General features: G+C 49.7%; 88 protein-coding genes and 1 other annotated feature (1 of these 89 only partly in view). Of the genes, 15 read left to right on the top strand and 73 right to left on the bottom strand.

Annotated features, from left to right (window positions below; genetic code table 11):
• From ACTQ1O_RS09895 to ACTQ1O_RS09835, 13 genes are all read right to left on the bottom strand, one after another.
• The coding region (locus tag ACTQ1O_RS09895; RefSeq protein ID WP_441487124.1) for a hypothetical protein at positions 1-726 on the bottom strand (726 nt) is incomplete at its 3' end.
• 186 nt (positions 727-912) lie between these two features.
• The gene (locus ACTQ1O_RS09890; protein WP_441487123.1) at positions 913-1,356 is read right to left on the bottom strand and encodes a flagellar export protein FliJ; all 444 of its coding nucleotides are present in this window, start codon (positions 1,354-1,356) and stop codon (positions 913-915) included.
• A gap of 32 nt (positions 1,357-1,388) precedes the next feature.
• Positions 1,389-2,693 (bottom strand): FliI/YscN family ATPase, encoded by a 1,305-nt coding sequence (locus ACTQ1O_RS09885; protein WP_441487122.1) that lies wholly within the window; start codon positions 2,691-2,693, stop codon positions 1,389-1,391.
• Positions 2,686-3,474: a FliH/SctL family protein gene (locus ACTQ1O_RS09880; protein ID WP_441487121.1), complete on the bottom strand. Its 789-nt coding sequence runs from the start codon at positions 3,472-3,474 to the stop codon at positions 2,686-2,688. The genes ACTQ1O_RS09885 and ACTQ1O_RS09880 overlap by 8 nt, the downstream gene beginning before the upstream one ends.
• Complete coding sequence (fliG, locus tag ACTQ1O_RS09875; RefSeq protein WP_441487120.1) at positions 3,461-4,507, bottom strand: flagellar motor switch protein FliG; 1,047 nt, start codon at positions 4,505-4,507, stop codon at positions 3,461-3,463. The genes ACTQ1O_RS09880 and fliG overlap by 14 nt, the downstream gene beginning before the upstream one ends.
• Positions 4,485-6,164: a flagellar basal-body MS-ring/collar protein FliF gene (gene fliF / locus ACTQ1O_RS09870; protein WP_441487119.1), complete on the bottom strand. Its 1,680-nt coding sequence runs from the start codon at positions 6,162-6,164 to the stop codon at positions 4,485-4,487. The genes fliG and fliF overlap by 23 nt, the downstream gene beginning before the upstream one ends.
• A gap of 154 nt (positions 6,165-6,318) precedes the next feature.
• On the bottom strand, positions 6,319-6,675 hold the full coding sequence (fliE, locus tag ACTQ1O_RS09865) for a flagellar hook-basal body complex protein FliE (RefSeq protein WP_441487118.1): 357 nt from the start codon (positions 6,673-6,675) through the stop codon (positions 6,319-6,321).
• A gap of 633 nt (positions 6,676-7,308) precedes the next feature.
• Complete coding sequence (locus ACTQ1O_RS09860) at positions 7,309-8,514, bottom strand: NlpC/P60 family protein (RefSeq protein ID WP_441487117.1); 1,206 nt, start codon at positions 8,512-8,514, stop codon at positions 7,309-7,311.
• Between the two features lie 64 nt (positions 8,515-8,578).
• Positions 8,579-9,925 carry a methyl-accepting chemotaxis protein gene (locus tag ACTQ1O_RS09855; protein ID WP_441487116.1) on the bottom strand — a complete coding sequence of 449 codons (1,347 nt, stop codon included), beginning with the start codon at positions 9,923-9,925 and terminating at the stop codon, positions 8,579-8,581.
• Between the two features lie 87 nt (positions 9,926-10,012).
• Positions 10,013-12,298: an EAL domain-containing protein gene (locus ACTQ1O_RS09850; RefSeq protein ID WP_441487115.1), complete on the bottom strand. Its 2,286-nt coding sequence runs from the start codon at positions 12,296-12,298 to the stop codon at positions 10,013-10,015.
• Between the two features lie 189 nt (positions 12,299-12,487).
• Positions 12,488-13,246 (bottom strand): tRNA pseudouridine(38-40) synthase TruA, encoded by a 759-nt coding sequence (gene truA, locus ACTQ1O_RS09845; protein ID WP_441487114.1) that lies wholly within the window; start codon positions 13,244-13,246, stop codon positions 12,488-12,490.
• An 87-nt stretch (positions 13,247-13,333) separates the two neighbouring features.
• Entirely contained in the window at positions 13,334-14,104 is a 771-nt protein-coding gene (locus tag ACTQ1O_RS09840) for an MBL fold metallo-hydrolase (RefSeq protein WP_441487113.1), read from the bottom strand.
• A 287-nt stretch (positions 14,105-14,391) separates the two neighbouring features.
• Entirely contained in the window at positions 14,392-15,183 is a 792-nt protein-coding gene (locus ACTQ1O_RS09835; RefSeq protein WP_441487112.1) for a helix-turn-helix transcriptional regulator, read from the bottom strand.
• A 389-nt stretch (positions 15,184-15,572) separates the two neighbouring features.
• Here ACTQ1O_RS09835 and ACTQ1O_RS09830 point away from each other — a divergent pair, with 389 nt between their 5' ends.
• Positions 15,573-16,340: a tRNA threonylcarbamoyladenosine dehydratase gene (locus tag ACTQ1O_RS09830; protein ID WP_441487111.1), complete on the top strand. Its 768-nt coding sequence runs from the start codon at positions 15,573-15,575 to the stop codon at positions 16,338-16,340.
• A gap of 145 nt (positions 16,341-16,485) precedes the next feature.
• On the opposite strand, the gene pap is transcribed toward ACTQ1O_RS09830, so the two are convergent.
• Both pap and ACTQ1O_RS09820 read right to left on the bottom strand, forming a co-directional pair.
• Positions 16,486-17,964: a polyphosphate:AMP phosphotransferase gene (gene pap / locus ACTQ1O_RS09825; protein ID WP_441487110.1), complete on the bottom strand. Its 1,479-nt coding sequence runs from the start codon at positions 17,962-17,964 to the stop codon at positions 16,486-16,488.
• Positions 17,965-18,249: 285 nt separating this feature from the next.
• Entirely contained in the window at positions 18,250-19,716 is a 1,467-nt protein-coding gene (locus tag ACTQ1O_RS09820; RefSeq protein ID WP_441487109.1) for a radical SAM protein, read from the bottom strand.
• Positions 19,717-20,244: 528 nt separating this feature from the next.
• Here ACTQ1O_RS09820 and asnB point away from each other — a divergent pair.
• On the top strand, positions 20,245-22,167 hold the full coding sequence (gene asnB, locus ACTQ1O_RS09815; RefSeq protein ID WP_441487108.1) for an asparagine synthase (glutamine-hydrolyzing): 1,923 nt from the start codon (positions 20,245-20,247) through the stop codon (positions 22,165-22,167).
• A gap of 306 nt (positions 22,168-22,473) precedes the next feature.
• Here asnB and ACTQ1O_RS09810 read toward each other — a convergent pair whose 3' ends face one another.
• The 6 genes from ACTQ1O_RS09810 to ACTQ1O_RS09785 form a co-directional block, all read right to left on the bottom strand.
• Positions 22,474-22,746 carry a FeoB-associated Cys-rich membrane protein gene (locus tag ACTQ1O_RS09810; RefSeq protein WP_441487107.1) on the bottom strand — a complete coding sequence of 91 codons (273 nt, stop codon included), beginning with the start codon at positions 22,744-22,746 and terminating at the stop codon, positions 22,474-22,476.
• A gap of 222 nt (positions 22,747-22,968) precedes the next feature.
• The gene (feoB, locus tag ACTQ1O_RS09805; RefSeq protein ID WP_441487106.1) at positions 22,969-25,113 is read right to left on the bottom strand and encodes a ferrous iron transport protein B; all 2,145 of its coding nucleotides are present in this window, start codon (positions 25,111-25,113) and stop codon (positions 22,969-22,971) included.
• A gap of 199 nt (positions 25,114-25,312) precedes the next feature.
• Entirely contained in the window at positions 25,313-25,534 is a 222-nt protein-coding gene (locus tag ACTQ1O_RS09800; protein ID WP_441487105.1) for a FeoA family protein, read from the bottom strand.
• 46 nt (positions 25,535-25,580) lie between these two features.
• Complete coding sequence (locus ACTQ1O_RS09795; protein ID WP_441487104.1) at positions 25,581-25,802, bottom strand: FeoA family protein; 222 nt, start codon at positions 25,800-25,802, stop codon at positions 25,581-25,583.
• A gap of 419 nt (positions 25,803-26,221) precedes the next feature.
• Positions 26,222-26,983, bottom strand: coding sequence for an ATP-binding protein (locus ACTQ1O_RS09790; RefSeq protein WP_441487103.1), 762 nt, complete (start codon positions 26,981-26,983; stop codon positions 26,222-26,224).
• Positions 26,980-27,249 (bottom strand): hypothetical protein, encoded by a 270-nt coding sequence (locus tag ACTQ1O_RS09785; RefSeq protein ID WP_441487102.1) that lies wholly within the window; start codon positions 27,247-27,249, stop codon positions 26,980-26,982. The genes ACTQ1O_RS09790 and ACTQ1O_RS09785 overlap by 4 nt, the downstream gene beginning before the upstream one ends.
• Positions 27,250-27,965: 716 nt before the next feature.
• On the opposite strand from ACTQ1O_RS09785, the gene ACTQ1O_RS09780 reads away from it, so the two are divergent.
• Positions 27,966-28,364, top strand: coding sequence for a metal-dependent transcriptional regulator (locus tag ACTQ1O_RS09780; RefSeq protein WP_441487101.1), 399 nt, complete (start codon positions 27,966-27,968; stop codon positions 28,362-28,364).
• A gap of 99 nt (positions 28,365-28,463) precedes the next feature.
• Positions 28,464-28,730, top strand: coding sequence for a heavy-metal-associated domain-containing protein (locus tag ACTQ1O_RS09775; protein ID WP_441487100.1), 267 nt, complete (start codon positions 28,464-28,466; stop codon positions 28,728-28,730).
• Positions 28,731-29,191: 461 nt separating this feature from the next.
• Here the strand turns inward: ACTQ1O_RS09775 and ACTQ1O_RS09770 are convergent, their stop codons facing one another.
• On the bottom strand, positions 29,192-30,442 hold the full coding sequence (locus ACTQ1O_RS09770) for an AI-2E family transporter (protein ID WP_441487099.1): 1,251 nt from the start codon (positions 30,440-30,442) through the stop codon (positions 29,192-29,194).
• A gap of 208 nt (positions 30,443-30,650) precedes the next feature.
• On the opposite strand from ACTQ1O_RS09770, the gene yfbR reads away from it, so the two are divergent.
• Positions 30,651-31,283, top strand: a complete 633-nt coding sequence (gene yfbR, locus ACTQ1O_RS09765; RefSeq protein ID WP_441474962.1) for a 5'-deoxynucleotidase — start codon at positions 30,651-30,653, stop codon at positions 31,281-31,283.
• On the opposite strand, the gene ACTQ1O_RS09760 is transcribed toward yfbR, so the two are convergent.
• From ACTQ1O_RS09760 to ACTQ1O_RS09715, 10 genes are all read right to left on the bottom strand, one after another.
• The gene (locus ACTQ1O_RS09760; RefSeq protein ID WP_441100759.1) at positions 31,240-31,545 is read right to left on the bottom strand and encodes an AzlD domain-containing protein; all 306 of its coding nucleotides are present in this window, start codon (positions 31,543-31,545) and stop codon (positions 31,240-31,242) included. The two genes, yfbR and ACTQ1O_RS09760, sit on opposite strands and share 44 nt — an antisense overlap.
• Position 31,546: 1 nt before the next feature.
• Positions 31,547-32,311 carry an AzlC family ABC transporter permease gene (locus tag ACTQ1O_RS09755; RefSeq protein ID WP_441487129.1) on the bottom strand — a complete coding sequence of 255 codons (765 nt, stop codon included), beginning with the start codon at positions 32,309-32,311 and terminating at the stop codon, positions 31,547-31,549.
• 202 nt (positions 32,312-32,513) lie between these two features.
• Positions 32,514-33,398 carry a methionyl aminopeptidase gene (locus ACTQ1O_RS09750; RefSeq protein ID WP_441487098.1) on the bottom strand — a complete coding sequence of 295 codons (885 nt, stop codon included), beginning with the start codon at positions 33,396-33,398 and terminating at the stop codon, positions 32,514-32,516.
• Between the two features lie 157 nt (positions 33,399-33,555).
• Positions 33,556-35,331, bottom strand: a complete 1,776-nt coding sequence (gene thrS / locus ACTQ1O_RS09745) for a threonine--tRNA ligase (RefSeq protein WP_441487097.1) — start codon at positions 35,329-35,331, stop codon at positions 33,556-33,558.
• Positions 35,332-35,656: 325 nt separating this feature from the next.
• The gene (locus ACTQ1O_RS09740; protein WP_441487096.1) at positions 35,657-37,180 is read right to left on the bottom strand and encodes an AAA family ATPase; all 1,524 of its coding nucleotides are present in this window, start codon (positions 37,178-37,180) and stop codon (positions 35,657-35,659) included.
• Positions 37,181-37,775: 595 nt separating this feature from the next.
• Positions 37,776-39,050 carry a substrate-binding domain-containing protein gene (locus ACTQ1O_RS09735; RefSeq protein WP_441487095.1) on the bottom strand — a complete coding sequence of 425 codons (1,275 nt, stop codon included), beginning with the start codon at positions 39,048-39,050 and terminating at the stop codon, positions 37,776-37,778.
• Positions 39,051-39,352: 302 nt separating this feature from the next.
• Positions 39,353-40,330: an ABC transporter permease gene (locus ACTQ1O_RS09730; protein ID WP_441100821.1), complete on the bottom strand. Its 978-nt coding sequence runs from the start codon at positions 40,328-40,330 to the stop codon at positions 39,353-39,355.
• A 13-nt stretch (positions 40,331-40,343) separates the two neighbouring features.
• Positions 40,344-41,855: a sugar ABC transporter ATP-binding protein gene (locus ACTQ1O_RS09725; protein ID WP_441487094.1), complete on the bottom strand. Its 1,512-nt coding sequence runs from the start codon at positions 41,853-41,855 to the stop codon at positions 40,344-40,346.
• Positions 41,856-41,870: 15 nt separating this feature from the next.
• Positions 41,871-42,851 carry an ABC transporter permease gene (locus ACTQ1O_RS09720; RefSeq protein ID WP_441474955.1) on the bottom strand — a complete coding sequence of 327 codons (981 nt, stop codon included), beginning with the start codon at positions 42,849-42,851 and terminating at the stop codon, positions 41,871-41,873.
• A 241-nt stretch (positions 42,852-43,092) separates the two neighbouring features.
• On the bottom strand, positions 43,093-44,106 hold the full coding sequence (locus ACTQ1O_RS09715; RefSeq protein WP_441487093.1) for a LacI family DNA-binding transcriptional regulator: 1,014 nt from the start codon (positions 44,104-44,106) through the stop codon (positions 43,093-43,095).
• A 634-nt stretch (positions 44,107-44,740) separates the two neighbouring features.
• Between ACTQ1O_RS09715 and ACTQ1O_RS09710 the strand changes: the two genes are divergently transcribed.
• From ACTQ1O_RS09710 to ACTQ1O_RS09700, 3 genes are all read left to right on the top strand, one after another.
• Positions 44,741-45,655, top strand: coding sequence for an ATP-binding cassette domain-containing protein (locus ACTQ1O_RS09710; protein ID WP_441487092.1), 915 nt, complete (start codon positions 44,741-44,743; stop codon positions 45,653-45,655).
• Positions 45,652-46,545, top strand: coding sequence for an ABC transporter permease (locus tag ACTQ1O_RS09705; RefSeq protein ID WP_441487091.1), 894 nt, complete (start codon positions 45,652-45,654; stop codon positions 46,543-46,545). Before ACTQ1O_RS09710 ends, ACTQ1O_RS09705 begins: the two co-directional genes overlap by 4 nt.
• 87 nt (positions 46,546-46,632) lie before the next feature.
• Complete coding sequence (locus ACTQ1O_RS09700) at positions 46,633-47,622, top strand: hypothetical protein (protein WP_441487090.1); 990 nt, start codon at positions 46,633-46,635, stop codon at positions 47,620-47,622.
• A 321-nt stretch (positions 47,623-47,943) separates the two neighbouring features.
• Here ACTQ1O_RS09700 and ACTQ1O_RS09695 read toward each other — a convergent pair whose 3' ends face one another.
• From ACTQ1O_RS09695 to tsaE, 17 genes are all read right to left on the bottom strand, one after another.
• Positions 47,944-48,231 (bottom strand): acylphosphatase, encoded by a 288-nt coding sequence (locus tag ACTQ1O_RS09695; protein ID WP_441487128.1) that lies wholly within the window; start codon positions 48,229-48,231, stop codon positions 47,944-47,946.
• Positions 48,232-48,281: 50 nt separating this feature from the next.
• On the bottom strand, positions 48,282-50,189 hold the full coding sequence (locus ACTQ1O_RS09690; RefSeq protein ID WP_441487089.1) for a Na/Pi cotransporter family protein: 1,908 nt from the start codon (positions 50,187-50,189) through the stop codon (positions 48,282-48,284).
• 351 nt (positions 50,190-50,540) lie between these two features.
• Positions 50,541-51,356, bottom strand: a complete 816-nt coding sequence (locus tag ACTQ1O_RS09685) for an ABC transporter ATP-binding protein (protein ID WP_441487088.1) — start codon at positions 51,354-51,356, stop codon at positions 50,541-50,543.
• Positions 51,350-52,315 (bottom strand): ABC transporter permease, encoded by a 966-nt coding sequence (locus tag ACTQ1O_RS09680; RefSeq protein WP_441474948.1) that lies wholly within the window; start codon positions 52,313-52,315, stop codon positions 51,350-51,352. The genes ACTQ1O_RS09685 and ACTQ1O_RS09680 overlap by 7 nt, the downstream gene beginning before the upstream one ends.
• Before the next feature lie 138 nt (positions 52,316-52,453).
• Positions 52,454-53,620 (bottom strand): ABC transporter substrate-binding protein, encoded by a 1,167-nt coding sequence (locus tag ACTQ1O_RS09675; protein ID WP_441487087.1) that lies wholly within the window; start codon positions 53,618-53,620, stop codon positions 52,454-52,456.
• 382 nt (positions 53,621-54,002) lie between these two features.
• Positions 54,003-54,298 (bottom strand) — a binding site (T-box leader).
• Positions 54,299-54,438: 140 nt separating this feature from the next.
• A complete protein-coding gene (locus ACTQ1O_RS09670) occupies positions 54,439-55,818 on the bottom strand; it encodes a replication-associated recombination protein A (RefSeq protein ID WP_441487086.1) in 1,380 nt (459 codons plus the stop codon).
• An 18-nt stretch (positions 55,819-55,836) separates the two neighbouring features.
• Positions 55,837-56,253 (bottom strand): winged helix-turn-helix transcriptional regulator, encoded by a 417-nt coding sequence (locus tag ACTQ1O_RS09665; RefSeq protein WP_441487085.1) that lies wholly within the window; start codon positions 56,251-56,253, stop codon positions 55,837-55,839.
• A 273-nt stretch (positions 56,254-56,526) separates the two neighbouring features.
• Complete coding sequence (locus ACTQ1O_RS09660) at positions 56,527-56,949, bottom strand: arsenate reductase/protein-tyrosine-phosphatase family protein (RefSeq protein WP_441487084.1); 423 nt, start codon at positions 56,947-56,949, stop codon at positions 56,527-56,529.
• Positions 56,939-57,991 carry an ACR3 family arsenite efflux transporter gene (arsB, locus tag ACTQ1O_RS09655; protein ID WP_441487083.1) on the bottom strand — a complete coding sequence of 351 codons (1,053 nt, stop codon included), beginning with the start codon at positions 57,989-57,991 and terminating at the stop codon, positions 56,939-56,941. The genes ACTQ1O_RS09660 and arsB overlap by 11 nt, the downstream gene beginning before the upstream one ends.
• 110 nt (positions 57,992-58,101) lie before the next feature.
• On the bottom strand, positions 58,102-58,488 hold the full coding sequence (locus ACTQ1O_RS09650) for a thioredoxin family protein (RefSeq protein WP_441487082.1): 387 nt from the start codon (positions 58,486-58,488) through the stop codon (positions 58,102-58,104).
• Positions 58,489-58,508: 20 nt separating this feature from the next.
• Positions 58,509-58,829, bottom strand: coding sequence for a 4Fe-4S dicluster domain-containing protein (locus ACTQ1O_RS09645; protein ID WP_441487081.1), 321 nt, complete (start codon positions 58,827-58,829; stop codon positions 58,509-58,511).
• A 22-nt stretch (positions 58,830-58,851) separates the two neighbouring features.
• The gene (locus ACTQ1O_RS09640; protein ID WP_441487080.1) at positions 58,852-59,853 is read right to left on the bottom strand and encodes a permease; all 1,002 of its coding nucleotides are present in this window, start codon (positions 59,851-59,853) and stop codon (positions 58,852-58,854) included.
• Positions 59,850-60,161 carry an ArsR/SmtB family transcription factor gene (locus ACTQ1O_RS09635; protein WP_441474939.1) on the bottom strand — a complete coding sequence of 104 codons (312 nt, stop codon included), beginning with the start codon at positions 60,159-60,161 and terminating at the stop codon, positions 59,850-59,852. The genes ACTQ1O_RS09640 and ACTQ1O_RS09635 overlap by 4 nt, the downstream gene beginning before the upstream one ends.
• Before the next feature lie 425 nt (positions 60,162-60,586).
• Positions 60,587-60,892 (bottom strand): DUF3784 domain-containing protein, encoded by a 306-nt coding sequence (locus ACTQ1O_RS09630; RefSeq protein ID WP_441487079.1) that lies wholly within the window; start codon positions 60,890-60,892, stop codon positions 60,587-60,589.
• Between the two features lie 131 nt (positions 60,893-61,023).
• Positions 61,024-61,539, bottom strand: coding sequence for a ribosomal protein S18-alanine N-acetyltransferase (gene rimI / locus ACTQ1O_RS09625; RefSeq protein ID WP_441487078.1), 516 nt, complete (start codon positions 61,537-61,539; stop codon positions 61,024-61,026).
• Positions 61,539-62,294, bottom strand: a complete 756-nt coding sequence (tsaB, locus tag ACTQ1O_RS09620; RefSeq protein WP_441474936.1) for a tRNA (adenosine(37)-N6)-threonylcarbamoyltransferase complex dimerization subunit type 1 TsaB — start codon at positions 62,292-62,294, stop codon at positions 61,539-61,541. The genes rimI and tsaB overlap by 1 nt, the downstream gene beginning before the upstream one ends.
• A complete protein-coding gene (gene tsaE / locus ACTQ1O_RS09615; protein WP_441101224.1) occupies positions 62,275-62,706 on the bottom strand; it encodes a tRNA (adenosine(37)-N6)-threonylcarbamoyltransferase complex ATPase subunit type 1 TsaE in 432 nt (143 codons plus the stop codon). Before tsaE ends, tsaB begins: the two co-directional genes overlap by 20 nt.
• Before the next feature lie 279 nt (positions 62,707-62,985).
• Here tsaE and ACTQ1O_RS09610 point away from each other — a divergent pair, with 279 nt between their 5' ends.
• Positions 62,986-63,504 carry a peptidylprolyl isomerase gene (locus tag ACTQ1O_RS09610; RefSeq protein ID WP_441487077.1) on the top strand — a complete coding sequence of 173 codons (519 nt, stop codon included), beginning with the start codon at positions 62,986-62,988 and terminating at the stop codon, positions 63,502-63,504.
• Between the two features lie 41 nt (positions 63,505-63,545).
• On the opposite strand, the gene ACTQ1O_RS09605 is transcribed toward ACTQ1O_RS09610, so the two are convergent.
• Positions 63,546-64,187, bottom strand: coding sequence for a YigZ family protein (locus ACTQ1O_RS09605; RefSeq protein ID WP_441487076.1), 642 nt, complete (start codon positions 64,185-64,187; stop codon positions 63,546-63,548).
• A gap of 662 nt (positions 64,188-64,849) precedes the next feature.
• On the opposite strand from ACTQ1O_RS09605, the gene ACTQ1O_RS09600 reads away from it, so the two are divergent.
• On the top strand, positions 64,850-67,408 hold the full coding sequence (locus tag ACTQ1O_RS09600; RefSeq protein WP_441487075.1) for a transglycosylase domain-containing protein: 2,559 nt from the start codon (positions 64,850-64,852) through the stop codon (positions 67,406-67,408).
• Positions 67,409-68,006: 598 nt separating this feature from the next.
• Here ACTQ1O_RS09600 and hprK read toward each other — a convergent pair.
• The 7 genes from hprK to ACTQ1O_RS09565 form a co-directional block, all read right to left on the bottom strand.
• Complete coding sequence (hprK, locus tag ACTQ1O_RS09595; protein ID WP_441474932.1) at positions 68,007-68,948, bottom strand: HPr(Ser) kinase/phosphatase; 942 nt, start codon at positions 68,946-68,948, stop codon at positions 68,007-68,009.
• Positions 68,949-69,333: 385 nt separating this feature from the next.
• Positions 69,334-71,187 (bottom strand): excinuclease ABC subunit UvrC, encoded by a 1,854-nt coding sequence (gene uvrC / locus ACTQ1O_RS09590; RefSeq protein ID WP_441487074.1) that lies wholly within the window; start codon positions 71,185-71,187, stop codon positions 69,334-69,336.
• A 238-nt stretch (positions 71,188-71,425) separates the two neighbouring features.
• On the bottom strand, positions 71,426-73,315 hold the full coding sequence (ftsH, locus tag ACTQ1O_RS09585; RefSeq protein WP_441474930.1) for an ATP-dependent zinc metalloprotease FtsH: 1,890 nt from the start codon (positions 73,313-73,315) through the stop codon (positions 71,426-71,428).
• Positions 73,316-73,387: 72 nt separating this feature from the next.
• On the bottom strand, positions 73,388-73,987 hold the full coding sequence (locus tag ACTQ1O_RS09580; RefSeq protein ID WP_441487073.1) for a DUF6553 family protein: 600 nt from the start codon (positions 73,985-73,987) through the stop codon (positions 73,388-73,390).
• 216 nt (positions 73,988-74,203) lie between these two features.
• A complete protein-coding gene (locus tag ACTQ1O_RS09575) occupies positions 74,204-74,881 on the bottom strand; it encodes a J domain-containing protein (protein ID WP_441487072.1) in 678 nt (225 codons plus the stop codon).
• A 50-nt stretch (positions 74,882-74,931) separates the two neighbouring features.
• Positions 74,932-75,792, bottom strand: coding sequence for a DUF5685 family protein (locus ACTQ1O_RS09570; RefSeq protein ID WP_441487071.1), 861 nt, complete (start codon positions 75,790-75,792; stop codon positions 74,932-74,934).
• Between the two features lie 30 nt (positions 75,793-75,822).
• Complete coding sequence (locus ACTQ1O_RS09565; protein WP_441487070.1) at positions 75,823-76,224, bottom strand: hypothetical protein; 402 nt, start codon at positions 76,222-76,224, stop codon at positions 75,823-75,825.
• 539 nt (positions 76,225-76,763) lie between these two features.
• Here ACTQ1O_RS09565 and ACTQ1O_RS09560 point away from each other — a divergent pair.
• On the top strand, positions 76,764-77,168 hold the full coding sequence (locus ACTQ1O_RS09560; protein WP_441487069.1) for a hypothetical protein: 405 nt from the start codon (positions 76,764-76,766) through the stop codon (positions 77,166-77,168).
• A 148-nt stretch (positions 77,169-77,316) separates the two neighbouring features.
• Here the strand turns inward: ACTQ1O_RS09560 and ACTQ1O_RS09555 are convergent, their stop codons facing one another.
• The 6 genes from ACTQ1O_RS09555 to fba form a co-directional block, all read right to left on the bottom strand.
• Positions 77,317-78,339 carry an aldo/keto reductase gene (locus tag ACTQ1O_RS09555; RefSeq protein ID WP_441487068.1) on the bottom strand — a complete coding sequence of 341 codons (1,023 nt, stop codon included), beginning with the start codon at positions 78,337-78,339 and terminating at the stop codon, positions 77,317-77,319.
• 58 nt (positions 78,340-78,397) lie between these two features.
• Complete coding sequence (gene pfkB / locus ACTQ1O_RS09550) at positions 78,398-79,336, bottom strand: 1-phosphofructokinase (protein WP_441487067.1); 939 nt, start codon at positions 79,334-79,336, stop codon at positions 78,398-78,400.
• A 70-nt stretch (positions 79,337-79,406) separates the two neighbouring features.
• Positions 79,407-80,456 carry a galactitol-1-phosphate 5-dehydrogenase gene (locus ACTQ1O_RS09545; RefSeq protein ID WP_441101257.1) on the bottom strand — a complete coding sequence of 350 codons (1,050 nt, stop codon included), beginning with the start codon at positions 80,454-80,456 and terminating at the stop codon, positions 79,407-79,409.
• A 121-nt stretch (positions 80,457-80,577) separates the two neighbouring features.
• A complete protein-coding gene (xylB, locus tag ACTQ1O_RS09540) occupies positions 80,578-82,101 on the bottom strand; it encodes a xylulokinase (RefSeq protein ID WP_441487066.1) in 1,524 nt (507 codons plus the stop codon).
• 110 nt (positions 82,102-82,211) lie between these two features.
• Positions 82,212-83,249, bottom strand: a complete 1,038-nt coding sequence (locus ACTQ1O_RS09535) for a LacI family DNA-binding transcriptional regulator (protein WP_441474921.1) — start codon at positions 83,247-83,249, stop codon at positions 82,212-82,214.
• 239 nt (positions 83,250-83,488) lie between these two features.
• Positions 83,489-84,346: a class II fructose-1,6-bisphosphate aldolase gene (gene fba / locus ACTQ1O_RS09530; protein ID WP_441487065.1), complete on the bottom strand. Its 858-nt coding sequence runs from the start codon at positions 84,344-84,346 to the stop codon at positions 83,489-83,491.
• Between the two features lie 249 nt (positions 84,347-84,595).
• On the opposite strand from fba, the gene ACTQ1O_RS09525 reads away from it, so the two are divergent.
• The gene (locus ACTQ1O_RS09525) at positions 84,596-85,066 is read left to right on the top strand and encodes an RbsD/FucU family protein (protein ID WP_441101241.1); all 471 of its coding nucleotides are present in this window, start codon (positions 84,596-84,598) and stop codon (positions 85,064-85,066) included.
• Positions 85,067-85,338: 272 nt separating this feature from the next.
• Here ACTQ1O_RS09525 and ACTQ1O_RS09520 read toward each other — a convergent pair whose 3' ends face one another.
• Together ACTQ1O_RS09520 and ACTQ1O_RS09515 are read right to left on the bottom strand one after the other, a co-directional pair.
• A complete protein-coding gene (locus ACTQ1O_RS09520; RefSeq protein WP_441487064.1) occupies positions 85,339-86,637 on the bottom strand; it encodes a tetratricopeptide repeat protein in 1,299 nt (432 codons plus the stop codon).
• A gap of 560 nt (positions 86,638-87,197) precedes the next feature.
• Positions 87,198-88,667, bottom strand: coding sequence for a PucR family transcriptional regulator (locus ACTQ1O_RS09515; RefSeq protein WP_441487063.1), 1,470 nt, complete (start codon positions 88,665-88,667; stop codon positions 87,198-87,200).
• Positions 88,668-89,034: 367 nt separating this feature from the next.
• Between ACTQ1O_RS09515 and ACTQ1O_RS09510 the strand changes: the two genes are divergently transcribed.
• From ACTQ1O_RS09510 to ACTQ1O_RS09500, 3 genes are all read left to right on the top strand, one after another.
• Entirely contained in the window at positions 89,035-90,033 is a 999-nt protein-coding gene (locus tag ACTQ1O_RS09510; protein ID WP_441487062.1) for a uroporphyrinogen decarboxylase family protein, read from the top strand.
• A gap of 197 nt (positions 90,034-90,230) precedes the next feature.
• Positions 90,231-90,842, top strand: a complete 612-nt coding sequence (locus ACTQ1O_RS09505; protein ID WP_441487061.1) for a GTP-binding protein — start codon at positions 90,231-90,233, stop codon at positions 90,840-90,842.
• Positions 90,843-90,846: 4 nt separating this feature from the next.
• Entirely contained in the window at positions 90,847-91,407 is a 561-nt protein-coding gene (locus tag ACTQ1O_RS09500; RefSeq protein WP_441487060.1) for a hypothetical protein, read from the top strand.
• Positions 91,408-91,440: 33 nt separating this feature from the next.
• On the opposite strand, the gene ACTQ1O_RS09495 is transcribed toward ACTQ1O_RS09500, so the two are convergent.
• From ACTQ1O_RS09495 to ACTQ1O_RS09460, 8 genes are all read right to left on the bottom strand, one after another.
• Positions 91,441-92,352, bottom strand: a complete 912-nt coding sequence (locus tag ACTQ1O_RS09495) for a hypothetical protein (RefSeq protein ID WP_441487059.1) — start codon at positions 92,350-92,352, stop codon at positions 91,441-91,443.
• A 62-nt stretch (positions 92,353-92,414) separates the two neighbouring features.
• Positions 92,415-92,777, bottom strand: coding sequence for a fluoride efflux transporter CrcB (gene crcB / locus ACTQ1O_RS09490; protein ID WP_279199160.1), 363 nt, complete (start codon positions 92,775-92,777; stop codon positions 92,415-92,417).
• A 25-nt stretch (positions 92,778-92,802) separates the two neighbouring features.
• The gene (locus ACTQ1O_RS09485; RefSeq protein ID WP_441487058.1) at positions 92,803-93,645 is read right to left on the bottom strand and encodes a DUF4230 domain-containing protein; all 843 of its coding nucleotides are present in this window, start codon (positions 93,643-93,645) and stop codon (positions 92,803-92,805) included.
• 552 nt (positions 93,646-94,197) lie between these two features.
• Positions 94,198-94,668, bottom strand: a complete 471-nt coding sequence (locus tag ACTQ1O_RS09480) for a hypothetical protein (protein ID WP_279199163.1) — start codon at positions 94,666-94,668, stop codon at positions 94,198-94,200.
• A gap of 60 nt (positions 94,669-94,728) precedes the next feature.
• Positions 94,729-95,166 (bottom strand): hypothetical protein, encoded by a 438-nt coding sequence (locus tag ACTQ1O_RS09475; RefSeq protein WP_441487057.1) that lies wholly within the window; start codon positions 95,164-95,166, stop codon positions 94,729-94,731.
• 103 nt (positions 95,167-95,269) lie between these two features.
• Positions 95,270-95,824: a hypothetical protein gene (locus ACTQ1O_RS09470; protein WP_279199018.1), complete on the bottom strand. Its 555-nt coding sequence runs from the start codon at positions 95,822-95,824 to the stop codon at positions 95,270-95,272.
• Positions 95,814-96,476: an ABC transporter ATP-binding protein gene (locus tag ACTQ1O_RS09465; RefSeq protein WP_279199017.1), complete on the bottom strand. Its 663-nt coding sequence runs from the start codon at positions 96,474-96,476 to the stop codon at positions 95,814-95,816. The genes ACTQ1O_RS09470 and ACTQ1O_RS09465 overlap by 11 nt, the downstream gene beginning before the upstream one ends.
• Positions 96,469-96,530: the final stretch of a hypothetical protein gene (locus ACTQ1O_RS09460; protein ID WP_441487056.1), read on the bottom strand. The gene runs 796 nt beyond the window's last position; the window shows 62 of its 858 coding nt (coding positions 797-858); its start codon lies off the right edge, out of view; its stop codon occupies positions 96,469-96,471. Before ACTQ1O_RS09460 ends, ACTQ1O_RS09465 begins: the two co-directional genes overlap by 8 nt.

Genomic DNA, 96,530 nt, shown 5'->3' with positions numbered 1-96,530 from the left:
CAAAGTGGCATTTTCCCATGTGTTCTGTTCCTGTCCGGTATCCGCCTCTCTCCCTTGAACCTCATACTTCCCCGCGGCGGCGATGCCCTCCTCTTTCCCCGCATGGGCAGCTGAAAAATGTTCCGCATGATCCGGGCTGGCCCCGGGATTTCCGGAAACCGATGCGGACTTTTCATCCTTCAGCGCGGTCAAAGTGGCATTTTCCCATGTGTTCTGTTCCTGTCCGGTATCCGCCTCTCTCCCTTGAACCTCATACTTCCCCGCGGCGGCGATGCCCTCCTCTTTCCCCGCATGGGCAGCAACTGTCTTCACCTCTTCACCAGGATTCTGCGAGGAGCCTTCGGTGAGTCCGGCATCCGCACCGCATCCTCCGGCCTGCCAGAGCACTGTTGACTGCGCGATGGCTTCGGCGGCAAATTCACTCTCCCGGATTCCCGGTTTTTCTTCTTTGGATCCCGAGGCCTGCTCTTCCGTACCCTCCGGATCCGAAACGTTCCTGCCTGTCGCTGAGTTTTCTCTGACCGATATACCATTCCCTCCGGGCTTTGCAAAGTGCTGTTTAGATGGGTTTGCATCGGAGGTCTTTTGCGCATCCAGGTCCTGTTTGCTGCGTAAATCCGCAATAAGTCCGGCAAATCCCTCTGTACCTTCATAATTTGCCTGCTTTAAATCCGGACGTTTCACGAAACTTTTCGTTTCTATTTTGATATTCGCGACCTGATTCATGCCGCTCTCCCCCTCCTGTTTTGCTGTCTTTCTGTATTATACATGTTCTCAAATTGCTGATTTATTTTCGCAGCTCCCCATCTTCCGCGATGCTGCGTTCCGGACAAATTCTTCAATTCTTCCCCGATGCCGCGTTCCGGACAAATTCTTCAATTCTTCTCAGATGCCGCGTTCCGGACAAATTCTTCAATTCTTCCTCGATGCCGCGTTCTGGACAAATTCTTCAATAAAAGCCTCTTCCTCTTTCTGCATAGCCTGCTGATATTCTCTGTATTTCTTTTCTTTCAGGCGGACAAATTTCTTTACATCAACTGTGGCATCAACAACTTCTTTCTTTTTTGCTTCCTCTTCTCTCCGGAGCACTGCCAGCTGGTCTTTCCTGTACTCAATCGCATTGCCGGCGGCTTCGATCATCGCTGAATACACCAGATATCTCTCTATCGCAGCCCCCTTCTGCTTGACATCATCAAAGGACTGCATGAGACGATACTGCTTTGTCCGCAGTACCGAGATCTCCTCCTCCTTGCGCCGTACACGGAGCTGACATTCCGCATACTCGTCTGTTATCCTTTCAAGGATCTGTTCCTTATAGTTCAGAACGGATTCCAGTGAATACCGGAATTTCTTCATAGTCCGATCTCCCTGCTGTGCTGTCTGCCCCGTCAGCCGAGTGCCCGACGCATCTCCTGAAGCATCTCATCGTAGCTGAAGCTCTCCCTGGTACCCTGCATCAGAAACCGCCTGATCGCCGGATATTTCCGGATTGCCTCGTCAAGTGAAGGGTTGGTTCCCTCCTTGTATGCGCCGATTGCGATCAGGTCCGCATTTTTCTTGTAAAGTCCGAGGATATTCCGCATCTGAGATGCCATTTTTCTGTGCTCATCGGATACCAGCTCCACCATAAGTCTTGAGATAGATGCCCCGATATCTATTGCCGGGTAATGATTCTGTGCCGCCAGTGATCTCGACAGCACGATATGTCCATCCAGAATACCCCGCACGGTGTCGGCGATGGGTTCGTTGGTGTCGTCTCCCTCAACCAAAACTGTGTAGATACCGGTTATGGATCCCCGGCTGAACTTCCCCGCCCGTTCCAGAAGCTTCGGAAATTCCGAGTAAATCGAAGGTGTATAGCCTCTCGCAATCGGAGGTTCCCCTGTGGCAAGACCGATTTCTCTCTGAGCCATAGCAAAACGTGTGAGTGAATCCATCATCAGAAGAACATCCAGTCCCTGGTCTCTGAAATATTCTGCTATCGTTGTGGCGACGAGCGGACATTTCAGGCGCATCATCGACGGCTGATCTGAAGTGGCCGCCACGAGAACGGTTCTCTTCATCCCCTCCTCGCCCAGATCCTTCTGGACAAATTCCAGAACCTCACGGCCTCTTTCTCCGACAAGAGCAATCACGTTGATATCCGCTTTCACGTTCTTGGCGATCATCCCCATCAAAGTACTTTTTCCGACGCCGGATCCGGCAAAAATACCAATACGCTGTCCCTTCCCTATGGTATTCAGACCGTCAATTGCCTTCACGCCGATATCCAGTCTGTCGCGGATCGGAGGTCGGCTCAGCGGATTGCTGTATGTGCTGTTCACAGTGTAATAGCTGCACTCTTCAGGAAAAGCGCTGCCTCCGTCAATCGGATGCCCGACGGCATTTATGATTCTTCCCTTCAGGAAGTTGCCGACAGGAATCCGGAGACGGTGTCCTGTATCCCGGACAAAGCTTCCTGATGTAATGCCGCTGCTGGATTCATAGGGCATCAGCTGTATCTTTTCATCGTGAAATCCTACCACCTCGGCATTAATTTCACGTCCGAGTTCCTCACTGTAGATCCTCACGATATCGCCGATTGCACATTTTCCCCCGGAAGCTTCAATCGATAAACCGATGACATTTTCAATCTTCCCGATGTGACTGATGGTCTCGGTATTCCTCACTATCTCGGTAAGCTTTTCATACATCGTCATCCCTGCTTTCCAGGTGAACTTCCTTCAGTCTGCTCCGGATATTTCTCATCTGCGTGGCGACTCCAAGATCCACGATTTCCTCCGGTGTCTCCATGATTACGCTTCCCTCGGGTTCATTATCCAGCACGACAAACTTGATATTGTCGGAAAGATTTGACAGCTCCTCGGTCAGATCAGCGTCTACCTCCGCCGTACTTTCATAATCTATGCGATCCATATAAATCTTGACAAAAGCGGTTTTCTTGTGCTTTTCCGCCTCCATTGTAATCATTCTTGCGATTACCTTGCCGCTTGAACGAAGGCTCACATGAATCACCTTCTCCACCACTGCAAGGGCGAAGGCAGTCAGTTCATCCAGATACCGGTCCAGCAGTTTTTTCTTGATCCTGCCGTAGTTTTCCAGCGCATCACAGAGTTCCTTCTGAAACTCCTCCTTTTCCTGTTCTCCCTGCCTGCGAAGAAGATCCGCACCTTCTTCTCTGCCTCTGGCGTAGCCTTCCTCATATCCTTTCCGTGAAGCCTCTTTTCGGATCTCTTCGGCCTCAATACGGGCGTTTTCAAGTATCTTCTCCGCCGAAGCTTCCGCATTCGCAATTTTGCTGTTCTTCTCCGCCTCCGGATTCAACGGACTTCCCGCGCCCGGATCACCGGTGCAGGCCTCCTCCAGAGTCATCTCCGAAACACGGACGGTATCTTCATCTTCCAGAACAGCCGGGATGAATTCCTTTGCCTCTATAGGAGTTCCCGCTCTTACAATACGATTAGACAATAACATCCTCGTCAGAGCCTCCCTTATTAATGATCAGTTCTCCCTGGTCTTCCAGTTTCCTGATGAGATTGACAATCTTCTGCTGTGCCTCTTCTACGTCTCTCAGACGGACATTATTGGTTGTCTCCATGTCAGAAGACACCGTCTCGGCCATACGTTTTGACATATTGTTGAAGAAGACCTGCTTCATGTCATCGGTTGCGGTCTTCAGAGCATACACGATATTCTTCGTATCACATTCACGAATAAACCGCTGTATCGACCTGTCATCCATGCCGAGAATATCTTCAAATACAAACATACGGTCCCTGATCTCGGATGCAAGATCCGGATCAACCTTTTCCATATCATCGAAGATCCGCTTTTCTGTACTGCGGTCGATATGATTCATTACATCCGCGGCATAATCAAGGCCTCCGATATTCATATTATCTTCGCTCGTGATAATCGTATCAAACTTACGCTTCATCTCGCTTTCTACGAGGGAGATTGCCTCCGGGGAGACCCGGTCCATCTTTGCCATCACAGAGATGGTGTCCAGCCTCTTGTCATCCGGAAGATTCATCATGACATTCGCCGCGAGCTCTGCATCCAGATAGGATAGAATAAGCGCGATTACCTGCGGTCTCTCATTCTGCATCAGGCTGATCATTGCCTTCGGATCGCCCTTGCTCAGAAAATTGAAGGGACGGGACTGCAGTGTCTTCGAAACCTTGTCCAGCAGGTTTCTTGCCGTACTTTCTCCAAAAGCCTTCTCCAGGACGGTTCTGGCGTACTCCAGTCCGCCATCTGTCATCATTTTATGCGTGAGACAAAGCTTGTAAAATTCATCGAGGGCTCCTTCCACCTGTGAGTTCGTGCTCTGTCCGAGCCTTGCAACCTCATATGTCAGATCCTCGATATCTCTCTCCTGCAGATACTTGTAGATTTCTGATGCCTTGTCTGCGCCGAGAGATATTATTACCATTGCCGCCTTCTGCTTGTTCGTCAGCCAGGCAGTGGAGCCGACATCCGGCTTACTTTTTGTGTTTTCTTCCACTGCTGTCATCTCCCTCCCGCAGCCAGCTCTGTATCAGTTTGGCTGCCGCCTGCGGATTATCATCGACGAAATCCCCGATGCTGTCCTTCAGCTGCATGCCGCGTTCTACATGCTCATTTAATGCCATTTCTTCCTGAGTCGGTGTCTTTCTGTGTTCGGTCTTTGATGCCTCTTCTCTTCTTCTTGCCTCCTGCTCTTCTTCCTGTGCTCTCAGGATTTCTTCCTCTTCGAGCTGTCTTTCTCTGTCCTTCTTCTTTTTTCTGAGAAGGAGCAGAATAACAATGATTAGTACAAGAAGCCCTGCCACCGCAATCGCGGCAGGCAGCAGTCTCGTCAGCAGGTCCTCCTCCGCTTCTGTATCCTCATTCTCCGGAATGGGAGTCGGTGATACAGCTTTTGTGATTTTTGAACGAACAATCGTAATTTTGTCTGGCGCGTCCTCCCGGCTGATTCCCGCGGCATCCGCGATCAGATTCGTCAGATCATCCTCTGACACAGTTGTGTCATCCGTATCGATCACAACTGCAACCGTACAGTCCTCCAGTGATCCGGCGTCTGTCTGCACCTGCTGTTTTTGTGTGTTGTAGAGCCACTCCCTGGATGCAGAGGAATCGAAATTACCATTATTGCCGGCTGCTGTACCGTCGTTGGTTGTATATTCCGGTGTGTCCGCATTTGCATCGCTCCCGGCTACTCCTGATGCTCCTGACGCATTATTGCCGGAATAGGCATTGCTCTCATCCTCTTTGGATAATAACCCCTCCTTATCATCCGACCCGGATTGTACAGGGACGGAATAACGGGTGTCTTCCGATATCGTACTGGAGGGATTCAGGATGCCCCGCACCGAAACCTCGACATTATCTTCTTTGTAAATTTTTCCGAGTACTCTTTTTACATTTGCGGCAATATTTTCCTCTACTTCCGTTGTCATATCGTTGACCGCACCGGTGCCGGAAGAGGAACTGCTCGTACTTCCGCCCACTTCCGTCATTGTCGCCGCATCAAATACCGAAACATTTGTAAAATTTATACCGTTCACTGACCGGGCAACCAGATTTCGAATCGCATCTGCATTCTTTTCGTTAAGAGTTTCTCCCCTCTGCATCGTTACGACAACGGATGCGGATGCGTCCATTTTGTCCGAATCGTTTGTATCACCGTTCTCATCCAGCACGTAACTGTCACTGTCACCTTCCGCAATCGTGACCTTTGCGTCCTGAACACCATCAAACAGGCGAATCGTTGCCCCGAGACGGTCCTGCAGATCATACAGGGAGTACTGCTTCTTATCCGATTCTGTGGCCATGATATTTGAATTGCTCACATACATACTGTATGTAAAACCGCTCTTCGGATATCCTTCGCTCAGCATCTCGGCACGCAGCTTATCTGCGTCTTCCTGAGGTACCTGTATCGTCCCTGTAGAAGCATCGTACAGATATTTCGTACCCTTATCCTGAATCTCCCCGACAATATCCTTTGCCTCGTCCTGACTCAGACCGGTGAACAATGTCGTATATTCCGTTTTTCTGGAACTTCGGTTTATCAGAACTGTGCCGATTGCCACAAACGCAATGCCGCAGATCAGCACAATAACCAGCAGCCTCTTCGCAGCAGTATCCAGATTCTGCCAAGCTTCCTTTGCTTTATTCAATGTCTAATCCCTTAATCATATTTTTGCATAATCCTACAGCCGCAACTGATCTTTGCATATCCTTACAGCTGCACCTGATCCATGATAAAAATCAGGTGAAAAATCCTTTTTGCTCAAACGACAAACAGACCGGAGTATTTGCCCCAGTCTGACATCAGATATTCATTTTTATCAGTTCATTATAGGATTCGATTGCCTTGTTGCGAAGTGAAATGAGCATATCAAGCGAAACCTGAGCTTTTGCCTCGGCAATCGGAAGACTGTGGGCATCCTCAAGCTGGCCGGTAGCGAGCAGATACTGCTTATTCTCCACATCGGCCTGCGTTGTCTTCACCTGATCGACCGCAGTGCGAAATACATCCTGAAACGGGATGCTGCCGGTTCCGCTGATTGATTCAAAATTGTCTTCATTTGATGTGATAGACCTAACCTTATGGTTAAAGGAATTCCCCTCTTCCTTCCAGGACTTTATCGGGGTAATAAAGTTCCCGCCTGTCTCTATACTTTTCATAATACATAAACCCTTTGATGTCAGACTTCCCTGTCTTACCGCCAGTCTGCCTCCCTGAGACTGCCTATCAAAAAGCCAGTTACCCATACAATGCCCTGCGATGAAGGCATCCTATCTTCTATAAATCATTATCTATAAAATAATACCATATTTTGGTCTCAAATGTATCTTTTTCATAAATATCGTTATTTTTTCGTACGATTTCACAACTGCCCTCCCCCCATTTTCTACGCATTCCGTCGATTGTTATATTTACTGTATAAGCTCTTCGAAAACGCAGACAGGATCGTCGCACGCGAAGCGTGTGTAAGAGACTGTATGCGATTTCGAAGGCAACAGGTATGAGGATGAAGCGCGAACGCGCGAAATCCGAATACCTGTAGGATTGCGGGAGTGCGAAGCACGGAGCAATCCGAAGCTTATATAGTGTGTGGCACGACTTATCATATGGCCGTTTACTGTATAAGTCCAGTCGCAATGTTCTTGCTCACCAGTGAGCAAGAACATTAGCGACGACAACAGGTATGAGCATGGAGCGGTGCGAAGCAACGCGGGAATGCTCATACCTGTTAGCGGCACGGAAGCTGCGAAGCAGCGAAGTGACGCGGGGACTTATACAGTATGTGGCACGGCTTACAAAAAGCGGCGGATGGTTACGATCGGCATGAAGGCAGGATTATCTGACACAATAATCCCATCGGTCGAATTGGCGGCATGAACAATTCGATTATCTCCAATATAAATAGCCGTGTGGGAGCCGTAATTGATTACATCTCCGGGCTGCATCTCAGCATAAGATACCTCCCGCCCTTCATTTGCCTGTGTATAGGTGGTTCTCGTCAGCGTGATGCCAAAATGTGCAAAAACCTGCTGGACAAACCCCGAACAGTCAATTCCCTTTGTCAGCGAATTGCCTCCCCATACATATGGATTTCCGACAAATTGCAGTGCGTACCGCACAATGTCTTCGCCCGATGTTCTTCCGTCCGGCAAAATATTCTCCGCCTGATCTTCGTCACCGGAAGCCCTGCTGTAATCGTCACTGATCTCCCCGGATTCAGATCCATATGAAATTTCATCCATACCGGATAAACCGGTTTCTGTATCCGGATCAGGCGTTTCCGAAGATTTCTGATCTGAACCGGCCTCCGTGCCGCTCTCCTTAGATTCCTGATCTGAACCGGCCTCCGTGCCGCTCTCCTTATCAAGATCATTTATTTCTTCCTGCACCGTTTGAACCTGCGTGATACAGTCATTTTCCTGCTCCGTAAGAGCCAGATATTTCTCGGCCTTTTCCTTTAATTCCGTATTCGGGACATTCTCTCCGACCTCTTCCGAAACATCTGCGCCTGCAGCCTTTTCTTCTCCGTCCAGGCTTTCAGAAACTGCAGACTGCTCCATCTTCAGCACCGATATTTCATTTTTCAATGAATAATCCTGAAGCCTCAGCTGCATGTACATTTCTGTTGCCTTCCGGTAATCCTCCATACTAACTACATTTCCGGTGTTTTTCAGCATTCTGTCATGCGTTTTCTCTTTTTCTTTCCTTGCATCAAGGATTCTATTCCTGAGCTCATCCCGCTCCTTCTGCCTGTCGGATATCGCCGTTTCTCCGGATGCATACGCTGCCATCCCGATAATTCTTCTCTGATCGGTTTCGGATAATCCACGAATCACTTCTTCTCTTTCATCGTTGATCTTCTGAATCTGCTCCAGCAGATCCTGCCTCCTTGTCAGCAGCTCCTGCTCATCCGCCAGTGCGCAGTCTGCGCTTCCGGCGATCAGAACTCCTGCCGTAAGAACGGCAGCCAGTATACCCGGAATTTTTCTTTTCATCATTGATGTCTCATCCTTTTTCCCGGAATCCGGATCTCTCCTCCGTCCGTACGTCCGCAGCGGTTTCTCAGATGCTGAAGCTCTGTACCATTTTCTTCAGATCCGTCGCACGTCCGTTGAGCTCACGGCTTGCAACGGAGCTGTTCTCCGCTGTATTGCTGTTCTGCTCGACAACCTGGGAAATCTGCTCCAGCCCCGTCGTGACTTCACTGATTCGCCCTGCCTCCTGCTTCATCTCTGCAGCAATATTCTGAACAAGCTCCCTGCTCTTTGCCGCGCTCTCCATTACCTCTTTCAGCGAAGACGCAGATGCAGACGCAATCTCAGATCCGTTGTGCACGGCTGCAATTGTGCTTTCGATCAGCGCGGAGGTCTCACGCGCTGCGGAGGCTGATTTTCCCGCAAGATTTCTCACTTCATCAGCTACGACCGCAAAGCCCTTTCCGGCAGCTCCTGCACGGGCAGCCTCTACTGCAGCATTGAGAGCCAGAATATTTGTCTGGAACGCGATGTCATCAATTGCCTTGATGATATTCTCAATCTGATTCGACTTCCCTTCAATCTCTGTCATCGCCTTCAGCATCTCGGCCATCTGCTTGTCCTGCTCGCTGATTTTCTCAGTTACCTGGTCTGTGAATTTTTCTACATGCACAGCATTTCCCGCGCTGCTCTGAATCTGCTCATCCAGCTTCTTGACCGTGGAGAAAAGATCTCTGATTGTGGCCGACTGCTCCGTAGAGCCCTGACTGAGCGCCAGCGAACCATCCGCGATATGTTCGGAACCTTCCTGCACCTTGAGAGCGACCTGATTCATCTGCTTAAACACCGCATCCAGGTTCTCATGAATCATTACAAAGGATTCTGCAATCGCCCGGAACTCACCGACAAAAATATCAGGATCAGAAACTGTTACAGAAAAATCACCTTCGCTCATACTTGAAAGAATCCTTTTTGTCTCCAGAATAATCTGCTCGGTAGACTTCGCCATATCCTGATAATCCCGGACCGCCGCTCCAAGTTCGTCATCCCCGAGAGTGTCGCTGTCCGCCTGATAATCGAACCTGCCCTGCCGCATAATTCCAATTGCCGTATTCAGTTTTCTGATACCGTTATCAATGTACTTTGCGAGCCATCCAAAAACCACTACGCCGACCAGAACAACGATCACAAATACGACAGCCATCCCGATCAGTACATTTTTCCTGACAAGTGCTGTTGAATCCATATACCCGCTAAGTTCAGCCGCCTTAATAACTCCCGATGAGTACAGGCCATTTACATATGTGGTTCCGACCTTCATCATTCGGAAAAAAGAGTAATACGCAAGCGCCATAATGACGCAGACTACGGTGATAAGCATACAGAATACGAAAATAAACTTTCCCTTGATCGACCAGTTTTTCATTTTATTCATCCTCTCCTACTCTTGTCACATAAATGCAGCCCAACCGTTCCAGCGACACCACATTGATTTTCTCGAACCATCTTCTGCCTCATTTTTCTAAGGATTGCGCCCTGCCTCCTGCGTTCGCTTAGCTCTGGAAAGCTCCTGAAGCTTTTTCATGGATACCGGCTTAAAGCAGCCGATGGAAAGGCCGGTGTAATTATCCACCTGTTCAACACCGGTTTTCCGGATTCCGATCAGAATCTGATTGCCGGCCTGCTGCCTCAGTATTCTCAAAACCACTGCTTTCCATTGGTATCTTCCGGAATCATCCGTAAAACGGAAATAGTCCTCAAGCACTTCTCTCTCAGAATTCCTGACCCTGTTCAGGATCCCATCGCGCCTCACATAACATAAAAACCGCTCCCTGTCCTCCGGGAATATCCACTGCTTCTTCAGGTGTTCCCGAAAAGAAGCTGTATCACTGCAAAATGCCCGATTTTCCCAGCAGTCAACATCAGCATAAAGCAGATCATCCTGTTCCGGTGTCTCTCCCATCACATATAGCGCGTCAAACATTCCATACAGCGCGCGTAGCATTTTCTCAGTTCTAATCTGTTTTCCTTTCGATAAGGAATATACGGAGGAGAGATTTCTTATCGTTACCACATATGCGCTCCGCTCACCATACATAGATATCAGCCGGCCCCGAACCCTGCAATAGGAGCCGCCGGCCATAAAGCAGACATCATGCATTTCCCGGTCCCGGCGCATCTCTGCCATAAAATCCTGAACCCTCCGGTACAGCAGTCCCGCTTCATCATTCATCTCGAATTCAGCGGACCTCGGAGAATGTCCCTCAATGCTCTTCAGCTCGCACCGAAACGGCCTGTTGGTAAGAAGGAACCTCCCCCGGCTCCCGTTTTTCTCCCAGATTGCTATCGGCGCAATGTGATCCGTATCCGACAGATCCTCCAGCCAGTCCTGCCTCTCTCCGCTAAAAACGCGTTCCAGAGGATGAACACTCAGCAGGTTGATCTGACCGAGATCATCATAATACCCACGCATGCCATTTTCTTCATACCTGAAATTCCGGGCAGTCAGATCCTCACGGACTTCTTCCGGCGGCAGAGGCTTTCCAATCAGATACCCCTGTATCTTTTCGCACCCTATGGACCTCAGAAAAGCAAGCTGTTCATTTGACTCGACCCCTTCCGCAAGCGTACGGATACCGACGTCTTTCGCCATATCGATGATTGATGAGATGATTCTCTTGCTCTTATCGCTGAAATTGCGCAGGAAAAGCATATCGATTTTTATCACATCGAAATCATAATCCTTCAGCACGTTCAGCGACGAATACCCGGAACCGAAGTCATCCATCCATACCTCGTATCCCGCATCGTGGAATAACCGAAGTTTCTCCTGTATAAATTCCGGATTCCGGTTAAAAACAGACTCCGTAATTTCCACATGAATCATATTCTTGGGCACATGATGACTTGTTACCGCATCGTCCACAATCCGGAAAATATCACAGAGCTCAAAGTCAAGCCTGGAGAGGTTAAAAGAAACCGGTACCATTTTCTCCCCTCGTTTCTGTTCCTCTTCAAACTCGGCACAGACCTGACGAATCATAAACACATCCAGCATGTGGATAAGCTGATATTCCTCCAATGTACTGATCAGAATATCCGGACGTATCAAACCGTATCGTTCGTCCTCCCACCGCACAAGGGCTTCCATACCGCACACTTCGCCGGTCAGCGTGCGCACCACCGGCTGGTAATATGCGCGTATGCATTTTTCGCGCATCGCACGATCCAGATTCTCCACTATGTACCGCTGTTTTCTGATTGCATCCGAGAGTTCCTGATCATAATACCGGAAGAGAACTCCGTACTTCTTCCGAATGCTGTCCGCCGCGATCTTGGCTGAATCACAGGAAGCAGCCACATCAATATGTTCTATATCGATCCGGCAGATTCCCGCCTTTAAAACAAGTCCTTCAGAAGGACACCTTTCCGCAAATATTCTATTGATCTTCCGAATGCCTCTCTCAGCCTCAGAAGCATAACACATTACAATAAAACGATCACTGTATGCCCTGCAAATCAGTCTTTCCGAATACACCTTCGCAATGACATTGACCAATTCCAAAAGGATCTCTGTGCCGCGATCATATCCGTTTCTCGCATTGAAAGCTTTAAAATCCTCTATATTCAGATATATAAGGTCTATGTCATCTTTTCTCCTGAGCAGTTTCAGGAACTCGGGAACGAATTGATAAAAGCCGCGCAGGCTCAATGCTCCGGTCAGCGGATCCGTTTCCTGTTTGATATATTCAATCATATGATCGGACAACTGTTTCGTTTTCTTCAGGCTAGCCAGATTATCTACCATATGGATTGCAGCATTTCCTCCCTGCCTGTTTCAAAAGCAATGTCGACAGTTACAATTTGCTATCGGCGGAAAAGAATATAAATATAAGCCTGATGAAAGATTTGCCTGTTTTCCCGCATATTGTCATCACAAATGCCGGACCTGATGTACGCGATCCCCGATTTCCGATCTTACAGTTTCATGATCACTTCAGTACTGCACCTCCATCATGCAAAGCCCCTGCGCGGGCGCTGTCGGCCCCGCGAGCTTCCGGTCCCTTGCCTCCAGAAGCTCCCGCATGCTTCCGGCGGATCTTTTTCCGTACCCGACCTCGAGAAGGGTTCCCGTCATGATCCGGACCATGTTCTGGAGAAAACCGTTCCCATGGTACACAAAGCGGAGATACGGTCCTCTCTGCCGGATCTCGATCGAATCCACCACGCGCACGGTGGATTTCTTCATATGAGAATTGCCGCAGAAGCTTCTGAAGTCATGCATCCCCGAAAGGAGATCCGCTGCCTCTCTCATCCGCTCCAGATCCGGCATTCTGTCCAGAACAGTCACATACCTTCTGTCGAAAACCGGCTTCGCGCCCCGCGGGTCGTACCAGCATGTGTAACAGTAGGTCTTTCCGATGGCCTTGAACCTGCTGTGAAAGCGGTCTGCGCAGATTTTCAGTTCATTGACACTGATATCTTCCGGCAGATAACGGTTCATGTATTCCTGAATCTCCTGCTCCGTCATATCCGTATCCAGCAGCACATTTGCCGTCATCGCTCTCGCATGCACGCCCGCATCTGTCCGGCCGGCGCCGATCACTGTCACCGGTTTATCTGCCGGAGCCCCGACCATTCTCGAAAGAACCGTTTCCAGCTTCCCCTGTATCGTCATTTCCTGATTGGGCTGATGCTCCCATCCGTAATAGCGGGTGCCGTCATAGCTGACCAGCATCTTGTAATTTTTCTTCATATTTTTCATCCGTCAATCTGCAAGCATGATGAAGCGCGGATAGTCCGGCATATCTTTCTGCCGGGACACCCGCGCAAAACCAAATGATCAGGAGAACTCGACCACGTCGCCGTTCTCCGGTATAATCAGCTGATCCAGGAAACCCCTCTGCATCGCATACGCACGCAGGGCCTCCCTCGTCAGCTCCTGATTTTCAAAGGTCTCCATGTGAACACACACTATCTTTGCATAAGGGGCCGCACTCTGAATCTTCTCAAGATCCTCTGTTCCCATGGTAATGTGCATTCCCTCCCCGCGTGCATGCCCAAGATAGGCAACGATCACATCCGGGTGATAGCCAATGCCATCACGGACGCCCCTGCACCACACGGTATCGCCGGTGATGTACACCGTCTTTTCACCCTCCTTACGGAGTACAATACCGCTTGAATTCTGCATGGTATTCAGCACATGCTGAATCTTTCCGTCGCCATGTCTTCCCGCCACACGAATGATGTCCACGTCCTCATAGTGTGTGCTGAGCGTCATGTTGATGGTCTGTGTCTTGCTCATTCCGTAATTTCTCACCAGATCCTTATCGTTCAGATTCTGTGTGAAGAAAGGCATATCCTTCGGAATACAGTCCGCGGCCTCCTGATCAATATGTCCAGGATGGGCGTGCGTCAGCAGAACCGCCTCCACGCCCTTCATAATTTCCTCCGGTGCCTCCGGAAGATCTGTCAGCGGCGGTTTTTCCGGGTAATGCGTCGTCTTCAGCTGATGGGTGACCCCATGTGCCCGGAACATCGGATCGACCAGGAATACCTTCCCTCCATATTCCAGCTTCATTGTGCAGTTTCTGTAAAAATGAATTCTCATCGCCAGTCTCCAATTGCTTATCGCATCCAGAATCACGCACACTTCGCGTGCGACGAACTCTATCTGCGTTTTCGAAAAGCTTATACAACAACATGTGGATTTGTGTTATTAGTTGATTGCTTTACTCACAATTCTAACACAAATCCACATCAATGTGTACCGAAATATTCATTTTTCCGTCACACCCTTGCCGTCGCACGTCCTCTGTCTCTTAGCGATGATTGCCGTCGCACGTCCGCTATCTCTTAGCGATGATGCTCCTCTCGGCGCAGCTGTCCATGCTGTCGTCAGCTTGCCTGTCCCATTCCCAGCCCCTGGGCTCCATCATGTGCAAACCGGAGAAGCTCCCATCTCGAGGAAATATTCAGTTTGCGGTATATATTCTGAAAATGCTTCTGGAGCGTATGTTCTTTGATTCCGAGCTCGTCGCAGATCTCGAGATTGGATTTTGTGAGGAAGATCAGTGTCAGAATCTCCGTCTCCTTCGGCGTCATATGAACCTTCTTCGTGATTGTCTCCACCGCGCCGCTCACAGAAGCCGCCGTATCCCTCTCTCTGCAGTGCTTGTAGAAAATCGTATTCAGGTGCTTGCTCAGTGCCTTCAGCAGATACACATCCTCATCCGCAAATGCTCCCGCCGCTCTGGTACGGAAGAGGGTGAGAACGGCCAGAAGATCATTGCCGCTCGCAATGGAAAGCTGAAGTGTATCATAGATGTCAAATCTCCGATAACACTCCTGATACACTTTTGAATGAAGACGCTCCGCCTCCGGCATCAGGCTGCTCTCACGCACCGATACGGTTTCCCTTGAGATATTCAGTCTGCGGTTCATTGCCTCCGGATATTTCTCCATGTAGGTTTTCTCCGCCTCCATGAACTCACTTGGTTTACAGAAAAACTCGGATACCTTCAGGCTTCCTCCTTTTCTGCTGTAATTTGGATCCATCAACAGAATGCTGGAATACTGATGCGGAATAAGCTCCTCAAGATGACAGAGCAGCTTTCCCTTAAGATCCTCAAAATCAATGGCAGTATACAGAGAATATAAAAGGTTGTCGTAAGCGAGAAAATTATCCATTATTTATACCTCCTGAAGACGGCTTCCGGTTCATTTACATTCTAAAGATGAATTTAAACAAAAAAAGAGGCACTTCCTTCTACAGGAAATGCCTCTTTGCATTTGATGTACTCATTTTAGCAGACTTCTCACAAAAAATCCAGTACTATTTTTTATTTTATACTTATTTTTCAGCATGTCCTTGTGCTTCACACTTAACGGATAAGGCGAAGAAAGTTCTGCCTTTGCCTGCGCGTCACCGATTATCAGAAATTTGTAAATTGTTGATATTCCCTCACGATTATTATAAGATATGTCAATGAAGCAACAACGAAATATTTTTAGAACGGATTACGTAATGCAATCTGCGTCTGATATATTTAAGAAAGAATCAGAAAAGGTGAACCATTATGCTGAATCAGTTTTCGCGAACCCAGCTTCTTCTGGGCGAGGACGGAATAAAAAAATTACAGGACTCCCGGGTCATTGTGTTCGGAATCGGAGGAGTCGGCGGATATGTCGTAGAAGGTCTTGTCCGTGCGGGACTTGGCGCCGTTGATCTCGTAGACGACGATAAGGTCTGTCTCACAAATGTAAACCGCCAGCTTGTCGCCACCAGGCGGACCGTTGGAAAGTACAAGGTAGATGTGACAAAGGAAAGGATCCTCGATATCAATCCACATGTGAATGTCACCCTTCACAAGTGCTTCTATCTTCCGGAGACCGCGGACCAGTTTGATTTCTCCCAGTACGATTATGTCGTAGACTGCGTAGATACCGTCACCGCTAAGGTAGAAATCATCATGCAGGCAAAAAAAGCCGGCGTACCCGTGATCAGCTGCATGGGAGCAGGCAATAAGCTTGATCCCTCGAAGCTGCAGGTCGCCGACATCTACAAGACCACCATGGATCCTCTGGCGAAGGTGATGCGCCACGAGATGCGCAAGCGCCGTGTGAAAAAGCTCAAGGTAGTCTTTTCCACGGAAAAACCGACGCGTCCTCTCGAAGACATGTCCATCAGCTGCCGCACAAACTGCATCTGTCCTCCCGGAACTGCCCGCAAATGTACGGATCGCAGGGATATTCCGGGCAGTTCTCCGTTTGTTCCCCCGGCTGCCGGCCTTCTGATCGCCAGTGAGATCTGCCGTGACCTCACCGGCGTCCAGCCCGCAAAGTAATTCCGGACCGCCTGCGGGAACTAAACTGCCATACGATACATTGTGCCGCAACCCGTGCCGGGCAGCCGGTGAATAGCTCTTGCTGTTCCCCGGTTCTGCAAGTCCGGCATGCGTTACAGCGCGTGCCGGGCAGCCGGTCATGAGGTTATTTCTCCCCGCAGGCCTCCCGGATTCGCTTAATCACAATCTGGAGTGCCTTGATACGGGCATATTTCTTATCATCAGATTCCAGAATGTACCAGGGTGCAAACGTCGTGCTCGTCTTCCGGATCATTTCATTGACCGCTCCTTCATACAGATCCCATTTGTCGCGGTTTCTCCAGTCCTCATCTGTGATCTTCCATTGCTTCTCCGGCGTGTTCTGCCGTTCCGTAAACCGCTCGAGCTGAGTCTCCTTGTCAATCTGCACCCAGAACTTGATCACAACCGCTCCCCAGTCCGTCAGTTCCTTTTCAAACTCATTAATCTCATTATAGGCCCGCTGCCAGTCGTTCTCAGAGCAGAAGCCCTCGAGCCGCTCCACCATGACTCTTCCATACCAGGTCCGGTCAAAAATCGCGATGTGGCCGGTCTTCGGAAGTCTCGTCCAGAATCGCCACAGAAAATGTCTCGCCTTCTCGTGAGGCTCCGGGCTTGCGATCGGATGCACCTCATATCCCCGCGGATCGAGTGCGCCCGCAACCCTCTTGATGTTGCCGCCCTTTCCTGCCGCGTCCCAGCCCTCATAGGCGATGATCACCGGTATCTTCTTCCGGTAAAGCTCGTAATGCAGATGGTTCAGTTCCTTCTGAAGTCTGCCGAGTTCCTCCCGATATGTCTCCTCAGACATTGTCTTGTCTTTCAGGGAGATATCCGCGAGCTTAGGCATCTGCTTCAGCGGGAAGGGATTCTGCAGAATCGGAGCCGCCAGCGCCTGATTTTTCAATGCCGTGTCAATGCCCTGATTCAGGAACCGCAGAACCTGAAGCTCCGCCCATTTCTTGTCCTCCGCGTCGATGATATACCAGGGCGCGACAGAACGGTTGGTATCCTCCAGAAAGCGGTCGTACACCTCCAGGCATTTCCCGTAATTTCTGTTCTCCTTGCGGTCCTCACCGTTTACCCGCCACCGCGTATTCTTGTCCGCCGCGAGTGCCTCCAGCCGCTTCTTCTGCTCCTTCCTGTCGATCTGGAAAAAAAACTTCAGAATCAGATATCCATTGTCGTGAAGCGACCGCTCCGTCGTGTTGATGCTGTGAATTCTCTGCTTGTACTCCTCTTCGCTCATTTCTCCGGACATCACCCCGTTTGCGACTTCCTCCAGCCAATAGGTATCAAAAAATGTAAACTTTCCCGCCTCCGGGATCTCGAGCAGATACCGGTTGAGAAACGGATACCGCTTCTCATCGGCAGTCGGCGCCGCAAAATTTTTTACCTTGAAGAACCGGGGATCAATGTTCCGGATCACCTTGCCAATCACGCTCCCTTTTCCGGCGGCACCCCATCCCTCAAAAATCACCATAACCGGAAGCTTTGCCTCCTTGATCTTCAGCTGATAACCGGCAAGCTGCTCCCGCGCCGTCTTAAGTTCCTCTTTGATCTCATCCCTCTCAGGCGGGACCGCCTTCACAAAATCTTTTAACATACTACGCCCTCCTTTTTTTTCTGTATATATCATGATTTTATCACTTTTTCACGAACATTTCACCTCGCAATGCTTATACAATAAACCACCATGCGATAAGTCGTGCCACAGATTGTATAAGCTACGGATTGCTCCGTGCTTCGCACTCCCGCAATCCTTATACGTCAAAAGGGGCTGCCCTGCGAATTTCTTCGCAGGGCAGCCCCGGATTCGTTCATTTTATAAAATTTAATGTATCTGACTGACAGTTAAACTGCCGGAGAGATTCCAGACGGACAGGATCCGTTATTCGTTGGCAGCATGCTCAAATGCCGCAAGCTCCGGATGCTCTCTCTTTTCCTTTGTATAGTTCTCGTAGGTCGGCCTCTTGTGTTTCTCACTCGCCCAAATGCGGTCTGCAACCGGTGCCCAGTTCTTTGCGTAATCATCGCACTTCTCACAGAGCTCCTCTGCGGATTCCGGTGCCTCCTCGTTGGTCTGGTGTGCTCCCGTCTCCTTCACCATCTCACGAAGCAGTTTCGGATTCTCAAGCATCGGGCAGGGACGAAGATGGTTGCGGTTGAACGGCTGTCCCTCGTGATATGCCATGAACAGCGGGCTCTGAAGCATCTCCAGAATGGAGTTGTCATGAATGTTCGTATTGGAGTAGTGGATAAATACGCAGGGCTCTGCGTCTCCGCTTGCATTAATATGGAAGTAGTTTCTTCCGCCCGCGATACATCCGCCTACATACTCTCCGTCGTTCTGGAAATCCATCGGATAGAACTGAATCGGGCACTCTGCGGAACGGATGTAGCGGATTCTATTGATCATATACTCTCTCTGCTCCGGAGTCGGCAGAAGCGCCGGTACTGCGTTCTGACCGGTCGGCATATAGTGGAAGTAGAATCCGAACTTAGCGCCCTTCTCCTCCAGAAGATGGAAGAAATCATCGCTCGTAACTGCATCGATGTTTGCTTTAGTATAGCAGATCGATGTACCAAACAGGATTCCATACTCATGCAGAAGATCCATTGCCTTCATAACCGCCGCGTAATGGCCCTCGCCCCGTCTTGCGTCGTTCGTATCCGGTGTTCCCTCGATGGAAAGGAAGAAGGTCATATTGCCCAGACGTGCGATCTCCTTCACCAGATCCTCGTCAATCAGTGTAGAGTTGGAGAAGGCTGCGAAATAGCAGTCATGATGCTTCTCCATCAGCTTCAGGATATCTTTCTTGCGGACCATCGGTTCTCCGCCGGTCATCAGGTACAGGTATACGCCAAGCTCCTTGCCCTGTGTGATGATCTTGTCCATGTCCTCAAAGGACAGATTGTTCTTGTGGCCGTATGTACCGGACCAGCAGCCCTCACAGTGCATATTGCATGCGGAGGTCGGATCAAACAGAATCAGCCACGGAATATTGCAGTTATACTTCTCGCGGTTTGCACGGATTGTCTTCGTGCCGCGAAGGAATGCTTCATATCCAAGGTTCAGCAGTGTCATCTTGGCAAACTGCGGATTGGTCTCATCAATGATCTGGTCAATGAATTTCATCCACTTATTGTCCGGATCCTGAATTGCCTTCTTCACGGCTTCCACCTTTTCTTCAGAGAAAGCCTTATTTCCAAAAAACTTCTCCGCCCATCCCATGAAGGTCAGGTAGGTCTGTCTTTTATCTTTACTATTCTTTGCGCTCTTTAATAAACCATCGATTACAACTTCAACAGCCTTACGCTCTGCTGCATGCTTAACGTAACCAAGTGTAGATGCCATGATATTGTCTCCTCCTTATCATTTCTCTTGGATTATATTCTTCAAACTGTTTTCCGTCCATCGGACAAACTCACGTTTATGTCTCAAAATTCGCTCTGTTTTCCCACTTCAAAAAAAATGTTACCCTGTTTTTATCTGTTTTTCGATCATCCGGCGAAACCCATTCATGCAAAATCTGTCCATTATCCGTGACTGCGTATGAGACACAGGCCGGATCCTCTTCCATTTCTTCTGCATGATTTCGACTCCAATCTCTTCTTACATAAGTTTTACTATCCTGCTCCGATTCTTATGCCGTCTTATTCTTCTTCATTTTTTCATCGCGATTTCTTCCTCTTAATTTCACTGCCCTGCCCCGTGTCTTATGCTGTCTTATTCTTCTTTTTTATCTCGAATTCTTCTTATTAATTTTACTATCTTGCCCCTGTTCTTAAGCTGTCTTATAATAGATTGGTTCCCGGGGACACCCGCGCGGCACGTCTCCGTGGTGAAAGTCTGCTATAAGAGATAAAAGAAAGGAATAAATATATGTGTGGAATCTGCGGATTTACCGGAACTGATGTAGAGCAGAAACCAATTCTGACAAATATGATGAACCGGATGATACACCGGGGCCCGGATGGCGGAGGCCAGTATATCGGCCCGGATATTGCCATGGGGCACCGGCGTCTCTCCATCATCGATCTGACAGATGCCGGAACCCAGCCTATGTACAACGAAGACCGCACCCTCGTATGTACCTTTAACGGCGAAATCTACAATTACAAGGAACTGAAGAAGGAACTGCAGGCGAGCGGTCACATCTTTACCAGCAGCTCCGACACAGAGGTTCTCCTGCACGGCTATGAACAGTGGGGCGCCTCGATGCTCGACCGCCTCAGAGGCATGTTTGCTTTCGTCCTGTGGGACACTAAGAAGAAGGAAATGTTCGCCGCCAGAGATATGTTTGGCATTAAACCTCTTTATTATACAGAAATTAACGGAAACATTATCTACGCATCTGAGATCAAGAGTATACTGGAATACCCGCTCTATCAGAAGGAGGTTAATCTCAAGGCTCTGGAGCAGTATCTCTCCTTCGAATACTCCGTCCTCCCTGAAACTTTCTTCAAGGGTGTGTTCAAGCTGATGCCCGGACACTACATGGTCTGGAAAAACGGCAGCAAAACGATCACCCGCTACTTTGATCCGATGCTGACTCCATCGAAGGATCCCGTCGACCACGCGAAGCTGGTCGATCAGATCGACGAGACCATGCAGGATTCCATCCGCTATCATATGGTCAGCGACGTGGAAGTAGCCTCTCTTCTCTCGAGCGGCGTGGATTCCAGCTATGTGGCCTGCCATTTCCACGGATCCCGAACCTACACGGTCGGATTTGACTACGAAAAATACAACGAGATCCCCTATGCGCAGGAGCTTTCAAAAACGCTCGGAATCGAAAACCACAGCAAGGTGATTTCTACAGAGGAATACTGGAGAGAGCTTCCCAGAATTCAGTACTTCATGGACGAGCCTCTGGCGGATGCCTCTGCCTCCGCTCTCTATTTTGTGGACCGTGAGGCTGCAAAGGATGTCAAGGTCATCCTCTCCGGAGAGGGATCCGATGAGCTGTTCGGCGGATACACAATTTACCATGAGCCCATGTCCCTTGCCGGCTATCAGAAGCTCCCGAAGGCACTCCGCCGTGGGATTGCCGCCATAGCGGAAAAAATCCCCGGTCACCCAAAGGGGAAGAGCTTTGTCATCCGGGGTTCCAAGGATGTCGAGGAGCGATTCATCGGAAATGCCAACGTCTATGATATGAAGCTGAGAAACAAGGTTCTGAGATACCCGAGCACCGGTTCTGCGCCGTACACTCTCACAAAGCCCTACTACGACAAGGTGAAAAACCTCAAGGACACCGAGAAGATGCAGTATATTGACCTTAATTTCTGGCTGATCGGCGATATCCTGCTGAAGGCGGACAAAATGAGCATGGCCCATTCCATCGAGAGCCGTGTTCCCTTCCTCGACAGAGAGGTCTTTAATCTTGCGAAAAACATCCCGCTCTCCGAGAAGGTTACCGATGACAACACAAAAGTCTGCTTCCGTGAGGCTGCTCACCGCTACCTGTCGGACGCGCAGGCAAAGAAAAAGAAGCTCGGCTTCCCGGTTCCGATCCGCGTATGGCTGCGTCAGGACAAGTACTATAACATTGTAAAGAAAGAATTTACGAGCGACATCGCTGAAAAGTTCTTCCACACCGACGAACTCGTCAGGATTCTGGACGCCCATAAGGAGGGCAAAGAGGATTACGCGCGCCATATCTGGGTGGTATACATGTTCCTGCTCTGGTACAAGGAGTACTTCGTTGATGGTGAATGCAGCGTCTCCATCGAGGATGAGCTGGAATATGAGCGGATCCGCAAGAACAACAGAAACGCGACGATGAATAACATCGGCGCGTAAGACTGCAGCTGGACTTCTCCAGGCAAAAAGCATAACGAGATAAAACACGCTGCGCGAGTTTTATCTCGCTATCGCGACGCTCGCCGCACACGAATACTTCGCATTCGGCTGCGGCTCACTATTCGCGTGAAAAAGAGAGTGCCACTAAACAAGTGGCACTCTCTTTTTCGAATCAAACCGTCCTCAGACGGACAGTTTATTTTTTTACATCACAGCTGTTTAACGGATCATCCGTTCCTTCGCAATCTGGGGCCAGTACTGCCCGGCAGCAGCGGTATCCCTGTTCGCCGCCCTTCTGATCAAGGCTCAGCACTTCCGGACATCGGTCCTTGTCTCGTTCCAGATGTTCTCCAGCGCCTGGTCTCTAAAACTCCTGTCTTCCATATAGTTCGCGGCATGATCTCCTTCGCGGTTCTTTCTTCCGTGCTTTCTTCCACCGGAAGCCTTTATGCTGCAGCTTCCTCCGCAGGAGCAGCTGCTGCCGCATCCCTCACAGGAATCCGGATGCTTCAATGTATATCTGAGCGCAAAAACAACTGCAACGACAACAAGTGCAAGTATAAGAATTGTTCCTGCCATGGTCACACCTCCTGTTCACCTCATAGTTTAATGTCTTTAACCTTTATTGTCAATATCAAACTCAAAAGTTTACGGCACTTCATCAGACAAATATTCCGCAGACCCTCTGTCATCCTCTTCCGGCAGGAAGATACCAGATTCTGGCACTTTCCCGTCCCGTTTCAGACTGACAGCAGCGCTGCGGAACTTCTTTCACATATCAATCATTTAGCAATCAGCGCGTTATGCCATTGCCCGCTCTCCGGCATATTTCTTTGACGGTCTGCGGAACAGTGCCCAGATTACGAACGCTACGATCAGGATCGCTGCCACAGTCGCGGCCGTAAATACGCCGCCCGTCACCAGAAGTCCGATGTTGTAGACAATCAGAGAGAAGCAGTAGCCGACAGCCATCTGGAAGCCGAACGTGATCCAGCCCCATTTTCTGGTGCCCTGCTCACGGAACGCTGTTGCGATTGCCACGAGGCACGGAGCATCAAAGATATTGAACAGCATGAAGGAAAGTCCGGCAAGCTTGTTTCCGTTGAACATCGAGAAGATCGCATTCTGCACATCCACCTCGCCGTCGCTTGCCGCATGTGCCAGAAGCGCCAGTGTTGCCGGAGCCTGCTCCTTTGCCAGCTCTGCGGACACGGATGCGACAGCGGCTCTCCAGTTGCCAAAACCGAGCGGACGGAAGATCACAGCAATGCCCTCACCGATATATTTCAGGAAGGACTGCTCAACGTCCGCGGTGTAACCGGATCCGTTGAAGTTCATCAGGAACCACAGTGCCGCGCAGGCTATGAAGATAATCGTTCCGGCCTTGATCATGTACGCCTTTACTCTCTCCCACACATGGATCAGAACGCCTTTGATGGACGGCACGTGATATGCCGGGAGCTCCATAACGAAGGGCGCCGGATCTCCTGCGAAATAGCCGACCTTCTTCAGACAAATACCGGAAATTACAACAATTGCGATTCCAAGGAAATACATGGAAGTCGGAATCAGGGAATTTCCCGGGAAAAAGGTTGAGGACATGATCGCTACGATTTCCATCTTCGCGCCGCACGGAAGGAAGGTTGCGAGCATGATCGTCATCCGTCTGTCTTTCTCATTCTCGATGGTTCTGGAAGCCATGATTGCAGGTACGCCGCAACCGGTTCCGACAAGCATCGGAATGAAAGATTTTCCGGAAAGTCCGAATCTGCGGAAAATACGGTCCATGATAAAAGCAACACGAGCCATATATCCGGAGTCCTCCAGAATTGAAACAAAAAGGAACAGAACCGCCATCTGCGGAACAAATCCGAGAACCGTTCCGACACCTCCTATTATACCGTCAACGATCAGTCCCTGGAGCCATGGCGCGCAATTTGCTGCGGCCAGCGCAGCTGTAACGCCATTGTTGATCCAGGTTCCGAAAAGTACATCGTTGGTCCAGTCCGTCATAACGGTACCGATGGACCAGACATGGGATCCAACCGCAATATCATATACCAGCCACATGATTCCGATGAAAATCGGAATGGCTGCCCAACGGTTTGTTACAACGCGGTCGATTTTATCGGAAATTGTCAGTGCACCCTTCTGTCTTCCCTTAACAACAGACTTGGAAATGACATTCTGGATATAGGTGTATCTGGCGTTAGTGATTATGGATTCCGCATCGTCATCCTCGTCCGCCTCTGTTTTTGAGACAATCTTCTCAATTTCGTTCTTCACGGAATCACTCAGATTGATTTTCTCAATGGCCTTTTCGTCTCTCTCAAATAACTTTACCGCATACCACTCCAGGTTTGTATCATCAACTGTCCCGCGGATCAGTGCCTTGATAGACTCAAGCGCCTCCTGTACCTTACCGGTATAGATCTGAGGGATGACCGCTCTTTTTCCGGAACGGACGACTTCAAGACATTTTTCCGCTGCCTCTCTGCTTCCCTCGCCCTTAAGGGCACTCATTTCCACGACGTCACAGCCAAGCTCCGCCGAAAGCTTTTTCATGTTGATCTTGTCGCCGTTTTTTCTGACAAGATCCATCATATTCAGAGCGATTACAGACGGAATTCCAATCTCCAGAAGCTGTGTTGTCAGATACAGATTTCGCTCAATATTGGTAGCATCGATAATGTTCAGAATCGCATCCGGTTTTTCTTCAACAAGATAATTTCTGGATACCACTTCTTCAAGTGAATACGGAGAGAGCGAATAAATACCCGGAAGGTCCTGAATGATAACATCCCGGTTTCCTCTCAGCTTTCCTTCCTTCTTCTCAACGGTTACTCCCGGCCAGTTACCCACGTACTGCGTGCTTCCGGTCAGATCATTGAACAGCGTTGTCTTTCCGCAGTTCGGATTGCCTGCAAGCGCAATCTTGATTGCCATGTCCTTCCTCCTGTTACTCGTCTTGTTTTAATGTGTTGCTCTATGTTTTTTAATGTGTTGCTCTATATTTTCTCTGCTGCATTATATTTGTAATCCGTCACTCATATGAAATCCGTCACTTTTGGAAGAGTTGTGATTAACAAATGTAAGTCTGAACTAACTTTCTGCCCATAAAAAAACGCATCGTCCCCGACGGCAATCATGCCATCTCGAGAATATCTGCGTCTGCCTTCCGAAGAGAAAGTTCGTAGCCTCTTACGGTAATCTCTACCGGATCTCCCAGGGGTGCCACCTTCCGGACATAAACCTCGGTTCCCTTTGTGATCCCCATATCCATGATTCTTCTCTTTGTTTTTCCCTCGCCGTGTATCTTCACCACGGTTGAAGTCTCTCCGACTCCAATATCTCTCAGTGTCTTCATCTGTTCCTCCTGATGGTATTTCTGTTCTGACCGCCCGATTTGCCGCTCATGCTGCGGAAACCATGATCCGTGATGCCATTTCCCTGACAAGCGCAAGCGAAGAATCCTTGATCTTGATGATCAGATTCCCGCCGTGCGAAGAAATGACCTGAATCTCAGCGCCAACCACAAATCCCAGATCCTCCAGGTGTTTTTTTGTTTCAGCGGCACCGCTGACCTTTCGGACAATAACCCAGTCTCCCTCCGATGCAAACGTTAATGGAAGCATACCGATTCCTCCTTCCGCTGCTCACTTTGCTGTCATAATTGACATCGGGCCTGCTGGTGCATATGCCACATACGGGCAGGTCCTTCACAGCTGTATCTGCGCAAAAGATAGATAAGTCTTACTGTTGTTAGATATATTTTATCTCAGCAAGAACAGTCTAATTGTTTTTTGCACTATTGTCAAGGGCAAAATCCCAGTGCGGATACGTTCAGATACGGAAGGACAGAATTTCCCTGCGCAGATCCTGAAACGAGATAAAACACGCTGCGCGAGTTTTATCTCGCTATCGCGACGCTCGCCGCACACGAATACTTCGCATTCGGCTGCGGCTCACAGTTCGCGTAAATCCAAAATCCCCGCACAGATACAAAGCACTGCATCTGTGCGGGGATCTTGACCGAATCATTTCCCGAAAAAAATTAATCTTCAACAACTCTTCCGTCGATACCGATGGTTACAACATTCCATGGAAGGAATTTTCCGCTGTTTTTCAGCGCGTTCTCCGCCGCGTACTGCAGTCCTCCGCAGCACGGCACTTCCATCCGCACGATGGTGACACTCTTGATGTCATTCCGCTCAATGATTGCCTGAAGCTTGTCTGTGTAGTCCAGCGGGTCAAGCTTCGGACATCCTACGAGAACGACATGGTTTCTGATAAAATCCTCATGGAATCGCGCATAGGCATAAGCGGTGCAGTCAGCCGCGATCAGGAGCTTTGCTCCGCTGAAAAACGGGGCAACTACGGGAACCAGCCGAAGCTGAACCGGCCATGTCGTCAGCCGGCTGACTGGTTCCGCCGCGCGGCGGCTGTCCGTTCCCTCACTTCCGAAAGCTTCGGAAGGAATCGTTTTCCCTCCCTCTTCTCCTTCGTCCGACCCTTTATCCCGGTTGATCATCCGGAGTCTGCTTCCCGGACATCCGTGGAACTCTGTTTCTTCCTGTCTCATTTTCATTCTCTCCTTGACCGCTTCTCTGTCATACTCTTCTGCTTCTCTCTCAGTAATCGTGATCGCCCCTGCCGGACATTCCGGAAGGCAGTCCCCGAATCCATCGCAGTAGCTGTCGCTGATCAGGTGTGCTTTTCCGTTCACCATCTCAATTGCGCCTTCATGACACGCTTTCGCACAGAGACCGCAGCCGTTACATTTTTCTTCATCTATATGTACAATTTTCCGAATCATTTACTTTCCTCCGCCTCTCTTCTCTCCTTCTGCTTCTTCGCTACAGCCATAAGCTGCTCATAAGCCTCTTCACCAACGCACTGCTTTGCGTATGCACACCACTGCACACAGCTCAGCGCATCATTATACACGACAAACCCACAGTTCTCACACTTTACTTCCGTATCGGTGGAGAACATCTCAATCAGATGTCCACATTTCGGACATCTTTTCTCCGTGATTGTCGGCGTCTTATCTCTTCCCTGACATCCCATCATTACCGCCATCGCAATTACCTCCGTTCTCAACTCCGGCAGGTGGACTTTACGTGCACTGTGTGCTCACTGTCCTCTGCCTGAATGTGTAAACAATATATCATATATTTATGTTTTCTTCCGTATCATTTGTTACAGATGACCGCACTCAACGGATCACATGCGCACGAGCAGATACATGCATAAATCCGATAGGCTTTTTAATTTTATGCGATTCAAAAATCATGCCCGCTGCGAACTTGTGTTTAATATTTCTAACATAAATTAAAAAGCATCTTGAAATTATACAGGAACAATGATACTCTGTTTCGTATAAGCATTTACTGTATAAGCTCTTCGAAAACGCAGACAGGATCGTCGCACGCGAAGCGCGCGTAAGAGACTGTATGCGATTTCGAAGGCAACAGGTATGAGCACGAAGTGACGCGTAAGCGGCACGAAAGTGCGAATACCTGTTAGCGGCACGGAAGCTGCGAAGCAGCGAAGTGACGCGGGGACTTATACAGTGTGTGGCACGATTTATCTGGGCGTTTTCGACGACAACAGGTATGAGCACGAAGTGCGAATATACGCAAGCGGTGAGCCGCATCTGCTCACACATTACAAACTCTATTGATTTATATCAGATACGTTCTCATGACATTTTTTCGCAGACGACTAACGATTACGAATATACAATCATGACACGTTCTCCTATCATGGATTTACAGGAAAGCAGGTGAATAATTATGACTATACAGAAATCAGCGGAAGATTATCTTGAAGCAATGCTAATGATGAAGGAGCAGCATGGATATATCCGCTCCATTGACATTGCCGACCACCTCGGCGTAACCAAGCCCAGCGTCAGCTACGCGACCAAGCGTCTCCGTGAAAACGGTTTTATCACCATGGATCATTCCGGCTTCATCACCCTGACCGACAGCGGTATGGAGATTGCAGACCGTATCTACAGCCGCCACAAGATGCTCACCGACTTTTTTACCGCCATTGGCGTTTCTCCCGAAATCGCAAGAACTGACGCATGCAAGGTTGAACATGACATCAGTGAGGAAACCTTCAAGGCAATGTCCAGGTACAATGAAATTTTAAAGGAAGCACAGAAAAAGGAATCATCTGAAGCCTGAGGCAAGAACGTTCTCCTTTCCGCTTGACCATAGCTGTTCAAATGCTATAATATATGTTAATTGCAGTTAACTGCATGGAAGCATGGAAAGGAGAACATAATGTACAAGACTACAGCATCTATTGAAGGCATGAGCTGCGGAATGTGCGAAGCTCATATCTGCGATGTCATCCGCAAGACTTTTCCCCGCGCAAAGAAGGTTTCCGCCTCTCACATCAAGAACACTGCTGCCTTCCTGACAGAGGATGAAATTGACAGCAATCTGCTGAAGAAATGTATCGAGGAAACCGGTTATCACTATAAAGGATGCCGGACGGAATCTTTCGAGAAAAAGGGGCTCTTCCACTTCGGAAAATCCAAGGACTGAATCTGTTCCAAAAAATCCGATGATTTATTTTAAAAAAAGTTTGACAATTTTAACACGTTATGATATTTTATTAACTGTGGTTAGTAATCACTAACTTCGCTGCATACAAAATCCTTTCAAAATTGTGATGTCCGGAACGCCACGGACATCGCGGCCGCTTTGGCGCTGCCGTGCATTATCCTAAGCGGGGAATTCAGATCCCTCCACACCGGCTCCCGGACCTCTCCGGGCAGGGAGCCGACAAAAATCTGCATTCCAGAAAAAATGCGCGGCAGTCCAATCCGCCGGTCTTACGAAGGACTGCGGACACGCAGTGTGCAGCAACAGACATTTGGGAATGTATACCCATCATAACTAAATGGGACGTGCCCATCACACGCCCCGCCTCCTCAAATGAGAGGTGGCATCATCACCCACCTCTAATATCTATCCGAAGCACTGTCTCCCATCAAGGCAGTGCTTTATTTGGGTTCTGCGCCTCTCTCGTCCGCCGCTTCCTCTCTTCTCTCTGACGCCGGTTCCGCGCTTTCATTCCTGCCAGCCTCATGGCCGTTTTTTTCTGCCTGTGCCTGCTCCCGGTCACGTCTCTTGCTCTTCCGGTTTTCCAGTACCACCAGAATATAATTGTTGTATACATAATCCGAAATTGCCGCGAACGGAATTGCCAGAAGGATTCCGGGTACGCCGAACATTCTTCCTCCGACAATAATGCAGACGAGAATCCACACCGATGAGACACCCAGCGTGTTGCCAAACAGCTTTGGCTTGATCACATAACCGTCAATTGTCTGCAGAATGATTGTAAAAATGATAAACCACAGAGCATGCCATGGATTGTTCAGCACAAGGATAAACGCGCCGACAACCCCGCCGACGATCGGTCCGAAGGTCGGCGCCAGATTTGTCACTCCCACCACCACGGAAATCAAAAGATTATAGGGCAGACCCGCAATCAGGAAAAACACAAAGTTTGAGACTCCGATGATCAGCGCGTCCAGAAGTTCTCCCACGATATAACGGATCATGATTGTATTGCAGTGATTCCAGAATTTACAGGAGCTCTGGAACATCCGTTCTGAGAGAATCGCGTGCATCAGCTTTCCGAATCCCGCCTGAAGCCTGCTCTTGTCCGCGAGAAAATAGATCGACATGATCACGGCAATCACCCAGGTCATAATGTTTCTGCCGATCGAAAACGACGTATTGATGATGCTGTCTACATTAGAAGGGATTTTCCCGACTATGGTATCCAGAAGCGCCTGACCGCCGTTGAGAATCTTGGAAAAATCAAACCTTGATCCGGCTGCCTTCTCCTGCAGATTCGCGAGGAGCGTTCGAATCTCATCCGCATATACATTGACATTATTGAAGAAAATAATTATGCTGTTTACAATCTGCGGGATCAATGCCACCATCAGGAACACAAATCCGGCCAGAATAATCAGGATCGTACAGACAACGGCCAGATTTCTCCGGGCTGTCTCCCTGCGCATCCGGCGGAACACGTAGTGTTCGAATACCTTGGTCAGCGGATCCATGACATACGCGATAATCAGCGCGATAATTACCGGATTGATAAAACCGAAGAAGGCAGCGATGCATCTGCCGACCACATCAAGATGCGAAAAAAACAAATATACAAGAACGCCGATGCTGATTGCCAGCGCATTGGATGCCCAACGGTTTTTCAGGATGTTTTTGTTGAACTTCATAGGTCACTCCCGGAGTTGTAAGATACAGATTTATGCGCTGCGGCTGCCCCCGCTCGGTTCACGCGGCCGGCCTCCCGCATGTTCAATAGTAATATAGTTCCTGTTTTTATGCAAGAAGGATGCTTTTCCGTGAACGCCAACGGGCACTGCCCCTTTCATTGAGCTTCCGGTCGATCGAAGAATTATTCCATACAGAAAGGACGCTTCTATGCAGCACAATTTTTTTGCCACGATCTCAAGAATGAAATACATTGAAAGATGGGCGCTCATGCGCAATTCCAGACCGGAAAACCTCAGCGAGCATTCCCTTGAGGTCGCCATGATCTCTCACGCGCTCTGCGTCATAGGAAATGTAAGATACGGGAGACATCTGAACGCAGAAAAGGCCGCACTCTGCGGCCTGTACCATGACGCGTCGGAAATCATAACCGGTGACATGCCGACGCCTGTGAAATACGCGAATCAGAAGCTGAAAACAGCTTACAAGGAAGTGGAGGCGGACTCCGAAAACCGTCTGCTCGATGAACTTCCGGATGATCTCCGTCCCGCCTTTGAAGGGATTTTCCATGCAGAGAGCACGGAAGAAGAGCACTATATGCGCCGTCTGGTCAAGGCCGCCGATAAAATCTCTGCGCTCATCAAATGTATCGAGGAGGAGAATTCCGGCAACCGGGAATTCCGGACAGCGAAATCAACCACCGAAGAATCCATCCGTCATCTTGCCGCTGAAATGCCGGAGGTAACGGACTTCGTGAACGAATTTCTTCCTTCATATGGAAGGACTCTCGATGAACTGCTCACAGAATCAGTCCGACCAAAAACACAACCGCACAACAGCTGATCGCCACCGCGAAAAGATCTTCTGTGATCCATGCCACAATCAGCCCGACAATCAATGCCGCTGCGCCTGCCGCAACGTGATCGGTTGCCGTGAGAATGGCAGGAAAGGTCATAACCGCCAGGGTCACATACGGGACATAATAAAGAAAGGACCGGAACCACCTGCTGCGGATCGGTTTGCGGATGAACAGAAACGGCAGCAGCCGGATGGCATAAATGGTAAGTGCCATGATCAGCAGAGAAAGATATATGTTTTCTGACATCTCAGTTCACCTCTCCCTTCTCCGCCGATTCCTCTCCGTCTTCTCGCGGACGGAGTGCTGCCGCAATTCCCGCAATCACAATCGTCAGAATGATGACCCGGAAGCCGGAGGAGATACCGTCAAGTCCCGGAATCACGGAAAACAGCCAGCTAGCAAACATCGATACACCTACCAGACCGCCGATAAAATGATTTTTCTTTGCCGGCGGAATAATGATCGCAAGAAACATCCCGTACATGGCGACGCCGAGCGCATTGGAAGCCCAGGCCGGCAGGATGTTCCCCATCAGCACGCCGAGAACCGTCCCCGCACACCAGCCCGAGACCGAAACGGCAGTGATCCCGTAGGTGTACCGCGGATCGAGGAAGCCGTCCACAGAGACGGACAATCCGAAGATCTCATCCGTCATACAGTATGCCAGGAGGAACCGGTGCAGGGGGCTGCTCTTCGGATCAAGCTTCTGTGTAAGCGAGCAGCTCATGAGAAAATACCGGAGATTGACAATGACCGACGTCGTGATCATCTCGAAGATGCCTGCGCCCGCGGCGATCAGATTAATCGCCGCAAACTGTCCTGCGGACGCCACCATCGTCAGCGACATCACAAAAGACTGCACACTGTTCATTCCGGCGTTTCTGGCCGAGATTCCCAGCGCGAACGAAACGGCAAAATAACCCATACAGATCGGAATTCCGTTGCGCAAACCGTACGCAAACCATCCCGCTGCAGAATGGGGCACCTTTTTCTTTTTCCCCACAGTATCCATCATATCCCCCTGCACACTTCCTTTACTGCCTTATCACAAAGCAGCAAAAAACCTCTTCATCTCTACCAGATCTACCGGAATGCCACCGCATCCGCCCTCGAACCGACAAGCCAAAGAATTCCTCAGCCCAAAATACGTGTAGTTTTTAGATCATTGCCGTATCCTCGCACCGACGGTCCAAAGAGTTCTTCATCCGAAGGCCTCAGTACGCGATGACCTCGCATCCGTTCTCTGTCACAAGCACCTGTACCTCCCACTGCGCGGACGGAAGACCGTCCTCGGTATAGATCGTCCAGCCGTTTTCCTCATCCTGGAAAATATCATCGCGGCCCATATTCACCATTGGCTCAATTGTGAAGCACATGCCCGGTACCATCATCATCTCCGTCCCCGGAACACTGACGTAGCTCACCCACGGATCCTCATGGAATTCAATTCCGCACCCGTGGCCTCCGATTTCACGCACAACGCTGTAGCCATTCTCCAGCGCGTGCTGATGAACCGCATTTCCCATGTCCCCAAGACAGGTCCACGGCTTCACGCTCTGAATGCCAATCTCGACACATTCCTTCGTGACATCCACAAGCTTTTTCTTCTCCGGTGATACGTTCCCCATGCAGAACATGCGGGAGGAATCCGAAAAATAGCCATGATAAATGGTAGAAACATCTACATTGATGATGTCTCCGTCCTTCAGGATAACATCCGGAGAGGGAATGCCGTGGCACACCTCCTCGTTAATCGAGGTGCACACGCTCTTCGGGAACCCCTCATAATTCAACGGGGCGGGGATTCCCCCCATCTTTGTGGTCGTATCATACACGATCCGGTCGATCTCCTCGGTGCTCATACCGATCTTTATTCTGGAAGCGACCTCATCGAGCACCGCGATGTTGATTTTCGCGCTGGCCTTGATTCCCTCGACCTGCTCCGGGGTCTTGATCAGCTTCCTTTCGGGAACGATAAATCCCTTTACCTCAAATTCACGGATTTTTTCATCAAAATCCATATGGCAATGTTTATACTTCTTTCCGCTTCCGCACCAGCATGGCGCGTTGCGGTCTAATTTCTTATCTTTGAACTGCATATCTGCACTCTCTTTCTTTAATTGGAACGGGATAAACCGAAAGCGGCTGCCGCAGAATGGTTCCACTGCTCACCTGTACAATCAGTGCCCCGCCTTCAGACAAGAACTGAAAGCGGCTGCCGCAGAATGGATCTGCAGCAGCCGCATGGGTTCATCATCATTCTGCTGTATCAATCAGCTCCTTCAGATGCTCTCTGTCCATCTTCGTGCACATGGCAACGAGCTGATCCAGCGGTACATTGTGAAGCTGCTGCTTCTGACCGCGAACCGTAATGGATACAGTATCCGAAGATGCCTCCTGGTCGCCGACAACAACGATATACGGATCCTTGAAGGTCTTGTAGGTCTTGATCTTCTCGTTCATGTTCTTGTCCGCGTAATCAACCTCTACACGGATACCCGCGTTCTTGAGGGCGTTTACAACCTTCTTCGCGTAGTCGTTATGCTCCGGACGGATCGGAACAACAGCCACCTGATACGGGCTCAGCCAGAACGGGAAAGCTCCCTTGTAGTTCTCGATCAGAATACCGATGAAACGCTCCATCGATCCGAAGATCGCGCGGTGAATCATTACCGGCTGCTTTACGGAGCCGTCCTGTGCCGCGTACTTCATATCAAAATTCAGCGGAAGCTGGAAGTCCAGCTGGATGGTTCCCATCTGCCATTCTCTTCCGAGAGCATCCTTCATCTTAAGATCAATCTTCGGTCCGTAGAATGCTCCGTCGCCTTCGTTCACCTCATAATTGCCCGGTCCGTATACATCGTCAAGAATATCCTTCAGATCCTTCTCGGCTTTGTCCCATACCTTGATGTCGCCCATATAATCATCCGGTCTGGTGGAAAGCTCTGCCTTGTAGGTCAGTCCGAAGGTTCCGTAGATCTGTGTCGCGATGCTCATAATATCCTTGATTTCAGAAGCAATCTGTTCCTCTGCCACAAGGATATGCGCGTCATCCTGACGGAACATCTGAACACGGAAGAGACCGTTCAGCTCTCCGGATTTCTCCTTTCTGTGGATGACATCTACCTGATTGATGCGGAACGGAAGATCTCTGTATGAACGCAAGTGCTTCTTGTACACCAGAATCGCGTTCGGGCAGTTCATCGGCTTGCACGCATAGTAATCGCTCTCATCCTCCTTGACACCCGGGATGATGAACATATTCTCTTTATAGTGGCCCCAGTGGCCGGATGTCTGCCAGAGTTTGGAGTTGCTGAGAACTGGTCCGGAAATCTCCTGATATCCGTGCTCCTCATGAATTCCTCTCCAGAAATTCAGAAGCGCGTTGAACATCTTCCACCCGCGGGGAAGCCAGTAAGGCATTCCGGGAGCGCTCTCGTCGAACATAAACAGTTCAAGCTGCGGTCCGAGCTTCTTGTGATCGCGCTCTGCGGCCTCGCGCAGGAGTTTTTTGTACTCCTTGAGCTGCTGCTTGTCCGGGAATGCGGTGACATATATTCTCTGAAGCTGATCCCTGTTCTCATCACCTCTCCAGTACGCGCCGGAAATGGAGCGAACCTCGAAAGCGACATTCATCAACTCCTGGGAGTTCTCTACGTGAGGTCCTCTGCACAGGTCAACGTAATCATCACCTGTATAGTACAGGGTGATGGTCTCGTCTTCCGGAAGCTCCTCGATCAGTTCTGTCTTGAACTTCTGATCCTTGAAAATTTCAAGCGCCTCCGCTTTGGATACAACCTTCCGTGTCCACGGTTCTCTTCTCCGTATCACCTCATGCATCTTGTCTTCGATGGTCTTGTAATCATCGTTGTTCAGCGTCCTCGGAAGTACGAAATCATAATACAGCCCGTTCTCAATCTGCGGACCGATTGCATACTGTACATTCTCTTTACCGAAGAGTTCAATGACAGCCTTCGCAAGGATATGCGCGAGTGAATGACGATAAACCGCTAAAAATTCTTCTTTTTCCATAGTACATCTCTCCTTTGCTAAGATCGCTACCAGCGATCTGCCTTATATAACTGTCACGCGCCGCTGCATTGCGCCGCTTTGCCTGACGAGTTCGATTATATACCCTCAGACTCGTATTGTCACCCGCAAATCAAACTTCGGCCGGTGTTTCCCGGAATATTGCGACTATCCTGCCGCTCAAACTGTGCGTAAATATACTTACATCATATGTTGTAAGTCTTTGCACACGTTACTTCCTCCTGTTTACGCTTCGTTCCTCGCGAAGCCTTTTTGCGGCTGCTCAGCTGTCTTCCGCAGTCTTTTGCTGTGTCTGCCGTGCTGCCTCTCATCCGAGAATCTGTCTCACCATCTCCGGTGTGAAGGTGACACCCGCAAGGTCCCCCGTTTCAATCTGATAAAGGGCATTCGCCGCCAGATGTTCCGCCGCCTGCTCCAGATCGCGGCAGCCGGGCATCCGGGCAAATTTCTCAATCACGACATCGACCGCCTCATCCGGAATGATGCACTCTTCTGCCTTCATCCCCATCCGTTTCAGAATCTTCGGAAGAGAAAATCTCGAGAAGATAACCTTCTTTTCTTCCGGCGTATAATCCGGAATATCGATAACCGCGAATCGGCTCATCAGTGGAGCGCTGATCCGAGACTTGTCGTTTGCCGTCGCGATCGGATAGACGCCTCCCGTTGGAATCATGCACTCGATGTAGTTGTCGGTATATCCCAGATTATCCAGAAGTGTCAGCAGAGCGTCCGCGGGATTTGCGCCGGAATCCCCCTGATCTGCCTTATCCAGCTCATTGATGATGAAGACAACATTGTCGGAGCCTGCTCTCGAGAACGCCTCCATGATCAGCCCAGGTTTCGCGTTCGCGTAGACTCTCGGACTTCCGGTCAGTGCCTCCGGATCCGTTATCGCACTCATATCCAGTGATGCCCACGGAAGTTTCAGGATCCTCGCGACCGCATAGGCGATCTGCGATTTTCCCACACCGGCAGGACCGGCCAGAAGGAGTCCATAGGCAGGAAGAGTGTGTGTGCGGTTGATCTGGATGATCGTCTCAATGATTCTCTGTTTCACCTTTTCCAGTCCGTACAGCTCCTCGTCGAGAATTTCACGGGCGCGCTTCGGATCGATCGACTCAAACCATGCGCCCTTCCACTGAATATTCAGCATCATGGAAAGCGCACGCTGCGCATGCCGTCTCTCGTCCTGGCTGATGGTATTGGTTCGGATCAGAGACAGATTCCGCTGCGCCCATCTCCGGATATTCGACGGAAGTACAGCTCCCGCACACGCCAGAAAATCCGTCATGCTTGAAATGTCCGTCAGCTTTACCTGCTCTTCCTGCTCCTCCTCTTCCTCCTCCGGGTCAGATTCCTCCTGAAATCTCCCCGCCAGAATCCGTCCGATCGTCATCTGCAGAAATCCGTCCGTGCCCGCGGCAACCTTTCCCGAATAATTGACCGCATGAACCTTGTAAATTCCGAATCCATCCGCCATCTGACAGCCGGACAGCCTTACCGGAACCTGATTTTCTCCGAGCCATCTGATCATCTGCTCAAATCTGCGGTCCACCCTGAGGATATCGGTATACTCCGGACCGGCCCCGGTCTTATACTCAAACCCTGTCCTTCTCGAAGGATTCATGAAATTGCCTGTAACATGGTGCCTCAGTTTTTCCCCGGACGGCTGTCTCAGTATGAGAAACGGATGCTCCGGATTCGCCGTGTCCGCCTCAGAATCAAATGTCGTATAGGTACATACGGGGCCATCCGGACTTTTTGCCTTCTTCGCCTCACGAAGAGATTTCAGGTCAAATACCTGACTGCCTCTTGACTGGATTTCCGTCATTTCAATTCCTCCGATAGATAAAAATATAAGAACGTTGTCTTCAGCTGATAAGTTATGATGCCCTCCGGAGTTCAGCTGCCGCAATACTGATCCCAGAGTATACCTGTCACAGAGAATTTGCCACAATAGGCCTGCAGGATTGCAGTTGTTTCTTAATATACACTTTGAGTCTAACAAAATCGGCTTCGCAAATCAATATTTGCATATGCGACGCGCGTGACAATCCTGTCTGCGTTTTCGATACATTGTGCCACACACTGTATAAAGCCAGCTGCTCCGTTGCTTCGCAACTCTCGCAGCTGCCACATGTGACCGACTTCGTCGGTCTGTCGCGGCGTTCGCCCCACCGCTTCACACTTTGTGTGAGCGGGTGTGGCTCACTGCCCGCGCATATTCGCATTCTCGCGGTGTTTCACACCGCTCCATGCTCATACATGTTAGCGTCGTTCAAGCGGGCAGTTTTCTGTGCATGCTTCGCATGCCCAAAAACTGCCCGCTTGACGACGGCTTTATACAGTAAAAAGGAGCGCGGCCATCGGCCGCACTCCCGTCATTTTAAATGATATTCATCTGAATGAAACTGACTTACAGACAATTAGTCGTACAGGTTCGGAGCGATTTCCGGATCGTCGATGTTGTCTGCATTGTACCAGTAACCTGCTGTCGGAACATCCTGAAGCTCCTGTCCGTTAGCAGCTGCTGTCAGAGCATAGATTGCGTAATATCCCATCATCAGAGGAGACTGGGTAACTGCGCCGTAGAGCTGTCCGCTCTGTACTGCTGCCTTGATGGTAGAACCAGCGTCGAAGCCGACACCGATAACATCGCCGTTGGATACGTCAGAGCCAAGAACGGAAAGGTTAGCATCTGCTGCCAGAACACCTTCTGCTGCGGTCTGGTTGGAACCGAAGATTGCGATGGTATCCTCTTTGGAAAGGATGGTCTGTGCCTCTGTGGAGCAAAGCTCTACAGTTGTCTGTGCCGGAACTGCTACCTCGATTACAACATCTGTATCACCGGTATCAGCGCCTTCAGCGTTGTTTACATAGAACTCGTTGCCTTCTACGGAAACGGTCTTGCCGTCTGCCTGGATGAGCTTGATCATCTCGTTGATGAATCCAAGACCACGCTGCTGAATGTTCAGAGCGGTAGCATCCTGGTTAACTTCACCGATACGAACCTGACCGTCAGCGTTCTTGATCTCGTCCTTGATCGCATCATACATGTTGTCTGCTGCTACAGAGCCTGCCTGTCCGTTATCTGTTGCTACGGTACATACGATGGATCCGTCCGGAGCATCCGCAACACCGGTATCAAATGCTACAACAGGAATTCCGTCTGATGCGCAGGTCTTCAGAGCGTCAAGTACGGAAGTTGTATCGCAGGCTGCAAGGCCGATTCCTACCGGCTTGGAAGAAATTGCGGAGTTCAGCATGTTAACCTGGTCAGCGATATCAGACTCGGAGTTCGGTCCCTGGCAATCATAGGTAACACCAAGCTCGTCAGCTGCCTTCTTCATACCCTGCTGAGCGGCATCCCAGTAAGTGGACTGGAAGGACTTAACCAGCATCGGGAAGTTGTAAGCCTCGTTTGCCTTCAGGCCGTCAAACTGCTTTGTAGCGTCATCTGTGCTCTCTGCCGCGGAGCTGCTGGATGTGGATGCTGCAGTCTCAGAACCGCTGGTCGATGCTACGGCTTCTGTGGAAGAGCTGGAAGTGGATGCTGCAGCGCTACTGGATGTGGATGCTGCTGAGCTGCTGGATGACTCAGATTTGCTTGCAGATGTGCTAGTGGATCCTGATCCGCATCCTGCAAGCAGAGTTGCTACCATTGCTGCACTCATTAAGGTTGCTACGACTCTACGTTTCATGTTGTTCCTCCTTTAAATACATTTATTAGTTTTCGTATTTATTTGCATTCCGAAATGTCCCTTCCGGAAATAACAAATCCAATATATCATTTTTTGAATAAACTGTAAACATTTTTTGAATAATCTGTGTCCAAAATCATCCACAAATTATTATTTGAAATTTTGTCATTTTCGTATAAATTCTTTGAAAACATCAAATCTTTTTCTGGATCCGCGGCCGGATGCAATTCTCAGGCTTGTTGCCGTCAAATATGTCTGACAGCAAAGAACCTTCTGCACCCGTCCGCGGCTGAATGCAAGCTTCAGACTGCAGCTGCGCGGCGTTTCTTGATGATATCAATCAGTACGGCTACAATCAGAACCACACCGGTGATAATCTGCTGCCAGTTCGCCTGCAGGCCGATGTAGGGAAGACCTGTCTTCAGGAGGCAGATAATCATAACACCAATGAAGGTTCCGATAATGGAACCGTAACCGCCGGTTGCGGATACACCGCCGACAAATACTCCGCCGATGGCATCCATCTCAAGTCCGGCTCCGGTACCAGGCTGTACGGTAGGCGTTACCGCCGCATAGGCGATCGCCGCAAGTCCTGTAAAGAAACCGCAGACAACATAAACCATTACGTGATAGAATTTTACATTAATTCCGGAAAGAGCAGTTGCCTCTCTGTTCGATCCGATGGCGATGGTATAACGGCCGAATCTGGTGTGATTCAGAACGAACTCCATGACAAACATCAGCACCAGCATCACGAAAAATCCGATGGGGAACTTAAACGCTCCTCTTCCGGAGCCGAAGGTCAGCTTGAAGATCGAATGAAACCATCCGCCGGGCTGCTGCAGCGTCGGCCACGGAGTAGCCGGGCACATAGATCCGATACCACGGGTAATCATGCAGGTGGAAAGGGTGGCAATGAACGGAGCCAGTCCCATGACACCGATCAGAACTCCGTTCAGAAGTCCGATCGCGCATCCGAAGAGGATGCAGATCAACATGGCAGCCACAACCGGAATGTTGTTGTTCCGGATCAGGGTTCCGCCGACCAGCGCGTAACATACCATACCGGTACCGATGGACAGGTCTACACCTGCGGTAATCAGCGGGAAGGTTACACCGAAGCCCATCAGCATGTCATAGTAAGAGAAGTCCAGCATACTAAGGATAGAAGAATACTTACGGAACTCCTTACTAAATATGAAATAGATTACCATCAGCAGAATCGCGATGAGTAACGCTATATATCTCTGATCATTCAATAAAGATTTCTTCTTCGTCATGTCTGTCTCCCCCTCAATTGATATTCCGAGTAGCCTTATCCATGATGTTCTCCTGTGTGGCTTCCTCGATCCGGATTTCACCGGTTTTTCTGCCCTCACACATAACCACGATACGGTCACTCATTCTGAGAATCTCAGTCATTTCAGAAGAAATCATGATAATCGATTTTCCTTCTGATGCCAGCTTGTTCATTAATTTGTAGATCTCGTTCTTCGCGCCTACATCGATACCTCTGGTAGGCTCATCAAAGATCAGAATATCACTGTTACGGATCAGCCACTTGGCAATGACAACCTTCTGCTGGTTGCCGCCGGACAGGTTCATAACAAGCTGATCCGCGCTCGGTGTCTTCGTCGCGAGTTCCTTGATCAGTCTCTCTGTCTCCTTCTTTTCTTTTGCCTTATTGATAAAAGGTCCGTTTGAAAAATCATCAAGACATGCCAGTGTAGAGTTCTCAATGATCGATTTCTGTACAACTACTCCGAAACGGCGTCTGTCCTCGGAAAGGTATCCGATTCCGGCTCTTACCGCGTCCTGCGGATTGTTGATCGTAACCTCATGCAGCTTACCGTCCTTGCCCATGATCGAGATCGTTCCGCTCTGCTTCGGATCTGCGCCGAAGATTGCTCTCGCCGTCTCGGTACGGCCCGCACCCATCAGTCCGGAGAATCCGAGGATTTCTCCCTTGTGAAGCTCAAAGCTCACATCCTGAACCATGTGACCCGCATTGAGATGATCCACCTTCAGAACAACCGGTGCGTCCGGCGGACACATGCTGTGTGTCTTCGGATCCTCATAGATCACACGTCCTACCATCATGTTGATGATGTCTTCCTTCGTGGAATCCTTGGTAATCAGCGTTCCTACATATCCGCCGTCCCGCATGACCGTTACACGGTCTGTGATGACCTTGATCTCATCCATACGATGAGAGATGTAAATGATACCCATGTTCTGCTCCCGCAGATCACGGATGATCTTGAACAGATCATCAATTTCCTTCTCTGTCAGCGCGGCAGACGGCTCATCGAAGATAATCAGCTTGCAGTCGTGGGAAATTGCCTTGGCGATCTCGCACATCTGCTGCTTTCCGACTGTCAGATTCTTCATCTTCTCTTTCGGGTTGATGTCGATCTTCAGCCGCTCAAACAGTTTTTTGGAATCCTCGATCATCTTTCTGTCATCGATACGGATTCCCTTCTTCGGCTCCCGGCCGATGAAGATATTCTGCGCAACGGTCAGATCGCCGACCATGTTCAGCTCCTGGTGCACGATGACTACGCCCGCGTCCTGAGCCTCTCTTGTGTTGTGGAACTCTACTTCTTTTCCAAAATATGTGATTGTTCCGGAATCCTTCTTGTAAATTCCGGTAAGAACCTTCATCAGTGTTGATTTTCCGGCACCGTTTTCTCCCATCAGCGCATGTACTTCACCGGCTCTGACCTCGAGGTTTACATGATCCAGTGCGTGAACGCCAGGAAAAGATTTATCGATACCCTTCATTGTTAAAATGACTTCGCCCATTCTCTTCTCCTTTCCTTAGTTCTTTCTGCGTCTGGCGGTTACATCAGCGTATACTGCGACGATAACGATGATACCGGTTACAATCAGCTGTATATCTTTACCAAGTCCAAGTGCAAGGATTCCCTCCTGCAGCAGTGAAATGATAAATACACCGATTACCGTTCCGAGAATAGATGCAAGACCGCCGACCATGGAAGTTCCTCCCATGACGCATCCTGCGATGGCCTCGTTGTTGTACTGATCGCCATATCCGGGCTGAACTGTGGTATATGCTGCCACGAAGAAAATTGCAGCGATTCCGGTGAGAAGTCCGCACATTACATATGCGCTCATCTCCCATTTCTTTGTGTTGACGCCGGACAATCTGACTGCTTCACGATTGGATCCCAGGCAGAGGATATAACGTCCCATCTTTGTATTGTAGAGAATGATGCCGCAGATGACAGCCGCGATGGCAAAGATCACCAGTCCGACCGGAAAACCGTTGAAGGATACGATGTTACGGAACCATCCGTTCACCGGGTCCGTGGAAAGCGGCCAGCTCTGTGACTGCGTCTTGGTGAATACAGCAGCAGCGCCTTTCGCGATGTTCATCGACGCCATGGAAATGATAAACGGCGGAACCTTCTGATACGCCACCATATATCCGTTGAAAATTCCAAATACCAGTCCGATAATGATTGCAATGATGATGTCCGCAACCAATGGCATTTTGTAGGAATTCAGGCAATAGCCTCCGACCAGCGCGCAACAGAACATAACTGGTCCGATCGAGAAATCGATACCTCCTGTTGCGATTACAAAGGTAACGCCGAGTGACAAGAAGCCAAGAAAATAAACGTAGTTCATGGTATTCAGCAGGTGCTTTGTACCCGCGGCCGCAAATCCTTTGATTCCGACACAGAATGCCACGTACATGAGAATCAATACGCAAATCAGTATGATCCTGTTGAATCCGATTTTCTTGACGATTGGGTTTTGCTTGATCTTTTCCAATTTTCTCCCTCCCGATGCATAGTTTTTGCCTTTCAAAGCTCCGGACGATCTGCGGTTATCGGCACCCGTGGCATCCGGCGTTTTGTGAGATTTCACCAAAACCTGTCATGGTGAAACGTTTCGCTGTGTCCTATTATGGCTTAATTCACATTTCTTGTCAATAGTTTTTGCACAAATAAAACGTGTGAATTCACAGTTTGTCGTTCAATTGCACAAACTCTAAAACTCTGCACATTTATTCTCAGCACTCGCATCCCCCTATCGGGCGAATCGAATCCCCCTTCATCACCGTTGCCTTCAGCACAACGTTTCTGGGTGCAAGATCTTCCTTGCTGTTGATCCGTTCCAGCAGCAGCTCTACACTTCTGGACCCAAGTTCCTCCATCGGCTGCTTCATCACGTAAAGCTTCGGACTGATGATCCTCGGCAGAAGAAGATCATCAAAACCAAACAAAGAAATATCTTCCGGGCAGTGAAATCCGGACTCATTCACCGCCATAACAACTCCCAGGTTAATATCGTAATTTGCCATAAAAACCGCCGTCGGCCGCTCCGGCAATGCCAGAAGCTCTTTCATGCTCTGATATCCGTAATCCACCGTCTGGCTTCCAGTCTTGATGTATTCTTTTCGCACCTCAAGCCCATGCTGTTCCATCGCCTCCAGATATCCCTGCTTTCTCTGCGCTCCGGTGTATTCATGATCAGAACAGATAATTGCAATCTTTCTGTGTCCCGCACCAATCAGAGTATTCACTGCTTCCTCCGCGGCTTCTTTATTATTGATGGTAACACAGTCTTCCCTGTTTCCATTCAGAGCCCGGTCGATCAACACAATGGGGATGCCGGCATCCCGCGCCGGCTGCAGAAAATCCGCATCCCGCTCTGCCGGTATAATGATGATACCATCCACCTTCTTATTAAGAAGAAACTGCAGATTCGAGTGCTCCATCTCCGCGTCTCCGGCGGAATCGCAGATCAGCACACCATAGCCCTTTTTTCTAAGTTCCTTACCGATGGTGCTCAGAATCGTCCCGTTGAAGATACTGGCAATGTTGTACACGATGACACCGATTGTCTTTGTCCGGTTGGTGACCAGACCCCGTGCAATTTCATTCGGCCGGTAATGCAGGCGATTCACTGCTTCCTCGATCTTCTCCCTGTTTTTCGGGAGTACATTTCCTCCGTTGAGATATTTTGAAATTGTCGCAAGCGAAAGGCCGGTTTCCTCTCTGATGTCCTTAATGGTTGCAGGCATATTTTTCCCCCTCTTACACTCTCCGGCGAATTTTTTCGTCATATTTCTAGAGCAAAACGTTTCGTAATGAAATAATTATATCTTTCTGCACAAATTATTTCAAGAGCATTCTTAAGCTCTATCTCTTTTGGCTGCCCATTCCGCTATTTCGAAGCAGGATCACCTGCTGCGTTTTTCTTGTGTTCGATCGTTCTTCTTCACGGTTATCCTCTTTTGTCCTAAGGTCGTAAATACAAGAATCTCTTCCTTACACACAGGACAGATCTGTCCATTCTGAACAAGGGAAGCTCAGCTGTCCTTGCTGATGTATGCGGACCATTCAGGCATGATTATGAACGGTCCTGGATAATTCCCTCCTGCACAGGTGAACGGAACTTCCGAAGAGAAATCAGAAACGAGATAAAACACGCTGCGCGAGTTTTATCTCGCTATCGCGACGCTCGCCGCAGACGAATACTTCGCATTCGTCTGCGGCTCACTGTTCGCGTAAATAAAAAGCTACCGCCTAAAAGTTCATAGCCGTAAGAAATATGGATTGACAGCACTGGAGCAGGCTGTCAGTATGGAATTAAAAGGATAAATCAGAATTAGAAGCTCGTAATTCTACAGGTAAAAGTAAACAGGAGGAAAGCGAATGAGCGATATTATTCAAATCAATAATCTTAACAAGAGTTTTGGAAGTGTAAACGCTGTTCAGGATTTGAGTTTTCGCGTGAAAAAGGGAGAGCTGTTTGCTTTTCTTGGTATCAATGGGGCAGGAAAATCAACTACAATCAATATCATGTGCGGACAGCTGCCGAAAGACAGCGGAAGCGTTTTTATTGACGGGCACGATTTAGATAAGGATGTGGACGATATTAAGCGCGAACTGGGTGTAGTTTTTCAATCATCTGCCCTGGATTCCGCCCTTTCTGTTTATGATAATCTGGAAAGTCGTGCCGCTTTGTATGGCATTACCGGAATGGATTTTAAGAAACGACTTGCGGAACTGGCGAAAATATTAGATTTTGAAAACCTGTTGAAACGCACCGTTGGCAAATTATCAGGAGGACAGCGCCGGAGAATTGATATTGCAAGGGCTTTGTTTCATAAGCCTGAAATCCTTATTCTTGATGAGCCGACAACAGGGCTTGATCCGCAGACACGCCGACTTATCTGGAATGTCATCTCAAGTTTTCGCAGGAATGAAAACATGACTGTATTTTTAACGACGCACTATATGGAAGAAGCCGCGGAAGCTGATTATGTTGTAATCATTGACGATGGGAAAATATCCGCAGAGGGCACTCCTCTTGAATTAAAAAATCTTTATACCGGGGATTACATCACAATTTATGATGTAAAGGAAAAGGACATTAAGGCACTTGATGTGGAATATGAGCAAACCAGAAACGGTTATCGCCTTTCTATACCGGATACAAAGGCTGCTACCGAACTGATTATTCGTAATCCGCAGTTGTTTAATGATTACGAAATAACAAAAGGAAAGATGGACGATGTTTTTCTTGCTGTTACGGGCAAAACACTGGCGGGAGGTGAAGAAAAATGAATACAGCTTTCACACTTATCAAAAGAAACAGCAAATTGTTTTTTAAGGATAAGGGCATGTTCTTTACCTCTTTGATAACGCCTGCGATATTGCTTGTACTTTATGTGACTTTTCTCGGGAATGTGTATCGGGATGGTTTTACATCTAATTTGCCCGATTCAGTAACATTATCAGAAGACATAATAGAGGGACTGGTAGCCGGTCAGCTGATCTCATCCCTTCTTGCTGTTTCGTGTGTAACGGTTGCATTTTGTTCTAATTTTTTAATGGTGCAGGATAAGGCAAATGGTACGATAAGAGATTTAAGAATATCTCCCGTGAAGCCAGCTGCACTCTCGCTCAGTTATTTTGTTGCGGCCTTGCTTTCAACACTGATTATTTGCTTTTCTGCAACGGGTATCTGTCTCGCTTATGTGGCTATTGTCGGCTGGTATATGTCGCTCAAAGACATATTCTTTTTGTTTCTTGATGTTTTACTTCTTGTTTTGTTTGGAACAGCATTATCTTCGATTATTAACTTTTTCTTATCAACGCAAGAACAAATTTCAGCGGTAGGCACAATCATCAGTGCGGGATATGGGTTCATTTGCGGCGCATATATGCCTATTTCTTCATTCGGAAAAGGGCTGCAAAAAATAGTCTTATTTTTGCCGGGTACTTATGGTACATCACTTATCCGAAATCATACCATGCAAGGGGCCCTTGCCGAAATGCAAAATCAAGGTATTCCAGCAGAGGTTATTGAAAAGCTTAAAGATTCCCTTGATTGCAATCTTTATTTTTTCGGAAGTCAGGTAAATATCGGAACAATGTATATGATACTTGGAATTACTATTTTGGTATTGGTTGGGATTTATGTTTTATTAAACAAATTAAAAGATACTATATAAACTTGTCGTGATGATAATGATTTGCCTTGATTTTCTCCTTGACAACTGACCCATTATAGCCAGATATTAACAAAAAGGAGAAGCGCTATGAAAAACAAATTGTTTTTTAAATACATCCTGTTGTTGATCGTAACAACCACTTTGGTTCCGCTTCTGTCTGTACTCATCCTGCACAATACGGTCTTTGCGGCGGCGATACCCGCAGATTTAAAGGAATCCTCAGAAGCCATACAGAAGATGGCTGCGGAATGTTATGAAACGGAACATTCCAAAAAGCCCGACCAGATCACGATCGATTATGACAGCGCCTACGGAATTTATATTGATGTAGATCTTTTCAGCGAAAGCAGTAAATCATTCCGGAAAGTCATGGATTTATGCGCGAAGGCTCCCATGTGCTATATCGTGCCGATTCAAGCAGATGGGCAGGCAGCCATTGTTGAAGTCAGTAAAGGACTTCCTCTGAACACTTCCACCTCGAGTCTTCTTACGGAAGAAGAAAAAGAAGAAATCAAGAGCAATGAGGGAAAATGGATACCCGCAAGTCTCACCTTTGAAACGACTCCCCAGAGCACAGAACAGCAGGTTCATGAACTGCTGGATAAAAACGGACTTTCTTCCGAAACAGACCATTGCCTGATAGGCGGAGTTCCCGGAATTCATGATCTGATTCTGGTTGCAGATGCCGGGAACGGCTGTGTCTACATTCCGTTTGACAAGAGCATCTCCACTGCCTATGAATCCAGCGCTAACGCAAAGGACTTCTCAAACGAATCGATTACAGCCGATTCCTCGGAGGGACAGAGCGCAATGATTACTTCAGACAGTCAAAATATTGCGCAAACCGGAGTGGATGAGGAATTAAAGGAAGGACAGGCGTATTCCTATGAAGATTTTCAAAAGATCGCCCTCAAGAACCGTCAATATGAACAGGCGGACGATATCGTTTCCGGAGATGCGACAGCCGCCGGCCATTCATTCGGATACCGTGTCATTCTTGGAATTGGGATCGGAATCATAATCGCAGTCGCAGCGGTACTGATCGGAATGCGATTCAAAAAACATCATACGAATTAACGGATCTCTGCGCTTTTCCATCCGGCAAAGCAAGATCGCTGCCTGAATATCATCTCACCGGCGACGATTCTTCAAAATAATTGTTAAACCGATAAATTGATAAGTCAATAAACCGATACAGTGAGTATACATTTACTAAGCGTCATTCTGTAAAAGGAACGAGATAAAACACGCTGCGCGAGTTTTATCTCGCTATCGCGACGCTCGCCGCACACGAATACTTCGCATTCGGCTGCGGCTCACTGTTCGCGTAAATAATTTGAGCCCGGCAGCAAGCTGCCGGACCCATTCAAGCCTCTCATTCTTTGAAGGTCACTGTTCTCAATATCCCTTCACATCAAAATAGTATTCATGCTCTTCCACCGGAATGTTTTCCCGCTTCACATGTTCGATGTTTATCCAGGTTCCCCTGCTGATATTGTATACAAGCCGGTAGAGCTGCTCCTTCGTTCCCTGGGCTTCCATGACGACGGAACCGTCCCATTCGTTTTCCACCCAGCCGGTAACGCCCAGCTCCCTTGCCGCGTACTTTGCGCGATACCGGAACCCGACTCCCTGCACATCGCCGGTAAAGGTCATTCTCTGCCTGATTATTTTGGCTCCGTTGATATCCATAATGAAATCACGCTTTCCAGATCTTGCATCTGTCCCAAACCAAGTCAAGCCTTCTGTGCCTTGCCTTTGCCTGTCTTTGCCTTTGCCTTGGAATCCTTGTCCTTGGAACTCTTCGTCTCTCTGGATTCCTTTGCCTCCTTGCCGCCCTTATCTTTAGCTTTTTTTAATTTCTTCTTTCCGACAGCTTCCACCGCCGGAAGCCGGTACTTGCCCTGATAGGAGTCAAACTCATCGACAAACTCTGATTCGCCGCCGTATTTCACCTCGTTCAGGTATCCGTGCGTCTCAAAGCTGGAATTCTTTGTCTGGATGATGCAAACGCCGACATTGGAACAATGATCAGACACTCTCTCGCAGTTCGTAATGTAATCGGTCAGGATAATCCCCAGTTCCACCCTGCACTCGCCGGTTTTCAGGCGATCGATATGACGATTCTTGATCTCCTTGGTCAGATCATCAATAACCTCTTCCAATGGCTCGATCAGCTTTGCCTGCTGCTGATCGTCTTTTTCAAAGGACTCAAGGGTAAGGGTCATGATCTCATTCAAAGCTTCCGTCAGAACCGCAAGTTCCGACTTTGCATGTGTGGAAAACTGAAGCTTCTGATCATGCATCTGTCTCGCAAGCTTCGTCATATTGATCGCGTGGTCGCCGATACGCTCGAAATCATTGATGCAGTGAAGCATCTCGGAGATCTGGTCGCTGTCTGACTCCGTCATATCCTTGGCGGAGAGGCGTACGAGATATGTGTCGAGCTCATCCTCCAGATAGTCGAGCTCCTCCTCTTTCTTGACAATCCTTTCAATTTCCTCCTTGTCGAAGTGCTCGAACATATTCAATGCGCTGGAGAACGCCTCACGCGCGATCTTCGCCATCTCGATTGTTTTCTCCCGGCACTGACCGACCGCGAGACCCGGGGACAGGAGCAGACGCTCATCGAGCAGTGTGTACTTCTCCATCTCGGTCTTATCGTTTTCATCGACCTTGACCATTCGTTCAACCAGGCGCACAAGCTTCTGTGAGAAAGGCAGCAGAATGACGATGGTTCCGATGTTGAAGATCGTATGGAAGACCGCGATCTGGAAAGAATTGATCACATGATTAAAAATCGGGAGTCTCAGAATATATCGGAGAACAATATAAAGCACCAGCCATATAATGGTGCCGAGAATCTTGATCAGGATGTGCAGTGCAGGAACCCGCTTCGCCTTTCGGCTGACGCCGATGCTTGACAGAATCGCCGTCACACAGGTGCCGATGTTTGCGCCCATGACAATCGGTATAGCCATGCCAAAGCTGATTTTTCCCGTCAGGGAAAGTGCCTGAAGTACACCGATGGATGCCGCGGAAGCCTGAATAACCCCGGTAAATGCCGTTCCGACAAGAACGCCGATGATCGGATTGTCAAACGCAATCAGAATGTTCTGGAACTGGGGCATCTCTGCCAGCGGAGAAACCGAATCCGACATCAATGTCATGCCGTACATCAGGACAGAGAAGCCGCAGAGAATCGTTCCGATGTCTTTTTTCTTCTGTTCCTTGCAGCCCATAATCATGATGACACCGATGATCGCCACAATAGGAGCAAAATTCTGCGGTTTCAGCATGGACACAAAGATGTTGTCCGAGGAAATGCCGTTCAGGGAGAGAATCCAGGCCGTAAGCGTGGTGCCGATATCTGATCCCATGATCACATTTACTGTGGAAGCGAATTCCATAATACCAGAATTGACAAGACCGACAAGCATGACAGTAAGAGCCGAAGACGACTGAATCGCGATGGTGATGATCGCGCCCAGCGCAAGGCTCTCAAAAGGGTTCGCTGTGAGCTTTTTCAGGATGCCCTCCAGACGGCCGCCCGCCATTTTCTCCAGGTAATTCGACATGACATTCATGCCGAAAAGAAAGAAAGCCAGCCCACCAACAAGTGCGAACAGATTATATATTGACATCAATTTTCCTCCTGCACCGGAAGCCCCATTGCCCCGGTACAACTTGCTTTTCCGATAGTCCTGCAAGCTTCACGGCGGTCATCTATCCATTTTTCCGCACCGCGCAGCTGATATGACAGTTTGAAAGGTCTTCCATGCCATATCCAATGCTTCTCCGACTATCTTTGTGTTTACACTACCTTTACGATTGTAGCATAACATTATCCCTCACTTAAACCAAATTTTATAATTTCGGAGATATTTTTTTCCACATAATTCACAAAGAACAGGGTGAGCATCCTCACCCTGTTCCTCATGTGGATTATAGTGGATTATATTATCAAGATGCAAAGCATCCAGTCCCCGTCGCACTCAGTCGCCCTGCTCTGTCGACAGAAGGATACGGTCATTGTTGAAGCTTCGACCGGTTCCCTGCGCGAATTTCTCCAGCAGATCCTCTACTGTCATGCCGTCCCGCTCTTTTCCCTTTACATCAAACACAATTCTGCCGTCGCTCATCATCAGCGTCCGGTTCCCGAGCTCAAGCGCCTGATTCATGTTGTGTGTGACCATCAGACAGGTGATTTTCCGCTCAGCGACAATCTTTCTCGTAAGATCCAGAACCTTCGAAGCGGTAGCCGGATCCAGCGCCGCCGTGTGCTCATCCAGAAGAAGGATCTTCGGCGTTACCATCGTCGCCATCAGAAGCGTCAGTGCCTGTCTCTGACCACCGGACAGCAGTCCGACCGGATTCTTCATGCGATCCTCCATCCCCATATCGAGAAGGGAAAGCTGCTCCCGGAAGAATTCCTTCTCCTTCCTGCTGATTCTGCTGAAAATCGCGTGCTGTTTCTTCGAGGCTCTCAGATAGGCAATGGCAAGGTTCTCCTCGATCGTCATATGTGGAGCCGTTCCCATCAGGGGATCCTGAAAAAGTCTTCCTATATAAACGCTTCTCTTGTACTCCGGGACATAGGTGATATTCTTCCCGTCAAGAATGATGCTTCCGCAATCCGGGTAAAAGCTTCCCGCGATCGCATTGAACATCGTTGATTTTCCCGCGCCGTTAGAGCCTACGATCGTGGCAAAATCGCCATCCTCAAGCACAAGGTTTACACCGGTCAGTGCCTTCTTCTCATTGACCGTTCCGACATTGAAGGTTTTTCTGACATTCTTCAGCTTCAGCATGATCTGTCACCTCCCTCTTCCTCTTCCGCTTCTTCCATACTCATCTTCATGGAGGCACGTTTCTGCGCGTGCAGCGCAATCAGCTTCCGGATCTGCGGAGCAGTGAGCGCCACCGCGACAATCAAAGCCGACACCAGCTTGAATGCTTCTGTCGGGATTTTCAGCCGCAGCGCGACAGACATGACAAATCGATACAGAACCGAACCGATGATCACACCGATAATCCGCATCAGCATGCCACGGTTTTTGAAAAACATTTCCCCGATGATCAGCGAAGCAAGCGCGACTGTGACCATTCCCGTTCCAAGGTTGATATCGCTGTTCCCGTTATACTGTCCGATCAGACATCCCGCCATACCGGTCAGTGAGTTTGCGACGCACAGACCTACGATCGTCGTAAATGCCGGATTAATGGAAGAGGCGCGCACCATTGCTGGGCTGTCTCCGGTTGCGCGGATCGAAAGGCCAAGCCTTGTTCCGAGAAACCAATGGATCGCAAGCACGATCACGGCAAGAATGATCAGCAGAAGAACAAACGGGCTCCAGCTTTTCCACACCTTAGAGGGGTTCAACGATTTGAACATATCAAAAACCGTCGGAGAGCCGAACAGCGACAGGTTGGATGAAAATCCCATGACTGCCAGATTGATGGTGTAAAGACCGGTATTCACAATAATGCCGGCCAGAATACTCTGAACGCCGAATTTTGTCTGCAGGATCGCGGTGATGAATCCCGAGCAGACCCCCGCAGCCATTGCGGCAAAAATAGCCAGAATCGGGTGTCCCGCAATTGTCACCACCGCTCCGACCGCGCACCCGAGTGTATAGCATCCATCCGTTGAAAGATCACAGATATCCAGAATACTGAAGCTGATAAACAATGAGAGCGCAACCAGCGCATAGATCAGTCCGAGCTCCAAAGCTGTCTGGACAATTCCTATCGTTAGAAAACCTGACACGTTCAAACCCTCCCGAAATTTATTCTCTGACATTTAAAAAGCTGACGCGATTGCATGCGTCAGCTCTATTCTATCACGCAATATATGGTTTCGTGAAGCCTCACACGCCTAAAGTCACGAGTGTGCAGCAGCTAATCATCAATTCTCAAACTCTTTTGCGGTTGTTGTCTCCTCGACACTGGTGCAATAGGGCTTGAACGCCGCCTTAACCTTATCCAGATCATAGCCAAGTGTCTCGCACACATCCGTATTGATAGTCGCGATACCATTGTCAAAGGTCTGTACCGGAGTCTTTGCAGGATCCGCTCCATTGACAAGAATATCTGCGACCATGTCTGCCGTAGCAGTTCCCAGATTTGCATAATCTACGCCATATCCGACGAACGCTCCGTTCAGGGCAAAGGAATCTGCTCCGCAGTAATGCGGGATTCCTGCCTCTGCGAGCTTCTGATATATTGCCAGCTCAGCGGTCATCACCGTGTTATCGGTCGGTGTGAAGATTGCATCGACTCCTTCCGCGATCAGCGCATTTGCCGCGTCGGTGATTCCTGTCGTATCCGTTCCGGTTTTCTCAATATACTTGATTCCTTTTTTGTCCAGGAATGCCTTTGCATCCGCGATCGGCTGCTTTGAGGCATCTTCGCTGTTGGAATACAGAAGACCCACATAGGAGAGATCCGGGTTCTGTGCCAGCATAAGATTCAACACCGCCTCGGTATTCAGCGCATCAGAGGTACCGGTGATATTTGACCCGGGCGCATCCATGCTCTCAACCAGATTTGCGCCGACCGGATCCGAGCATGCTGCAAAAACGACCGGGATCGGATCATCCTTCGTCGCCGTCTGCATGATCTGTGCTGTCGGTGTCGCAATCGGGACGATGATATCTACCTGGTCCGCAATCAGCTCGGACGCAATCTGCTGGAGCACGGTTCCATCCGCCTGTCCGTTGTATGTGTAGTCGGAATAATCGAAGGTAACGCCAAGCTCCTTCCCCTTTGCGTCCAGCTCTGACTCAATGTTGGACTCAATCTGATTCAGTGATGCGTCATCCACATACTGTACAATGCCTACCTTGTAGGTTTTTCCAGACGCAGCTCCTGCCGAACTTCCCGTAACCGATGTTCCGGTCACGGACGCCGCAACCGACTCAGAAGATGACCCGGCCGCTGACGCGGACGAAGCAGAGGAACCTGCTGCCGATGTTCCCGATGCTGCGCTATTGCTGCCGCATGCTGCAAGTGAGAATGTCATGATGCCGGCTGCCGCGACTGCTGCGATTTTTCTGAATGCTGAATTTTTCATAGTTTTGTTCTCCTCTCTTACTTGTTCATTCCTTCTGCTGAAAACATATGTGCCTTTCATGCCGGAATTGTTTGAACGGAGGGGGATGGTATCCTGTTGCCTTCGAAATCGCATTCAGTCTCTTACGCGCGCTTCGCGGAAGACGGCCTGACTACGTTTTCGAAGAGCTCTTTTTACTTTTATTGTATAAGCTACGGATTGCTCCGTGCTTCGCACTCTCGCAATCCTACAGGTATGAGCACTTCCATGCCGCTTACGCGTCACTTCGTGCTCATACCTGTTGCCTTCGAAATCGCATTCAGTCTCTTTCGCGCGCTTCGCGTGCGACGAGCCTGTCTGCGTTTTCGAAGAGCTTATACAATAAAAATAGCTCTTGTCCCGTATTTGGGACAAGAGCTGTAATTTCTCCTGCGATACCACCCAGATTAGTATACCGGAACTGCCGGACGGGATTCCGTTCCCGAGGGCTTCTTCTTCCGAATACTCTCTCATTCCACACACCTGCATGTGCTCCCGATTGATAACGGATGGGTTCCCGTCGGTTCCTACCTGACATATTCCTGCCGCTCAGACCGCCCTCAGAAGTCCATTCACTCCGCATCTACGGCTGCAATCCCACCACCTGCAGCTCTCTTGTACGCTTCCTGCAAAGCTACTACTCTTCCTCAATGGTTTGAGTCGATTATAAGCAGAGCAGGATTTTTTGTCAAGAAATTTTTCACAAACTCACTCACCTTTGAATTCTTCATCATAATAAATATCTCTTCACGCCTGATCATTGTTTCTTTGCCTTTACAGACTTCTGTCCCTCTTCATGATCAATCTTCCCATGGTTTTTCGGGCTTTCCCGAAAGCAACGGGTCAACGTAAGCGTATCGCTCCGGTTCTTTCCCGATTTTTCTGAAATAAGCCTTGATGTCTGCCTCGTGGCCGATATCATTCGGCTCATAGATTCGTTCTTCACGGATCTCATCAGGAAGATACTGCTGCTCCACCCAGTGATTCGGATAGTTATGCGCATACTTGTAACCGACACCACGGCCAAGCTTTTTGGCACCATTATAGCTGGAGTCCTGCAGATAGGATGGAATCGGCAGATTTCCCGTCTTTCGGACCAGTGACAATGCTTTTTCAATGCCTAGATAAGCAGAATTGGATTTCGGTGCGGAAGCAATATAGGATGCCGCCTGAGCGAGAATGATTCTTCCCTCAGGCATCCCGACACGCTCTACACCGAGCGCCGCCGATGCTGCGACACAGATAGCCATCGGGTCTGCATTTCCGACTTCTTCTGATGCCGCCACCAGCATCCTGCGCGCAATATACTTCACATCCTCTCCCGCTTCCAGCATGCGGGCCAGATAATAAAGCGCCGCATCCGGATCTGAACCGCACATGGACTCGATAAAAGCAGCGATCGTATCGTAGTGATTATCGCCGGTCTTGTCATAGCGGATTGCCTTCTTCTGTATGCACTGCTCTGCCACTTCCAGCGTAACGTGGATTTTCCCGTCACTTCCCGGTTCTGTGGTAAGAACGGCGAGCTCTATGGCATTTAGCGCGGCACGGGCATCCCCATCCGACACATCTGCAAGGAAATCTGCTGCCTCCTCTGTGATCTCTGCATGGTAGGGCTTTACTCCTCTGTCGGAAGTGAATACTCTGTGAATTAAGGTCAGAATATTCTCCTTCGACAAGGGTTTCAGTTCGAATATTCTCGATCTCGAAAGCAGCGCTCCATTCACTTCGAAATACGGATTCTCTGTCGTCGCACCGATCAGAATCACCGTGCCATCTTCCACATAAGGCAGAAGATAGTCCTGCTGTGCCTTATTAAAGCGGTGGATCTCATCGATAAAAAGAATTGTCTTTCTGCCGTAACCTCCCAGGTTTTCTTTTGCCTTTGCAACAACTTCCTCCAGGTCTTTCTTTCCCGCAATCGTTGCATTCACCTGGTGGAAATCTGCAGATGTCGTCCTTGCGATCACACGGGCAAGCGTTGTTTTCCCCACGCCGGGAGGGCCATAAAAGATAACCGAGCTGATCCGGTCTGCCTTGATGGCACGATACAGCAGTTTGTCTTTCCCGATAATGTCCTCCTGTCCGACTACTTCGTCCAGAGTCTGTGGACGCATTCTGGCGGCAAGAGGAGCTTCGTTTTCTTTCCGCTTCCCGGCTGCATATTCGAAAAGATCCATCTTCTGTCCCACCACCCTTTACTTTTGTTCTGTATCTCCATACAGCTCTTTTTCGTACTTGAAACCCCAGTTCATAATCGCATAAAATACCGGGAGCAGATCTCTTCCCATCTCCGTCAGGGAATACTCCACGTGCGGCGGAATCTCATTGAATTGCTTTCTTGTGATCAAACCGTCGTCCTCCAGTTCCCGGAGTCCTTTGGTGAGCATCGTATTTGTAATGCCCGGAAGATCCTTCTTCAGCTGTCCGAATCGAACCGTGTCATAAATGCACATCTCATACATAAGCTGTGATTTCCATCTGCCCTGCAGCATTATGAGAAGCGGAGTGACAGGGCAATGCCCATCCTTCGTTACAATTCCTTTTTTAATATTGTCCAGATACTCCGGGTAACTCATATATTCTTCCGGTCTTATTTCTTTTTTCTGTGTCATGGCACTTCCTCTCAGAACAGATCTGTCCACTTTTTTATACCTTCTGCAGAAACATCTGCTGTATCCAATTAATATACTGCCTTCTTTGTACATTAAAGATACCATATTTAAATTATCTATCAAGTACGCAATTTTTCCTAACATAGTATCATGTGTGATACCATTCGTACATTACCGGCATTTGGAATGTAGCCATAAACCATATTTTCCTATATCAATTAATATGCCGGGCACGACTTTATAAAGTGCCATCTTTTAAAACAATTGATCTGTTTATTTCCTGAACGTTCTCTCCAGGTTTTCCTGTATCTGACCGATCACCTTCAGATATTCTTCATCTGATTTTCCAGTCGGGTCCTCAAGTCCCCAGTCAGCATCAAAATTTCTCCCGATGAACGGGCATTTCACCCCGCATCCCATGGATATGGCGATGTCCGGAGCCGGGATTTCCCGGATCGTCTTTGAATACTGAGAATGCATGTCAATTCCAAATTTTTCTTTCATGATACGAACTGCATTCTGATCGATCTGTTCCTTCGGAACGGAACCCGCTGAGCAGAATTCGTACCCTTGATATCCGGCATACTTTGCCAGTGCTTCGGCCATCTGACTGCGGCAGGCATTATGCGTACAGATGAATGCTACGATTTTATCTGCTGTTTTATCTGTTGCTTTATCTGCTGTTTTATCTGACATCTGAAAACCATCCCTTTGTCTTATTTGCAATTTTTACGAGTGTCAGCATGACCGGCACCTCTGTCAGTACGCCTACAGTCGTCGCAAGTGCCGCAGGGCTTGTGGTTCCAAACAGCGCAATCGCAACCGCGACAGCCAGTTCAAAGAAGTTGGATGCGCCGATCATGCCGGCAGGTGCTGCGATTTCAAACGGCAGCCGGATCAGTCTGCCCGCTCCGTAAGCGAGGAAGAAAATCACAAACGTCTGGATGATGAGCGGAACCGCAATCAGCAGGATGTGCAGCGGGTTACCAAGAATGACCTCTGCCTGTGAGCTGAAGATGATCACCAGGGTCAGAAGGAGTCCGATCGTCGTGGCGTTGTCAAACTTGTGGACAAATTCATTCTCCAGATAGTCTTTTCCCTTCTTTTTTGTTACCGCAACGCGGGTGATGACGCCTCCTGCAAGCGGAATGACCACGAAGAGAAAAATGCTTACGAAGAGCGTACTGTACGGTACGGTTACGTTCGAAACGCCCAGCAGGAACTTCACGATCGGCACAAAGGCGATCAAAATGATCAGATCATTTGTCGCTACCTGCACCACGGTATAGGCAGGATTGCCGTTCACCAGAGTGCTCCAGACAAAAACCATCGCCGTGCAGGGAGCGGCACCAAGCAGCACCGCGCCAGCCAGATACTGTGTCGCCAGCTCCTGCGAGATGAAATTTTTAAAAACCACAAAGAGAAAAAGGGAGGCAAACCCATACATCGTGAACGGCTTGATCACCCAGTTGACGATCCACGTCAGAAAAAGTCCCTTGGGATTTTTCCCGACTTCCTTCACACTCTGGAAATCCACCTTGATCATCATCGGATAAATCATGATCCAGATGAGAATCGCAATCGGTATGGAGATGCCGGCGATCTCCATTCGTCCCAGCACCTCCGGAACGGCCGGGATGAAGTGGCCAATCACAATACCGGCCGCCATGCAGAGCAGAACCCAAACCGTCAGATATTTCTGAAAAAAGCTGATACCAGCCCGCTGTTTTGTTTCCATTGATGTCTATCCTTTCTGTTATGTCATTCGTGACCTTGCTTATCTTTTATGTCATGCGTGACCTTACTTATCTTTTATTATGTCATGCGTGGCCTTACTTATCTTTTATGTCATGCGAGTCCCAACTTATTTAACAGTTTCTGTATATCAGACGCTTTCAAAACCTTTCCCATGGAAACGACCTGCTCTCCCACCACCAGAGCGGGCATACGCATCACACCATACTTTGCGATTTCCTTCATATCCGTGATGTATTCAATCTTTGCCGGATCGCTCATTGCAGATACTGCGTCTTTTGTATTTTGCAGAAGCGTCTGGCAATTTTTACACCCGGAACCCAGGATTTTGATTGTCAAAACATCCCCTGTCTTCAGTCCTGCTTTGCCCACTATCCTTAACTTTTCTTCCTGGACTGTATCAGCAGCTGTTTTACCGCAGGAGCACTTTGCCTTCACTGCTTCCTCCTTGTTTTCTTTCTTTTTTCCAAATAATCCCATTTTCATTTCTCCTTCCGCTACTAATTATTGCCGCATCCGCAGCCACAATTCTTTTTATCCGTTTCTTCCGTCACACTGCCGCAGCACCCGCCTGCTGTCCCATTTGTCTTCCCGCCTCTTGCCGGAGGTACCCATCCGGTATCATCACCCACATACGTAATCGCTCCAACAGAGCACCGGCTGCCACAGCCATGACAGTGATCTATACAGTTCTCCGGATGAATCACTCTCGGAGTCGGCGCGGCTGCCAGATCATAAACGCCATGTGCACACATCCCGCTGCAGGTGCCACACTCTGCACAAAGCAAATAGTCAATAACCGGATACCAGGTCCTTGCCATAACGATTCCTCCTTCAAATCCCTCAGATAATGAAAGGTTGTATAAAGTTAAAGAAATAACCCACGATCATAATACCAACGGTACAGATTGCAATAAACGTTCCCAGAAGCTTCGGCTTCACAGCTTTCCGCAGCATAATCAGTGACGGGAGCGAAAGCGTTGTCACCGCCATCATAAACGAGAGCACAACACCGAGAAGAGCACCTTTTGACAGCAGCGCCTCTGCAATTGGAATCGTTCCGAAGATATCTGCATACATGGGAATTCCGATGACCGTGGCCAATATCACGCCCAGCGGATTCCCATCTCCAAGAACTTTCTCCACCACGCCCTCCGGAATCCAGTTATGAATTACCGCGCCGATCCCGACGCCAATCAGGATATAAGGAAATACTTTCTTAAACGTTGAAACAACCTGATCTCTCGCATAGATAAGCCGATCCTTAAAGGCCAGCTCCGGAGATTCAATGTTTACCACGCTGTTGCTTTGATAAATAAACTCTTCAACGTATCTCTCCATATGCAGGTGCTCAATCCATGTGCCGCCTGCGACAGCGATAATGAGTCCCAAAACGACATAGATCACAGCCACCTTTGTTCCGAAAATACTCATCAGAAGCAGCAGGCTTCCCAGATCCACCATCGGCGACGAAATCAGAAAAGAAAAGGTCACGCCAAGCGGAAGCCCTGCGCTGGTAAAGCCAATAAAAAGCGGAATAGATGAGCACGAGCAGAACGGCGTTACCGTACCAAGCAGTGCGCCGATACAGTTAGCCCAGATTCCATGGAATCTGCCCAGGATCTTGCGGCTTCTCTCCGGTGGAAAATAGCTCTGGATATAGCTGATCAGGAAAATCAGAACACAAAGCAGGATTGTGATCTTTAATACGTCATAGATAAAAAAAAAAACACTGCCGCCGATACGTGTATTCGTATCAAGGCCGAATCCTGTCAGCACGGATCCAATCAGAAAATTCAGCCATTTCATGCCCAGAATCTGATTTTGAAGGAAGCTCCATATCATTGACAGTCACACCTTCCATCTGAACACCCGTTTTTTTTCTCACAATCCAGTGCACCAATAAAGCGCTGGAAATCCCGCAGGGTTTCGCAGTTCAAAGAGTAGTGGCTCCATTTTCCCTCTTTACGGACATTGACCAGCCCGCAGTCACAGAGAATCTTCATGTGATGGGAGAGCGTCGGCTGTGTAATATCAAACGCCTGAAGAATCACGCAGGCACACTTTTCACATCCGGAAATCATATTCACAATTCGAAGTCTGTTCGGATCTCCCAGTGCTTTACAAATGGAGGAAACCTGATCTTCTGTCATGCCAACATATAACCTTCTTTCTTAAGTATTGATGATCATCTATGTGTCAGGCTATCACACGCATAGATATGTGTCAATATATCCCTGTAAAAAAACGAGATAAAACACGCTGCGCGAGTTTTATCTCGCTATCGCGACGCTCGCCGCACACGAATACTTCGCATTCGGCTGCGGCTCACTATTCGCGTAAATAAAAAGGAGCACTATCTGACTTACGTTCTGTTTCTGTAAATCAGATAGTGCTCATTCTGTATAAAGCAATTCGGCTGTCAGAGATTGCCGTCTAAACAATTCGGCCGACAGAGATTGCTTTCTAAAATAATTCAGCTGTCAGAGACTGCTGTATAAATGTTTCCAAACGCTGCTCATTTTGGTCTGCACGGCGCATGAAGTAAGCTTTTTCCTGCCCGTCCCGTCATTCACTCTCAATCATACAATCTTCTCAGATAGATGACGATTCCGATCATATCCGCAACCGTAACGACAATTGAAATAATTCCCATGATCGGGGTCTCGATGAGCGCCATGAACACTTCAACTGCAGAGAGGATGATCAGAAATACCCCTACTGCCCTCTGATATCTGAGCCGGTTCTCCGGACTCAGTTTCCTCTTCTCCCGATACTTTCCACTGAACGCATCCAGAATTCCCTGTCCTTTTCCCGCAAAAAAAACAATTGCAAGCAGGAAAAGTATTCCCGCAAGGAACCAGTCAAAGGTACTGTTAAACATAATCATCCTCCATATCCCGGCCGCCGGATCAGCTTCCGCCGTGCCGCTGCAAAATATCCTCCGGCCGTCGTATGCTCAGCTTCTACATCTGCCATCCGGCCTCTATATTCCGTCTTTTTCTCATCCGGCCTCTATATTCCGTCTTTCTCCGTCTCCGGCCCGCGCATCATCAGAACGGCATCTTCCACCGGAGACGTGTAATAATTCCTGCGAACCCCGGTTTTCCGGAATCCGGCATTTTCATACAGCCGGATTGCTGGCGCATTGCTCTCCCGCACCTCAAGAAAAATCTTCCGGATGCCCCGCGCTCCCGCCGTCTGTATAAGTCCTGATACCAGACAGGTTCCAATATGGCGGTTCCGATATCTCCGGTCCACCGATACATTCGTGATGTCCCCCTCATCAGGGAGCCCGTATTCTCCGATGTATCCGACGATCCTTCCATCCACCACCGCAACAAGAAAATCCGCATCTTCCCTGTCCAGAAAGCCCTGATAATCTTCTGCGGTCCATGGTCTGGAGAAGTTTTCCTGCTCAATCCTCTCTACCTCCGGAAGATCCGCCGAAACCATTCTCCGGATCTCAGGAGTCACAGGAACACTCTGCGCTGATGCATCATCCTTCCCTCTGTTCCCGCGCCTTCCCATCAGGAGTAATCCCTCGGCTTCAGCTTTTCCGAATTTTTCTCAATTTCCTTTACCGGAACACCCTTCGCGGTCTGTTCTCTCTCTGCCTGTGAGGCGCGGAGGTATTCCGGCCGGTGTTCATCTGCCGTAACCGTCATTCCCCGGGAAAAATATTTTTCGCCGAGAGCTCCGACCGCGCCTGCCCTCTGTCTGTTCAGGTGTGCAGGCGCCACGGTGAACGGAACCTTCAGCAGCTCGCGGATTCGGTCCAGATAAGGCCGAACCCCGTCCCCAAGCAGAATGACCGGCTCTCCGAGGCAGTTCAGTTCCTCCATAAGGTTCTCCACCGCTTCGGCGCACTGCGCCTTCACCGCCGTGAGCTCGTGATTCACAAACCGGTAGATCCCGGTATATACCTGGGCTCTCCGGGCATCCATCATCGGGACGATCAGCCCTTGTGCATCATAGAGATTATACGCTAATGCGTCGACCGTAGGTACCTCAACCAACGGCTTATCAAGTGCCAGACCGAGACCCTTCGCCGTAGCTGATCCGATTCTGAGTCCGGTAAAGGAGCCCGGCCCCTTGGAAATGGCAATCGCGTCAATGCTGTTCAGATCCAGATCGATCATCTGCGCAATGGCATCCAGCATAGGAAGCAGCGTCTGCGAATGTGTCTTCTTGTAATTCACCGTATACTCGGCCAGCAGCGTATCGTCCTCCAGGAGGGCGACGGACGCCACAAGACCTGAGCTGTCAATTGCCAGTATTTTCAATCGTAATCCTCCGATAATCAAATCCCTTGTCAGGATCTTTTTCAATCGTCACATGAACCGCACCTTCCGGTATTATATCCCGGACCATATCCGCCCACTCAATCAGACAGACACCACCGCCGTAAAAATAGTCGTCATATCCGACCTCCTCCATTTCTTCCGGCTCTTCAATTCTATAGACATCAAAATGGTAAAACGGTATTCTGCCGCTCAGGTATTCCTGCACAATCGTAAACGTTGGACTGCTCACCGGCTCGGTCACCCCGAGGCCCTCTGCCAATCCCTTTGCAAATACGGTTTTCCCGGTGCCGAGATCCCCATCCAGTGTATAAATCGTCCCCGGAACCGCCTTCTCCCCGAGTTTCCGGGCAAATGAGCGGGTTTCCTCCGGGCTTCTTGTCTCAATAACCATTCTGACTCAAGTCCCTCCGGTTTTCCTGTCATGTGTCGCACAAGCGTCTTTTATTTTATCACATTTTACCTTATAATAACATACGTTCCATTCCTGAAAACAGGGTGCTCACATCCGTTGCTTTTACAGACTGTTCAAAATACACAGTTCGGCCTTACCGGTGACGGCCTGGTCCTCACATCCGTTTTTATATACAGCATGTTCAAGGGCAGTCCGTGGACAGTAACTGCATCCTGACCAGGACACATTTTATAAATACAGATAATAAGGAGAAAAATTATGTCCAATCCTATCGTAACCATCACCATGGAAAACGGCGATGTCATGAAGGCAGAGCTCTATCCGGAAACCGCGCCGAACACCGTCAACAACTTTATCAGCCTTGTCCGCAGGGGATTCTATGACGGACTCGGATTTCACCGCATCATCTCCGGCTTCATGATCCAGGGCGGTGATCCTGCCGGCAACGGAACCGGTGGCCCCGGCTATTCCATCCGCGGCGAATTTTCCGGCAACGGTTTCCCGAATGATCTTTCGCACGAGCCGGGCGTGCTCTCCATGGCTCGCGCTTCAGATCCGGATTCTGCAGGCAGCCAGTTCTTTATCATGCACAAATCCGCAGATTACCTGGACGGACAGTATGCCGCCTTCGGAAAAATCATTGAGGGCATGGACGTTGTGAACAAGATCGCCGAAGTTCCTACAGACTGGAGCGACCGCCCCACAGAGCCTCAGGTTATCAAATCCATGACCGTCGATACCCTCGGTGTAGATTATCCCGAGCCAGAAACGCTGTAAAGAATTGATGAGGTATGTCATCTGCCACGTACATTGGGATATCATTCTTCCCCGGATTCAAGAATGAGTTTTCCCCCGGCCACGCCAAACCAGGCGCGGCCGGTTTTTCTGATTCCGGCTCTCGCCGAGGTTGCCTCCGTGATCTGCTTTGTGAATCGTCCTTCCGCAGAAGCAGGCAGAACAACACGGATCCTTACCACATCGGAAAAATCAGACTCTACCGTATGAATTTTCTCTTGTCCGATCAGATACTGAATCTTTCCCGCATCCGTGTAATCCGCGACGATGTCCAGAAGCACGCCGTTCTCCTTCTCGATCAGGATACTCTTCCCGATTCCATCTCTGGAAGCCTGTGTGTAAGCTCTCACAAGTCCTCCCGTCCCGAGCAGCACACCGCCAAAATATCTCGTCACCACTATGCAGGTATCCGTCAGTCCCGCTCCTGTAAGAACGTCCAGTATCGGCCGTCCCGCCGTACCCGATGGTTCTCCGTCATCGGAGGCCTTCACATTTCCACCATCTTTTCCCAGAACCCAGGCGTAACAGTTATGTCTCGCATCCCAGTATTTTTTCTTCATCTCTTCAACAAAAGATGCAGCTTCCTCAACACTTGTCACATGACGAACGGCAGCAAGAAATACCGACTTCTTCTCCTCGTACCTTCCCTCGCCATTCTGATACACCGTACGATACCGCTCTGGCAGAATTTTCCCCCCTTGAACATCTGTCGCCCCACTCGTTTTCCCGAATTCATGATCTGTCTTTCCATCTGCTCTTTTTTTGGTTTTATTTTCTGCTTTATTTTTTGTTTTGCTTTCTGTTCTTCTCGTTTTTCCCATGGATCCATACTACCATAATTTATTCTTTATTTCATTCTGTAATTTTGATATAATTATCGGATTAAGGATTCCCGCAGTATTTCATCAGACAAGAAGCTCCTGTCGCTGGCTCTGAAAGGGCACCTGCCGCCGGCTCTAAAAAATCTTGCCGCCGGCTCTGACAATCCTGCCGCTGGCACATGCGGCCGCCTTCCTCTTTGTTTGCTGAATACCGGGCAATAAAGCAGCTCAAATGCCTCCTATTCTGAGGCATAAATGTTATTTTTTTATTTTCAACCGGGAAACATTGATCCGATCCGGATTCTTCCGGATACGGCGGGACACAGTTTTGCAAAATATCTGCCTATGACCTGAAAACATGGGGCGCAAAACCCAGGGAACAGTCTTCATGGCAAAGAACCCGGGAACTGTCTTCATGGCAGAGAACCCGGGGAACTGTCTTCACGGCAGAGAACCCGAAAACTGTTTTCCGTCCGGAACAGGATATGCCCGGAGAAGGAGCTTTCATGAATTTTGGCAAACACGGTGTTCAGCAGGAGCGCGAACGCCTGGATTCGGCTGCCCCGAAACTGGCAAGCCGCATCAGCGTATCCGTCCTGCGTGTCATCATTTACTTACTGATCGCAGCCGCCGTATTCGGCATCTGCCTCGGCATCGGTGCCTATCGCGGGATCATCGCGGACGCGCCGGAGATCACGGACTCCAATATCACGCCTCTCGGCTATGCGTCCTTTGTATACGACGGTGACGGAAATCAGATACAGAAGCTGAGCTCCGCAGAAGGCAACCGCGTCTCAATTTCCATCAACGAAATTCCAAAGAACATGCAGCATGCCATCGTTGCGATCGAGGATTCCCGGTTCTATCAGCATAACGGAGTTGATCCGCACGGAATGCTTCGTGCCATCATGGTCATGCTGAGTTCGAATTTCTCGGAATCTGAAGGAGCGAGTACCATCACTCAGCAGCTTCTGAAGAACAATGTTTTTACAGACTGGATGAATGAATCCAGGATGGGGACGATCAAGCGTAAGATCCAGGAACAGTATCTTGCCGTTCAGCTGGAGTCATCCCTTCGGAAGGCCGGAGAGGACCCCAAGTCGGTGATTTTGGAAAACTATCTCAACACCGTAAACTTTGGCAACAATGCCTACGGCGTGCAGACTGCGGCACAGACTTACTTCGGCAAGGACGCAAAAGATCTGACGCTTTCCGAATGCGCGGTGCTTGCCGCGATTCCCCAGAACCCCAGCCAGTTTAATCCGATCCTTTACCCCGAGGAGAATGCGGGCCGTATGAAGACGGTCCTCGAGTACATGCTCCAGCAGGGCTATATCACAGAGAAAGATTACAAAGAAGCTCTCGCAGATAACGTTTATGACCGGATTCAGGAGAACCAGAACAATGAGGTTACACAGGATTCCACGGTGTATTCCTATTTTGTCGATGAACTGATCAGTCAGGTCAAAGACGATCTGATGACCCAGAAGGGTTATACGGAGGCTCAGGCCAATAATCTGATCTACAGTGGCGGGCTCCACATTTATTCCACTGAGAACTCTGATATTCAGTCAATTATGGACAGTGAATTCTCGGATGAGTCGATTTTCCCCGCAGATTCCCAGATCAGTCTGGACTGGGCACTGACTGTTGATAAGGCTGACGGAAGCAGGCAGAACTACAGCGTTGAAATGCTGGTGCAGTACTTCAAACAGCAGGGAGATGCCGACTTTGATCAATACTTCAGCTCCCAGGAAGAGGCACAGAGTTACATCGACCAGTACAAGGCCTCCGTTGTCGGAGACGGTGATACCATCGTCGCGGAACGGACCGCATTCGTTCCGGAACCGCAGGCCTGCATGACCGTCATCGACCAGTCGACCGGATATGTCGTCGGCATCGTCGGCGGACGCGGTGAAAAAACAGCGAGTCTTACCCTGAACCGTGCGACAGATTCCCTTCGTCAGCCAGGCTCCACCTTTAAGATTCCTTCCACCTATGGTCCGCTCCTTGATAAGGGAAAAATAACCCTGACCTCTAGGGAAACGGACGATGCCGCATACTACGCGACCGGTCAGGAAGTCAACAACGCGGACAACACGCATCACGGCACAATGACGGTGAGAAACGCGATTCAGACCTCGAACAATGTCATCGCATTCAAGCTGATGCAGGAACTGACGCCTGAAGTTGGCCTCTCTTATCTGAAAAAGCTCGGCTTCACGACACTGGACAGCGACAATGACAACTCGCCCGGACTTGCTCTCGGCGGCATCACCAACGGTGTCAGTGACCTTGAACTCACGGCCGCATATGCAGCCATTGCCAACGGTGGCACATATAACCGCCCGGTATTTTACACAAAAGTCACCGATCACAGCGGTAAGACGATTCTCGAAAATTCAGGGCTGAGCCGCCGCGTCTTCAAGGAAAGCACCGCCTACCTTCTGACCAGTGCGATGCAGAGCGTCGTTCAATCCGGAACCGGAACACCTTATCAGCTTTCCTCCGGCATGCCGGTTGCCGGAAAGACAGGAACAACTGATTCCTACGTAGATCTTCAGTTTGTCGGCTATACGCCATACTACACTGCCGGCATCTGGACCGGATACGATACAAACGTGGAACTTCCCGAAGCAGACCGGACCTACATTTCCACACTCTGGACGAACGTCATGAGCCGTATTCATGAATCCCTTCCCATCAAGGAATTCTCGGTTCCGGATTCTGTAGAACAGCTTACGGTATGTGCAAACACAGGCCTTCTGCCGAATACCTATTGCCCTACCGTCACCGATTACTTTGACGTAGCGAATGCACCAACGACCATCTGCACCTACGACGCACCGGCGCCGACCGCAGCGCCGACTGCGGCCCCAACCGCTGCGCCTACCGCTACGCCCACTGCCGCAGCCGGCGGCAATAATACCGATGCAAACCAGCATACGGAGAACACAACCGGTGAAGGTACTGGAGAGAATGCACCCGCGGAGAGCGCAGGCACCGAGGGGGACGCCTCTCCCGGCAACACCGGAGAGAATACCCAGACAGACCAGACCCAGTGACCGACTGCATGGATTTTCTGATCTCCTGATTGTGCAGAATCATTTAACCACCTGGAAATATGAGATTATTTACAGGATCATTTATTTTTTGATTGTACATGTCATTTATTCTCCGCCCGTCTTGTGACAGGCGGAGATTTTTTACGCGAACAGTAAGCCGCAGCCGAATGCGAAGTATTCGTGTGCGGCGAGCGTCGCGATAGCGAGATAAAACTCGCGCAGCGTGTTTTATCTCGTTGGAATTCTTGATTCCCGCCGCCCGGTAGTCCTGTGATGAACAACGGATCCTGTAAATACACTGCAGCATGTGAAAAAATATATATAATATAACTTCCTGGAGTTAGTTTATTTCCTGGAGTTAGCTTATCTCCAGGCCCCATTAATTATCCTGTCAAAATGGGCGGAACAATAGCCCCCTGCAGATCATATGTCTTCAGGGGGCTATTGTTCAAATTTATTAACGATTATATTAACGATTATTATCCAGAGAAGATTTCCTCCTCTGCTCCACTGCCTGGCATTTACTCACGCATTACGTTCACGCACCGATTACGTTCACACTCATTGCGTTCGCACACCGATTATGTTCACACTCTGCTCACGGATGGCTGCGTTTTCTGGCCAGATTAGCCTGAACACGTTTGTAAAGCTCCTGCGCCGCATTATAGCCCATCTTCTTCTGACGATGGTTAACGGCAGCCGTCTCAACGATAACCGCCAGATTACGTCCCGGACGGATCGGAAGAGAATGACATACAACCTTATTGCCCAAAAATTCCGTATACTCCTCCTCCAGGCCGAGGCGGTCGTATACCTTATCCTTATTCCACTCCTCCAGCTTGATAACGAGATCTATGGTATGTGTATTCTCAACGCTCTCGACACCGAACAGCGTCTTCACATCGATAATTCCGATACCGCGAAGCTCGATAAAGTGACGGGTGATGTCCGGCGAAGTTCCGACCAGTGTCACATCATCAATCCGGCTGATCTGTACCACATCATCCGTGATCAGACGGTGGCCACGCTTGATCAGCTCCAGAGCGGCCTCACTCTTTCCGATTCCGCTCTCACCCATAATCAGCACACCTTCACCATAGACATCGACAAGCACGCCGTGGATCGAAATTGTCGGCGCCAGCTGAACATTCATCCACCGGATGATCTCAGCGGTGAACGCAGATGTCGTTTTGTCGGTTCCAAAGACAGGCGTATTATATCTCCTGCAGATTTCCAGGAGCTCTTCACCGGGCTGCTCTGAGGTTGTGAAAATAATACACGGAACCCCCTTCGAGACAAATGCCTCAAACGATTCCTTCCTCTTATCATACTCCATGCGATTCAGGTACGAAAGCTCCACAACTCCGATAATCTGAACTCTCTCATTTGCAAAATGCTCAAAATATCCGGTCAGCTGAAGGGCCGGACGATTGATTTCAGGAACCGTGATCTCCCTGTCCCCGAGATCCGTATCCGGAGTCAGGTTTTTCAGATCCATGTCCTTTTCGAGCTTTTCCAGCGTGATAAATTTAGATGTCATGCCGAATCCTCCCAGAAATTTGCAGGTAATTCGCACCCGTTCTCTTTCCTGCTCCGTGTGCGATGAGACCTGTTCTTTATGTAATCTTCCTTTGCAGATCTCTTTCCCGCGTCACATGTGGTGAGACCTGTTCTTTATGCAATCTTCCTTTGCAGATCTCTTTCCCACGTCACATGTGGTGAGACCTGTTCTTTGTGCAATCCTCTTTTTAGATCTCTTTCCCGCGTCACATGCGTTGAGACCTGGCTGCAAATATGAAATGCCTTATATATGACAGTATACCACGCACACACCTCTTTGCACGATTCTTTTCCTGCTCTAAAGGCAAAACTTTTCTCCCGTCAAAAGACAAGTCTTGTGTCCCGCAAATTGAACGTCTGCTCAATCACGATAACTGTTCTGCTTTTTTATGAAAAAAATCATAGACACTCTTCGCGGCTTTTTCATTCATCCCCGGCAGGCTTCTCAGCTTCTCGATGTCCGCCCTCCGGATCGCCTCGATGTCCGGGAAGGAGCGCATCAGCTCACGCCTCCGCTTCTCTCCAATATCCGGAATATCGTCCAGGATCGAATGCACCTGCTCCCTGCTTCGCAGCATCCGATGATATTCAATCGCGAACCGGTGTGTCTCATCCTGAATCCGGGTAACCAGATGAAAGCCCTCGGAATCTGTATCGATCGGAATCTCAACATTGTTGAAATAGATCCCTCTGGTCCGGTGCCTGTCATCCTTCACCATTCCCGCGACCGGTATCGACAGGTTCATTTTTTCAAGAACGGAAAGAGCGATGTTCACCTGTCCTCTGCCGCCGTCCATCAGCAAGAGATCCGGCAGCTTTTCAAAGCCGCTGTCTGCCTGAACCCCTCTCCGGAATCTCCTGGTAAGAACCTCCTCCATGCTTGCGTAATCATTCGGTCCCTCAACAGACTTGATCCGGAACTTCCGGTAATCCGCCTTCTTCGGCTTGCCCTGCTCATACACCACCATAGAGCCGACGCTCTGGTAACCGCTGATATTGGAGATATCGTACGATTCGATACGGTCCGGCGGCTCGATTCCGAGCCACTGCCCGATCTCGTTGACCGCTCCGATCGTCTTCGCGACATCCTTTTTGATCCGTTCCCGGTCCTGTGTCAGAATGATCTGCGCATTCCGCTTCGCAAGATCCACAAGCTTCTCTTTTTTGCCCTTCTGCGGAACGAGGATCCTCACCTTTGTACTGCCGGCATTTTTCTTCCCGGTCAGCCATTGCTCCAGAAGCTCCCTTTCCGCAATGTCATCCGAAAGCATGATCTCATGCGGAATGAAAGGAGTTCCGGAGTAAAACTGCTGCAGGAAGCTCTCCATGACCTCGCTGCGGCTCTCCTCGTTCGCGATTTTCAGATAAAAATGATCCCGTCCGATCAGTTTGCCGTCTCTGACAAAAAATACCTGCGCGATGGCATCCTCTCCGTCTGCCGCAAGTGCGATCACATCCTGATCCTCTCCGCTTCCGGAGGTGATCTTCTGTCTCTCGCTTACCTTCTTCACGGCACCGATCAGGTCTCTCAGCGAAGCGGCCTCCTCAAAATTCAGCGCATCGGCGGCCTGCTGCATTTTTGTCTTCAGTTCCTGAAGCACATCCTCCGTCTTCCCGTTCAAAAAAGCAATCGCATCATTGACCTGCTTCCGGTATTCCTCCTCTGAGATCCATCCCTGACAGGGTGCCTTGCACTGGTGGATGTGATAGTAGAGACAGGGTCGTTCCTTTCCCTGATCCTCGGGAAGCTTTTTGCTGCAGTTCCGGAGGTGATAGAGCTTCCGGACCAGATCGATCGTCTCCTTCGCGGCGGCCGCATCCGGATAAGGCCCGAAATACTGCGACTTGTCCTTTTTCATCCTGTGCGCATACAGAACCCGGGGGAAATGCTCCTGCACCGTAACCTGGATAAAAGGATATGCCTTGTCATCCATCAGCATGGTATTGTACTTCGGCCGGTATTCCTTGATCAGGTTGCACTCCAGAACGAGGGCCTCAACCTCCGAATCCGTCACAATGTACTCAAACCGCGTAACCTGCGGCACCATGCTGTAGATCTTCAGCCTCTTGTTTCTGCTGTTGGAGAAGTACTGCCGCACGCGGTTCCGCAGCTTAACGGCCTTTCCCACATACATGACCTCGTCCTGAAGTCCGTGCATGATATAGACGCCGGGCTTCTGGGGCAGTTTCTTCAGCTCCTCCTGAATATCAAATGCCATAAATGCTCCTGTCTCTTCTGAATCATCCCAAGAAATGACGCACAGAGCAGGCCTTTTCATACGTTCCTCATCCGGGCAGCCAGCCGGCTCTGCAGCCGCAGCCCGCTGCATCCCGGGTGTTCACGGTCGTGGCCGCTCTGCAGCAACGGCAGTCAGACAGCACTGTTCCCGTACTGTATCCGCGCTGTCAGACAGCTCAGCAGCCGCAACCCGCTGCATCCCGGGTGTTCACGGTCGTTCAGGACGGACGATTCTGCGAACGCTCCCCGATGACCGTATTCATGATTCTCATGAATTCCTTTCCGGTGATTGTCTCCTGAATAATCAGATAGCCGGCAAGCCGGTCAAGCACATCCCGGTTCTCCCTGAGCATCTGCTTTGCCTTCTCATAGGATGCTTTCAGCATCTTCATGATCTCATGGTCAATCTCTGTCGCCGTCTCATCTCCACAGTCCAGAACTGCTCTGCCATTCAGATATTTGCTCTCGGTTCTGGCAAGTCCCATCAGGCCGAACTTATCAGACATGCCGTACTGCGTGATCATCGCGCGACAGATCTGTGTCGCCTTTTCAATATCATTCGAGGCACCGGTCGTGACATCGCCGAAGACAATTTCCTCCGCCGCCCTTCCCGCGAGGAAGCCCGTCACCATGTCTTCCAGCTCCTTCCGCGAGTTCAGATATTTCTCCTCCTCCGGAACCTGCATGACATATCCAAGCGCTCCCATGGTACGCGGAATAATCGTAATCTTCTGCACCGGCTCGGAATGCTTCTCCAGCGCGTTCACGAGCGCATGACCGACCTCATGATAAGCGACGATCCGGCGCTCCTCCTTGCTGAGAATGCGTTCCTTTTTCTCCTGTCCCACAAGAACAACCTCAACAGCTTCCTGCAGATCCTTCTGGGACACTGCCCGCCTCCCGTGCTTGACAGCCAGGATGGCAGCCTCATTTACCATGTTCGCAAGATCAGATCCTACGGCTCCTGAGGTTGCGAGCGCAATTTCCTGAAAATTCACGGTTTCGTCGAGCATAACCTTTCTCGCGTGTACCTTCAGAATGTTTACACGCCCCTTCAGATCCGGGCGTTCCACAATAATTCTCCGGTCAAAACGTCCCGGCCGAAGCAGTGCGGGATCCAGCACCTCGGGACGGTTTGTCGCGCCGAGCACCAGAAGTCCCGATGCACTGTCAAAGCCGTCCATCTCGGCCAGAAGCTGATTCAGCGTCTGCTCCCGCTCGTCATTACCGCCGCCGTAGCTGGAATCCCTCGTTTTTCCGATGGCGTCGATCTCATCGATAAAGATGATGCATGGCGCCTGCTTTTTTGCCTCCTCAAACAGATCCCGCACACGGGAGGCGCCCACGCCGACAAACATCTCTACAAATTCCGATCCGGAAAGGGAGAAAAACGGGACATGTGCCTCACCGGCAACCGCTTTTGCCAGCAGTGTCTTTCCGGTTCCCGGAGGGCCCACCAGAAGAGCTCCCTTCGGAAGCTTCGCGCCGATCTGTGTATATTTCTGAGGATTATGCAGAAAATCAACCACTTCCTGCAGAGATTCCTTCGCCTCTTCTTCTCCTGCAACGTCCGCAAACGTTACGCCGGTTTCCTTCTGCACATAGGTCCGGGCCTTGCTCTTTCCGACGCCCATGACGCCGCCGCCCTTTCCCATATACCTTAGTACCAGGTTCAGGCCAATCATCATGATCAGAATCGGTATCACAATCTGAAAGACCGCAGACATCACCTGCGAGCCGACGCTGGAGGATTTCTTCTCGTAAGTGATATCCGTGCCCTTCAGCAGCTCATTCAGGCCGTTCTCATCACCAACCAGCGTGGCGCGGTAGGTATATAAGGACAGTTTGTCTCCCTCTTTGAACTTCGGAGTTACCGTCAGTGTGCCGTTCTGCAGCACAACCTTCGAAACCTCATCCTTTTCCACCATCTGCACGAATTTGTCATAGGTGATTTCCTTCGATGAAGACGACTGGAACATGCTGCTGATCACACTGAAAATAATCACTGCCAGCATAATCGCCGTCACGATAATCCAGATCGTCCGGTTATTCCGTCCCGGACCGTTTCCCGAATCCGGTCCGTCATTATCATTGAAATTAAATGACATATCCCTTTTCCCTTCCGGTTGACCGGAAAATGCATTTCATACGGTGTGTGGCACTGTTTCCCGCACGATTCCTTATTTTCCGACGCGCACCCTGTCCATCAGGTATCCCTGCTGATCGTTGTACTTTTCGCAGAAGGCATCCGTCGCCGCCCTGGTAAATACGGCGAGCTCCTTCTCCGCATTCATAACCTGCGGAGTCTCATATGCAAGACGATACACCTCGCCGGCAATCTTCGATATCAATGTCTCACTCTTCATATGCCCCAGTCCGAGCAGGATCGAGCCATAATTCTTGTCTGTCTCACAGAGGTGGAAGTACAGAAGCGTCATATTAAACAGCTCCTCGTAAAGCACCTCCTCGCCGATCTCACCGTACTCTCTGGCAAGCTCCACCTTCCAGTCCGACAGCACGGAAGCCTTTTCCTTTTCGATCTTTTTTCTCCCGAAAAATCCCTTCGATGTCGTGTGCACATAGTAAAGACTCATCCAGCCGCGGATAAAATAGTCGACATCCTGGGAATTCAGCTTGCCGTAACGCTCCTGCAGAAGTTTTGCCCGGAGCTCATTGTCCGGTGCATCTCCCTCCTCGGAAATTGCCTGATCCAGGATCTCCTTTCTCCTGCTGCGATCAAGCTCACGCATGTATCTCTCCACCCATTGCTTTCTCTCCATCTCATCCTCCGATAATAAATAATACTCTATTCTATAATCCGGCAACACTTTCTAATCCGATAATACTCTATGATCCGATAACGCTCTATGATCCGATACGCTCTCTAATCTGTTTCCGGTTCCCATCCAAAACGTTTCCGGATTCACTGTCATGATCTCCATACCTGCAGCAGAAAAAACAGACTAGAGCTTCCGTCACATCCTTTATTCTGCCTGTCAGATACAGCAGCACAGCGGAATGCCGCCGCCTCCCAGGCAGGTACAGCATGCCAGCGTTCCGCAGATCGCCGCGGCGGTTCTGGCACAGGTGCTGCCTCCCTGACTGTCGGTTCCGCCATAACAGGGAGAACCCTCATAGCCATAACCCTGACCCATGTCATTATACCAGGCCCCTCCGGCTGAAATCTGCTGATAAAGCTGCTGGTACCGGCTGTTGTCCGGCTCCATATTGCACGCGGTCTGCGCGTCGTTCTGCGCCGCCACGTTATTTCCGAGTCCGTAATTGGCCACGGCATGCAGATAATACCACTCCGCATTCCGCTCCGAAATATTCTCCAGCACATTCATAGCCTCTGTGAAATGCCTTGTATTGATATAGTTTGCGGCCGCCTGCATCTCCGGATTCTCATACGGCGAATCCGATCTCTGACCATATCCGCCAAAACCGCCGTATCCATATGCGCCGGATCCTCCGGGAATCTTCCCGGACCGCTCGTCCATGATTTGTTTGTATGCTTCCTGAACGAGCTTGAACATCTCCTCTGCCTTGTCCTTGTTGGGATTGTTGATATTGGCATCCGGATGGTACCTGCGGCTCAGCCTGCGGTACGCTTTTTTTACCTCTTCATCACTGGCATCCCTTGAGACACCCAGTACTTTATATGGGTCCTGCATGTGTTCCTCTTTCTGTCTTCCGCCCGAATCCTGTCCGGCGGATCATTTTATTATAGATCATCCTTTGCTTCTTGCAAAGTCCTTTGAGTATCGGCCATCTTCGCCCGCTTCGCGCGATACTTCACCCAGATGCCCGAGTAGATGATATTCCGCAGCAGCTCCTCGTCCAGAAGGATCGGCAGCTTTTCAAAATATTTCGCAATTCCGGCAGCCTGCATTGTCAGAATATCGCCGGCGCGCATCTCATAATCCGCCTCTCTGCAGATCGACAGAAACGGATTATAGCTGCTGTTCCTGCGGTCCTTTTCCAGATCATCCCACGCATCCATCAGATAGATGAACTTCCCGAGATAAAAACCAATCTGTCCCAGATCTTCGGACCAGATATCCTCCCGATACTGGAAAATTTCTGCCATAAGCTTTCCCGTGAGGCCCGCCGCTGTATCCAGCGAACGGTCATTCTTCTCCTCAACTGCGTGCAGTTCCTTCACGTAGCGAAGGATTGCTCTCGTCTGCCTCGGATATTTCCGGGACGTTTTCAGGTAGGCAGGACGCAGGAGACGATACGCCGCAAGGCTCGTTCCCTTCTTCTCATCAATCCAGTCATCCTCGAGATTATGAAATACCAGCATCAGATTCATGTCGGCAGCATACGCCGTATATTCATTCCGGATCACCCGCCGTTTTCTTGCGGGATGAAGGATACACCTCTCCTCTGTGATCCCCGAAGGCCCCTCGTACAGAGCATTCAGAAGAATTGCCAGAAAGGTCATGTCATAGGTCAGTGTGGCCCGCGCGGCCTCTCCGCAGGAATCCTTGAGATCCCGGCAGATACCGCAGTAAAACTCACGGTAACGGTCCAGATCCTTTCCCTTGAGTTCCTCCCGGTCAATCGTGATATATCCAAACATACATCCCTCCATCATCCGCTCTTCAGGTATTTACGTATTTTTGATAAACTGTGTGTGACACCTCGGGCAGGTGATCTGAATATGGCCCTTGCCCTTTGGTACCCGAACCCTCTGCCCGCAGTTTGGACACCGGAAATACGCGTGATCCCTGTCCTTTGCCGCCCGCATACCACCTGTAAAAAAAGACTTCACCCGGTTCCACCCGGACAGAAATCTCCGGTTCTCCTCCGCCCGTCTGCTGATATTTCTCGACATCATCCGAAAAAAAATCCAGACAAGCAGCAGGGCTGTCACAATATTCAGAAAAATATTCGGCACAAAGACAGCCACAAAAAGCAGGGCGATCTCAACATACAGAAGCACCCGCCCCAGCTGATCCACTCCGTATCGCCCGTACATCACACGGCTCACCCAGTCTCGAAATCGATTCATATTCATACCTCCCAAAGTCACGGCCCGATTCCGCCGCTTCCCGCTTCTCAATGTCAATACTTTATCGCGTTTACCCATTGATTGCAATTTTACAATATATAAAATTTTCCGAAAGACGCAATCTCCGTTACGTACCAAACCTGACACTTAGAAGAGCTCAACGCTCAAGCGTAAGGCCGTAAACCACACTCTGTCTCCGAACACTTTCCCGGCTTCCCTCACTCTTTCCTGACTCTTCCTTGACTCTTCCTTGACTCTTCCTTGACTTCCCTGACTCTTCCCTGACTGCCCTGACTCTTCCTTGACATTTCCACTGCATGAAGATATCTTATAAAAGGTATCATGATCAGTATACAAAACAACTGTGAAAAATTGGTGATTACGCACATTTGCCCTGATTATCAGGCTATACACCATTCGCAGATTATACATTGCTGCAGATTATACATTGCCGCAGATTATACATTGCCGCAGATTATACATTGCCGCAGATTATACATTGCCGCAGATTATGCATTATACCAGGAAGGGATCAAATAATGAACAAATCAGAAAACAGCCTCCCGGATGACCGGAAGAATATCACCGGGAACAGCAGCCACAGAAAATACCCCTGGACCATGCGCAGAATTACCGCCCTTTTGGGCATTGTTCTTCTGCTCGTGATGTACGCCCTCACCATGGTGTTCGCACTGGTGAAAAGCCCATACTCGAAGGGACTTCTGATGGGATCGATTTTCTGCACTATAGCTGTCCCTGTACTCCTCTATGCCATGACAATGGTCGCCAGACTCGTCCGCGGGAAAGGAATTCCTGAAGCACACATATCCGACCCGGAAACACATCCAACCGGAACAGCTCAGGCTCCTGCCTCAGAAGCACACGCAGCTAAGGCTCCGGACACGGACAAATGTACACCGAAGAGTGACGCTCACGAAAAATAACCGGCTCTTATCCGGCACATCAGATTTCTTCTATATACTACACAATACTACACAGAGAGACCCGCAGGTGAACTCCATCACCTGCGGGTCTCTGCATCTTTAAATAATCATGCGGCCGGTACAGATCGCATGACTTCCGGCATCACTGTCAATTCTTATCCCAAAGTGCGTCTGTTCCGTCCTCGTCCCAGAGGTCGCGCCAGTCGGTTGCGCCCGGCCACAAGAATACCTGTCCCTTTACCAGCCGGTTCCCGCATTCCATGCCCCGGATCTCTTCCATTTCCTCATCGGTCAGCGGATCCTCCGTCACACATTTCAGATTCGCCGTATAATTTTTCTCCTTGATCGAGAATGGAATCGGGGTGTGCCCCTTCTGAACCGCCCATTTGATCGCGATCAGAACCGGATGCACGCCGTGAGCCTCCGCAATCTTGCGGATTACAGGCTGCTGAAGATCCGCCACATCTTCCGGTGTGCGGTCTCTCTCCGGACGGTCAGGCGAACCGAGCGGACAGAATCCCACGATTTCAATTCCCTGGGAACGAATATAATCATACAGCTCCTGCTGCTGGAAACACGGATGAAGCTCCATCTCGATGCAGGCCGGTTTGATCCGACACAGCGGAAGGACTGCCTTCAGCTTCGGCAGCGTCATATTTGACATACCAATGTGCTTTGTAAGGCCCATATCCACCAGGCGTTCCATCTGTCTCCAGGTTGCCATGAACCTCTTGACCGAAAACGGTTTGGAATTTGGATTCCGCTCCGTCACATCGCATTTCGGCGGATGATAATTCGGGAATGGCCAGTGAACATAGTACATATCCAGATAGTCAAGCTGGAGATCCCGCAGTGTGCGTGCACAGGCCAGAAGAACATCCCCTTTACCGTGCATATCGTTCCACACCTTGGAGACGATGAACATGTCCTCCCTCTTTACCTCTCCGCTCTGGAACGCATCTGCGAAGACCTCTCCGATCTGGTCCTCGTTTCCGTAGCACGCCGCGCAGTCAAAATGACGGTATCCTACCCGGATAGCGCCGCGAACCGCGTCACGCACCTGCTCCGGTGTCGCATGATCGGACCCGAAGGTTCCCATTCCGACCGCCGGCATTTTTGCTCCTGTGTAGAGCGTTCTCTGAGGGATTTTCGCAGGATCAATAAATTCCATTTCTCATTCCTCCTCTTCTAAAAAATATCCATACATCTTTGATCAGGTTTATCCTTCTTTATCGTACTCTGATGATCTCCACGCGATCCCGGATAGCAGTCATGTCCTCCATCCGGAAAAATCCGGTTCTGTCGGTCATCGCGCTCGCTGCCGATATTGCGCTGGCAAGTCTCAGGCAATCCTTCATGTCCAGTCCCCGCGCGATCCCGGCGGCAAAGCCTCCGATCATGGAATCTCCGCAGCCGACTGTATTGACCGCATTGATTTTCGGGACATGAGCCTCGTATACCCCTTCTTCACAGGACATCAGCGACCCTGCACTTCCCAAAGAAATCACAACGGTCGGAATTCCCTTTCCGTGAAGCTCACCTGCCGCCTCCAGAAGCTCGTCCCGGTTTCCCTCCGTCAGCGTTCTTCCGACCAGCATCTGAATCTCATCGATGTTCGGCTTGATCATGAACGGCCTGTAAGCGATGCACTCCTTCAGCGTGCTGCCACTGGTATCCAGAATCACTTTTTTTCCTGCCGCACGCCCTGCGTCGATCAGCCTCTTGTACAGACTGCTGTCGCAGCCGGAAGGCATTGACCCTGAGATCGTCGCCACCGCAGCATCCGAGATATGCTCTCTGAATGTCCGAACCAGTGCGTCCTGATTTGTTTCCGTTGCCTCAAATCCCGGCTCCAGAAATTCCGTCTGCGTTTTATTCACCTCGTCCCAGATATTGATGCAGGAACGCGTCTCTCCGCTGCACCACACAAAATCCTCGCGGATTCCCTCCCGATGCAGATGTTCCTGTACAAACTCACCGGAATGGCCTCCGAGGAACCCGGTCGCCAGGATTTCCTCCCCGGCGATATGCGCAGCTCTGGAGACGTTCAGCCCTTTCCCACCGGCCGAGCGCTCGCAGATTTTTACACGGTTCACCTCGTTCACCCCGAAGCCGTCCACGACGTATCTGGTGTCCACCGCCGCATTTGCGGTTACTGTCAGTATCATACCATATCCTCTCTGTCTTTTTCCTGATTCAATTGCTCTCCATTCTGTTCTCAGCCAGAACTTATCCTTTTTACTTCTCGGAGTCGATCAGAATCTTTCCCTTTACCTTGCCGCGTTCCTTATACCACTGGAACGCATCCGCAATCTGAGAAAGCGGTACAATCTTCCAGATCATTCTCGGATCATACTTCAGCTGGCCTGTGGCAAAATAATGCGCCACATCGGTCCACTCATGACCCGGGAACGGAGCCGAATAGGACATCCAGGATCCGGTAAGCGTAAACTCCTTCCGGTTCAGATTCTCCCACTCGCTCACCGTAAATGTCAGTTCCTTCTTCGGTGTTCCGATGAAGCAGACGCCGGCCTTATTCGCCGCAAGCTGGAATGCCATCTTCATCGTGATGGTGTTGCCCGCCGTCTCATAGACATAGTCATAGCCGACGCCATCGGTCTGAGCCATCGCCTGATCCATAAAGTCATCGTCCAGAGTATTGATCCCGGCGTCCGCGCCAAGCTCTTCGGCAAGAGCCAGTTTTTCCGGAACGATATCAAAAACCACAACCTTCTTCGCGCCGAAGATCTTCGCCCACTGCGCCGTCAGCATACCGATCGGACCGGTACCGAGAATCGCGACGGTGTGGCCGCCCTTGTATCCCGTTCTTTCCAGTCCGTGAAGCGCGATCGTTGCCGGCTCAAAAAGCGCCGCCTGCTCAAAGGAGATGGATTTGTCAAATTTCACCGCATTGATTTCCGGGACGCAGACATACTCAGCGAAGGATCCGAACTGACGGGAACCGATAAAGCTGTAATGCTTGCACAGAGAATAGTCGCCTCTCGCGCAGTCCGGACACTTCATGCACGGAACTAGCGGAACGCCTGCCACATAATCTCCCGGCGCCACCCTTGTCACGCCTTCACCGACCTCTTCCACGATTCCCGAAAATTCATGTCCCAGAACATTCGGGAAAAAGTGGCACGCGTCACCGTTAACCCTCGGCACATCAGAGCCGCAGATTCCGGTATATTTGACCTTGATCAGCACCTCTCCCGCCTTCGGCTGCGGCTTTTCAATATCCTCGTAACGAAGATCATCTCTTGCATGTACCACGCCTGCTTTCATCATGATTGCCATCTTTTCTTCCTCCTGAAGAATTTCTTACGAACACTGCATATTGCACAACATTTAACAAAGATATTTATTCAAATTGACAGCGGCCATCTGTCGCTGACAGTCTGTTGTCTCAAAAACTGCCCCCATTTCGTCTCATAAGTTCCTCGAGATCCCGGTACAGTTCCAGATATGTCTCATAATTTTTCTGATAAACAGCCGCGTTTCCGGGATCCGGCTCATGTCGTCTCGTGTCATGAACAGTGAGCGAAACCGCTTCTTCATAATCATGGTAGAATCCGCAGCCAACTCCGGCGAGCATAACCGCGCCGAGCGTCGTTGCCGTGTCAGAGGACGGAACGACAATTGGCTTTCCCGTGATATCCGACTTGATCTGCGTCCACAGAAGCGAATTCGCCGAGCCTCCCATCGCGCGGAGCAGCTCGACATGCGCCCCCGCTTTCTCAGCCACATCCAGATTATGCTTCAGGGCGTAGGCAACACCCTCCATGCAGGCACGCACCATGTGCCCCTTCGTTTTCGAGAAATCAAGCCCGTAGAACACACCCTTCGCGTCCGGATTCCAGATCGGCGAGCGCTCTCCGCTCATATACGGGAGAAAAACAAGTCCGTCCGATCCGGCCGCAACCTTTTCCGCCTCATGATTCAGCTGCACGAGAGACGACTCTCCGGTCTTCTCCGCCAGGAGACGCTCCTCTCCGGCGAACTCCCGCTCAAACCACCGCATCACTCCGCCGCCTCCGGTCGTACCGCCCTGCAGCAGCCATTTGCCCGGAATGACATGAAACGACAGAATCAGCCTGGGATCCGCCTTATATTCATCCAGGCAGACGCTCATGCCGCCGGCCTGTCCTCCCTGCTCCTGTGTATCCCCGTCGTGAATCACACCGGCGCCAAGCGTTCCGCACGCGGCATCAAGACCTCCCGCAACTACCGGCGTTCCCTCCAGAAGTCCCGTTTCCTTCGCCGCTGCCTCTGTCACCTTACCGATCACCTGATCACAGTTCACGATCTCCGGCAGGAACTCCTTCGGGATTCCGATCTCGGATGCCATATCATAATCCCAGACACCCCTTCTCATATCAAAGCAATGCCAGCCGTACGCGTCACAGATATCTTCCGTTATCTTTCCGGTCAGACGATATCCGATGTATCCGTTCGCGTGCAGAATCTTGTCCGTGTGTGCATAGACCTCCGGAAGGTTTTCTCTGTACCAGAGAACCTTCGGCGTGGTGTAGGAAGGCTGCAGCGCGTTTCCTGCAAGATCAAAAATTCTGTCCTGTCCGATCCGTTCATTGATCCGGTCACACACAGACTGCGCGCGGGTATCCATCCAGATCGGCGTATTCGTCAGATTCTTCCCGTCCTTATCCAGAGCGATGGCGGACCAGCCCTGCCCGTCGATTCCGATTCCACAGATATCCGCAGGCTTCACCTTCCCCTCAGCCCAGATCTTTGCCAATGCCTCACAGACGCCCCGGTACCAGTCCTCCGCATTCTGCTCCGCCCAGCCCGGGTGAGGATAATAAACCGGATAATCACCCGTCGCAGATGCCTCCACCCTGCCGTACCGGTCAAAGGCCGCCACCTTGCACGCGCTCGTTCCGATATCTATTCCCAGTAAAAACTCTCCCATAGTTTCCTAACTTCCTCTCCGGCATCCCAATGCTCCAACGCTGCGTTAGATAAAGCAGGGAACCTGTTCATTCTGCGTTATTCCGGCCAGGCGCCGGCCTGCCTACGGCATCATTTCGCGTTATTCCGGTCAAGCACCGACCTGCCCTCCAGTATCGTTGTGCCGAGCCAGATATGCCTGCGCGCTGATGCATCAGACTCTCCATTTTCCGCATCTCCGATCTCACCGAGCCGCTGCAGCATAATCTCCGCCGCCTTCTCGCCGATTTCATCGACCGGCTGATTGATGATCGTAAGTTTCGGGTGCACCGCCCTCGCGAACTGGGGGTTATCGAATCCCACGACGGAGAGCTCCCCTGGAATCTCGATTCCGGACTCGTTGGCGCCAATCATGGCACCTATCGTCATCCGATAATTCGAAATCACAACCGCCGTCATCTCCGGATGCATCTGCCGCAGCGTCTCAATTCCACAGGTGCCGCTTTCGATCGAATCATCTCCGTGAAAGATATAATCCTCGGCGCAGACAATTCCGTTTTTCTCACACGCCTCACGGTAGCCCCGCATTCTCTGCCTGGCAGCGTTGATCTCCTCCGGTCCGGCAATCATCCCGATATGCGTGTGCCCCTTCTTCACCAGAAGATCCACCGCCGAACGAATCGCCGCACGGTTGTCTACACAGACCGAATCCACATCCAGTCCCTCAATCTGCCGGTCAATCAAAACGACGGGTTTTTCCGTCCGGATAAACTTCCGGAGATTATTCCCGGTAGCGTCAACCGGAAGCACCACGAGTCCGTCTACCCTGCGTTTCAGAAGAAAATCGACAGCCTCTCTCTCCCTGGCGCTGTCTGTCCGGCAATCGCAGACCAGCATGGCATAACCATGCTGACGGAGAATATCCTCGATTTCGCTTAACACTCTCGCGCAGAACGTGCTGTTCAGCTCGGGAATTACCGCGCCGATCATCTTCGTCCGATTCGTCTTCAGCTGCCGCGCCGTCTCGTTTACTTCATAGTGAAGCTCCCCGATCGCCGCCTCGATCTTCGCCCGGTTCTTCGGCCGTACATTTCCTCCATTCAGATAGGAGGAAACCGTCGCTACGCCGCACCCTGCTCTCGTCGCAATGTCCTTTACCGTAGCCGCCATACTTCCTCCCTCCCGTCTTCCGGCGTTGTTCAGTCGTTCTTTCGAAGCCCTCCTGCAGCTGCCTGACGATCAATCGTCCGGATCAATTTCTCTGCGTTTTCAGCGCTCCTGTCTCATTTCGGATCCGTCCGGCCTCAGCTCTTTGCCTTGCCGTCTCAGTTCTCTGCTTTACCGTCGCAGTTCTCCACCTTGCCGTCTCAGTTCTCCGCCTTGCCGTCGCAGCTCTCTGCCTTGCCGTCTCAGTTCTCTGCTTTACCGTCGCAGCCGCAGACCGTCATGCGGTACTTCACCTGCTCAACAACCGCCGCTCTTCCTGCTGCCTGATACTTCTTCGGATCGAATACGTCCGGATCCTCAGCGATGTATTTCTTGACAGCGTCTGTGTATGCCTTACGCAGCTCGGTCGCGAAGTTCACCTTGCAGATACCTCTCTCCACGCAGCTTCTCACCTGTTCATCCGTAAGCCCGGATGCTCCGTGCAGCACAAGCGGAACGTCAACCACCTCACGGATCTCTGCAAGCCGGTTCACATCCAGAACCGGTGTCCCCTTGTAGAAGCCGTGAGCAGTGCCGATGCCGACCGCCAGTGAGGAAATGCCCGTGCGCTCCGCGAATTCCTTCGCCTCCTGCGGATCCGTGTAGATGTCGTCACCGGAAGATACCGTGTCATCCTCCTTGCCGCCTACCTTTCCAAGCTCAGCCTCTGTCGGGATACCGACCGCTGCCGCCATATCTGCTACCCTCTTGCTGATTGCGATGTTCTCCTCAAAAGGAAGCTTTGATCCGTCGATCATGACAGAGGTGTACCCCGCGACAATGCACTTCACAGCCATATCAAAGCTCGGGCCATGATCCAGATGAATGCATACCGGCACACTGGCTGTCTCTGCGACCGCCTTCACCATATTCGCGAACATCTTCGGAGTGGCGTATTTCAGCGTGCCGCCGGTGGTCTGGATCATAACCGGTGCCTTCAGTTCCTCGGCTGCCTGAACAATTGCCTGCACCATCTCCATATTCTCAGCATTAAATGCGCCGACTGCGTAATGTCCCTTCTGTGCATCCAGAAGCATCTGTTTTGAAGTAACGAGTGCCATGTAAGTTCCCTCCTTGTAATCATGCCCATTCGGAGGCCGTGAGATATGCTCCGGCAGACCGAATCGTTTCGGTTTTGGTTTCATTATAGGATGTCCCCACACCTCTGTCAATCACTTTTTCCGAATCGATTCGGTTTTAAGCGAAACGTTTCATTTTTCTATTGAATTGTGGCATAAAAAAAGATAAAATAAGTGTCAGCAGACTATATATGTGTGGTGTAAGGCACCACGGAGAAAGGAGTTTTTATCATGTTAAAAAATGTACCGGCAATCCTGCCGCCCGAGCTTCTGAAGGTTATCTGTGAGATGGGCCATTCTGACCGTCTGGTAATCAGTGACGGAAACTTCCCGGTTCCGACCAAGGGGAAGAACGCGGTCATCGTCCGCATGGACGGTCACGGCGTACCTGAAATTCTTGACGCGATTCTGCAGCTCTTTCCGCTGGATCCCTATGTTGAGCATCCGGTAAATCTGATGGAAGTTATGCCCGGCGACAACGTCGAGACACCGATCTGGGATACCTACAAGGAAATCGTTGCGAAGTATGACAAGCGCGGAGCCGACGCCATCGGCACAATCGAGAGATTCAAGTTCTATGAGGAGACCGAGAAGACCGCTTACTGTGTCATCTCCACAGGCGAAACCGCTCTCTATGCAAACATCATGCTTCAGAAGGGCGTTGTGACACCGGATATGCAGCCGGCACCTTATCAGAAGTAAAATCCTGCCGGCTATACGCGACAGACGATATCGGGCAGTCATGCAGAACCTCTTTGGAGCAGACTGCATATAATTAGAGCAAACGTTACCGACTGCATGTCAGTAGAACAAACATAACCGACTGCATGTCAGTCATTAGAAAGGAGACCGCCGCACAGATTCAAATCTCTGTGCGGCGGTCTCCTTTTTCTCTGATGTCGGATGCTTTGATGCCGGATGCCTTTCTGCTGCCTGATTTTTGACCGGAACAAGCATAGACTGCGTTTCCGCTGTCACTTCCCCTTCCCGCAGCAGTCCTTATACTTCTTTCCGGAACCGCAGGGGCAGGGCTCATTTCTTCCGATCTTTCTGGAGGTGCGCCGATAGGTTCCGCCGTTTCCAACCTCCGGTGCCTGCTTTTTCATCATTTCATGGTAGGAATCCGCAAGCCGCCCGCGCAGGTCATCCAGCCCAATATCATCCATATCCGCGTATTTCTGAATATCCTGAAGCAGTTCCTTCTCAAAGGCGGCCGCATCATTACGGGCACGTCCGATCAGCTCAGCCACGATCAGATAGCTCTGCGGATAATGTGTCTGGAAATAGGAAATCTCATTCTCGTGCTGCGGCAGATACTGAATCATCTGCCAGCAGGCAATCCTCGCGTTAATCCGGATGCCGTTCGCCACATATTCGTCCGAGGAATTCTCCATCTCACCGATGTGCTGCTCCGAATAAATGTTGTTCACAAAATCTTCCAACAGAGGGGAAATCTCCCTGTCGTCACGCAGGCTATAGGACTCTGCGGCTAAATAGGCGCTCGTGATGGTTTCCTGGTATTTTCCCTGCATCACCCCGAGCCTGGATACGAAAGTGACAAATTCCACAAACGGATTCCGGAGCCATTTTTTCTCCAGCTCCATACTCATGACCACGATCAGATCCGCGAGATATTGCTGATAATCCGCCACATGCTCCGCATGTCTCAGAAAATCCTTGTAATCCTCGAGGTCCTTCAGGAACAGATCCTGATTCATGGACACCTCGAGTTCCAGCGCTCTCTGGAAGACACCGTCCATCCACCTCTCGCTGGGCACAAATTTCTCCTTATCGTACTGGATAATGTCCTCCCGGAACGCCTCCAGTGCTTTTTTCTTCAGCCCCATATTTTCCAGGCAGTCCCCATACGCGGAATAAACCATCGGTTCGTACTCTTTTAACGGGAGAATTTTACCGAACTCGGCAGCAGCCTCCCGGTATTTCTTCTGCGCATGGTATGATTTTGCCAGCTGGACGGCCGCCTTCTCAAAATCCGGATGTGCCTCGATCACCTCCCGGAAGATCCGCTCCGCATCCTCAAATCTGCTTTTTTCAAAAAGACACACTCCATAAACCGTCTGCACATACGGATAATCCGGCTTCTTCTGCAGAATTTCCCGGCACATCTCCTCTGCCTTTTCGGAATTTCCGTCTCCAAAGACATCCAGCATCGCGCGGACCTGTGGCCGCATCTCCTCCGGCGCCTCTCTCACGTACTGCTCAAGTGTTTCCGCCACATTTTCATTTTTCACAGCTTTTACAATCTCTGCCATTGAACCATCCTCATTCTGATCAAATTTTCGATATCATACATTTACTGTATAAGTCCAGTCGCAATGTTCTTGGCCCACGGGGAGCTTGCTCACCAGTGGGCAAGAACATTAGCGACGACAACAGGTATGAGCATGGAGCGGTGCGAAGCAACGCGGGAATGCGAATACCTGTTAGCGGCACGGAAGCTGCGAAGCAGCGAAGTGACGCGGGGACTTATACAGTGTGTGGCACGACTTATCATATGGCCGTTTACTGTATAAGCTCTTCGAAAACGCAGACAGGATCGTCGCACGCGAAGCGCGCGTAAGAGACTGTATGCGATTTCGAAGGCAACAGGTATGAGCGTGAAGCCGTGTGAAACACGGCGAAAGCGCGAATGCCTGTAGGATTGCGGGAGTGCGAAGCACGGAGCAATCCGTAGCTTATACAGTGTGTGGCACGACTTATCGTATGGTCGTTACTGTCTGACAACATTTTAACGCAAAACCGGGTGTGCTGCCACCTGAAAAAAACTGCTCTGCCGCCTTAAAACCCGAAAGCGCTTTTCTCCCCGTTCTGCCTACGTATCTGCCTCCTGATCCGGATACATAAGAAATGACACCATAATTGCCGTTCTCTCCTGTGTGTCATTAAGGTCTACCTTGTATTTGTCTTCAATTCTTCTAATCCGGTACAGCAGGGTATTCTTGTGAATATGAAGGCGCTCCGAAGCCCTGACAAGGCTTCTCTCCTCCTGCAGGTATACCTGCAGTGTATGAAAATACTCCGTATGATTTCTCCGGTCTGCAGAACGGAGCTGTTTCAGAACCGGATGTTCCAGATCAATGGATACATTTTTTCGCAAAATATTCTGCAGATAGTAAACGACACACTCCCGGCAAAACATGACGCGCCGCCCGTTCCGCTCCCCGTAATGCATCGCAATATCTGCCTGTTCAAAATACTGTCGAAGCTTCATCACATCCTGAAACGGATAACTGATTCCCATATACAGGTCAACCGGTTTCAGATACCGGGTCAGGTCCTGCAGAAAGCGGGAGAACTGCAGATGCGTCGCATTTACGACCATCATCAGGCCTTTATCGACCTGGAGCACATAGCAATCGGAATAAAGCTGTGAAATCTGATGAATCAGCCTCTCATACACCAGTTCACTTCCAGCACTCACCTGAAACCGGAGGACCCGTTTACTGTCCTCATCCTTCCAGCCGATTCTCCGGAAGAACTGATACACCGTATCGCTTTTCATCACCGGATCCTGCCGCAGCAGCCTCAGAAAGACCGCATTCTGCTCCGGAGCCTCCAGGACGATTCCATTTCGATCCCACCAACGCAGAATCTGAGCATTAAATACATGGAAAACCTGCCGTGCCGCCTCTCCGCCTTCCGTCCGGCCAAGTGTCACAAAGCTGAAGCCCCAGAAAAAGCCGTTGATAAAAATATTCTGAACAAGAGAATTCTTTTTCAGTATTGGTTCCTGAAAATAATACGAGTTTCGATTCGTGAGATTGGACTGCAGGCTTTTTACCACGGGGACTACATGATCCAGAGGCATTCCTTCCTCTATCCGCAGCTGGTCAGCATACTCAGCCGGAACTGTTTTTTCGATGTACTGCCTTCCCGCAATACTTTTCAGGATAAATCCGCTGTTCATCACAACTACCATTTCCTGAAAAATATTCGCCGCCTCCTGCGTAATATCCTGCAGCGAACAGTGAGCATCAATCAGATCCCGTACATGAAGATCCCACTCCAGATACCTGTCGATGGTGTACTGCACCTTTTCGTAGATTTCCTCCATACTCCCGCAATCTACAACCAGATAATCATTTCTGTTGACACAGATCACCCTGTTCTTCATGGTCGGGATAAAATCCTCGGAAGGGCAGATATAGACCGTGTGCGGGCTGACATTGTCGCCCCTGAACAAAAGCGAAACATTACGGATACTCATCTCACCGCCTGAAATATGGCTGTCGATTGCATATTCCTTCAGATTGTCCCGAATGATCCACATGCTAAGATACATCTCGAATATCTCCTCCGCCTTCGGTTCTGACACCCGTCTCACCTGTCCAGAAAAACTGCCGCCTCTCTCGTCACACTTCCTCCGCCTTCGGTCCTGACACCCGTCTCATCTGTCAGATATCTTGTGATTCTATAACAAGTGTCTGTGCTTATTATAGCACATTTATGTGTTTATAGCCCATATTCAACTGCTCCCTCAATGCATACAATAAACCTATACGATGCATCACGCTACACACTGTATCAGTTGCCGATCGCTCCGTGCCTTGCACTCGCGCAATCCAACGCCGTACAGATCTGCCATGATGCTGAAAGCAAGAACACTCCGGAAAATTCTGAGAACGTAAAAAACAAGGAGGAACCTACACATGTTATCACCAAAAGAGAACTACAGACAGATTTTCCTGCACAAGCCGGTGGAATACACCCCCTGCACCCTTACAGACGGGGCAATCTTCGGATTCGGAGCAAAAAATGGTCCCTGGTTTGAAAAAGGCCCAGAGGGCGGTGGCTACGACGGATTCGGTGTCCGCTGGGTCACCCCTGACTCGGGCAATAATGCAGCCATCCCCGCTCCCGGTGAATTCATTCTCGATGACATTACCGAATGGAAAAAGGTGAAGTTCCCGGATCTGGACAATTACGACTGGGAAGATGAGGCTAGAAAAGACTTCTCCGGAATAAACCGCGACAATGTGCTCGTTGAGTTCGGCGTAGGAAACGGTGTATACGAGCGGCTCGCCGCTCTGATGGGTTTTGAAGAGGCACTGATCTCCCTTGCCATGGAGCCTGAAGCCTGTATGGAATTTTTTGACAAAGTCTCCGATTATCAGTGCGAATACATCGATTATATCGTCAAGTATTATCATCCGGACATCATCAATTACTATGACGACATCGCAACACAGCGAAACCTGTTTATGTCGCCTACCACTTACCGGGAACTGATCAAACCCTTCCACAAGAAGGTAATACAGCATATTCATGAAAAAGGATGCTACACCATGCAGCATACCTGCGGTCATGCTGAATCTGTTATCGAGGATATGATTGATATCGGCGTGGACTGCTGGGTATCCGTACAGCCCTGCAACGACATTCAGAATCTGATCCAGCAATATGGAGACCAAATCTCCTTTGCAGGCGGTATGGACACAAACGGCGCAGTCGCCGGTGAAGGCGCGACCCCGGAAATGATTCGCGCCGAGGCCAGACGTGTCGTTGACGAATACGGAAAATACCATAAAGCTTTCGCCCTGTTCGGTTTCTTCCTGAATCATGATCCGAAAGCTCTCGGCCAGAACTTCGGCATTCTGTTTGACGAATTCATGCCATACCGGATGACCAGATGCAACAGCCTGACATAAGCAAAATGCATCACGGCCGGAATTTCATTAGAAGTTCCCGATCAGCCACGCCTTAAAGCAAACGCAGACAAAATATATCGATTCCGACACTCCATAAGAATCCTTGAAATTCTTGATCAGACAGAAGTTACAGATGTCAATTACCCACTATCTTAAGGCAGTAGATTTCCGCCTACAGCAAAGAAAGGCTTTTGTATATGAAAATCATAATCCTCGGCGGCTTTCTCGGGGCCGGGAAAACCACCGTCCTGCTTCAATATGCGCGCAGCTTGATCACACACAGCACGCAGAAAGGCAATCCTGTCGTCATACTTGAGAATGAGATCAGTGAAGCCGGCGTTGACAATCAGCTATTGTCACGCAATCATTTTCTCGTAAAAAATATCTTCTCAGGATGCATCTGCTGTACCAGCTCTGCGCAGCTGGAGCAATCCGTCCGGGAAATCGAACGAAACTACTCGCCGGAATATCTCCTGATCGAATCGACTGGGATGGCATATCCCGACAGCGTCCGCCGCACCCTCAGAGATGCCGGCAGCTGGGATACGGGAATCGTTGCGCTTGTCGACTGTAAAAGATGGCAGAAAGTGAAACGTGCCATGCCTGACTTTGTCACCAGCCAGTTGAAGGATGCATCTGTCATACTCGCCAACAAGATCGATAATGTCAATGAAAATGAGCAAAGAGAAGTCATTGCCGACGTCAGCCTCTATAACTCCAATGCCCGCATCTTCCCGATCAGTGCCATAAAAAAACAGCCCGATGAGCTGTGGACGGAGATCACAGCTCTGTGCCTGGGAAAGGGGTAATTTTATGCCGAAAAATGACAGAAACGTAAATACAGAAGATCCAGTGACGGAAATCGATAACATTCCAGATAACGATCGCTCCCTGACGAAAGCTGGAAACCAGCCGTACCGGCAGGAACAAAATCATCCGGATCCTCATCATTCGGATCAGCAAAATCCGAATCAGCGCTGTACGAATCCTCACCATTGGGATCATGACCATCATGATCAAAAGAGTGACACTTCACTTCCCCTGGTCGATGTAGATATTCTGGACAATGCTGTAATCGGCACGGTCAAGTGCAAAATCCCCGGAGAATATGAAGCGGCAAAGAAGAAGCTTGCAGAAGCCATGCAGAAAACCGCCAGGGATGTAGAATCCTCTGGCGGACTTATCGGGCACATCAAGGCATTTCTCAGACAAGAATGCAGAACCTGTACGATTTCGATCACCGAAGCCGGCGATATGCAGGAAAAAGAAGATGAGAACCCGTCACTCTACGTTGACAATGCAGCAATTGTCTTTGGCATCTCAGCCACAGAACTGGAGAAGATCCTGAGGCGCTGCTTCGCCGCATGGCTCTGAAAAAAGTTTTCCTGCTCTGAAAAAGCGCTTTTCTTACTTCCCGACGTCCACCCGGCTCACGCACTTCACGCCGAGCCTCACCACGTTGACGTCTGAGAAATTATACTCCGCGTACCGGTATATACACGGAATCTTGTATTCTTCACCGGTCTGCGCACTATAGGCGACCAGCGTCGTACGGATCTGATCCATATCGCAGAGGTTCTTCAGCATGCCATACTGACACTTCAGAAGAGCCGTGCCTTCCGGCATCAGTTCTGCCTCCACATACCGCCCGGAACCGAGATCTCCGATTCTCCGGGAGAGATAATACAAACTGTAGCGGTACTTCTGACACTGGCCGTCAATCTCACGGATCTCCTCCGCCGTAATATCCGCATTATTAAGAGGAACCGTGAAACTGATCTCCGTTTTCCTGTTCTTTGGATACGTGCGTATTGCCTCCGCACGAAGAGCATCTGTCTTCATCTTGATATCATGGTACTGTGTCTCTGTGGCGTTTTTCACGAGATCCGCAAGGAAAAGCTCCAGTCTCAGGCGATCCTGATCCCCTTTCTTCTCCTGCTCCAGCATTTTCCGGTACTCCGTCTCATAACCGGGGTGAATCCGCTCCATGACCGCCTCATCAAAGCAGATTTTACCCTCCTGTGAAACGGGAGATGTCCTTAGAAGCCCGTTCCTGTCTTCCCTTTCTCTCTCCTGATCCGCCGTCATCTCCGAAGATACGGCTCTCTCTTCCGTTCTTTCGGGAAACGTCTCCAGGTGATACCAGCGCAGATATTCCTTCACATTTCTGAAATTCATACCGCTGTAGTCACAGCAGTTGATCCGGTCCAGATCGTTTTCCATCGCGCCATTCATCTGTTCCGCAATGCACTTCTCTGTTCTTCGCTCCCGAAGAGACTCCAGGAAGGAATTCCGTTTTCTTCTTTTTTCTTCCGCCATAAAAGCAACCTTTATCCGTAATATGATTCTAAACGATTCTCCAATATCCGGGCTTATATACATTATATCATCAGAGCGAGCTTCCTTCCGCAATAAATGCCGAACAGGCAGCAGGCAACACTCAGCACGATATAAGTTCCTCCTGCAAAGTACGCCCTTTTCTCCAGCAGCCGGAACGCCTCCAGCGAAAAGGTTGAGAAAGTGGTGAATCCCCCGCACACTCCTGTCTTCCAGAACAGTACCGCATTTTGCGATACGCCCTCTTTTCCGGAAGCTGCACCGACCACAAAGCCGATCAGAACGGCGCCGGCGATATTCGTAAGAAGCGTCAATACCGGAAAATCCGTCTTCACCGGAATCAGACTGATCGCATATCTTCCGACAGCACCAAGCGCGCCTCCCAGTGCGACAAACAAAAAGCCCATTTTTCAGATCCTCCTGCCCACATAATTAAGAAGTGCTCACAGAAGAGTCCGCCGCGGAAACAGCATTCTCTGTATTCTCATCCTGAAAATCAATTTTGACCTTATATGCAGGCGATATTTCTTCCACAACTGGTTCATATGTTTCATATGCCTGCATTTTTGCAAAGGAATCCGCCTGTTTCATAGCCTCCTCTGTACTCAGACTATCTCTGAGTTTTTCAACTGCCTCTGTCTCAAAGCTCTTGCTTTCCTCTGCATTCATTTTGATGTCGCCGAATGCCAGCCAGCCTCTGCTGGTATCGCCGACCTCTGTCTTCTCCGGGTCAAAGACAACCGAATGTAATTCAGCTCGTGGAATCTTAATTGTGATCTGATATTTTTCCTCATCCAGCGAGATGTCCTTCGCCGTGATATCGGTCAGGTCAATGGTGTACTCTCCGGTTCCATGAATCGTCAGAATCTGTGATTTGTTGAATACAGCCCAGTTCATGAATCCCGTATTCGTAATCGTTGTATTCACGGAAGCGTCCCGCTCTTCCACAATCAGGAGCTGCTTCTTCTTTGCAAGGCCGAGAATCGGTTTTTCGAAATCCACAGCCTTAAACCCGAAAATACCATGGTTTTCCAGCGTAAGATCGTGATCCTCTACAGGCTTCACCTGTTCATGGTTTACCCGCCAGGATGAATACACCTTCACCCCAAAGACACATGCCAGGACCAGGACGATCAGAAACAGAACTCCCCTGACCCCGATTCCCCTTCTTCTGCCCGCACCGCCATATTTCTTAAAGGCACGTGCAACTGACTCATCCACAGCGTTGGAAACGACCGTTTTCAATTCTTCATCGTTTGTATGAATCTCACTCATCTGCAAATCCTTTCACAGCAAGTACCCAAGTACCTTTGTAACTTTCCGTACGTCATCATCTCAAGCGGAAAAATACCACCTGTGCGCTCTTATGATTGCGGTGCAGAATAGTCACATCCATTTTATAACAAATCCCTTTTATCGCAAATCTCTTTCTCAAAAGTTTGTAAAGGAAAAAGCCGCAAACCCCCATTCTTTAAGGATTTGCGGCTTTTCCACCAAATATCGAGGTTACTGGATTCGAACCAGCGGCCTCTACGTCCCGAAGATCTCCAGAAAACAAAAATATTGGTTCGAAAAGAGCCAGAAATGCAGTAATAGCAAGGGCTCGCGGGACATTGCATTTACTTCGATTTTCTTGCGTTTATTTTGCTAGATCACGGGTTCTGTCATACTTTTGTCGGATCATTTCAGGCAGGCTGATGAATCGTTATTATTTCTTGCAACGGAAAACATCCATACCATATGCTGTTCTTACACCAGCTCACTATGTTTAGTTCTTAACAGTCTTTATATCTGAATCCCACACATAGCAAATCGCAAAATTCATTTTTATGCCATTGACATGATTTCTTTCTTTAGCAAATTTACCTGCTCCTCTGTAAGACCAGTATAATCTACAATCTTTTGTTCAGGCTCACCACTTTTAATCATGCGTTCGGCCATATCCACCTGCGCCTTGTCATAACCTCTTTCAGCGCCCTTATTCTCAATCACATCACTATAATTACACATATCATTCACCTCCTGCACAATTTCTTCGGTGATCTCAATCTTAAAATCTTTTTCCATTCGCATGAGCTTTTCTTCAGGCTGTATTATAGTGGAAAGGATCGTAATCAGCATCTCATGTAGTTTCGTGGCTTTATTTCCGGCCTTTTCCAGCTCATCATCCTTTGGCAGCCGGATCATGACCACACGCATTAGGTCTATTCTCGGATCTCCATCATAACTGCCATATAGATTTTCACCAGTAACCCCATACTGTGTAATTGTATTCGCCCACTTCTGAGGACAGTTCATTACAATCCAGATAGAATAAACTTTCTGTAAATTCTCATAATGATCTCTCTTGACATTGCGTCACATTTGTTCAGAAATCAATCGGCAACAGTACGCAATACCCCGCGTTTCAAGATAATAAGAACGGTAAGGTGTTCCCTGTGCTTCAATATTGATGATCAACGTATACTCCGCCGGAGTCTTTCCTTTCGGAGATTTTGCGAAGAACCTCACATCATAAGTGACCGTATTTTCGCCCAGTTCCGCACTCTCCTGAGGCATCCCTGTAATCATATCATTAGTTGTGCCAGGATACACAGGGATTGACGCAACCGAGGGATTTTCAATCAGTTCTTCTATTTCTTGTCTGTTAAGACCTTCAAATTCTGAGACGGTATACTGCAAAATCCATGCAAGCACTGGCTTCTCAGCCAGTATCTTCTTGATTGTAGTATCCAGTTTAGCTTTGTAACCAGCGGTTACAAGAGTCTGTCCCAGTGTGTTCAGTCTTTTTCCCACAGGAACACTCCTCCTTATGATTCAAGAGTAACATCAGGATCCTGACTGGTCAATGCCAGGATATAAATCATAAGTTGCCGATAGCTTTCCCTTGATTGCTTTATTAAAGATCCAGCTCCAGTCTCTGTCTTTCCGGATAGTATTCACTGCAGGAAATCCAGAATTTTTCCTTTTCTATAGATTTCCATTGCGCATCCGTAAACGAAATGCTATGGATAACATAATACAAATCACTTTCTGCTTCTCCCCCCACGGGAATCGTGATATTGATACCAGAGGTACCAGTACTGTCACCTGATGAAAGGAATTCCAGCGATACGCCTTGGGAATACCCGGTTGTCGACATGTAAAATTCAGACAGGTCAACTGTCTCCTCGCTGCTTCCCATATTCGCAAATAAGAGGTGCGCATGTATGACGCGATAATCTCCCTGTCCATTCGGATTGATCTGGTCACTCTTCCAATTCTGCGGCATATATTCAGAATCTTCTACTTTGATTGTGACGGAATCATTGAAGGAGAGCGCTTCCCCTTCAGGCACACTGTTTAGCGCAGTCTCTGCATATGCACGGTTTACATTACGATATCCAATTCCGAAGGTGACCGTAAGTGCAGCCAGAACAGAGAGAATCAAGGATACTTTTACTTTATTTTTCACCTGTTATCCTTCCCTCCTCCATACAGTAGACCTTATCAGCTGCATTTCCTAAGTCAGCCAGATCATGCGATGCCACAATAATCAGCGCGCCTCTCTCCTTCTCCTCCTGTATCAGCCTCCAGAAATTCTCTGTACTTTTCTGGTCCAGTGCGTTTGTCGGTTCATCCAGGAGTATCAGGTCCGGCTTTTCCATGATGGCGGCAGCGATTCCCACCTTCTGCTTCATGCCGAGGGAGCATTGTCTGAATTTCTTGTTGCGGTTGTCAAACATCCCCACCCGCTTTAAAACCGCTTCAATTTCGTCCTTTCCTATGACACCGCGGATTTCAGCCAGGCTTTCCAGATTATCCATAACCGTGTAGTTATTCAGAAATCCGGGCGATTCAATTAATACGCCGCAGCTTTCGGGAAATGAATGTCTGCGGTCCAGCTTTTTCCCGTCTATGATCACCTCGCCTTCACTTGGAAGCACCAGCCCGCAGAGAACGCGAAGCAGCATGGATTTTCCGCACCCATTTTTACCCTGCAGTCCGCAGATACAGCCTTTGTCCAGAGAAAAGCTGATATCCTGAAGGATTTCAACACCCTTAATCATTTTTGAAACATGCTCCACCTGAAGATAACCCATACGTGCTCCTTTATTTTTATCCATGAACGATAAAATCTTTTTTCTGAATGTATTGATATGCAATTACAATAGACAGAA

Origin of the sequence: Bilifractor sp. LCP21S3_A7 (assembly GCF_052118825.1) — a bacterium.
Classification (GTDB): Bacteria; Bacillota; Clostridia; order Lachnospirales; family Lachnospiraceae; genus Bilifractor.
This window is presented reverse-complemented; position numbering and strand designations above follow the sequence as displayed.

Excerpts from the sequence above, each read along its gene's own strand:
- ACTQ1O_RS09650 (WP_441487082.1), bottom strand. The coding sequence starts at position 58,488 with ATGGGATTATTTGGAAAAAAGAAAGAAAACAAGGAGGAAGCAGTGAAG.
- thrS (WP_441487097.1), bottom strand. The coding sequence starts at position 35,331 with ATGGAAAAAGAAGAATTTTTAGCGGTTTATCGTCATTCACTCGCGCAT.
- xylB (WP_441487066.1), bottom strand. The coding sequence starts at position 82,101 with ATGGGAGAGTTTTTACTGGGAATAGATATCGGAACGAGCGCGTGCAAG.
- ACTQ1O_RS09890 (WP_441487123.1), bottom strand. The coding sequence starts at position 1,356 with ATGAAGAAATTCCGGTATTCACTGGAATCCGTTCTGAACTATAAGGAA.
- hprK (WP_441474932.1), bottom strand. The coding sequence starts at position 68,948 with ATGACATCTAAATTTATCACGCTGGAAAAGCTCGAAAAGGACATGGAT.
- ACTQ1O_RS09780 (WP_441487101.1), top strand. The coding sequence starts at position 27,966 with ATGACTATACAGAAATCAGCGGAAGATTATCTTGAAGCAATGCTAATG.
- ACTQ1O_RS09670 (WP_441487086.1), bottom strand. The coding sequence starts at position 55,818 with ATGGATCTTTTCGAATATGCAGCCGGGAAGCGGAAAGAAAACGAAGCT.
- ACTQ1O_RS09565 (WP_441487070.1), bottom strand. The coding sequence starts at position 76,224 with ATGAATCGATTTCGAGACTGGGTGAGCCGTGTGATGTACGGGCGATAC.
- pfkB (WP_441487067.1), bottom strand. The coding sequence starts at position 79,336 with ATGATACTGACAGTAACCGCAAATGCGGCGGTGGACACCAGATACGTC.
- ACTQ1O_RS09545 (WP_441101257.1), bottom strand. The coding sequence starts at position 80,456 with ATGAAAGCAGGCGTGGTACATGCAAGAGATGATCTTCGTTACGAGGAT.
- ACTQ1O_RS09500 (WP_441487060.1), top strand. The coding sequence starts at position 90,847 with ATGCCGAAAAATGACAGAAACGTAAATACAGAAGATCCAGTGACGGAA.
- ACTQ1O_RS09740 (WP_441487096.1), bottom strand. The coding sequence starts at position 37,180 with ATGACGGAAATCCAGTCAAGAGGCAGTCAGGTATTTGACCTGAAATCT.
- ACTQ1O_RS09580 (WP_441487073.1), bottom strand. The coding sequence starts at position 73,987 with ATGGAGAGAAAGCAATGGGTGGAGAGATACATGCGTGAGCTTGATCGC.
- ACTQ1O_RS09685 (WP_441487088.1), bottom strand. The coding sequence starts at position 51,356 with ATGCTGAAGCTGAAGAATGTCAGAAAAACCTTCAATGTCGGAACGGTC.
- ACTQ1O_RS09690 (WP_441487089.1), bottom strand. The coding sequence starts at position 50,189 with ATGTCAATATATAATCTGTTCGCACTTGTTGGTGGGCTGGCTTTCTTT.
- ACTQ1O_RS09600 (WP_441487075.1), top strand. The coding sequence starts at position 64,850 with ATGAATTTTGGCAAACACGGTGTTCAGCAGGAGCGCGAACGCCTGGAT.
- ACTQ1O_RS09820 (WP_441487109.1), bottom strand. The coding sequence starts at position 19,716 with ATGGCATCTACACTTGGTTACGTTAAGCATGCAGCAGAGCGTAAGGCT.
- ACTQ1O_RS09830 (WP_441487111.1), top strand. The coding sequence starts at position 15,573 with ATGCTGAATCAGTTTTCGCGAACCCAGCTTCTTCTGGGCGAGGACGGA.
- ACTQ1O_RS09525 (WP_441101241.1), top strand. The coding sequence starts at position 84,596 with ATGTTAAAAAATGTACCGGCAATCCTGCCGCCCGAGCTTCTGAAGGTT.
- ACTQ1O_RS09465 (WP_279199017.1), bottom strand. The coding sequence starts at position 96,476 with ATGGATAAAAATAAAGGAGCACGTATGGGTTATCTTCAGGTGGAGCAT.
- ACTQ1O_RS09730 (WP_441100821.1), bottom strand. The coding sequence starts at position 40,330 with ATGACGAAGAAGAAATCTTTATTGAATGATCAGAGATATATAGCGTTA.
- fliE (WP_441487118.1), bottom strand. The coding sequence starts at position 6,675 with ATGAAAAGTATAGAGACAGGCGGGAACTTTATTACCCCGATAAAGTCC.
- ACTQ1O_RS09850 (WP_441487115.1), bottom strand. The coding sequence starts at position 12,298 with ATGGTAGATAATCTGGCTAGCCTGAAGAAAACGAAACAGTTGTCCGAT.
- ACTQ1O_RS09570 (WP_441487071.1), bottom strand. The coding sequence starts at position 75,792 with ATGTTTGGATATATCACGATTGACCGGGAGGAACTCAAGGGAAAGGAT.
- fba (WP_441487065.1), bottom strand. The coding sequence starts at position 84,346 with ATGGCACTCGTTACTTCAAAACAGATGCTTCTGGATGCACAGAAGGGA.
- ACTQ1O_RS09520 (WP_441487064.1), bottom strand. The coding sequence starts at position 86,637 with ATGGCAGAGATTGTAAAAGCTGTGAAAAATGAAAATGTGGCGGAAACA.
- ACTQ1O_RS09835 (WP_441487112.1), bottom strand. The coding sequence starts at position 15,183 with ATGGATAATTTTCTCGCTTACGACAACCTTTTATATTCTCTGTATACT.
- ACTQ1O_RS09790 (WP_441487103.1), bottom strand. The coding sequence starts at position 26,983 with ATGATTCGGAAAATTGTACATATAGATGAAGAAAAATGTAACGGCTGC.
- ACTQ1O_RS09725 (WP_441487094.1), bottom strand. The coding sequence starts at position 41,855 with ATGGGCGAAGTCATTTTAACAATGAAGGGTATCGATAAATCTTTTCCT.
- truA (WP_441487114.1), bottom strand. The coding sequence starts at position 13,246 with ATGAAGAAAAATTACAAGATGCTGGTCAGCTATGACGGCACCCGCTAT.
- ACTQ1O_RS09795 (WP_441487104.1), bottom strand. The coding sequence starts at position 25,802 with ATGCTTCCATTAACGTTTGCATCGGAGGGAGACTGGGTTATTGTCCGA.
- ACTQ1O_RS09885 (WP_441487122.1), bottom strand. The coding sequence starts at position 2,693 with ATGTATGAAAAGCTTACCGAGATAGTGAGGAATACCGAGACCATCAGT.
- ACTQ1O_RS09575 (WP_441487072.1), bottom strand. The coding sequence starts at position 74,881 with ATGCAGGACCCATATAAAGTACTGGGTGTCTCAAGGGATGCCAGTGAT.
- ACTQ1O_RS09665 (WP_441487085.1), bottom strand. The coding sequence starts at position 56,253 with ATGACACAGAAAAAAGAAATAAGACCGGAAGAATATATGAGTTACCCG.
- pap (WP_441487110.1), bottom strand. The coding sequence starts at position 17,964 with ATGTTAAAAGATTTTGTGAAGGCGGTCCCGCCTGAGAGGGATGAGATC.
- ACTQ1O_RS09860 (WP_441487117.1), bottom strand. The coding sequence starts at position 8,514 with ATGATGAAAAGAAAAATTCCGGGTATACTGGCTGCCGTTCTTACGGCA.
- ACTQ1O_RS09675 (WP_441487087.1), bottom strand. The coding sequence starts at position 53,620 with ATGAAAAATTCAGCATTCAGAAAAATCGCAGCAGTCGCGGCAGCCGGC.
- ACTQ1O_RS09700 (WP_441487090.1), top strand. The coding sequence starts at position 46,633 with ATGAAAAACAAATTGTTTTTTAAATACATCCTGTTGTTGATCGTAACA.
- ACTQ1O_RS09480 (WP_279199163.1), bottom strand. The coding sequence starts at position 94,668 with ATGAACTGTCCTCAGAAGTGGGCGAATACAATTACACAGTATGGGGTT.
- ACTQ1O_RS09755 (WP_441487129.1), bottom strand. The coding sequence starts at position 32,311 with ATGGATACTGTGGGGAAAAAGAAAAAGGTGCCCCATTCTGCAGCGGGA.
- asnB (WP_441487108.1), top strand. The coding sequence starts at position 20,245 with ATGTGTGGAATCTGCGGATTTACCGGAACTGATGTAGAGCAGAAACCA.
- ACTQ1O_RS09660 (WP_441487084.1), bottom strand. The coding sequence starts at position 56,949 with ATGTCAGATAAAACAGCAGATAAAGCAACAGATAAAACAGCAGATAAA.
- ACTQ1O_RS09760 (WP_441100759.1), bottom strand. The coding sequence starts at position 31,545 with ATGTCAGAAAACATATATCTTTCTCTGCTGATCATGGCACTTACCATT.
- ACTQ1O_RS09855 (WP_441487116.1), bottom strand. The coding sequence starts at position 9,925 with ATGAATAAAATGAAAAACTGGTCGATCAAGGGAAAGTTTATTTTCGTA.
- ACTQ1O_RS09640 (WP_441487080.1), bottom strand. The coding sequence starts at position 59,853 with ATGATATGGAGCTTCCTTCAAAATCAGATTCTGGGCATGAAATGGCTG.
- ACTQ1O_RS09505 (WP_441487061.1), top strand. The coding sequence starts at position 90,231 with ATGAAAATCATAATCCTCGGCGGCTTTCTCGGGGCCGGGAAAACCACC.
- ACTQ1O_RS09560 (WP_441487069.1), top strand. The coding sequence starts at position 76,764 with ATGAACAAATCAGAAAACAGCCTCCCGGATGACCGGAAGAATATCACC.
- ACTQ1O_RS09715 (WP_441487093.1), bottom strand. The coding sequence starts at position 44,106 with ATGCCTGCAACCATTAAGGACATCAGAGAGGAAACCGGCCTTTCGCTT.
- ACTQ1O_RS09710 (WP_441487092.1), top strand. The coding sequence starts at position 44,741 with ATGAGCGATATTATTCAAATCAATAATCTTAACAAGAGTTTTGGAAGT.
- tsaE (WP_441101224.1), bottom strand. The coding sequence starts at position 62,706 with ATGGTTATTGAGACAAGAAGCCCGGAGGAAACCCGCTCATTTGCCCGG.
- crcB (WP_279199160.1), bottom strand. The coding sequence starts at position 92,777 with ATGGGCTTTTTGTTTGTCGCACTGGGAGGCGCGCTTGGTGCTGTCGGA.
- rimI (WP_441487078.1), bottom strand. The coding sequence starts at position 61,539 with ATGGGAAGGCGCGGGAACAGAGGGAAGGATGATGCATCAGCGCAGAGT.
- ACTQ1O_RS09810 (WP_441487107.1), bottom strand. The coding sequence starts at position 22,746 with ATGGCAGGAACAATTCTTATACTTGCACTTGTTGTCGTTGCAGTTGTT.
- ACTQ1O_RS09770 (WP_441487099.1), bottom strand. The coding sequence starts at position 30,442 with ATGAAGTTCAACAAAAACATCCTGAAAAACCGTTGGGCATCCAATGCG.
- ACTQ1O_RS09785 (WP_441487102.1), bottom strand. The coding sequence starts at position 27,249 with ATGGCGGTAATGATGGGATGTCAGGGAAGAGATAAGACGCCGACAATC.
- ACTQ1O_RS09635 (WP_441474939.1), bottom strand. The coding sequence starts at position 60,161 with ATGACAGAAGATCAGGTTTCCTCCATTTGTAAAGCACTGGGAGATCCG.
- ACTQ1O_RS09840 (WP_441487113.1), bottom strand. The coding sequence starts at position 14,104 with ATGAGAATTCATTTTTACAGAAACTGCACAATGAAGCTGGAATATGGA.
- ACTQ1O_RS09705 (WP_441487091.1), top strand. The coding sequence starts at position 45,652 with ATGAATACAGCTTTCACACTTATCAAAAGAAACAGCAAATTGTTTTTT.
- ACTQ1O_RS09515 (WP_441487063.1), bottom strand. The coding sequence starts at position 88,667 with ATGTATCTTAGCATGTGGATCATTCGGGACAATCTGAAGGAATATGCA.
- arsB (WP_441487083.1), bottom strand. The coding sequence starts at position 57,991 with ATGGAAACAAAACAGCGGGCTGGTATCAGCTTTTTTCAGAAATATCTG.
- ACTQ1O_RS09645 (WP_441487081.1), bottom strand. The coding sequence starts at position 58,829 with ATGGCAAGGACCTGGTATCCGGTTATTGACTATTTGCTTTGTGCAGAG.
- ACTQ1O_RS09735 (WP_441487095.1), bottom strand. The coding sequence starts at position 39,050 with ATGAAACGTAGAGTCGTAGCAACCTTAATGAGTGCAGCAATGGTAGCA.
- uvrC (WP_441487074.1), bottom strand. The coding sequence starts at position 71,187 with ATGGCATTTGATATTCAGGAGGAGCTGAAGAAACTGCCCCAGAAGCCC.
- ACTQ1O_RS09495 (WP_441487059.1), bottom strand. The coding sequence starts at position 92,352 with ATGGCGGAAGAAAAAAGAAGAAAACGGAATTCCTTCCTGGAGTCTCTT.
- ACTQ1O_RS09880 (WP_441487121.1), bottom strand. The coding sequence starts at position 3,474 with ATGTTATTGTCTAATCGTATTGTAAGAGCGGGAACTCCTATAGAGGCA.
- ACTQ1O_RS09750 (WP_441487098.1), bottom strand. The coding sequence starts at position 33,398 with ATGCAGTTCAAAGATAAGAAATTAGACCGCAACGCGCCATGCTGGTGC.
- ftsH (WP_441474930.1), bottom strand. The coding sequence starts at position 73,315 with ATGTCATTTAATTTCAATGATAATGACGGACCGGATTCGGGAAACGGT.
- ACTQ1O_RS09485 (WP_441487058.1), bottom strand. The coding sequence starts at position 93,645 with ATGAGTGAGATTCATACAAACGATGAAGAATTGAAAACGGTCGTTTCC.
- ACTQ1O_RS09775 (WP_441487100.1), top strand. The coding sequence starts at position 28,464 with ATGTACAAGACTACAGCATCTATTGAAGGCATGAGCTGCGGAATGTGC.
- ACTQ1O_RS09610 (WP_441487077.1), top strand. The coding sequence starts at position 62,986 with ATGTCCAATCCTATCGTAACCATCACCATGGAAAACGGCGATGTCATG.
- ACTQ1O_RS09800 (WP_441487105.1), bottom strand. The coding sequence starts at position 25,534 with ATGAAGACACTGAGAGATATTGGAGTCGGAGAGACTTCAACCGTGGTG.
- ACTQ1O_RS09510 (WP_441487062.1), top strand. The coding sequence starts at position 89,035 with ATGTTATCACCAAAAGAGAACTACAGACAGATTTTCCTGCACAAGCCG.
- feoB (WP_441487106.1), bottom strand. The coding sequence starts at position 25,113 with ATGGCAATCAAGATTGCGCTTGCAGGCAATCCGAACTGCGGAAAGACA.
- ACTQ1O_RS09555 (WP_441487068.1), bottom strand. The coding sequence starts at position 78,339 with ATGGAATTTATTGATCCTGCGAAAATCCCTCAGAGAACGCTCTACACA.
- ACTQ1O_RS09535 (WP_441474921.1), bottom strand. The coding sequence starts at position 83,249 with ATGGCGGCTACGGTAAAGGACATTGCGACGAGAGCAGGGTGCGGCGTA.
- yfbR (WP_441474962.1), top strand. The coding sequence starts at position 30,651 with ATGCAGCACAATTTTTTTGCCACGATCTCAAGAATGAAATACATTGAA.
- ACTQ1O_RS09630 (WP_441487079.1), bottom strand. The coding sequence starts at position 60,892 with ATGTTTAACAGTACCTTTGACTGGTTCCTTGCGGGAATACTTTTCCTG.